We start from the raw sequence: 114,792 nt of genomic DNA, 5'->3' as shown, positions 1-114,792 counted from the left end.
CCGCGGTGGGGCATGACAACGTCGGGCGGCGGTACAGACCGGGTCGGCAGGGAGTCAGAGCCCGACCGAGTCAGCGCCGTGCCTGGCCTGCGCGGCCGTGAAACCCTCGAACTCGAGTTGGTCGATGAGGCTTCCGCGGGAGAACGAGCTGTAGTCCATGTAGCTCTTCGCGGACTTCGCGGCCTGCTCGTTCCAGTCGACGGTCACGTGGTCGACGGCGTACGTGGCGTCGGCGGTGGAGAAGTCCTCGAACTCGAGCTGGTCGATCAGGCCCTGCCGGGAGAACGCGCTGTAGTCGAGGTAGCTCTCGGCCGACTCGACCGCGTTCTGCCGACTCACCGACAGCGCGGGTGTCGACGGCTCCGGCGGGGCGACAGCGAACGTTTCGGGTGTGGACGCCGTGTTGTTCGGTGCAGGCACCGGGGCCGGGAGAACTGCGGTCGTGGGCGGAGCGGCGATCGGTGTGGGCGGAACGACGGCGGGCGCATAGGTCGGCGCTGCTGCGGTCGGGGACTCCGTCCCCTGATCGTTGCCACCCAGTGCGGCGGCGACGACGATCAGCGCGGCGGCGCCGCCGACGATGAAGGGCCACTTCCGCCGTCGTTTCGGAGCCGGGGGCTGCGGTGGGTGCTGTGCCCAGTTCGCGGGCGGCGAGCCCCATTGCTGCGGAATCTGGCCCTGCTGCGGGTACTGGCCGGGCGGAGTGTTCTGGGAAGAACCCTGCGGGGTCTGCGAGGTTGTCACAACGCCTACGTCGTGCGGTGCGATGGGGTGTTGCAGTTAGCGACACCGGATCATCAGATCTGTGGAAGCCCTTCAGCCGCCCCGCCGTGATCATCGGAAGTGATGACGGTGTGGCGGACGTAGTAACCATCGTTGCGTCATTCGCGACACAATCGCCAGAACCCCGGATCATGGGGCCCACTGCCACGAAGGTGAGGGACAACGATGAGGATCGGCCGCTACGCCCTCGCCTGCGTCATCGCCGCTACCTTCGCCACCGCCGCGTGCACCGCTGCGTCGGGCGCGGAGCGAGTCATCCTCGAGCCGGCGTCCTCGTCGGCAGGCGGTCGGCCTGCTCCCGCAGCTGGTCTGCTGCCCCGCATCGAGGCAGGCTCGTCCGGCCTGAGCGTTGCGGTGGACGGGGCGAGCGAGGCGACGCGCAGGCAGCGGGACCGTGTCGCGGAGATGGAGAAGAAGGCGGCCGAAGAGAAGGCGCAGACCCAGGAGGCAGCCAGGCAGGGCCAGGCCCCGTGGTCCGCAGCGGAGGCGCCAGGCCGGCAAGGGACGAAGCAGTCCGACGGTGACTGCGCGCAACGGGCGATGGCCGCCGGCCGGTTCGACCCGTCGTGCGCCGCCTATCAGGGCGTATCTGGATCCGGGCACGCTCGCGGGCCGTGCTCCGACCAGCGGTGAGATCCAGATGCAGTTCGCGTGTGAGCAGGGTCTGGTCCCCAGGAGCGACTGCTGACGCGGTGCCCGGTCCCCGGAGCCGGTCAGCTCCTGGCCCCCGGGGCAAGAGGTCCATGAAGGACGGAGCGCTACTCCGCGCGCAGCGCACGAATCGTCTCCTCGAGGTTCGCGACGGTGGCAGCGATCGCCGCCTCCTCGTCGTGGCGCTCGAGGGCGTCGACGAGGGCGTCGTGCGCGTCGGCGGTGTCGATCAGGGGGCCGTCGTGGGTGATCCTGTCGACCAGGGCGTTCTCGATGACCGGCCGGGCGTGGGTGAACAGCTCGGACAGGATGACGTTGCCGGACAGTCCGACGACCGCGTCGTGGAAGTCGAGGTCGACCGCGACGAAGCGGGCCGGATCGTCGCCGAGCGAGCGTCGCCGGTCGAGCAGGGCACGCAACGCGCCGAGCGACTCGGCCGGGGCCCGGTGTGCGGCGAGCCGGGCCGCCTCGACCTCCAGCGAGCGCCGCACCTCGTACACCTCCAGCAGCCGGGCCCGCCGCATGAGCCCGGCGACGTCCTCCACCGTCCGCTCGGCGCCGGTGACGAACGTCCCGGAGCCGTGGCGGGCCTCCAGCAGGCCGTCCCGGCACAGCAGCAGGACGGCCTCCCGGATCGAGGACCGTCCGACCGCGATCTGGCTCGCGAGCGTCGCCTCGCTGGGGATCTTCGTGCCGGCCGGCCATTCCCCCGAGCGGAGCCGTTCCCGCAGCATCGCCTCGACCTGCGGCACGAGCGGGCCGCGCTCCAGCTTCGGCCACGGGGTCATGGGGTTCCTCTCGACGTGCGGACGCCGGGGAAGGGGCTCACCGCGCGAGGGCGGCGTCGGCGGATCGCGAGCGGGCGAGCCAGCGCCCGTCCACCCGGCTGAGCGAGACGGGGAGGTCGAAGCAGTCGCTGACGCTCTCCGAGTCGAGGACGTCGTCGACCGGTCCTGCGCAGAGCACGCGCCCCTGCTTCAGCAGCAGGGCGTGGCTGGTGTGCGGCGGCAGGTCCTCGAGGTGGTGGGTCACCGTGATGCTCGCCAGGCCCGGCGTCGTGGACGCGACCCGCGCCAGTCCGGAGAGCAGCTGCTCCCGTCCCGCGAGGTCCAGCCCGGTCGCCGGCTCGTCGAGCAGCAGCAGTTGGGGCTGCGGCACGAGCGCCCGGGCGATCAGTGCGCGCGTCCGTTCGCCCTGCGAGGACTGCGTCCACGTCCGGTCGAGCCGATGTCCCAGGTCGACCGAGGCGGCCAGGGTCTCGACCCGGCTCAGCTGGTCGTCCGACAGCACCCGCCGCGGGTCCGGCTCGGGAGTGTTGTCCAACCCGGACAGGATGACGTCGCGCAGCGGCAGGGGGCGCTGGACCTGGTGCCGGGGGTCGACGTGGCCGAGCCGGGTGCGCAGGCTCCGCATGTCGACGCGGCCGAGGCGGTGCCCGAGGACGTGGACCTCACCCCGGCTGGGGTGGACGCGGGCGCCGGCCAGCGACAGGAGGGTGCTCTTGCCTGCGCCGTTGGGCCCGAGGAGGGCCCAGTGCTCGCCCGCGCGGATCCTCAGCGAGACCGCCGAGAGAAGGACGGATCCCGCGCGGGTGATGTCGACCTCGCGGACGTCCAGTACCTCCTCGACGGGGCTGCCCGGCTCTGTCACGCACTTCTCCTCTCCGTCGCGCCCGTGGACGGGTGCACGGCCGGCAAGTCTACAGACGTCTGAAGACTTGCCTGCCCGGGGCGAGGCGGTGGGGCGCCGGGCAGGCGTCCTACGTCCCCACCAGCAGCAGCACGATCGGCGGTGCCAGAGCGAGGACCAGCAGCAGCGCGGCGTTCGCCGCACGGTGCTCGCGCAGGATCGCGACGTACTCCCGGAGCACGGCGCTGGGCCAGTAGTAGCCGGCGGTCGGGGCGCCGACGGCCTGCGCGTCGACCCCGAGCCGGCGCGCCAGTGACGCGGCCCGGAACACGTGGTAGTTGCTGGTGACGATCAGTCCCGGGCCCGGGGTGCCCTCGGCCCGCACCAGCGTGTCGCTGAACCGCAGGTTCTGCTCGGTGTTGCGCGACGCCGTCTCGGTGCGCAGCACGCCGGGGTCGGCGCCGTGCCGCGCCGCCCAGCGGCTCATGGCCTCGGCCTCCGAGAGCTGCTCGTCGGGGCCCTGCCCGCCGGAGAGCACGAGCAGCCGGGCGCCCCGCCGGGCGCACTCCGTCATCCCGGTCCGGATCCGCGACGCCAGCAGCGGCGGCACCTCGCTGCCGTGCAACCCGGCGCCGAGCACCACGACCCAGTCGGCCGGCCGGTCCCGCACGAGCCTGCGGTACAGCTGCGAGTAGCCCAGGAACGCGGCGAACTGGAACGCGAGGACGACTGCGGCGAGCGCGCAGGCGAGCCAGAGCGCCCGCACCGGCAGGGAACCGCCGAGCAGGACGGGGACGCCCGCCACCAGCAGTCCGATGATCAACAGGCCGGTGAGCAGGGACAGCGAGTTGCCCAGGCTCACCCGTTCGCGGCGCAGCATCACCGCCCCGTTGAGTATCAGGAACACCGCGAACACGACCGCCAACAGCGGGGAGAGCACGGCCACCACCACGGCCACACCCAGCACCGGGTTGGCGCCGGTGAAGCCGAGCATGCTGACCGCATTGCCGGCGAGCAGGGCCGCGGCGAGCAGCCAGTAGGCGTTGCTCAGCCGCCTCGGCTCCCGCCGGACACGCCGGTGAGCGATCACGCAGACCAGCGCGGCGAGGGCCAGGGGAACGACGAGGACGGCCAGCAGGAACAGGGCCGTCGCGACTGCGGGCAGCATGGTCACGCCTCGCCCGGCCACCTCGCTCCCTGCCGGGCCCGCACCCGGCCGGCGAGACCGTCGACGGCGGCGAGGAACTCCTTCGGACGTTCGAAGTGGACGAGGTGCCCGGACCGGAGCTGGGTCGTCTCTGTGCCGTCGGGGAGCAGGCGCAGCGCCCGGTCGAGGTCGGCCTGGTCCATGGCGGCCAGCAGGATGCCGTCGTCGCTGTAGGCCGCCCCTCTGGTGGCCTCGACGTAGTTGGTGTGGATCACGGTGGTGGGGACGTCGACGGCGGCGAGTGCGGCCTCGGTGTCGAAGCCGGCGTACCAGCCGGGCTCGCCGTGGACCCAGGCGGCGCCGAAGGCGGTGTCGTAGTGCACCAGGCCCTGGAAGAAGACGCTGACCAGCGGGGGCAGGTAGCCCAGGTGCAGTGGCCGGCCGGGGTGGGCGTCGATCCACCTCAGCGCCGACGCGCGCAGCGCGCCCTGGAGGGGGCCGAAGAACTCGAAGTAGTTGCCGTGCTCGACGAAGTACCGCTGGAACTCGGTCGCCGGTGCGCCGGTGGCCCGGTGCCGCTCGGCCAGCACCAGCGAGATGCCTCCGGTGGTGTGCGGCAGGCGTGGCATCTCCGACGAGAACAGCGGCGGGTCCTCGAGCAGCAGCCCGCACACCCACTCGGGTCGTTCGGCGGCGATCCACAGCGCCAGCAGCCCGCCGGAGGAGTGGCCGGAGAGGATCACCGGCTCGCCGACGACCTCGGCGACGAACCGGGCGAGCAGGGCCCCGACCCGGGCGTTGGTGTACTCCTCGGGGGCGAGCCGGTCGGAACCACCGTGGCCGGGGATGTCGACGGCGACCACGTGGTGTCTGGCCGCCAGTTCGGGCAGGACGAGCATGTGGTCCTGCCACCGGGTGGCCTGGCCGTGGACGAGCAGCAGGGGAGGGCCGTTCCGCGGGCCCTCGGCGTAGTTCAGGACGTGGCCGTCGACCGTGGCCTGCTTCTCGGTGATGCCCGCGGCGGCCACGTCCGCCAGGCCTTTCCCCAGCCCGGTCGCGTTGCGGTGGAGGTAGCCGGCGATGCCGAGGCCCAGCGGGACGGCCAGGCCCGCGGCGCCGAGCAGTGCACCGCGCAGCAGGCGCCGGCGCTTCGGAGCGGACGACATGGGGCACAACCTACGTCGTCGTCCGCCGCGGACCCACCGGTGATCGACATTCGGGTCCGCGCCCGATGCCGGCCGGGGAGCGGCGCTGCGCGAGGTGACATCGACGGGCCCGCAGCCGACTACGTCGTCGTGGGTCGCCGCCGGAGTGCGGACCTGCGACACGACCTGGCGGGGGAGTGCCCGGCCGGAGGCCGGCCACCGCGATCCGGCCGGCCGGCGGGGCCGGCGCCGGGAGGGGCAGGACGGAGGGAACGATGACCGCGAGTCGGGTGCTGGTCGTCGAGGACGACGCCACGATCGGGGACGTGCTGCAGACGATCCTGGTCGACGAGGGTCACGACGCACGCTGGGTGAGGAACGCCTCCGGGGCCCTGTCGGCTGTCACGGACACGGCCTTCGACCTGGTGCTGCTCGATCTCGGGTTGCCCGACCTCGACGGTATCGACGTCTGCCGGCGTGTTCGGGCCGCGCTGCCGGCAACGATCGTCGTGATCCTCACGGCCCGCACCGCGGAGATGGACGTCGTGCTGGGGCTCGATGCCGGGGCCGACGACTATCTGACCAAGCCCGTCCGGCTCGCCGAGCTGCTCGCCCGAGTCCGGGCACACCTGCGCCGGTCTGCAGCCGGTGAGGCCGCTGCCGTGATCGAGATCGGGGATCTGCGCCTGGACACGGTCCGGCGCCGGACGTTCGTCGCAGGCCAGGAGGTCGCACTGCGTACGAAGGAGTTCGACCTGCTCGTCCGGCTGGCCCGCGAACCCGGGACCGCGGTCGGCCGGGAGCGCCTGATGGCCGATGTCTGGGACGAGCACTGGTTCGGCCCCACGAAGACACTCGACGTGCACATCGCGACGCTGCGCAGGCGCCTGGCGGACCTCGCCCCGCACCGCGTACCGGCCATCACGACGCTGCGCGGGCACGGATACCGGCTCGACCCGCCGCCCGCCGATGCCGCGGGGGCCGAGCGGTGAGGTCACGGATCGTCGGTCTCGCGTTGATCGCGGCGGCGTTCTCGGTGGTGCTGTTCGGCATCCCGCTCGCCGCCGGTCTCGCCCAGTTGACGGTCTCCGAGGAGCAGGCATCGCTCGAACGACTCGCCGTGTTCGCCGTCCGTACGGTGCAGGAGGACATGGCCCACGACCGGGTCCCGACGAGCCTGCCCGATGCACCCGACGACGCGGCCGTCGCCCTGTACGACGACGACGGCGAGCGGCTCCTCGGGGTCGGGCCGCCGGAGGGTGACGCCCCCGTCGACTACGTCCTGGACGGCTCCGATGGCCCGTGGCCTGCGGACCAACTGATCGCGGTGGCTCCCGTCAGCGACACCCACGACATCGTCGGCGTGGTGCGGGCCGTCGTGCCGGTGTCGTCGGTGTACGGGCAGTTGCTGCCGATCTGGCTGGGCATGGCCGCGTTGGGTGGGTTGGTGCTCTTCTCGGCGTGGTTGCTCGCCCGGCGCCTGGCCGGTCGTCTCGCGCGTCCACTGGATCAGCTCGTCGCCGACGCCGACCGACTCGGTGACGGGGACTTCGGGATCGTGCCCCGGTCGACGGGCGTCGCCGAGACCGACCGGGCGAGTGCCGCACTGAGCAGGACCGCGCACCGGCTCGACGATCTGCTCGCCCGGGAGCGGGCCTTCTCCGCCGAGGCGTCCCATCAGCTCCGGACCCCGCTCGCCGGACTCCGGCTGCGCCTGGAGGCCGCGGTCGAACGGCCGGAGCGACTCACCCTCGGCACGGTCGAGGACGGACTGGCCTCCATCGACCGCCTCGAGCGCACGATCGACGAGCTGCTGGCCCTGGCGCGTGAGCGTCAGGCGGCCTCGGTCGAGCCGGCGGACATCGGTGTGCTGTTCGGCGAATGCGTCGAGGAATGGGGGGCCCGGCTCGACCGTGACGATCGGTCCCTGCTTGCTCGTCCGCCGCAGGGGCTCCCGAATCCGGATGCCTCCTCGGCGGCGGTCCGACAGATCCTCGCGGTGCTGCTGGACAACGCGTGCATGCACGGCACCGGTGCGGTCTCGGTGTCGGCCCGCGAAGCCGGAGAGGACGCGCTCGCGATCGACGTGGCCGACGAGGGGCCGGGCATCCCGCCGACCGCGATGCGTGGCGCGGAGCACTCCGCGGGGATGGGGCTCCCACTGGCCCAGCGGCTCGCGGAGAGCGAGGGCGGCCGGCTGACCGTCGGCGCACCCGGCTCGGTCGTGACCCTCCTGCTCCCCGTGCGCGCCGCGGCGGAGCCGACCGGCGCAGCGTCCACGCCTCCGGTACCGGGCTGACCGACGCGGCGGTCCGGTGAGCCCGCGCCGGCTGCGCCCGCCCGGACCCCTCGAATGCGTTAGTCCCTGTTCTTTACGTTGCTCTTGCCTTTCTCCAGATCGTTTTACCGACGCCTTGCCCGAAACCGGCTACACACAGGCGAGTGCGTGAGGGGGATCGCGGTGATCGACTGGGGGCTGTTGGTCCGGACGCCGGACGACGATGTTCGAACGGGCCGACGAGGCGACGAGGCCGACGCCGTCGACCGCGACCTGCCCGGTGTCCCGCCGGGACAGGTCCTGGTCGATCCTCGTGAGCCGCAGGGCCGACGCGCGCGCCCGACGGACCGGCTCGAGCACCTGTTCGAGGCGCAGTGCGAGTGGCTGGTCCGGTTCGGCTGTGCCGATCGTCCGGCCGTGGACACCGTCGGTGGGGTCCTGACGTACGTGGAGCTCGACGGCGAGTCGAACCGCCTGGCCCGCTATCTGCGTCTGCACCACATCGGCCGGGGCGACCGGGTCGTGATCCTCCTCGGGGCACCGGACCTGTGTGTCGCGATGCTCGCCGTGGTCAAGGCCGGTGCGGCCTACGTCCCACTGGACGTGGATCTCGGTGCGGAGCACGTGGAGTCGATCGTCGTCGACTCGGGTGCACGCCTGGTGCTGACGACCTCGATGATCGCGGCCGGTATGCCCCGGCTCGATGCGCACACGGTGGCCGCCGTCGTCGCAATCGACTCCGCCGGCCCCGTCATCGCCGATCAGAGTTCCCGGCAGCTGAGTGTGCTCGAGCGCGGTGTGCCGGGCGGACCGGTCGCCTACATCGTCTACAGCGTCGACCCCGACGGGCGTCCCCGCGGCATCGCGTTCGATCACAGCAGCGTGTGCAACGTCGTCCGGGTGGCGGCCGAGGTGTACGGCATCGGCTCCGGGGACCGGATCTACCAGGGGCAGCCGGCCGGGTCGGACCTGCTGGTGGAGGAAACCTGGCTGCCCTGGGTCTGCGGGGCCACCGTGGTGACACCGCCGCCCGGACCACCGCTGCAGAGTGACACCCTGTGGCGCTTCCTCGGCCAGCGGTGCGTGACCGTGATGCGGGCCGACGCGGCGACACTGGACGCCCTCGACGAGCGGTTGCTCGCTCTCCGGCTGGTGCTGTCGAGCACGCCCTGCCCACCGGATGTGATCAGGCGATGGCGCCGTCCCGGACGCCGGCTGATCGGCACCTACGGTCCGCCCGAGGCGACCGTCGCCGCCACCTGGACCGAGCTGGATCCGGACCGGGCGAGCTGTCTCGGGGTCCCGCTACCGACCTACAGCGTGGTCGTGCTGGACGAGGAGGACGTCCGCACGACGCCGGCACACGGTGCCGTCGGCGAGATCGGGATCGCCGGGATCGGGCTGGCACGCGGCTACGTCGACCGTGACGAGCTGGCCCGGGAGGCCTTCGTCGTCGACGGGCCGGACGTGCCCGGCACCCCGTCGCCACGGATCTTCCGCACCGGGGATCTGGGCCGGGTCGATGCAGCGGGACGTGTCGAGTACTGCGGCCGCGTCGAGGCCGGCGCGCCGGCACGTGACCGCTGTCCGGAGCCGTCGGATCCCGCCGTCCCGGAACAGGCACGGCTCGAGCCTGCGGACGAGACGGACACGGCCGTCACGGGATCGGAGGCCGTCCTGGCCGAACTGCTCGGCGGGGTACTGGGCCGGGAACGGGTCTCGATCGATGCGGACTTCTTCGACGATCTGGGCGCCGACTCGTTGCTGATGGCGAAGTTCTGCGCGCGGACCCGCTCCCACCCGGCCCTGCCCTCGGTGTCCATCCAGCACGTCTACCAGCACCCGACGCTACGGCGCCTCGCCACTGCGCTCGCCCTTCCCTCCGATGCTCCGGCGCCGCCCTCGCCGTCGCTGATGCAGGAGCGCTTCGCGGAGATCCTGGCAGCGATACTCGGCCGTGGGGACATCCCCCCGGACGCGAACTTCTTCGAGCTCGGCGCGGACTCGTTGACCATGGCCAAGTTCTGTGCGCGCGTGCGCAAGGAGCCCGGGTTGCCGGCGCTGTCGATGGAGGCCGTCTACGCCGCCCCGACACTCGTCGGTCTGGCCCACTCGCTCGCACCGGCCGGTAACGGCGAGCTTTCCCCGGCACCCCCCGACGAGCCCGCGGTGGACCTCGAGCGGCCCGGCGGGGTTCGCCGCGTCGGCACCCGGGGATACGTCCTCTGTGGTTCGCTCCAGGTGGCGTGCGTCGTGGGCTGGTCCTATCTCATGGCGCTGGTGTTGTTCTGGGGATACGAGTGGTTCGTCGTGTCACCGACCCTGCTCGACCTCTACGTGCGGGCCGTCGTCGTGGGCGGGGCCGGCTTCGGCTTCCTGTGCCTGTTCCCCATCGGGGTCAAATGGCTGTTGATCGGTCGCTGGAGACCCCGCTCGATCCGGGTCTGGAGCCTGGACTACGTCCGGTTCTGGATCGTCAGGACGCTGGTGCGGAGGAACCCGCTGGTCCTGTTCCGCGGCTCACCGCTCTATGCGCTCTACCTGCGTTCGCTCGGCGCCCGGGTCGGTCGCGACGTGGCCCTGTTCGCCGGATCGATGCCGGTGTGCACCGACCTGCTCTCGATCGGTGACCGGTCGGTGATCCGCAAGGATGCGTTGTTCTCCGGCTATCGGGCCCGCGACGGTGTCATCGAGATCGGGTCGGTCACCGTGGGCGCGGATGCGTTCGTCGGTGAAGCCACGGTTCTCGAGCTCGGCACACGCATCGACGACGGCGGTCAGCTCGGCCACACCTCGGCGCTGCTGAGCGGGCAGGTCGTGCCTGCCGGCGAACGCTGGCACGGTTCCCCGGCCCGCCCCGCGGGCGTGAACTACTGCACCGTCCCGCCTCTCGGGTGCGGACCGACTCGGAAGGTCCTCTACTCGCTCGTGCAGGTGGGGCTCGTGCTGGGCGTCGGGCTGCCACTGTCGCTGGGCGGCATCGCGCTGCTGTTGCGGGAGGTCCCACAGTTGACGGCGCTGCTGTTCCCCGGCCCGGAGGCGTTCGTCCACTGGTACTTCTACGCCGAGATCCTCGCGCTGAGCTTCGTGCTGTTCTTCGGCGTCCTGCTGGTGGCGTTCCTGGTGATGGTCACCGCTCCGCGCCTGCTGGCGTGCGCCGTCCGGCCGGACCGGGTCTACCCGCTCTACGGGGTTCACTACTTCCTGCACCAGACCGTCGCCCTGCTGACCAACAGCGTGACGTTCACGATGCTGCTCGGCGACAGCTCCGCCATCCCGCACTACCTCCGCGTGGTCGGTTACGACCTGCTGCCCCTGGTGCAGACGGGAAACAACTTCGGGATGCTGATCAAGCACGAGTCGCCCTACCTCACCACGATCGGCACCGGAACGGTCGTCGCCGACGACCTCTCGATCGTGAACGCGGAGTACTCGAACACCTCGTTCCGGCTGACCCGGACCACGATCGGCACGAACAGCTTCTTCGGGAACCGGATCGCCTACCCGTCCCGGGCGCGGGTCGGGAACAACTGCCTGCTCGGTACCAAGGTCATGGTCCCGGTCGACGGACCGGTCCGGGAGAACGTCGGCCTGCTCGGCTCCCCGAGCTTCGAGATCCCGCGCACGGTGGCCCGCGACGCCCGCCTCGAGCTCGGGGAGCAGGGTCTGCGGCGAGCGCTGCGGGGCAAGAACCGGGACAACGCCGTCACCATCGCGCTCCATCTGACCGTCCGCTGGCTCTACTTCTTCGCGATCGCGCTGCTGGTGCCCGCGATCGCCATCTGGGAGGTCACCCTCGGCGCGGCCGAGATCCTCGTCGCGCAGGTACTGATCATCGTTCTCACCGTCGGATGGTTCACCGCGGTCGACCGGTCGGTTCACCGGCTGATCCTGCGGGCGCCGCACGGATGCTCGATCTACGAGCCGGTCTTCTGGGGCCACGAACGGTTCTGGAAGGTGCCCGCCCCGAGTTATCTGATGCTGTTCAACGGCACCCCGTTCAAGGGCCTGCTGTTGCGCATGCTCGGCGTGCGGGTCGGCGCACGGCTGTTCGACGACGGCGCCTCGCTGGTGGAACGACCCTTCATCACCTTCGGTGACGACTGCACGCTCAACGAGCGCAGCATCGTGCAGAACCACTCCCAGGAGGACGGCGCGTTCAAGTCCGACCACACGGTCATCGGGTCGAGGGTCACGCTCGGGGTCGGCGCCTTCGTGCACTACGGGATCACCATCGGCGACGACGTCGTCATCGAGGCCGACTCGTTCCTCATGAAGGGCGAGGAGGTCCCGGCCGGCGAGACGTGGGGCGGCAACCCGGCCCGTGCGCTCCCCACCAGGTCCCTCCCGGTGCCGGTATGAACGCCGATCGCCCGGCGCGGGGAGCCGACACGTCCTTCCCGGCCCGGGCCGTCCGAACGTCCGCGGAGCCGTTCTGCGTCGAGCGCCGTCCCGGCGCGCCCGTGCTCCTCCGGGCCGAGCCGGACGATCCCGTGCGGTGGGCGTTCGAGTCCCGGCGAGCGCTGCGTGCAGCCGTGGTGGACCACGGCGCGGTGCTGGCCCGCGGTCTGGGCCTGTACGACCCGATCCTGGCCGGCGACGTGGTCCGGATGCTGGCCGACGGCCTGATGAACGAGCGGGAGGCGTTCTCGCCCCGCACGTCCTACACCGACCGCGTCTACTCCTCGACACGGTGGCCGCGCGGGATCCCGATGTGCCCGCACCACGAGCTGTCCTACTGCGACCGGTTCCCGGCGGTGATGATGTTCGTCTGTCTGTCCCCGGCCGTCCTCGGCGGAGCCACGGTGCTGGTCGACTCCGCGGCGGTGCTCGACGCGCTACCGGCGAGCCTGGTCAGGCGCTGCGAGCGCGACGGCTGGACCCTGGTGCGGACCTACAACGGTGACGTCGGCCCGTCCTGGGCGGAGGCCTTCGGCATCGGTGATCGACACGGGGTCGAGGACTACTGCCGGGCGAGCGCCATCGAGGTCGAGTGGGGCCCGGGCGGGCAGCTGCGTACCCGGCAGCGCCGCCCGGCCGTCGTCCGGCACCCGATCACCGGTGTGCGGTGCTGGTTCAACGAGATCGCGCATTTCAGCGAGTGGGTTTTCGGGCCCGGTGCACGTGACGAGCTGTGCGACGTGCTCGGCCCGGACGGGCTACCCGCCACCACCTGCTTCGGCGACGGCACTCCGATCGGCTGGGACCTCGTGGACCAGATCCAGCAGGCCTACGCCGCCAACGCCGTACGCGAGCCGTGGCGGAGCGGGGACCTGTTGATCGTCGACAACATCCGCACCGCTCATGGCCGGGACCCCTACGAGGGCCCGCGCGAGCTGCTCGTCGCCCTGGCCGACCCGACGCGGATCTGAGGCCTGCCCGAGCCGGGGTGCGCGAACCTGTGCGTCCGTTATGAAGATCGTCGTGTGCGTTGACCGGTGTGGATCCGGCCGACGAGATTGGCAGATGTTCGCCTGCTGTTCCGCTGCGCGCCTCCCGCCCGACCCGCGGAGGTCGCCGTGATCCTCCGGAGTCCGCCCCCGCGATGTTCTTCCCACGCCGACGTCGACCCGCGGCCGCAACCGGGTCCGAGCCGCCCGGTGGGCCGGCCCCGGCCGCCGGTGCCGCGGCGCTGCGTGCGCCGAGCCCGCTGCACGCGTTCAACCGCTACGAGCTCAAGTACCTGGTCCCCGAGGCCCGGGTCCCCGAGGTCCGCGAGCTGCTCACGTCCCGGATGGACGGTGACGCGAACGCGCAGCACGGCGGCTACGAGGTCCTGAGCCTCTACTACGACTCGGAGCGGTTGCGGTTCTACTGGGAGAAGATCGAGGGGGAGCGCTTCCGTCGCAAGCTGCGCCTGCGCGTGTACGGCGACCGGTCCGCGGTCACCGACGACACCCCGGTGTTCCTGGAGATCAAGCAGCGGGTCAACCGGGTCACCCAGAAGCGCCGGGTCCGCATCCCCTACGGCGCGGCCCGCCGGCTGTGCGACGAACGGGAGATGATCCCGCACGAGCCGGGGCAGACCGCGTTCCTGGAAGAGGTACTGGCGCTGGTCGTGGAGAACGACCTGCGCCCGATCGTGACGACCTCCTACCGGCGCGAGCCCTTCGTCGGCCGGGACGTCGACCCGGGGCTGCGGGTCACCCTCGACCACCGGATCCGCGGGCGCGACCGCGACTTCCACCTGGGTGCCGACTCCCAGAACCGCTTCACCGTCTCCCCGCACCTGGCCGTGATGGAGATCAAGGTCAACGAGCGTGCCCCGTACTGGATCACCGACATGGCCGCGGCCCTCGAGTTGTCCGTGGTCCGGGTGTCCAAGTACTGCCAGAGCGTCGAGGTCTTCGGCAGGGCCCCGCGATCGGTCTTCCACATTCCCGAGGAGCTTCCCGCCCGATGACCCCGTTCCAGATCGACTTCCAAGACCTGTCCGGCACGTTCAGTGCCTTCGACGTGGCGGCGTCGCTGGGCCTGTCACTGCTGTTGAGCCTGATGGTCGCCACCGTCTACCGGGCCACGCACCGCAACATCTCCTACAGCCAGTCCTACGTGCAGACCCTCGTCATCCTGGGCATGCTGATCGCGCTGATCATGCTGGTGGTCGGCTCGAACATCGCCCGGGCGTTCGCCCTGGTCGGAGCGCTGTCGGTGGTGCGGTTCCGCAACGCCGTCAAGGAGACCCGCGACGTGGGGTTCATCTTCCTGGTGATGGGCGTCGGCATGGCCTGCGGCACCCGCTTCTACCTGCTCGCCGTCGCCGCCACGGTCGCGATCTGCCTGGTCGTGGTGATCATGCACCGGTTCAACTTCTTCGCCCTGAACGTCCAGCGCCAGGTGGTCAAGGTGCAGGTGCCCGGCGACGACGACTACAGCCAGGTCATCGCCGACACCCTGATCCGCCACACCACCGAGTTCGAGCTCGTCAGCACCGAGTCGATCCGTGGGGGCGGGTTGACGGAGCTGTTCTACACGGTCCGTCTCAAGAAGGGCGTCGGTCCGGCCGAGTTGATCGCGGCACTGCGCGAACGCAACGCCGGGCAGCGGGTGTCGGTACTGACCGGGTACGACCAGACCGACCTGTGACCGGGATGCAGGCTGACCGGAAGCACGCCGCCGGCCCGCGGCGCCGGTGGTGGCACCGGATCCCGGTCCGTGCCCGCCACCACTGGCGTCCGGTCGCGCTGTTCGCCGCCTTTCTCGCCCTGACCCTGGGGGTGTTCGGTTCGAGCAGGGTCGTGCCCTACGTCACCGGCGACGACCGGTACGAGGCCCCGGCGGTGACCGAGGACATCGCCGGCAACGCCGACCTGTTCGACACCTCGGTCGCCCACAGCGTGCAGCTCACCTTCCGCGAGGACGACTACCGGCGGATCCTCACCGCCTGGTACGACGAGGGCGAGAAGGAGCACCTCCAGGCCGACGTCGTCATCGACGGTGCCCGGATCGACGACGTCGGGGTGCGGCTCAAGGGCAACTCGACGCTGATGTCACTGCAGGACCCGGACGCCGACCCCGGCGAACGGCGCCGCGGCCCGGGCGGAATGCGACCTCTGGAAGGAAGGGAACTGCCGGAGGGTGTCCCGCCGCCCGGGCAGGGCGGCGGCGACGGTCCGGCGGGCCCGCCCGGCGGGGGGATCGGCAGCGTGACGCTGTCGGCGGACGAGCCGGAGAACCTGCCCTACCTGATCAGCTTCGACGAGTTCGCCGAGGGCCGGCTGTTCCAGGGCCGCAGCGAGATCGCGGTCCGCCCGTCGAGCGGCAGCTCCACCGTCGCGCTCAACGAGTCGGTGGCGCTGGCGATGGTGGACCGGACCGGGCAGACCGGGCAGGCCCACACCTACGCCGCCCTCACCGTGAACGACCGGCCCGCCACCGCCCGCCTGATCGTCGAGCACCCCGACGAGTCCTACGCCGAGGCGCGGTTCGCCGGGGACGGAGTGCTCTACAAGTCCCGGGCGAGCAGCTCGTTCACCGACCAGGGCGACGACCCGACCGCCTACGAGGACGACGTCGAGCAGATCAACCGGATCGGCAGCCAGGACCTGCAGCCGGTCATCGACCTGATCCAGTGGGTCCAGCGGGCCACCGACGAGGAGTTCGCCGCCGAGCTCGGCGACCACCTCGACGTCGGGTCCTTCGCCCGCTACCTCGCCACGCAGAACCTGCTGCTGAACGTCGACGACATGGCCGGGCCGGGGAAGAACTACTACCTCCGGTACGACCTGGGGACCGAGCGGTTCGAGGTGATCGCCTGGGACCTCAACCTGGCCGCGAGCGGGGACCCCACCACCGGCCCGCACGACGAGGTGAGCATGGCGGCCCTGTTCGGCGGCCGCGGCCCCGGCGGTGGGGCACCCCCGGAGGGCGCCGCCGTGCCCGAGGACGGGGCCGCCGCCGCTCCGCCCGGCGGTGGGCCCGGTCCGGGTGGTCCGGGCGGGATGCTGCAGGGCCACCTGCTCAAGGACCGCTTCCTGGCGACGCCGGCGTTCACGGCCGCCTACGACGAGGCCTACCGGGAGCTCCACCAGCAGATCTACGGCAGCGGGGCCGCCGTCGCGGCCCTGGACCGGGCCGTCGCCGCGGCGACCGGTGCCGCCGCCGAGGAGGATCGCGCGACCATCCTCCGGGAGGCCGACGACCTGCGGGCCCTGCTGGACCGGCGTGCGGAGGCGGTGGCCGCCGACCCGCTCCTGCACCCGGCGTCGTAGGCGCCGGGCAGCGTCGTAGGTGCCGGGCAGCGACGACACGTTCGCCACCCGGGCGGTGTCCTGCAACGGCCCCCGACCGGGCGTCGGCCGAGCCGTGGTCAGGACACCGGCAGCTCGACGGTGAACGTCGTCCGCCCCGGCACGCTCTGCACCCCCACGCTGCCCCGGTGGGCCGACACCACGGCCGCGACGATCGCCAGGCCCAGCCCGGTGCTCGGGGTGTCGGCACCGGCGCGGCTGCGGCCCTCCGCGCCGCGGGCGAACCGCTCGAACACCCGGGGCAGCACGTCCGCGGGGATGCCCGGCCCGTCGTCGGTGACCTGCAGCCGGACCCGGCCCGGGGACGGGCGGTCCAGCTCGACCGTCACCGACGTCCCCGGCGGGGTGTGGGTGCGCGCGTTCGCCAGCAGGTTCGTGACGACCTGGGTGAGCCGGTGCGCGTCGCCGGTGACGGTGATCGGCTCGTCGGGCAGCCGGGGCAGCCAGCGGTGCCCCGGTCCGGCGGCGTGGGCGTCGCCGACGCCGTCGAGCACCAGCCGGGTCAGGTCCACCTCGGCGCGCTCCAGCGGGCGCCCGGCGTCCAGGCGCGCCAGCAGCAGCAGGTCCTCGACCAGGGTGCTCATCCGCTCGGCCTGCGAGGTGATCCGCACCAGCGCGTGCGCGGTGCCCGGTGGCACCGGCTCGGGTTCGCGCTGCGACAGCTCGGCGTAGCCGCGGATCGCGGCCAGCGGGGTGCGCAGCTCGTGCCCGGCGTCGGCGACGAAGCGGCGCAGCCGGGTCTCCGACTCCTGGCGGGCGGCCAGGGCGCCCTCGACGTTGTCGAGCATGTGGTTCAGCGCGGTGCCGACCTGCCCGACCTCGGTCCGCGGGTCCGGGTCGGCGACCCGGGCTGCCAGCTGCACCTCGCCGCGGTCCAGCGGTAGCGCCCCCACCCGGGCCGCCACACCCGCGACCTGTTCCAGGGGCCGCAGCTCGCGGCGCACCAGGACCGCGGCCGCGAGCCCGGCCAGCGCCACCGCGCCGCCGAGCACCACGGTCTCGATCAGCACCAGCCGGTCGACCGTCTCGCCGGCGCCGTCCGGCTGGGCCACCACGTAGGTCACCGCCCCGGCGGCGTGCGCGGCCGCCCGGTAGGTGCCGAGCGACAGCGCGACGTCACGCGGCGCGCCGTCGGCCGGGACGGCCTGCAGCACGCGCACGTCGGCGTCGGCCACCGTCGAGCTGCCGCCGCCCGGTTCGGCGCGCTCGGCGTGCACCACCCCGTCCCCGGCGGCGACCACCGCGACCGAGCCGGGACCCTGCCCGGGGCCCAGCAACGAGCCGTCACGGCCCGGCCACGCGGTGCCCGGTCCCGGCCGTCCCGCGTCCGGGGGCAGGGCCACCGGGCCCGGGGCACCGTTGCCGGGCCGCTCCAGGGTCGACCCGGGCGGCTGCCCGGTCCGGCGGGTCACGAGCTCGTCGACGGCGAACGCCAGCTCCCGGTCCTGCCGGGCCGACAGGTAGCGGTCGAGCGAGAGGGTCGTCGCCACCCCGATGGCCACACAGGACACCACGAACACCAGCACGACCGTGATCACCAGCCGGGCACGGAGCGAGCGCGCCCGCCCGGAGACCTGCGAGACGACCACCGGCGGCGTCCTACTCCGCGACCGGGCGCAGCACGTACCCCGACCCGCGCACCGTGTGGATCATCGACGGGCCCCCCGCATCGATCTTCTTGCGCAGGTAGGACACGTACAGCTCGACCACATTGGACTGACCGCCGAAGTCGTAGTTCCACACCCGGTCGAGGATCTGGGCCTTCGACAGCACCCGCCGCGGGTTGCGCATCAGGTAGCGCAGCAGCTCGAACTCGGTCGCGGTCAGCTCGATCGGCCGGTCCCCACGGCGCACCTCGTGCGCATCCTCGTCGAGCACCAGGTCCCCGACCACGAGCTCCGAGGAGCGTTGCGCCGCAGCCATCCCGGCCCGGCGCAGCAGCCCCCGCAACCGCGCGACCAGCTCCTCCAGCGAGAACGGCTTGGTCACGTAGTCGTCCCCACCGGCGGTGAGCCCGGCGACCCGGTCCTCCACGGCGTCCCGCGCGGTCAGGAACAGCACCGGGACCTCCGGGGTCCGGGCGCGGACCCGGCGCAGCACCTCGACGCCGTCGATGTCGGGGAGCATGACGTCGAGGACGATCGCGTCCGGCCGGAACTCCCACGCCTGCCGCACGGCGTTCGCGCCGTCGCCCGCGGTGCGCACCTCCCAGTCCTCGTAGCGCAGCGCCATCGCCAGCAGCTCGGACAGGGTGGACTCGTCGTCCACCACGAGCACCCGGACCGCGCTGCCGTCGGTGCGGCACATCCGGCCGGCGCCGCGGTCGATCGCCTCGGTCATGGCGCCAGTACACACCCGCAACCTGTGCGGCAGCTGTGCACGTCCGGCCGGGCCGGCGAGTCCCACCGGGCGGTGGACGCGGCCGGTCACTCCCCGGGGCGGCCCCGGCGCGTCGTCGTCCTCCCGGCCGAGGCCAGCGACACGGCGAGCACGGCCACGAGGACCAGCATCCCGGCCGGGGCCGCCACCACCCAGGGAGCGCGTTCGACGTAGGGCATGCCGTCGGCGAGCAGGCGGCCCCACTCGGGGCTCGGGGGCTGCGGGCCGAGCCCCAGGAACCCGAGCGAGGCCAGGGCGAGCGCGGTGCCGGGCAGCCGCAGCATCGCGTGCCGGACCAGCGGCCCGGCCGCGGCGGGCAGCACGTGCACGGCGGTGGCCCGGGCCGGGCCGACGCCCAGCACCGGCAGGATCCGCACGTGCGGCTGCGCCCGGATCTCCGACACCAGCGCCGCGGTGTGCGCGGCCAGCGGCGCCCAGCCGACCAGCGCGACGCCGATCGCGGCGCCGGCGGCCGAGGGGCCCAGCACGGCGGCGACGACCAGGCCGGCCAGCACCGGCGGGGCCGCGTTCGCGATCTCCGCCGGCCCGGTGGACAGCCGCGGCGCCAGCCCGATCAGCACGCCCAGCAGCAGCGAGAGCGCGACGACCGCCAGCGCGGTACCGGCGGTGAGCAGCGCGCCGTGCCCGGCCCGGGCCAGCAGGTCCCGGCCGGCGGCGTCCGAGCCCATCGGCAGTGCGAGTGACGGAGCGGCCAGCCGCGGGTGGGCCGACGTGTACGGATCGCGCAGCAGCCCGGCCGCCACGACCACCAGCAGCAGCCCACCGGCGACACCGGGCAGCACCCAGCGGCGCCGGCGCACCGTCGTGACCACGGACGCCACCGGGACGTCACCGGTGCGGGCCGCCCGCCCCAGGATCAGCCGCCGGGCGAGCTGGGCCAGTGCCCCGGCGACCACGGCGACGAGCAGCAGTGCCAGCACCCCGCCCTGCAGCAGCGGCAGGTCCAGGGACTCGGCCGCCCCCAGCGTCGTGCGGCCCGTCCCGGGGATCGCGAAGACCTCCTCGACCGCGACGGCGCCGCCGGTCGTGCCGACGACCACGAGCCCGATCTGCGGCAGCACCGAGGGCAGGGCGCGCCGGACGACCGCGCCGGCCACCCGCCGACGGGACAGGCCGGCCGTCTGCCACGTGCCCACCCACGGTTCGGCGAACGCCGAGGCGACGGCCTCGGCCAGGAGCCGCCCGACCAGGCCGCCCGCCGGCAGGCCCAGCGCCAGCGCGGGCAGGACCGCGTACTGCGGCCCGGCCCAGCCGTAGGGCGGGAGCCAGCCGAGGCCGACCGCCACGGTGACCAGCAGGACCGCCGCGAGCAGGAACTCGGGGAGCGCGGTCAGGGCGGCCGCGAGTCCGCCTCCGTTCCCCACGGTGCCCGCGCCGGCCCCGGTCAGGCCCCGGCGCAGGACCGGGGCGAGCAGCGCCGCCGTGACGAGTGCCGCCACCACCAGGGCGAACCCCATGAGGGTCAGCGAGACGCCGAGCCCGCCCAGTACCGCAGGCAGGACCGGTTGCCCGGAGACCCAGGACGTGCCGAGGTCGCCGGTCAGCGCGCCGCCCAGCCAGTTCCCGAACACGCCCCACGGCCCGGCGTCCAGCCCGAGTTCGGCCCGGATGGACGCGAGCGCCTCGGGGGTCGCCTCCTGCTCGGCCGAACGGGCGCGCAGCACCGCCAGCTCCGGCGAGCGCTGCGACAGCCACGGCAGGCTCCCGATCAGGAACACCACGCCCGCAGCGGCGACCACCCGGGACAGGGCGACGGGCCGTGCGGCCCGTCGCCACGAGGTGCGGGGCAGCGCGGTCCCGGCGGGGCGCGGTGCGGGACCGTCCCGCACCGCCGCCGGACGGCCGGAGGTCACGGCGTGGCCCCCACCGTGGTGCCCGTCGTGATCAGGTCCCGCTCCCGCGGGTCGCGCGCGACCCCGTCGACCCGGGCCGACTCACCCTGGATGACCCGCTCGTGCAGCAGCGGGATCACCGCGTCGGTGGCGAGCACCGTCGCCTCGGCCTGCATCGTCGCGGCCCGCCGCTCGGGTCCGGTGTCGGTCGCCGCGGCCCGCTCGAGGGCCTGCTCGATCTGCGGCGTGCAGACCTGGGAGATGTTGAACCCGCCCGCGCAGCCGAAGTCGCTGGCCATGTAGGCGACCGGATCGCCGGAGTCGAGCACGGTGGCGCGGGAGAGGATGAAGGCGTCGAAGGCGCCGTCGAGGGCGTCGGCCTCGATGAACGCGTACTCGCGCACGTCCTGGGTGACGACGAACCCCGCAGCCTCCAGCTGCTGCTCCAGCAGGACCGCGACCTCGGGCAGCTCGGCGCGGTCGGTGAAGGTGCCCAACGTGATCGGGACCCCGTCGACCCGCCCCGGGGCGGGCCGGTCGGCGAGCGCGCGGGTGTAGTCGGGGGCGCCGCGCAGCTCGGCGGCCCACGGCAGTGCCGGGCCCAGCAGCCCGGCCGCGCTGTCGGCGCGTCCCTCGTAGGCGCCGGCGATGAGCGCCGCGCGGTCGACGGCCTCGCGCGCGGCCGCCCGGACCGCCGGGTCGGCGAAGGGGCCGCGCGCGGTGTTCAGGTACAGCGTGTTCGTCCGCGGCATCGGGACCTCGTGCACCAGCTCCGGGTCCAGCAGCGGGACCTGGCCCGGTGGGATCGCCTCCACGACGTCGGCGGTGCCGGTCCGCAGCGCGGCGGAGCGGGCGGTGCCGTCCGGGACGAAGCTCACGTCGATGCCGGCGGCCCGGGCCGGCTCGCCCCAGTAGTCGTCGTTGCGGTCGAGTGTCGCGCCGGACGTACCCGCGACGGCGGTCAGCCGGAACGGGCCGGTGCCGTGACCGGCCGGGTCCACCTGCCCGTCCGGCCGGTACGCGCCCGGCGCCAGGATCGACAGCTGCGGGCTGGACAGCCGTTGCGGGACCAGCGGGTCCGCCACCGCGGTGGACACCAGCACGGCGTCGTCCCCGTCGGCCCGGGCGGTCAGGTCGACGCCGTCGAGGATGCGCGGGGCCGGGGACGCGGCCACGGCCCGCCCGAGGGCGTCCGCGACGTGCGCGGCGGTCAGCTCGGTGCCGTCGTGGAACCGCACCCCGTCGCGGACGGTGAACCGCCAGGTCAAGGGGTCCACCCGGGACCATTCGGTGGCGAGCATCGGCTGGGCGTCGCCGGCCTCGTCGAGCTGGACCAGGGTCTCGGCGGTGCGCCAGCGCGAGAGCTTGAACGCGTCGTCGCTGAACGGGCTCAGCCCGGAACGCGGTGGCAACAGCATCGCCACGCTCACCCGCTCGGAGCTGCCGTCAGGGCCGTTCGGCGGGGCGGCGAAGCACCCGGCCTGCAGCAGCACGGCTGCCCCCAGCGTCAGGGCCGCCAAGGATCGGTGGAGTCGGGACGCAGGCACGGGTCTCCCTCGTTCGGTGTGTCGAGCCGGGTGGGTTCGGGCGGACCGATCAGCACGGCGTGGGTTCGGGCGGGCCGGCCGGCACGGCGTGGATTCGGGCGGGCCGGTCAGCCGGGCGCGGGTCCGGGCGGGCCGGTCGGTTCGAGCAGGTGGCGTATCCGGCCGGGACCGTCACGGAGCGGTGACGGGAACGGGCGGGCCGAGGCCGGACGCCTCGACGAGCTCGGCGGTGACCGGGTGGCCGGGGCGGGCCGTCACGTCGGCGGTGGGGCCGTCCTCGACGACACGACCGGCGTGCAGGACGACCAGGCGCGAGCAGAGCGCGCCGAGGACGTCGAGGTCGTGGGCGATCAGCAACAGCCCGGCGCCGCTGCGCTCGCACGTCGTGTCCAGCAGGTCGACGACGTGGTCGCGCAGGACCGGGTCGAGGCCGCCGACGGGTTCGTCGGCGAGCAGCAGGCGCGGTCGGACGACCAGTGCGCGGGCGAGCGCGGCCCGCTGCGCCTGGCCGCCGGACAGCTCACCGGGGCGGCGGCCCGCCAGCCCGGCCGCGAGCCCGACCCGGTCGAGCGCGGCCCGGACCGCCGCGGCGGGATCGCCCGGCACGTCGAGCCGGTGCAGTGGTTCGGCCACGAGGTCGTGCACCGTCATCCGGGGGTTCAGCGAGGTCGCCGGGTCCTGCGGCACGTACTGCACGGTGCGGCGGAACCAGCGCTGCGCCCGGACGGGTCCGGCACCGATCGGCCGGCCCGCGACGGTGACGGCGCCCCGGTCCGGCCGGTCGAGTCCGAGCAGGATCCGCAGCAGGCTGGACTTGCCGGCCCCCGACGGGCCGGCGAGACCGACCCGTTCGCCGGCTCCCAGCGCGAGGTCGACGCCGTCGAGTGCCCGGACCGGTGCGCAGTGCCGGCGCCACGGCCGCCACGGCCGGGGGTCCGGGTGGAACCGGTGCAGGTCGTGCGCCTGTAGCAGCGGATCCTCCGGGACGCCCGGTCCGCGGCGTGCGGCGGGGGAGTGGGACCCGATGACGTGGCACGTCCGGCGGCCGGCGCCGACAGCCGTGGCACCGGAGGTTGCGGGATCGGCCGCCGGGGGATCGACCGGCGTCCCCCCGGCGAGGTGCACCGCCCGCGAGCACACCTCCCGGGCGGCGTCGAGATCGTGGCTGATGAACAGCAGGGCCGTCGCCGAACCGGTGAGTCGCTCGGTCAGGACGTCCAGCACACGGCGCCGGTTGACCGGATCGAGGGCGGTGGTCGGTTCGTCGGCGACCAGGAGATCGGGCCGGCCCGCCAGCGCCATCGCCAGCTGGACCCGTTGCCGCTGTCCCCCCGACAGCTCACCGGGCAGACCGGCCAGCACCCGTTCGGGTTCGTCCAACCCGGTCGCCGCCAGCTCGCGGGCGAGGTCGGCGGGGGAGAGGTCGGCACCGCAGGCGCGCACGGCGGCCCGCATCTGGGAACCGACCGGCACCAGCGGGTTCAGGGCCACCCGGGAGTCCTGACCGACGGCCGTGACCCGCACCCGTCGCGACCGGCGGGCAGCCGGGACGGACAGCACCTGCTCGCCCGCCAGCTCCACGCTGCCGCGCCCCGTCGCGACGGCGGGGAGGCGCCCCAGCACGGCGGCGGCGGTCAACGACTTCCCCGACCCGGACGGGCCGACCAACGCCACCCGCTCGCCGTACTGCAGCTCGAGGCCGACCCCGCGGAGCACGGCACGGCTCCCGATCGTGACCTCGAGCTCGCGGACCGTGAGCAGTACTCGGGCCGGTGTACTCGTTCCGCTGACGGACATCGGAGAAACGATAATGGATGCAGTTGTCACTTGAGTCGGCATTGTGACCCAGTGCGCACGGCGGGCGCCCCGCGGCGGGGAGCCCGGCCGTTCGGAACAGCCGGCGGGTGATCGGGACGGCCCGCCGGGTGCAGGGCGGGTAGACGATCCGCGGGTCCGGCCGGAACGTCGTGACCAGCACCGACTTGCGGTGACCGAACTCGTCGAAGCCGGCCTTGCCGTGATGCTCCCCGGCGCGGAACTCGGCCAGGCAGCGCCCGATCCGCTCGACGAGCTCGTCGCGCACCGCGGCCTCGGCGAGCACGTGGTCGGGCGCGATGCAGGTCTGCCCCGAGTTCAGCAGCTCCACCCAGGCCAGGCGCCGCGCCGCGACGTCGAACTCGGCGGTGCGGTCGACGACGGCCGGGCTCCTGCCCCCGCGCGCCCCACGCCCTCGCGCCGCACACGTTCCGGGTCCGCCGCACAAGCCCGGCCCTGTGCGGCGCCCACGCAACCTGTGCGGCGCCTGCCGGCGTCGCTCCTGACGCGCGCCCTGTCCCTCGAGTCGCACACGTTCGCGCCCCGTCGCACGGGTCCGGTCCTGTGCGGTGCGCGGACGACCTGTGCGGCGCGGCGGGCCGGAACAGCCTGCTGCGCGAAGCGGTGAGCGTCGGCGGCAAGGGGCGGCCCCTCAGCGGTCGCGGACCTGCTCGATGTGTTCGAGCAGCCGGTCCAGGGCCCACGTCATGTGCCCGGTGTCGTGCGGATGGCGCTCGAACTGCTCGGGGCCGACCAGGATGCAGAGGCGGTGCGGGCCCACCGCCCGGCCGTGGTGGGGAAGGTGAACATCGCGGCCATGGCACGTTCCACGGTCGCGAGCCGCTCCTGGCCGACCAGTGCCTGGATCTCGGCGACGGCGGGGTCGGTGAGGCTCCACGCGCGGATGGCCGCCTCGGCCCGGTAGGGTAGCTCGCAGGCCATGTCCCGCAGCAGGACCAGCGCCTCGATCGGGCCCGTGCTCGCGTCCGCCGCGGCGGCGATCTGGAGCGTGCGCTCCTCCCGCCAGCGGTGGAGCAGCTCCCGGGTGAACACCTGCCAGTTGCCGAAGTGGCTGTAGAACGACCCCGTGGTCACGGCGAGTCGTTTGCAGACGGTGGCCTGCTTCAGCGCCGGGAACCCCTCGGTGGCGAGCAGGTTCATGGCCTCCTCGAAGTAGTCGTCCCTGGACACCTGGCGGGCCATGCCTGCTCCTCTCGCGACGTGCCGGCGGATCACCCGGAGCCGCTGTGCTCCCGGGGCCGCCGGTGCTCCCGCCGCTCGCGGGCGAGCAGGAGCGTGCCGATGCTCGCAGCCAGCGTCGCGGCGGCGACGATCAGGACCGCCGCGGGGAAGGCGCCCGTCCCGCTCGCCGCGAGCGCGGCGCCGAAGCCGACCGGGGCGAGGGCGCTGCCGACCATCGAGGCGGCGATGACGTAGGCGAACCGGGACCCGTTCGCGTGGCCCGTCGTCGCCAGCCAGGTCAGGCCGTTGGGGAAGATGGGTCCGATGAACAGGCCTGCCAGCAGGAGCGCGCCGACCGCCGCGGGCGGGTGGAACGTCAGGGCCGTGGCCGCGACGAGACCGGCGCAGCTGCCCACGACGAGCAGGCTCGGCCGCACGACCCGGACCAGCATCGCCGCCACGAACCGGCCGAGGACCATGGCGAGCCAGAAGCCCGACGTCGCCAGCGCGGCGACCGAGGCCGGGTGGCCGAGGTCGAGCAGGAAGGTCGGCTCCCAGCTGCCGATCCCCGACTGCACCCCGAAGTGCATCAGGTAGAGGGCGACGAAGCTGCCCAGCACCGCCAGTGCGGGCCCTACGGTGGGGGCGGCGCCGGTCCCGCCACCGCCGGTGGACATGTCCACCTCGGCCGGTGTCGGTCGCGGCACGAGCCCGCCGACCATCGCGAGACCCGCGAACGCCAGCACGGCGATCCCCAGGAACACGAACCCGTACCCGGCGGGACCCGTCCCGGCGGCGCTCAGCGGGGCCGCCACCGTGCCCAGCCCGAAGCAGGCGTGCGCGATGTTCACCATCGTCGGGCCGCGGCTGCCGTGCCCCACGATGAACAGCTGGGTGATCAGTGAGTCGCACCCGCCGAGGCCCAGCCCGGCGACCACGGCGCCGAGCAGCAGCAGCGGCCAGGTCGGTGCTGCGGCGACGGCCAGGGCGCCGACCCCCATCAGCGCCATCGACACGCCGACGGTGAACCGGTTGCCGCGCAGGCGCAGCACGGTCTGCGCGAGCAGGACGCCGGCGACCGCGCCCACCGACTGGACGCCGAGGCCCGCGCCGGCCGCGGCCTCGGCGAGGTCGAAGTGCTCCTGGAAGGCGGGGATGGCCGGCCCGTAGGCCGACAGCAGGGCGCCGGCCGCGACCATCGCCGTGCAGCATCCGATCGAGCCCGCGCGCGTGATCAAGCTCCGCTCCGGCACGGGTCCTCCTCGGGTGCGGCGGAAAAGGGCTGCTCTTTCGGTACGCTAGCGTAAAGGGCAGCTCTTTGATGGTCGGACCGGAGGCGCGGAGCGGGGAGGGGCGGCGATGTCGGACTCGGGCGCCCCGCGCCGGTCGGCGCTGGTCGGCCGGTTGATCACGTTGCTCCAGGAGCGGATCCGGTCGGGCGCGTGGCCGGTCGGCTCACGACTGCCGGTCGAGACCGAGCTCGTCGAGGAGTTCGACGTCAGCCGGGCGACGCTGCGTCAGGCGGTCCAGGCGCTCGTGCACGTCGGTCTGCTGGAGACGATCCAGGGCAACGGGACGTTCGTCCGCGCGACCACCGAGCTGGACGCCGTGCTCGCCCGCTTCGTCGGCGGCGAGGACATGCTGACGGTGCTGGAGGCCCGCCGGGCGGTCGAGAGCGAGGCCGCCGGGCTCGCGGCCCGTCGTGCCGACGACGCCGACCACGCCCGGCTGGCGGCGCTGGCCGCCGAGGGCCGTACCGCGCTCGACGCGGGAGACCACGAGCTGCTCAACCGTGTCGCCACGCACTTCCACCGCGCCGTCGTCCACGCCGCCCGGAACACGCTGCTCAGCCACTTCTACGACGCGTTCGAGGCCGGCGCCACCCGGTCGATCATGCAGGGTCCGGCGCCGCAGACGGCACGGGCGCTGGTCGAGGAGCACGAGGGCATCTGCGCGGCGATCCGCTCCGGCGACGCCGAGCGGGCCCACCGCCTCGCCCGCGCACACGTCACCCCCGCCGTCGAGGCCTGCTGCTCACACACCCGCTGACGCGCTCACACACCCGCTGCGGCGGGTGTGCGGGCGGGCGAACGGGTGTGGCGTGCCGGCCGACCTGCACGCTCGCGCCCTCGACGGGGCGGATGCGTGCACCTCACGCGTGTTCCGGAAGTCGATCTGCACGGTCCTGTCCGCGCCGGGGCGACAGCGTGCGTCTCGGCGGCTGGTCGGCCTCGACCTGCGCGGTAGCGCCCTCCCACGCGCGGCGAGCGACCGCTCGGACGGCGGGCTGGGCGTCGATCAGCGCGTTGGCGCCCTCGGCGGATGGCGAAGCGTCGCGCGCGGGTCTGTCGCAGACCCGTATTCCAGTACTAGGATAGTGTCGTGCCGCAGCAACCGACCGATGCCGACCTCGTGGTGCTGGGCCTGCTGGCCGAGCGGCCCCGGCACGCGTACGACCTCGAGGCCGTGATCGACGAGCGCGGGGTCCGCCGGTGGACCTCGCTCGCCTTCTCCTCGCTGTACTACGTGCTGAACCGGCTCGAGCAGCGCGGTCTCGTCAGCAGCGAGCGGGCGCCGGGCGGGGCGAAGGCGCGCCGGGTCTACCGCCTCACCGACGCCGGCCACGCGGCGTGTGCCGAGGGGACGCGGCAGCGGATCGCCGAGGTGCCGCCCCGGCACGCGCCGGTGCTCGTCGGCATGGCGAACAGTCCGCTCCTGCCGCCCGGCGAGCTGGCGCGGGCACTGGCGGAGCGGAGGTCCGCCGTCGAGCAGGAGCTCGCCGAGCTCCGGCGTGTGCGGGCCCGGCAGGAACCGCTGCCGCGCGCCGCACGCGCGATCTTCGACCACAGCGAGGCGCAGCTCGGCGCCGAGCTGCGCTGGACCGAACAGGTCCTCACCGACACCCCGGAGGAGTCATGACCGCGATGGCGGACGACACGGCGAATTACGACGTCAAGAAGGCGTTCCCGCAGCTCTACGCGCCTCGGGTAGGGCGGTTCGCGACCGTCGAGGTGCCGCCGTTCCACTACTTCCGCATCGACGGTCACGGGGACCCGAACGTCTCCGCCGCCTACGGCGAGGCCGTCACGACGCTGTTCACCGCCTCCTACGCGGCCCGCGCGATCGCGAAGGCGGAGCTGGGCCGGGTGCACACGGTCGGCCCGCTCGAGGGGCTGTGGAGCGCCGACGACCCGACGGCGTTCGTCACCCGGGACAAGGACGCCTGGGACTGGACGATGATGATCAACCAGCCGGAGTGGGTGTCGGCGGAGATCGCGGCCGCGGCGACCGAGGCGGCCCGGCGCAAGGGCGCGCCGGCCGTGGACCTGCTGCGCTTCGAGGAGCTGCGCGAGGGCCTCAGCGTGCAGGTCCTGCACATCGGGTCCTACGACGACGAGGGCCCGGTACTGGCCCGGCTGCACGACGAGTACATGCCCGGGCAGGGGTTCACGTGGAACGGGCGCCACCACGAGATCTACCTGTCCGACCCGCGCCGGACGGCGCCGGAGAAGCTGCGGACCGTCCTGCGCCAGCCCGTCGCACCGGTGGGAGCCGGAGCCTAGGCGGGCGGCAGGTCCGCCGCCGCGGTCACCGCCCCGGAGCGGACGAGCTCGAGCACCGCCTCGATCTCCGGCGCCAGGTGCCGGTCGGGCCCCGGGCCGGGCACGTGGTCGCGGACGAGGTCGCGCACCGCCCCGGTGCGGGGGGCGGGGGACAGCGGCGCGCGCAGGTCCAGCGCCCGGGCCGCGGTGACCAGCTCGACCGCCAGCACCCGGGCGAGACCGTCGAGTGCCCGGCGCAGCTTGCGCCCGGCCGACCAGCCCATCGAGACGTGGTCCTCCTGCATCGCGCTGGAGGGGATCGAGTCCACCGAGGCGGGCACGGCGAGCCGCTTGAGCTCGGCGACGATCCCGGCCTGGGTGTACTGGGCGATCATGTGCCCGGAGTCGACACCGGGGTCGTCGGCCAGGAACGGCGGGAGCCCGGCGCTGCGGGCGGCGTCGAGCATCCGGTCCGTGCGCCGCTCCGACATCGACGCCACGTCGGCGACCGGGACCGCCAGGAAGTCCAGCGCGTACCCGACGGGTGCACCGTGGAAGTTGCCGTTGGACGCGACCCGCCCGTCCGGGGCGACGACCGGGTTGTCGATCGCCGCGGCGAGCTCGCGGCCGGCCACGAGCGCGGTGTGGTCGAGGGTGTCCCGCGCGGCCCCGTGGACCTGGGGTGCGCAGCGCAGCGAGTACGCGTCCTGCACCCGGGTGCAGTCCGGTCCACGGTGGCTGGCGACGATCTCCGAGCCGTCGAGCAGCGCCCGCAGGGCGGCCGCCGAGCGGGTCTGGCCGGGGTGCGGGCGCATCGCCGCCAGGTCCTCGGCGAAGACCCGGTCGGTGCCGAGCAGGGCCTCCAGGCTCATGGCCGCGGCGACGTCGGCGACCTGCAGCAGCCCGTCGAGATCGTGCCCGGCGAGGACGAGCATGCCCAGCATCCCGTCCGTGCCGTTGATGAGCGCGAGCCCCTCCTTCTCGGCGAGCGTCACCGGCGCCAGCCCGGCCTCGGCGAGCGCCGACGCCGTGTCCCGGAGCCGCCCGGCCGCGTCGCGCACCCGCCCCTCGCCGATCAGCGCCAGCGCGCAGTGCGCCAGCGGGGCGAGGTCACCGGAGCACCCGAGGCTGCCGAACTCGTGCACGACCGGGGTGATCCCGTGGTTGAGCAGCGCGGCGTAGGCCTGCGCCGTCCCCGGACGGACGCCGGTGTGGCCGGTGGCCAGTGTCGACAGGCGCAGCAGCATCAGCGCCCGGACGACCTCCCGTTCCACCTCGGCACCGGACCCGGCGGCGTGGCTGCGGACCAGGCCGAGCTGCAGCGCGGTGCGCCGGTCGGCCGGGATGTGCCGGGTGGCCAGCGCGCCGAAGCCGGTGGAGACGCCGTAGTAGGGGTCGTCGGCGACCGCGAGCCGGTCGACGACCGCGCGGCCCCGGGCGATCGCGGCCAGGGCGTCGTCGCCGAGCCGGACCGCGGCACCGCCGCGGGCGACCGCCACCACCTCCTGCGGGGTGACGGGGCCGGTCCCGATCCCGACGGTGCCGGTGTCCAGATCGCAGCCGGCCGTCACGGAGTCGTTCCACCAGTCATGCCCGCCATCCCATCGCGCCCGCGGGGAGGCGTCCACCGGTCGCCCGATCAGCTCCGTCTCGGATCCGAGAGCACCCGCCGGAGGGTCCGCTCCCGCCGGCACTGCAGCACCAGCGAGCCCACCGTCACGACGGCCACGAGGACCGCCGCGGCCAGGACGAACCGGACGGGGCCCGGCCCGGCCTCCGAGCCGGCGACCGACACCACCTGGCTCCACACGAGCGCCGACACGGGGCCGAGCGTCAGGAGCGCGCGGCGCTGCCGGGCGACCCGGGCGACGGCATAGTCCCGGTGCTGCGGGGCGATGCCGGTGCCCCGCAGCAGCGCACGGCCGATCCGGTACCGCTCTCGGCGCCCGAGGGGCTGCCGGAGCGCGGCCCACACCTGCCCGTCCGGGGACGGCGCCGCGGCGAGCCACCAGGCGAGTGCCCCGGCGCCGAGCGCGTAGAGCAGGAGCACCAGGGCCAGGGTGTCGTACGGCGGGGCGAGGGTCCCGCTGCGGAGGTTCAGCACCGTGGTGGCCACCACGATCCCGAGCACGACCACGACCCACACCCGCCACAGCCAGACCGTCACCGGCTCCGGTTCCGGGGAGGGCGGGGGCGTGGTGCCGGTGGCTGCGGGGTCGTCGGGGCTGGCAGGGTTCATGGGCTCCTTCCGGCTCGTGGGCGCCGGGTGGAGTCTCACCCGCGCGCACCGCCGGAGTCACGGGGACGAGCCGGCCCGGCCCGTTCGTGTGCCCGCGCCACGGCGGCACGGGCCGCGTCGATCCCGACCCCGAGCGTGAGCAGGTGCCCGAGTGCCACATCGGACTCGTCGCCGGACCACCGCCCGCCCGCCGCGGCCCGCAGGTAGGTCGTCGACCCCGCCTCCAGCACCTCCGCCAGCACCCGCGCGTCGACGTGCCCGGCGAACACCCCGCACCGGCGGCCGTGCTCGATCAGGTCGCTCATCAGACCGGCGAACGGTGCCATCGCGGCCCGCACCTCGTCGTCCATCGTGCGCCGGGCCAGCGTGATCAGCGGCGCGTTGCGCCGCGCCGTGCTCCAGGTCCGCAGGATGGCGCTCGCGAGCTCCGCGGCGGGGTCCGGCGCGGCCGGGTCGATCTGCCCGACCTCGGCGACGAAGTCCGCCGCGGCCGAGTGGACGAGCGCGACGAGCAACGCCTGCCGGTTGGCGAAGTGGCCGTACACGGTCCGGCGGACGACACCCGCGCGGGCGGCGACGTCGTCGAGGGTCGCCTCCGGATCCCGGCGCAACACCTCGCTCGCCGCGCCCAGGATGGAGCGCCGGTTGCGCTCGCGCGCCGACGGGCGGCGGGCCGGCTCCGTCGTCCGTTTCATCACGAGTGCAGTTTTGCACATCCTGTGCAACCCTGGCAGTGCGGTCACGCAGCGACGCAGCGAGGCCGGGAAGCAGCGAGGCCGGAGGAGACGGAGCGGACGATGACGACCACCCAGGACACCGAGCCGCTCCGGCTCGACGACGCGTTCTTCCAGGACCCGGACGCCCTCTACCGCGAGCTGCGCGTGGACCGGCCGGTCACCCGCGCGACCGGCCCGAACGACCTCTCGTTCTGGATGATCACCCGCTACGCCGACGCCCGGGCCGCGCTCAACGACCGCCGGCTGGCCAAGGACGCCCGCCGCATCCCGGAGCTGCTCGCCCGCCACGAGGACGGGCCACCGGCCCGGGCGCTCGCGGAGTCGCTCGTGCAGCACATGCTCAACGCCGACCCGCCCGACCACACCCGGCTGCGCAAGCTGGTCGGCCGGGCGTTCACGATGCGCGCGATCGCCCGGCTGCGCCCGCGGATCGAGCAGATCGCGACCGGGCTCGCCGACACGATGGCCGCCGCCGGACCCGAGGTCGACCTGCTCGACGAGTTCGCGTTCCCGCTGCCGATGACCGTGATCTGCGAGATCCTCGGTGTCCCGCAGGGCCGGCGCGAGGACTTCCGGCAGTGGTCGAACACGCTGCTCTCGGGCGCCGCCGACCAGGAGCGCGAGGCGGCCGCGGCGGCGATGGCGACCTTCCTCGCCGAGCTGGTCGCGGACAAGTCGGCGCACCCCGGTGACGACATGCTCTCCGAGATCGTGCGCGCGTCGGAGGACGGCGACTCGCTCAGCCACGCCGAGACCACCGCGATGGCGTTCCTGCTGCTCGTCGCCGGGCACGAGACCACGGTCAACCTGATCGGCAACGGCATGCTCGCGCTGCTGCGCGACCCCGGGCAGCGTGCCCGGCTGCAGGCCGACCCGGACGGGATCCCGAACGCCGTCGAGGAGTTCCTCCGCTACGACGGCCCGGTCAACCTCGCGACGTTCCGGTTCACCACCGAGCCGGTGGAGTACTCCGGGATCACGATCCCGGCCGACGAGTTCGTGCTCGTGTCGCTGATCGGTGCCAACCGCGACCCCGAGCGCTACGCCGACGCCGAGCGGCTCGACGTCGAGCGCGACGCGTCGGGGCACCTGGCGTTCGGCTACGGCATCCACCACTGCGTCGGCGCGCCGCTGGCCCGGCTGGAGGGCGAGATCGCGTTCCGCACCCTGCTGGAGCGCTTCCCGGACATGGCGCTCGCCGGGGAGCCCGGTGCCTACCGCGAGAGCACCCTGATCCACGGGCTCACCCGGCTCCCGGTACGGGTCTGAGCCCTGCGCGCAGCGCGCACGGGCCCGTCCGGCACCCGCGCGCCGTAGCCTGGCGCCGTCCGACGACGACGGGAGGCGACATGACGGTGCCGGCACCGGGGCGGGCGCGCCAGGAACGGATCTACCGCGACGGCGTCGTCGGCACCCGCCCGCGTGTCCCCACCGGACCCGAGGAGCTCGAGCGGCGCGGCCGGCGGGCGATGAGCCGGCGCGCCGACGCCTACATCACCGGGGGAGCGGGCGCCGAGACGACGCTGCGGGCGAACCGCGAGGCCTTCGCGCGCCGGGAGATCGTGCCGCGGATCCTGCGCGACGTCGGCGAGCGCGACCTGTCCGTGGAGCTGTTCGGGCGCCGGCTTCCCGCCCCGCTGCTGCTCGCCCCGATCGGTGCGCTCGACCTGGTCCGCCGCGGCGCCGACACCGCGGTGGCCCGGGCCGCCGCGGCCACCGGCGTCCCGATGGTGATCTCCAACCAGGCCGGTGCGCCGATGGAGGAGCTCGCCGCGGCCGGTGCACCGCGCTGGTTCCAGCTCTACTGGTCCACATCGGATGAGCTGGTGGACAGCTTCCTCGCCCGGGCGGAGGCGAGCGGGTGCGAGGCGGTCGTCGTCACGCTCGACACGACGATGCTGGGCTGGCGACCGCGCGATCTCGACCTCGGGCACCTGCCGTTCGCCCGCGGCATCGGCATCGGCCAGTACACATCGGACCCGGTCTTCCGCGGGCTGGTCGACGAGGCGCTCGCCCGGCCGGCGACCGGGCCGTCGCCGAGGGTCACCCCACAGGCCGTGCGGACCCTGCTGGAGATCACCCGCAACGCGCCCGGCGGCTTCCTGGAGAACCTGCGCTCGCCGGTGCCGCGGGCCGCCGTCGAGACGTTCCTGCGGGTCTACTCGCGACCGCAGCTGTCCTGGGAGGACCTCGCCGGCCTGCGGGCGCGGACCCGGCTGCCGATCGTGGTCAAGGGCGTCCTGCACCCCGACGACGCCCGCCGCGCCGCGGACGCCGGTGCCGACGGCGTCGTCGTCTCCAACCACGGCGGCCGCCAGCTCGACCACGCGGTGGCCTCGCTGGACGCGCTGCCCGGCGTGGCCGAGGCGGTGGGGGACCGGCTGGCCGTACTGCTCGACAGCGGCGTGCGGACCGGGGCCGACGTCGCGACCGCGGTCCGGCTGGGCGCCCGGGCGGTACTGCTGGGCCGCCCGTACGCCCACGGGCTCGCGCTCGACGGCGCCCGCGGCGTCGCCCAGGTGCTGCAGAACGTGATCGCCGAGCTCGACCTCGTGTGCGGGCTCGCCGGGGCACGGACGCCGGCAGGGATCGAGCTGCGCGAACGCGGGAGCGGGACCGGGGCGTAGCGAGCCCGGCACTGTCCACTTTCCGAACAGCTCGGAGCCCGTGAGCGGGGTCATGCTGGCGCTCCGGACGATGCGGTCGGGATCACACGCGACCGCTCCACGATTGTTCAGGAGAGCCCCGTGACCCGACTCCGCTTCGGCACCTTCCTCGCCCCGTTCCACCAGCCGGGGCAGAACCCGACCCTGGCGTTGCAGCGCGATCTGGAGCTCGTCGAGCACCTGGACCGGCTGGGGTTCGACGAGGCCTGGATCGGTGAGCACCACTCGGCCGGGTCGGAGATCATCGCCTCGCCGGAGATCTTCATCGCCGCGGCGGCGGAGCGGACCCGGCGGATCAAGCTGGGTACCGGGGTGACCTCGATCTCGTACCACAACCCGCTGTGGGTGGCCGACCGGATGGTGATGCTGGACCACCTGACCCGGGGCCGGTCGATGCTGGGGTGCGGTCCGGGGTCGCTGCCGACGGACTCGGCGATGATCGGGTTGAACCCGACCGACACCCGTGAGCTGCTCGAGGTCAATCTCGACATCATCATGCGGCTGCTGCGCGGGGAGGTGGTCAACGCCGAGACCCGTACGCACACGTTGATCGATGCGCAGTTGCAGCTGGCGCCCTACAGCGACCCGTGTTTCGACGTGGCGGTGGCCGCGGTGGCCTCGCCGACCGGGCCGCGGATGGCCGGGCAGCACGGGGTGGGGCTGCTCTCGATCGGGGCGACGCTGACCCAGGACGGGTTCGACGCGCTGGCCCACCACTGGAGCGTGGTCGAGGAGCGGGCGGCCCACCACGGGCAGCCGGCGCCGGACCGCAGCTCGTGGCGGCTGGTGGGGCTGATGCACATCGCCGAGACCCGCGAGCAGGCCTACCGCGAGGTCGAGTACGGCATCGAGCACTGGTTCAACTACTTCCAGAAGGTCGCGGCGTTCCCCCAGATGGCCGTCGGCGACGGGTCGAACGTCAAGGAGATGATCGACTTCATCAACGAGGCCGGGATCGGGGCCATCGGCACCGTCGACGACGCCAAGGCCCAGGTGCAGAAGCTCGTCGACCAGTCCGGCGGGTTCGGCGCCATGCTGCTGCTCGGCCACGAGTGGGCCAACCCGGAGGCGACCAAGCGCAGCTACGAGCTCATCGCCCAGCACGTCATGCCGGAGTTCCAGGGCCAGGCCGCGGGCACCCTCGCCGCCAAGGACCGGGCGCAGTCGACGCGGGAGAAGCACGCGCAGACCCAGCTCGACGCCGTCGACGCCATGACCAAGCGCTACGAGCAGGAGAAGGCCGGACAGGCCTGATCCACCCCGCCCGGGCCGGGTCCCCACCGCCGAGGGGGACCCGGCCCTGGCGCGTGGCCACCGCGGTGCCGAGGATGGGGTGAAGGAGGTGGCGATGACGACCAGAGGCCCCTGGGAGCTGTTCCAGGCCGGGCAGGAACCGGACGACCTGCGCGGCGACGTCCTGACCTCCTGGCGCCGTTCCCGGTTCAGCGGGGTGGACCCCGAGCACGTCGACGTCCCCTTCGTCGAGACCGAGCTGGACACCGCGTTCGCCCGGGTCGCCGTCCCGATCATGACGGGGATGGCCGAGCTGCTGGTCGGGGACAGCTCCTGCCTCGCCCTGTCCGACGAGCGCGGCAGCGTGATCTGGCGGTGGGTCTCCGAGCCGATGCTGCGCGACACCCTCGACGACCTGTCGGTGGTCGAGGGCTTCTGCTTCGACGAGGAGTTCGTCGGCACCAACGGGCTCGGCACCGCCCTGGAGACGGGCGCGCTCGCCGTCGTCCGGGGGGCCGAGCACTACGTCCAGCGCTTCCACGACGTCACCTGCGTCGCCGCCCCCGTCCGCCACCCGATCACCCGGCGCACCGTCGGCGCCGTCAACGTCACCTGCCGCGCGGGCGACACCAACTCGCTGCTCACCGTCGTCGTGCGCAAGCTCGTCGAGGAGATCCACACGGCGCTGCTGGAGCACGCGAGCCTGCGCGAACGGCGCCTGCTCGACGCGTTCCTGGACGCCCAGCGGCGCGACAGCGGCCCGGTCGCCGTGGTCGGGGACGGGGTGCTGCTCACCAACGCCGCGGCCGGCGGGCTCGGGCTGGACCGGCTCGACCTGTGGGACGAGCTGCGCACGCTGCGCACCGACCGCACGACGATCGGCCTGCCCGCCGACCTGACCGCCCGGGTGGAGCTGGTCCGGGCCGCCGGGACGACGGCCGGTGCCCTGCTCACCGTCAGCGGCCCGGGCGCCCGGACCGTCGCGCCCGTGCCGCGCCGGTCGGCCGAGTCGCGCAGCGACCCGTGGAGCGCCGCGGGTACCCGGGCCGCGGAGCTGGCCGCGACCGGGCCGGTCGCCGTACGCGGGGAGGCCGGCACCGGGAAGGCGACCGTGCTCGCCGGGGCACTGGGCCCGGCGCCGACCGTGCTGGACGCCGCCACGCACGCCGTCGAGGGGACCGGCGCCTGGATCGGGCGCCTGCGCGACGCCGTGGCCGCCGGTGGTTCGCTGATGCTCCGGCACGCCGAGCTGCTCGACGTCCCTGCCGCCCGCGCCGTCGTCGCGGTCCTCGCCGACCCGGCCGGGCGGCCGCCGGTGGGGCTGACCGTCACCGTCCCTGAGGGGGAGGCGCCCGGCGACGCCGCCGGCCTGCTGTGCGACGGGCTGGGTGCCACCACCGTCGCGCTGCCACCGCTGCGCAGCCGGCCCGACGACGTCGCCCGGCTGGCCCAGTCCCTGCTGCGCCGCCGCGGTGGTGGGCTCTCGTTCGCCCCGGACGCGCTCGCCGCGCTGCGCCGCCACCACTGGCCCGGCAACCTCGCCGAGCTCGTCCGGGTGGTGGGTGACGCGGCCGCCGGCGGGACCGGCCCGGTGCTCACGGCCACCGCGCTCCCGGCCGACGTCCGCGCCGCCGCGACCCGGTCGACGCTGTCGCCGCTGCAGCTGGCCGAGGCCCGGGTGATCGCGGCGACCCTGCACGCGCACGGCGGGAACAAGTCCACCGCCGCCCGCGAGCTCGGCATCTCCCGCACCGCGCTCTACGCCAAGATCCGCACCTACCGCATCTGAAGGGACACCCGTGTACCTGGAGATCTCCCGCGCCGACGCCCGCCTCGCCGAGCCGGAGGTGTTCACCGCCTTCCACGTCGTCCGGCCTGCCGGGCTGACCCCCGACGAGTTCACCGAGGCCCTGGCCGCGCACGGCATCGGCGAGCCGGACGGCGACGACGTCCTGGTGCGGGTCGCCGCCGTGCGCGCGCTCGCCGCCGGCCGGGTCGGGCCGGACTGGGAGGACGGGTTCGCCGGGATGCTGGCCTACGCCGGGCGCAAGGGCTGGCTCAGCGCGGACGGCAGCGCGGTGCGCGCTCATGTCGAGGGCTCAGCGGGATCGTGAGTGGTTGTCGCGGCTCCCACCGCGACAACCACGCACGAGCCATTTCGATTTTCATGTGGGGACTGTGTCCCTCTCGGCCCGTCCTACGGCTAGGGTCCACTCCGTAGGTACCGGCAAGACGCGAGGAGACATCCGGATGCCACAGGGAACCGTCAAGTGGTTCAACGCGGAGAAGGGGTACGGGTTCATCACGCCGGACGGAGGCGGGCAGGACCTGTTCGTCCACTTCAGCGCGATCCAGTCCTCCGGGTACCGCACCCTCGACGAGGGCCAGACCGTGACCTTCGAGGTCACCCAGGGCCAGAAGGGCCCGCAGGCGGACCAGGTCGTGCCCTCCTGACCGTGTGAACGACGAACGCCCGGGGTGCCGAGCACCCCGGGCGTTCGTGTGTGTCGTGCCGGTCAGGACGGCAGACGGGCCTCCAGGCCGGTGATCACCAGCTCCACCCGGCGCAGCGTCCAGCTGCGCGGCGGGTCGTCGATCTGGTCGCGGAACACCGCGCGCACCTGCGGGTCGAACGCCTGCGCCGAGTCGAGGACCTGGTCGCGCCGCCGCAGGTCGCCCACGCCCTGGCCGCTGGCGCTCAGCCACGGCTGCATGCCCATCTGCACGGCGGTGCCGCTGGCGAGCACGGCGTCCTCGGCGGAGAACCCGACCGCGATGAGCCGGTCGGTGAGCCTGCGGAACGCCGTCATCATCGCGTCCGGGGCGTCCGGCAGCCGGACCAGCGCGGGAGCCAGGCCCGGGTGGGCGGCCATCACGTCGAAGGTCGCCGCGGCGAACGAGAGCAGCTGTTCCTGCCAGCGGCTCTCGACGTCGGGGAACACGTCGTCGGTCACGACGTCGTCCACCAGCGCGGCCACCAGCGCCTCGAGGCTGGAGAAGTGCCGGTAGAACGTCGAGTACTTGACGCCGACCCGGGTGGTCACCGCGCCGACCGTGAGGTCGGAGAAGCCGATCTCGCGCGCGGCCGCGAGCAAGGTCGCCCGATCGGTCAGCGGGGGGCGCCCGGTACGCCGCGCCGGTCTGCTCTCGGTGTCGGTCACGCCCGCATGCTACTGCCCGTGCCCGACCCGACGGGAGGGTAGTCGCTGTCGATCTGACGACTATCTGTGACCTGCACCATCGCTGGTTCATTGGGCGCTCGGCGATTCCGCCGGACGGCCGGAGGGCGGTATCGGGAAGCAGTCCGACAATCACTCACCGTCACGGCGAATCGGTGGTTCCCGACACGATCCGCCCGAGCATGTCGAGACCGGGCGATCCCGGGTCCCAGTACGCGCCGTGCGCGGCGGCGGGTGCGGACTCGTCGGTCGGGGTCGCCGGATCGTCCGGGCGCGGCAGCGCGGTGCCCGGGGCGGACTCGAACAGGCGGGCGCCGAAGCCGGGGGCGGCGGGGTTCGGGCCGTGGGCCAGACCGGTCGGGCCGAGCCCGCGCGAGGTGCCGAACAGCTCGCTGCCCGGGGCACTCGAGATCGGGTCGTGGCGCGCGGTGGTGGCCCAGACCCGCTCCGGCGCGACGCCGAGCTCCCCGGCGCTGCGCACCCCGGCGCCGGGGCTGCCGACGAACACGACGTCGTCGGCGGCGAACCCCGGCCCGGCCGCCCGGCCGGTGACCGTCGAGCCGTAGGAGTGCCCGACGACGGTCAGGTGCACCGGCCCCGCGTGCCCGCCGCGCAGCCCCTCCTGGAACCCGCGCAGGTCGGCCGCGCCGCGCTCGGCGGGCCCGAGGTGTGCGGCGGCGAGCAGGTCGCCCGGTGCGTCGTAGCCGGTCCACAGCACGGCGGCCACCCGCTCCCGCGGCGCGGCGGCCGCGGCAGAGCCGGCAGCGGCAGAGACGGCAGCGCGGGTGGCTGCGTCACGGGTGGCGTCGACCCGGCGCAGGTCCTCGGGCACCGACGCCCAGCCCGCACCCGTCCCGGGGACGTGGGTGACGACGTGCTCGGCCCGCTCGGGGTCGCCGACCGCCAGCACCACCCGGCCCGCGCCCGCCCCGGTGCCGAGGTCGAGCAGGAACGCCCCGCCCGCGGCGAGCCGGTGGTGCACGGCGTCGAGCCCGGCCAGCGCCGCTGCGGCGCGGGCCCCGGCGGCCCGGTCGCCTGCCCGGTCGGCCTGCCGGGCGCGTGCGACCAGTGCCCGCAGGCGGGCGCGCTCGGCCGCGAGCCGGAGCCGGTTGGCCCGGTCCCGGTCGGCGGCCGGGATGCCGTCGGTGCTCCCGACCAGGTCCGGACGGGTGCGGACCAGCCGTTCCCGCTCGTCCGGCCGTAGCCCCGACCACCAGGCGCGGGCGGCCGCCGGACCCGGCGGCGGGACCGTGCGCGCGGGGGAGACGGCGCCGGGGGTCCCGGGCCCCGCCGCGGGGCGCAGCGCCCGCAGCGCGGCCGCGGCCGCGTCGTCGGAGCGGGTCGCCTCGGCGACCGCGGCCCGGACCGCGGCCCCGTAGCGCGCCGCGTCGAGGGCGAGCCGCCCGGCGAGCAGAGCGGCCCACGGGGCGGGCAGCAGCGCGGCCGCGCCCGGCAGGCCGATCCGGCCGGTGCGCAGGTCGAGGTCGAGCAGCGGGTGCACCGCGAGCGCGGCCCGCACGACCCGGCGCTGGGCGGCGAGCACCTCCCCGGCGTGCCGGCCGAGGACGTCGGCCGCCCGGGCGGCCGTGGCGGCGTCGGCCCGCAGCGCCCGGCACAGTGCGTCCCGCCCGGCGCGGGCCCGGTCGGCGTCGGCGCCCTGCCAGCCCGCCGGTGCGGCCCCGCTCCCCGGCCGGTCGAGCTCGTCGGCGCGGGCGCCCAGCCGCTGCGCCAGCCCGTCCCAGCTCCCCGCCCGGCGCAGCCAGGCCCCCGGGTCGGAGGCCACGAGCTCGGACAGGGAGGGCACGGTGGACTCGGCGGGTTCGGTGGACTCGGTGGGCTCAGCGGATTCGGCCGGGTCAGCCGGCTCGGCGGGATCGGCTGAACGTCGCGGCGACGGCGTCGTCGGTGGTCCGCCACGCGGCGGCCGCGGCGCGCAGGGCGGCGCCGAGGTCCCGCGCCCGGCCGGCGTGCGCGCCCACCGCGGTGACCAGGTCCGCGTCCAGCTCGCCCGCCACGGCGGCCGCGGCGAACCCGGCGGCCGGCGCCTGCGCCGGGACCGCCGCGGCGGCGGCCGCCAGTGCGTCGGCGGCGTCGTCGAACCGGCCCGCGGCCGCGTCGAGCAGGTCCGGTTCGACCCGTGCCATCGGCGAGGCTCCGTACCCGTCGTCCACCGCTGTCCTCCCGTTCCGCCGGGGTTGCGCCGCCGCAGCGGCCGGACCGGAGTCTGCGCCGGGCGGCACCGTTCCCGCGGCGGAACGCCGGATCCCGGTCGCGGGCGCGACCGGGCCGCCGGAACCGGCCCGTCGCTCTCGATCATGCCCGGGGGACGTGAGACCATCCTCGCCGTCCGAACCGGTGAGAGGAGCGTCGTGGTCGGCGTCCAGCGGGTGATGACGGTCTCCGCCCCTGCCGGGACCGTGCTCGGCTACCTCGCCGACTTCGGGCACAGCGAGATCTGGGACCCGAGGACGAAGGCCTGCACGCGCTCCGACGACGGCGGCCCGATCGAGGTCGGCGCCACCTGGGACCAGGTCGCGGTGTTCAACGGCCGGGAGTCCGAGCTGAGGACCACCCTGGTCGAGCGCAGCGACTCGCGGCTGGTGTTCGTCGGGGAGAACGCCACGGTCACGGCCACCGACGACATCGTCGTCGAACCGACCGAGGACGGCAGCATCGTGACCTACCGGGCCGACGTGCGGTTCAAGGGGCTGCTGAAGCTCGCCGCACCGCTGCTGCGGCCGGAGTTCCAGCGCTTCGGCGACGAGGTGGAGCGCATCCTGCCGCCGGTGCTCGAGCGGCTCACGGGCTGAGCGGCCCGGTCGCCCGGGCGCTCACTCGTGCCAGAACCCCATCCGGCGGCTGATCTCCCGGCCCGCCGCGACGACGTCCGGGGTGATCTCCTCGATTCGCTCGTCCGGCAGCCGGTAGGCGGGCCCGGACACCGACAGCGCCGCGATCACGGTGCCCGAGTGGTCACGCACCGGGGCGGCGACGGCGTTGAGCCCGGTCTCGAACTCCTCGATCGACCAGGCGTAGCCCAGCTCGGAGACCCGGACGAGCTCGGCGCCGAGCGCGGCCCGCCGGCGTTCCCCCAGCTCGTCCGGCATCGCGGCCGGGTCGTCGGCGACGGCCGCGGCGAGCAGCACCTTCCCGCTGGAGGTGTTGTGCATCGGGGTGATCCGGCCCAGCCAGTTGTAGGTGGTCACCATCGCCGGCCCGCGGGCCTGGTCGACGTTGACCGCGTAGCCGCGGTCCGGGATCGCGATGTTGACGGTCTCACCGAGCCGCGAGGCCAGCTCCTCGCTGACCGACCGTCCCTGGGTGGTGACCTCGAGCCGTTCCGCCACCCGGCCGGCCAGCGGGATCAGGCCGAACCCGAGGCGGTACTTGCCGCGGTCACCGACCTGCTCGACGAGCCCGTGCTCCTCGAGCGCGCCCAGCAGCCGGAACGCGGTCGACTTGTGCACCTCGAGCTCGCCGGCCAGCTCGCTGACACCGGCCTCACCGCGGCCCGCGATGAGCTCCAGGACGGTGATCGCGCGGTCGACCGACTGCACGCCCGACTCGCGGGTTCGCACCGGGTTGCCCATGGCGCAACCCTAGCGCGCCGGTCGAGGAGACGCGGGGGTTGCGTCACCCGCTCGCTCCGGTGACCATGGTCATCAGCGGTGGATCACGGCTTGCGTAAGCTCCGCCGCAGGTGAAGGCTGCTCCGGTGCCGAGCCTCTACATCGACGGAATCTGGACCACCGGCTCCGCGGGTACCGCGCCGGTGATCAATCCCTACGACGCGTCCACGGTGACCGAGGTCGACCAGGCCGGGTCCGACGACGTCGACCGCGCGGTCGATGCCGCGCGCCGCGCCTTCGACACCGGCCCGTGGCGGGCCACCTCCAGCGACGAGCGCGGCGCGATCCTCGGGCGGATCGCGGACCTGCTCCAGCGCGACCGCGAGACGATCGCCCGCACCGAGACCCTCGACACCGGCAAGACGATCGCCGAGGGCCGCCAGGACGTCGACGACGTCACCGCTGTCTTCCGCTACTACGCAGGGCTCGCGGGCAAGGACGCCGGGCGGATCGTGGACGCGGGCAGCGACACGGTCGTGTCGCGGATCGTGCACGAGCCGGTCGGCGTCTGCGCGCTGATCACCCCGTGGAACTACCCGCTGCTGCAGCTGTCCTGGAAGGTCGCGCCCGCGATCGCCGCGGGCAACACCATGGTGATCAAGCCCAGCGAGGTCACGCCGCTGACCTCGATCACGCTGGTCGAGCTCTGCGCCGAGGCGGGCGTGCCGGCCGGCGTCGTCAACATCGTGCTGGGCGACGGGCCCTCGGTGGGCGCCCCGCTCACCGCGCACCCGGACGTGGACATGGTGTCGTTCACCGGTGGCCTGAGTACCGGGCAGGCGATCATCAAGGCCTCTGCCGACACGGTCAAGCGCACCGCGGTCGAGCTCGGCGGGAAGAACCCGAACATCGTCTTCGCCGACACCGACTTCGAGCTCGCGGTCGACTACGCGATGCTCGCGGTGTTCCTGCACTCCGGGCAGGTCTGCTCGGCGGGCGCCCGGCTGATCATCGAGGACTCGATCGCCGACGCGGTGATCGACGAGATCGTCCGGCGGGCGCAGCGGATCCGGCTGGGCAACGGCCTGGCCGACGGCGTCGAGGTCGGCCCGCTGGTCTCGGCGGCACACCTGGCCAAGATCGAGGACTTCGTGGCGGCGGCGCGGGCCGAGGGCGCGACGATCCGCTGCGGCGGCGCCCGCCCGGACGACCCCGAGCTGGCGAACGGGTACTTCTACCTGCCCACGGTGATCACCGACCTGGAGCCGGGCTCGCGGCTGATCCGCGAGGAGACGTTCGGGCCGCTGCTGACCGTCGAGCGCTTCACGACCGAGGACGAGGCGATCCGGCTCGGCAACGACACCGAGTACGGCCTCGCCGGCGCGGTGTTCACCCAGGACATGGGCCGGGCCAACCGGGTGGCCAACGCCCTGCGGCACGGCACCGTGTGGATCAACGACTTCCACCCGTACTTCCCGGGCGCCGAGTGGGGCGGCATGGGCCGCTCCGGCAACGGCCGCGAGCTCGGCCCGACCGGCCTGGCGGAGTACCAGGAGATCAAGCACATCTGGCAGAACACGGCCCCGGAGCCGCAGCGCTGGTTCGCCGGGAGCACGGAGGGGGAGCAGGCATGAGCGACCGTTTCGATTACATCGTGGTCGGCGGTGGGTCGGCCGGATGCGCGGTCGCCGCACGGCTGTCCGAGGACCCGTCGACGCGGGTGCTGCTGCTGGAGGCCGGCCCGTCCGACGTCGGCGACGACAACATCCTCAAGCTCACCGACTGGATGAACCTGCTGGACTCCGGCTACGACTGGGACTACCCGATCGAGCCGCAGGCCAGCGGCAACTCGCACATGCGCCACGCCCGCGCGAAGGTGCTCGGCGGCTGCTCGTCGCACAACTCGTGCATCGCGTTCTGGACCCCGCGCGAGGACCTCGACGAGTGGGCGTCGATGGGGCTGACCGGCTGGTCGGCCGACGAGTGCTGGCCGCTGATCACGCGCCTGGAGACCAACGACGGGGAATGGGACGGACACGGCCGCTCCGGGCCGGTCAACCTCATGCAGGTCCCGCCGCGCGACCCCTGCGGGTCCGCCGTGCTGGAGGCCGCGGCCGCGGTCGGGATGCCGACGGTGCGCTTCAACGAGGGCCACACCGTCACCGACGGGGCCGGCTGGTTCCAGATCAACTCTTTCCCGGACGGGACCCGGGCCTCGGCGTCGGTGTCCTACCTGCACCCGATCCTGGACTCGCGCCCGAACCTCGAGGTGCGGACCGACTGCTGGGCCTCGCAGGTGCTCTTCGAGGGCACCCGGGCGACCGGCATCGAGTACCAGCGGGGGATCGGGCCGGGCCGGGAGACCGTGCACGCCGACCGCGAGGTGATCCTCTCGGCGGGCGCGATCGACACCCCCAAGCTGCTGATGCTCTCCGGCATCGGGCCGGCCGACCACCTGCGCGAGTTCGGCATCGACGTCCGCTCCGACCTGCCCGGCGTCGGGTCCAACCTGGACGACCACGTGGAGGGCCTGGTCTTCTGGGACGCCGCGAGGCCGATGGTGGCCGAGTCCACCCAGTGGTGGGAGATCGGCCTGTTCCACCGCACCGACCCGCGGCTGGACCGGCCGGACCTGATGATGCACTACGGCTCGGTCCCGTTCGACATGAACACGGTGCGCTGGGGCTACCCGACCACCGACAACGGCTTCTGCCTCACCCCGAACGTCACCCGCGGGCGGTCCCGGGGCACCGTGCGGCTGCGCACCCGCGACTTCCGCGACCGCGCCCGGGTGGACCCGCGCTACTTCACCGACCCCGAGGGCCACGACCTGCGGGTGATGACCGAGGGCATCCGGCTGGCCCGGCGGATCGCCGAGCAGCCCGTGCTCAAGGAGTGGATCGCCGCCGAGCTGGCGCCGGGCCCGGACGCCGTGACCGACGACGAGCTGGCCGACTACATCACCAAGACCCACAACACCGTCTACCACCCGGCGTGCACCGCGAAGATGGGCACCGACGACGACCCGATGGCCGTCCTCGACCCGGCGCTGCGGGTCCGTGGCGTGCAGAACCTGCGCGTCGCCGACGGCTCGGCGATGCCCTTCCTGCCGGCGATCAACCCGAACATCACCACGATGATGATCGGGGAGAAGTGCTCGGACCTGCTCCGCTCGTGAGCCCGTGAGTGGTTATCGCGGTCAGGACCGCGATAACCACTCACCAGCCATGGCCTCCACTCGGTCCCGGTCGCGGTACAGGGTCCAGACGGTGTCGGCGAGCTCGTCCGGGTCCAGGGTCGGCGGCAGCGTCCCGCCCGTCGCTGCCGCGTCGGCCGACAACGCCGTGTGGATGTCCCCGCGCTCGATCAGCCCGCCGATGGTGAGCGTCCCCGCGTGGACACCCTCGTCGGCGAGCGCGGCGTGCAACGTGAGCGCGTAGTTCCGTAGCGCCGCGCCCCCGAGCGCGAGTGCGCCGAGCGCAGGCATCGGTACGACGCTGCTCGCCCCGCCGGCGAACAGCAGCCCGCCGGTGCCGCGCTCGCGCATCTCCGGCAGCACCTGCCCGACCGCGTCGACGGCGGGTTCCAGGACCGCCGCGGACATGGCCCGCACCTCGTCCGGCGTGAGTGCGGTGATGTCCCCGGGGCGCACCGTGTTGAGCGCACCCGGGCCGAACGACAGCACGTCGATCCGGCCGAACCGCTCGCGGGCCGCGGAGATCGCCGCACGCAGCTGGGCGGTGTCGCTCGCGTCCGCGGCGAACGCGGCCGCCTCGATCCCGGCGTCGGCGAGGGTGTGCAGGTAGCCGGGATGACGGTCGGACGAGCGTGAGATGAGCGCGACGGCGTAGCCCTCGCGGCCGAAGCGGCGTGCGACGGACAGGCCGAGGCCCGGTCCGACGCCGACGACGAGCAGGACGGGGTAAGTTGAGGTCATACTCAACTTATTACAGCAACCTGAGGTGGCCCTCAAGTTGTTACGGTGACGCGGTGACTCGACCGCTGCGCGCCGACGCCCTCCGTAACCGGGAGCGGCTGGTCGCCGCGGCGACGGAGCTCTTCACCGGCAGCGGTGTCGACGTCCCGCTGGACCGGGTGGCGAAGCGGGCCGGTGTCAGCATCGGCACGCTCTACAACCACTTCCCGAACCGCGGTGCGCTGATCGACGCCGTGCTGCCCGACCGGGTGGGCGAGCTCGACCGGCTCGCCGCCCATGCGTGCGCGGCCGGGGACCCGTGGAGCGGGTTCACCACCTTCCTGTACGGGATGTTCGAGATGCAGGCCGCCGACCGCGCGATCAACGACGCGATCCTGCAGGGGCGACCGCCCGGGCCCACGGCGGTCCCCGCCGAGTGCGGGCGCGGGGGCGGGGTCGTCGAGCAGGTGCTCGGACGGGCCCGCGACGCGGGCGTGCTGCGCGCGGACTTCGGCCCGTCCGACCTCGGGATGCTCGTGCGGTCGATGGCGCAGGTGATCGCGTGGTCCGAGGGCGACGACGAGGTCTGGCGCCGCCACCTCGGCTTCGTCCTGACGGGGGTGTGGGCCGGCCGCTCGTGAGTGGTTATCGCGGTCAGGACCGCGATAACCACTCACAGGCCGCCAACTGCCCGGCTTCCACGAGGCTGGGGCCGTACCAGGTCAGCAGCCGGCCGCTGACCAGGGCGGACGGGGCCGCGAAGGCCTCCGGGCCGTCGTCGGCGGTGAAGGTGTAGGGCTCGTCGGGCAGCACCACCAGGTCGTGCTCGGGCAGCGCGGTGGGGTCGATCCTCGGGTAGCGCTCGGGGGAGTCGGCCAGGACGTTGTCGATCCCGAGCCGGTCCAGCACGGCACCGGTGAAGGTGTCCGACCCGACCGCCATCCAGGGCTTGCGCCAGATCGGCACGACCGCGCGCAGCCGCGGCGTCGCGGGCTCGATCCGGTCCCAGATCGTGCGTGCCTCCCGCAGCCAGTCCGGTTCGCCGAGTCCGCAGGCGGCGAGCATCCGGCCGAGCGAGGCGAGCCCGCCGTCGACGTCGCGGATGTCGGTGACGTAGACCGCGAGGCCGGCCGCGCGCAGCGCGTCCAGGTCCGGTGGCCGGTTCTCCTCCTGGTTGGCGAGCACCAGGTCCGGCGCGAGCGCGACGATCCTCTCGATGTCCGGGTTCTTGGTGCCGCGGACCCGCTCGGCGGCCAGGTCGGCGGGATGGGTGCACCAGTCGGTCGCCCCGACCACGGTGCCCGGCGCGGTCGCCTCGACGGCCTCGGTCAGCGACGGCACCAGCGACACCACCCGTCGTACCGCTGCCGGAACAGCCACCTCGCGGCCCTCGTCGTCGATCACACGTTCCACGGCGCCGACGGTAACCCGTGGGACAGCAACCGGGGGCCGTGCTCGGCGACGAAGGCACGCAGATCACCGACCGGCGGGGTCGGCCGGTCGCCCGCCGCGTGCACCATCCCGAGCGTCCGCACCGTGCGCGGTGCCCGCACCGGCAGCTGCACCACACCCGGGACGGCCGGCCCGAGCGGCAGCAGCGCGACGCCGAGCCCGGCACCGGCCAGCCCGCGCAGCGTTCCGGTCTCGCCGCCCTCGAACGCGCGGCGCGGCCGGAACCCCGCCTGCTCGCACCACGCCTCGACGGTGCCGTGCAGCCCGTACCCGCGGGCGAAGAGCAGGAACGGTTCGTCGGCGACCTCGGCGAGGTCCACCGCCGGGCGCCCGGCCAGCCGGTGCCCGGCCGGGACGACCAGGCGCAGCTCCTCCTCGGCCAGCGCGGTCGCGGTGAGGCCGGGCTCGTCGGGCATCGGCGAGGTCAGCGCGAGGTCGACGGTGCCGTCGCGGACCCGGTCGAGCAGCTCCGCGTGCGGGTTCTGCACCAGCTCGATCCGCACCCGCGGGTGCGCGTCCCGGAAGCCGCGCAGGATCCGCGGCACGACCTCGGTGCCGAGCGTGCCGAGGAAACCGAACGCGACCCGCCCGGTCGCGGGGTCGGTGTCGCCGGCCAGCTCCGCGGCGGCCGCGGCCAGCTCGGCGAGCGCGGCCTCGGCGCGCGGCAGCAGCGTCCGCCCGGCCGGGGTCAGCCGCAGCCCGCGCCCGACCCGGTGGAACAGCGCGACGCCCAGCTCGTCCTCGAGGCGGGCGATCGCCCGGGAGAGCGTCGGTTGCGGCACGCCGATCCGCTCGGCGGCCCGGGTGAGGTGCCCGTCGTGGGCGACGGCGGCGAAGCGGTGCAGCGCCGGGGCCAGAGATTCATGCACATCTGCATGTTAGCCGGGGGAGGCATGCATTGGACGCATTCGATGTGGCATCCCTATGGTCGTACGCGATGACAACGACCGAACGCGCCGGGACCGCCACCGCCCGCCTCGCGCCCGCCCACGAACGCGGCACCCCGGGGTTCCGCCGGCTCGGCGCCGCGCTGTGGCTGTCCGGCATGGCGACGTTCGTGCTGGTCTACAGCGTCCAGGGGCTGCTGCCCGGGCTCTCGGCGGAGTTCGGCGTCGGCTCGTCGATGGCCAGCCTCGCGCTCTCGGCGACCACCGGCACGCTCGCCCTCGCGGTGCTGCCGCTGTCCGCGGTCACCGAGTCCTGGGGCCGGACGCGGGTGATGACGTGGGCGCTGGGCGCCTCCGCGGTGCTGGCCCTGCTCGCGCCGTTCGCGCCGAGCTTCGGCGCGCTCGTGGCCGTGCGCGCCCTGCAGGGGATCACGCTGGCCGCGCTGCCCGCGCTGTCGATGGCGCACCTGACGCACGAGGTCACCGCGCGCCACCTCGGCGGCGCCGTCGGCCTGCTCATCGCCGGCAACACTCTCGGTGGGCTCTCCGGACGCCTGATCGCGGCCTGGGTCGCCGAGGCCGGCGGCTGGCGGGCCGGGTTGGCCGCCGTCGGCGCGGTGTCGGTGCTGGCGACGGTGGCGTTCCGGTTCCTGCTGCCGGAGCCGACCGCGCCCACCCCGCAGCGGACCCGGCTGCGCGAGCTCGGCGGGCCGCTGCGCCGCCATCTCGCCGACCCCGGCCTGCTGTGCCTGTTCGGGATGGCGTTCCTGCTGATGGGCGCGTTCGTGACGGTCTACAACTACCTCGGGTTCCGGCTGCTCGCCCCGCCGTTCTCGTTGCCCGGCACGCTCGTCGGGCTGGTCTTCCTCGGTTACCTCGCCGGCAGCTGGGCGTCGACCCGGGCCGGGCTGCTGGGGGACCGGTTCGGCCGCCGCCCGGTGCTGTGGGTCGCCACCCTGCTCGCCCTCGCCGGGGCCTGGGTGACGCTGCCGGACGTGCTCGGCTCCGTGCTGGCCGGGCTGCTGCTGGTCACGGTCGGGTTCTTCGGGGCGCACTCGGTCGCCAGCAGCTGGGTCGGGCGCCGGTCGGTACTGCTGCCCGGGGCGGTGCCGGCCCAGGCGTCCTCCCTGTACCTGGTCGGGTACTACGCCGGCTCCAGCGCCGGGGGAGCGGTCGGCGGGATCGCCTACGACCAGGCCGGCTGGTTCGGTGTGGTCTGCTACGTCAGCGCCCTGCTGGCGGGCGCGCTCGTGCTGGCCCTGGCGCTGCGGCGCATCCCGGCGCCGGCCTGAGCGGCCGGTGGTCCCGGGCAGGGTTTCCCTCATCGGACGTGTCGGGCGACGGTGCGCCGATTCACACTGCTCCGGACGGACGTTCTCCACCGGACACGCCGGGCCCGGTTGCGCCGTCCGGGTGGTGTCATCTCCAGATCGGAAGTACTGCGGCCCGCAGCGCCACCGGGACGGAGCAACACCCCCTCGCCAGGCCGTCGTCCCTGGTCTGCGACGGTGACCGGCGCCCCCAGCATCAGCTCGTATCCCCGGGAGGAACACCCGATGAAGAAGGCCGGTCGAAAGCTCTCCAAGGCTGCCGAGTCGTTCGTCGAGGTCCTCGGCATCCTCGGTGGCTGGAACCGCGGCCGCCGGACCAGCAAGGCGCGCCGCTGACCTGACCGGTGGCCGCCCGGGTCGGGGCGGGCGGCGCCGGAGCACCGCGGGCCGGGTACGTGATCACCACGTGCCCGGCCCCCGGTGTGTGCGGGGCCGGGTGGGGGCCCGCCGAATAGTTAGCTTGTGGTAAGCACATGAGGTAGCGCTTTCAGCAGAGGCAGGTGGTACCTCCGTGACCGACACGGTCCCCGACACCGACCGGCCGGGCGGCGCTCCGCCGCCGGACACCCCACTACCCCGGCGCAAGCTGGTGTTCGCCGTGGTCGGGCTGGCGTTGCTGATGTTCTCGCTGGACGGCACCTCGGTCGCCATCGCGATCACGACGATCAGCGGGGACCTGGGGGCGGACCTGGCGTGGACCGGCTGGGTGATCACGGGTGCGGCCGTCGGCCAGATCCTCGCGCTGCCGCTCGGGGGCTGGCTCTCGGACCGGTTCGGCGGGCGCCGGATGTTCCTCGCCGGGGTCGCACTGTTCACGCTGACCTCCGGGCTCAGTGCACTGAGCCCGTCGATCGGCGCGCTGATCGCGTGCCGGCTGGTGCAGGGGCTCGCCGGCGGGATCATGCTCCCGGCCGCGAACGGCGTCGTCGCCCACCAGTTCGGCCACGACCGGGACCGGGCGCTCGCCCTGTTCACCAGCGTCTTCCCGATCGGGGCGATCCTCGGGCCGCTGGTGGGCGGGCTGGTGCTCACCACCTGGTCCTGGCACGGGATCTTCCTGGTCAACGTCCCGCTCGGGGTGGTGCTGCTGGCGTTCGGCCTGGCGCTGGTCGACGACCCGCCGCACCGCGGGGCCGGCCGGGTCGACGTCGTCGGGATCGGCCTGCTCGTGCTCACCCTGCTGGCCACGATGCTCACGATCACCCGGCTCGGCTCCTCCGGGTCGGGAACCGGGTCCGGGGTGCTGCTGACCGCCCTGGCCGCGGTCGTCGCCGTGCTGGCCGGGGTGGCGTTCGTGCTGCACTCCCGGCGACGCCCCGACCCGGTCGTCCCGGTCCGGCTGCTCGCCGGGCGCGGCCTGGGGATCATGAACATCACCAACGTCGTCTTCGGCGCCGTGGTGATCGGCTTCTCGGCGACCCTGCCGCTGTACGCCCAGGTCCGCTACGAGATGGCGGCGTTCGTGGCCGGCGCGCTGCTGACCGGGCGGGCGATCGGCACGATCGCCGCGTCCGGGGCCTCGGTCGCGCTGCTGCGCCGGGCCGGGTTCCGCCCGCTGCTGCTCGTCGGGCTGGGCGCCACCGCGGCGGGCCTGGTGGTGACGGCCGTGCCGCCGCCCTTCGGTGACCCGGCGACCTGGCTGTTCCTCGGTTCCACGGTGCTCGGGCTGGGCGGTGGCCTGGCCGCCCCGGCGGCGAACAACGCGGCCATGCACCTGGTGCCCGACCAGGTCGCCGCGGTGTCCGGGCTGCGGACGATGTTCCGGCAGATGGGCGGGATCGCCGCGGTGTCGGTGATGACCGCGGTGATCACCGCGAGCGGGGACCCGGGCCGGGCCGGTGGGATCACCTTCGCGGTGCTGGCCGGGCTGATGGTCGTGGCCGGCGTGTTCGTGGCCCGGGTGCCGAACCAGCGCGGCCGCTGGTGAGCCGTGGGGCGGGGCGCGCGGGATGCGCGGCCCCGCCCCGGGCCGGCGTCACATGTTGCGGCGGTACTGGCCACCGACCTCGAAGAACGCGGTGGTGAGCTGGCCCAGCGAGCACACCCGGGCAGCCTTCATCAACTCGTCGAACACGTTGCCGTCGCCGGTGGCCACGTCCTGCAGCCGGCGCAGTGCCTGCTCGGCCTCGGTGCGGTGGCGGGACTGGAAGTCCTCCAGGCGCTCGAGCTGGGAACGCTTCTCGGACTCGGTGGCCCGGGCCAGCTCGATCTCCTGCGGCTCCTCGTCGCCCTCGTCGGGCTTGAGGAAGGTGTTCACGCCGATGATCGGCAGGTCACCCGAGTGCTTGCGGTGCTCGTAGAGCATCGACTCGTCCTGGATCTTGCCGCGCTGGTAGCCGGTCTCCATCGCCCCGAGCACGCCGCCGCGCTCGGCGATCGACTCGAACTCGCGGAGCACGGCCTCCTCGACGAGGTCGGTCAGCTCGTCGATGACGAACGAACCCTGCAGCGGGTTCTCGTTCAGCGACAGGCCCCACTCCTTGTTGATGATCATCTGGATGGCCATCGCGCGCCGCACCGACTCCTGGCTCGGCGTCGTGATCGCCTCGTCGTAGGCGTTGGTGTGCAGCGAGTTCGCGTTGTCGTAGAGCGCGCACAGCGCCTGCAGCGTGGTCCGGATGTCGTTGAAGTTCATCTCCTGCGCGTGCAGGGACCGGCCCGAGGTCTGGACGTGGTACTTGAGCTTCTGCGACCGCTCGTTCGCGCCGTAGCGCTCGCGCATCGCGACCGCCCAGATCCGGCGGGCGACCCGGCCGAGCACGGTGTACTCGGCGTCCATGCCGTTGGAGAAGAAGAACGACAGGTTCGGCGCGAACTCGTTGACGTCCATGCCGCGGGCCAGGTAGCTCTCGACGAACGTGAAGCCGTTCGCCAGGGTGAACGCCAGCTGCGAGATGGGGTTCGCCCCGGCCTCGGCGATGTGGTAGCCGGAGATCGAGACGGAGTAGAAGTTGCGCACCTGGTGCGCGATGAACCACTCCTGGATGTCGGCCATCATCCGCAGGCTGAACTCGGTGGAGAAGATGCAGGTGTTCTGGCCCTGGTCCTCCTTGAGGATGTCGGCCTGCACCGTCCCGCGGACGTTCGCCAGCGCGTAGGCCGTGAGCTCCTCGTGCTCGCCCGGGTCGGGCTCGCGGCCCTGCTCGTCGCGGAACTTCGCCACCTGCTGGTCGATGGCGGCGTTGAGGAAGTAGGCCAGGATCGTCGGCGCCGGGCCGTTGATCGTCATCGACACCGAGGTCGTCGGCGAGCAGAGGTCGAAGCCGTCGTAGAGCGCCTCGAGGTCGTCGAGGGTGGCGATCGAGACGCCGGAGGTACCGACCTTGCCGTAGATGTCGGGACGGGTGTCCGGGTCGTGCCCGTAGAGGGTCACCGAGTCGAACGCCGTCGACAGCCGCTTGGCGTCGGAGTCCTGCGAGAGGTACTTGAAACGACGGTTGGTGCGGAACGGGTCGCCCTCGCCGGCGAACATCCGCGCCGGGTCCTCGCCCTCCCGCTTGAACGGGAACACACCCGCGGTGAAGGGGAAGTAGCCGGGCAGGTTCTCCCGGCGCAGGAAGCGCAGCAGCTCCGCGTCGTCGTCGTAGCGGGGCAGTGCCACCCGGCGGACCTTGTTGCCGGACAGCGTCTCGCGCGTCAGCTTGGTGCGGAACTCCTTGTCCCGCACGGTGTAGACGTACTCGTCGCCGGAGTAGTCCGCGACCCGAGCCGGCCACTGCTCCAGCAGCTCCGCGGACTCGGCGGGCACCTGCTTCTCGGCCTGGTCCAACGCCTCCTGCACCGACTCGCCGGCCAGCTCGCGGGCCGTGCGCAGGTGCTGCGCGGTCCGGGCCGCGGCGGCGTGGGTCTCGGTGTCGGCGTGGTAGCCCCGCAGGGTCTCGGCGATCTCGGCGAGGTAGCGCACCCGCTCCGGCGGGATGACGGCCGCATAGTCGCTGGAGGTCTTCGTGTCCACCACCGGGAGCCGGCCCTCGCCGACCGGGAGGCCGCCGGCCGCGAGCAGGTCGCGCAGGTACTGGTACAGCGCGGTGACGCCGTCGTCGTTGAAGGTCGCGGCCGAGGTGCCGTAGACCGGCATGTCCTCCCAGCTCGCGCCGAACTCCTCGCGGTTGCGCACCAGCTGGCGCCCGACGTCGCGGCGGGCGTCCTCGGCGCCGCGGCGCTCGAACTTGTTGATCGCGACGACGTCGGCGAAGTCCAGCATGTCGATCTTCTCGAGCTGGGAGGCGGCGCCGAACTCGGGCGTCATCACGTACAGCGAGTGGTCGACGAACGGCACGATGCCCGCGTCGCCCTGGCCGATGCCCGGGGTCTCGACGAGCACGAGGTCGAACCCGGCCGAGCGCAGCACCGCGATCGTGTCGCCCAGCTTCTCCGGCAGCGACCCGCCGTCGTTGCCGCGCGTGGCGAGGGATCGGAAGTAGATCCGGTCTCCAGAGAGTGCGTTCATCCGGATCCGGTCACCCAGCAGCGCCCCACCGCCCTTGCGCCGGGTCGGGTCGACGGCGAGGACGGCGATGCGCAGCTTGTCCTCCTGGTCGAGCCGGAAGCGGCGGACCAGCTCGTCGGTCAGCGACGACTTGCCGGAGCCGCCGGTGCCGGTGATGCCCAGGACCGGCACCGAGCGCTCGGAGGCCTCGATCCGCGTCCGGACCTCGTCGGGGAGCTTGCCGGCCTCGGCCAGGGACAGCGCGCGGGCGAGGGTGGCGGTCTCGCCGGAGAGCACCGCGTCGGCGAAGGCCGGGTTCGCGTAGCCGTCCGTCGAGGGGGTCTCCGCCGTGAGGTCGGTGTCGCACTCCCGGATCATGATGTTGATCATTCCGGGGAGCCCGAGCCGCTGGCCGTCCTCGGGGGAGAAGATCCGGGAGACCCCGCGCGAGTGCAGCAGCTCGATCTCCTCGGGGACGATCACGCCGCCGCCCCCGCCGTAGACCCGGATGTGGCCCGCGCCGCGCTCGCGCAGCAGCTCGACCAGGTAGGAGAAGTACTCGACGTGCCCGCCCTGGTAGGACGAGATGGCGATGCCCTGCACGTCCTCCTGGATCGCGGCGGTGACGACCTCGTCCACCGAGCGGTTGTGGCCCAGGTGGATCACCTCGGCGCCCTGCTTCTGCAGGATGCGCCGCATGATGTTGATCGCCGCGTCGTGCCCGTCGAACAGGCTGGCCGCGGTCACGAACCGGACCGGATGAGTGGGTACGTGCAGCTCCGGGGCGGTGCTGACGCCCGTTCCGTGTGTGCTGCTCTCGGCCATGACCCGATCCTCCCGCCGGGGTGACGGCGGTGGCCCCGGCCAATTTAGTTTGACATCCTAGTATCGGACGTACAAGAAAATGGGTGCGCGTCACATCGCGATCACCAGGTGGTGGGGCGGGGTGGCGGGTACCGGGGAGCCGGTGTTCCGGGGCCGGGGCCGGGGCCGGGGCCGGGAGAGTCAGGCCGCGCTGCGGCGCGCGGGTAGGCCGGGGGCCACGGTTGGCGCGCCGGCGTCGTCGGTCCCGTTCGTGGTGCTCGTGCCGGGGGCGCTCGTCCCCACGGGAGTTGCTCCGGCCGCGGTTGCCCCGGGCGACGCCGCGGCGCCGGACGATGCCGCTGTCCCGGACGACGCGGCCGCCCCGGATGCCGCCGCCGGGCTGGATGACGCCGCCGCCCCGGACGACGCCGCCGGGCCGGATGACGCCGCTGTACCGGACGACGCAGCCGCCCCGGAGGACGCGGCCGGGCCGGGCCGGGAAGCCGGGTGACGGGCGTGCCGTCCGGTGGGCCAGGGGCGGACCGGCGCACTGCCCGGCGCCGTGTGTACCTCGCCGGACCGTGCGGGCCCGGTACGGTCGTCCGGGTGGGTCTGCCCCGGCTGCTGCGCCCGCCGGAGCCTGCCGACGGCTCCGCCGACCGTGCCGATCACGACCAGGCCGAACCCCGAGCCGACGACGAGCGGCACCGCGAGGGCGGGGAAGGCCGCGACGAGCAGGAATGCCACCAGCGGCCAGTACAACAGCGCGCGCCCCGCTCCCCGTCGCGTCCAGTCGCGGTGCGGAGGCATGATCTATGCCTACCCGACCGACAAGATCATCATGCGTGACGCGCCGGGAAAGTGGCGACGGGAGGACCCGAATTCATGTCCGAGACACCGGATCGCAGCACTGTGGACCGCCATGCGGGGGTGCTGATGTCGGAGAACGACAGGCTCGCCGCGCTGCTGGAGTCGGCCGATCCTGCCGTGGAGGTCCCGACCTGTCCGGGGTGGACGCTGCGGCAGCTCGCGCGCCACGTCGGGCGCGGGCACCGCTGGGCCGCCCAGATGATCACCTCGGGCGCGACCGAGCGGCTGGACCCGCGCGAGGTGGCCGGCGGGAAGCCACCGGCGGACGACCCGCCGGTCGTGGCCCGGTGGCTGCGTGACGGTGCCGCCGAGCTGCTCGACGCGGTGGCCCGGGACCCGCAGGCTCCGGTGTGGACGTTCATCGGCCCGCGCCCGGCGGCCTGGTGGGTGCGGCGCCGGCTGCACGAGGCCACCGTGCACCGGGCCGACGCGGCGATCGCGACGGGTGCCGGGTTCCGGATCGCGCCCGAGCTCGCGGCCGACGGGGTCTCGGAGTGGCTGGGCCTGCTGGCCGGTCGCCCCGCCGCCGACGACGCGCCGCTGGCCGAGGGGGCGACGCTGCACCTGCACGCGACCGACGACGAGCTCGGTGCCGAGGGGGAGTGGATGATCCGCGCCGACGGCGGCCGGGTCGGGTGGGAGCACGGCCACGGCAAGGGCGACGCCGCCGTCCGCGGTACCGCCGCGGACCTGCTGCTGGGGGTGCTGCGCCGCATCCCGGCCGACGACGAGCGGATCCAGGTCCTCGGCGACCCGCAGGTCTGGCGGACCTGGCTGGCGCGCACGGAGTACTGAGCTCGGTCGGTTCCGACGCGGCCGGACTCGGGCGGCCGGTCCTGAGCTCGGCCTGGCTCGGGGCCGGCCGGTGCGGGGCTCGGCCGGGCTCCGGGGCGGCCGGTTGTGAGCTCGGCCGGGCTCGGGGTGCCGGTGCGCAGCCCCGGCCGCACCCGGCGCCGCCCGGCCGGGGCCTGCCGCCCGCCGGTCAGTGCGGGTTCGCCGTCACCGGGGCGCGCGGCGTCGGCGCCTGCGCGGTGAGCACCACCTCGGCGGTCGTGTCCAGGGTGGAGGCGGTGCGCGGCCGCTCGAAGCGGACCGCGGCCCGGCGGTCGTCGAGCTGCAGTGTCGCGATGAGATTGCCGAACAGCGGCCCCGCCGTCCGCTCCCACGACACCCCGGCCCGCCCGGCGGCCCGGGTCCCGCGCAGCCACAGCCGGGAGAACCGCGCGAGCGCCCGCGACCAGCTGAGCCGGAACAGCACCCGCATGAATCCGGGCACGGTGTTGTGCACCGGCGAGCAGGTCAGCTGGTGCACGCGGGCCGTGTCGCCGACGCCGCCCGCCGCGTCGCCGCCCGCCACGTCACCGTCCGGGCCGCTGTGCACGTCGGCGGTCGCGGCGTAGGAGTGGTGGACGTCGCCGGACACGATCGACACCGTCGCCGGGGCCGCTCGCCCGTCCCGCGGCCGCCCCACCGCCCGGACCAGCTCGGCCATCCGCGCGAACGAGTGCCCGAACGCGGGCCAGTGCTCGAGGTCGGCCTCCTGCCGCAAGAACTCGGCGGCCCGGCCGATCCGCCCCGGCCGGTGCCCGGCCCTCTCGACCCCGGCCTGCAGGTCCGAGATGACCTGGGGCAGCAGCCACGGGATCGGGGTCCCCAGTACCAGGTGGTCGATCTCGCCGGGGGCGAGCGCCCGCTCGGTGATCCAGTCGAACTCGGCGTCGGAGACCATCTTGCGCGGTGCCGACTCGACGATCCGGCCGTTCCGGGAGTCGATCACGATGAGTCGGGTGCGGCCGAGCTCCCAGCAGAAGGTGAACCGCTCGTCCTTGTGGCGGTCCGCGCCGGCGCCGGTCTCGGCGTCCCACCGGTCGGCCCGCTCGGCGAGCAGCGGCCAGGCGTCGCCGTCCTGGGATCGGACCGCTTGCCAGTCGGTGTCGGCGGCCAGCTCGGCCGGGGTGAGGTTGCCCAGGTGCTGGTAGACCCAGTAGGCGACCAGTCCGGCGCGGACCCGGTCGCGCCACCAGGGCAGTCGCGCGATCTGTTCCCGCCATACGCCCGAGGTGTTCCAGTCGTCCCGGATGTCGTGGTCGTCGAAGATCATCGCGGTGGGGACGGTGGACATCATCCACCGCACCTCCGGGTCGGACCAGCTGTCGCGGTAGAGCCCGGAGTACTCCTCGAAGCCGACCACCTCGTCGTCGGGCCAGTCCGGGTGCCGGTCGGCGCGCCGGGCGATCCGGCGGCGGGTCTGCGGGGTGAGCTCGTCGGCGTAGACCTGGTCGCCGAGCAGCAGCAGCACGCTCGGCCACTCCTCGGGCGGGCGCGACGTCATCCGGGTCGCGTAGGCGTCGAGGGCGTCCAGGCCGTACCGGCGGGCCTCGCGCGGGTCGGCGAGCTTCACGTACCGGCAGGAGCCGAACAGGATCTTCTGGTGGCGCTCGGTGGACGGCCCCCGGGTCGCGATGACGCTCGGCGGGAACGGCGAGCCCGGGCGCGGCCAGGCCCGCTCGCCGTCGAGGTGCACCTCGTAGGGCGTGCGGGTGTCCGGTTCCAGCCCGGTGACCACGACGACGGCGTAGTGCAGCCCCGCGACCTCGAAGGTGTCGGTGGCACAGCCCAGCACCTCGACCGTGCAGCGCCGGTCGGTCTGCACCCACACCAGGGCGGAGGTCTCGTCCACGTGCCGCAGCACCGGTCCGAGCAAGAGCGTCACCCCGGCGAGCGTAGCCCTCCACCGTCGTGATCAGTGAGTGGTGGCGGATCGGTGCCGGATCCGGCACCGATCCGCCACCACGTCCCGATCACGTCTCCTCGAGCGCCAGCAGGCCCGCGCCGATCTTGCCCGCGTCGCCCTTGTAGGTAGCGGGCAGGACCGGTGGGACGGGGCGGACCTCCGGCGGGCCGTAGTGGAACTCCCGGGCCGCCCGGCGGGCCGGTTCGAGCAGCAGCTCGCCGGCGTCGACCAGACCGCCCCCGATCAGCACCACCTCGAACTCGAAGATCGCGTTGATGCCGGCGATCCCGATGCCGAGTGCCCGGCCGAGCCGCTGGAACAGCGACCGGGCGGTCGCGTCGCCGGCCAGCGCCGCCGTCGTCACGTGCAGGCCGGTCACCTCGCCACCGTCCGCGCGGGCCAGCCCGGCGATCGCACCGTCCGGGTCGTGCGCGGCGGCGCTGCGGCCCATCCGGGTCAGCGCCGTGCCCGAGGCCACCGACTCCAGGCAGCCGTAGTTGCCGCAGCCGCACAGCGGCCCGTCCGGGTTGACGTTCATGTGCCCGACCTCGGCGCCCAGCCCGTGCGGCCCGCGGTAGATCCTGCCGCCGAGCACGATCCCGGCACCGACGCCGGTGCCGACGGTCAGCAGCACCATGTCGTCGTTGCGGGTGTCGCCCAGGCGGGCCTCCGCCAGCCCGGCGACGTTGCCGTCGTTGTCCACCACGGTCGGCAGCCCGGTCGCGGTCTCCAGGACCCCGCGCACGTCCCAGTTCTCGTACTCGTTGTTCGGGGCCCAGCGGATCCGTCCGGCCGGCCACTGGACGATCCCGGCCGCGCCCACCCCGATCGCGGCGACGCCTGCCCCGGCCGGGTCCGCGCGGAGCTCGTCGACCATGTCGCACAGGAGGTCGTTCATCGTGCCCGCGTCGGACGTGTCCGGGGTGTTGCGCCGCAGTTCGGCGTGGACCGTGCCATCCTCGCCCACGATCGCTCCGGCGACCTTCGTTCCTCCGATGTCGAGCCCGATCGCCCGCCGTCCGTTCGTCACCCGGGCATGATTGCGAGACCGCAGTCGTGACGCCACACCCGGCCCCGGGTTTGCGGACGTGGCAGACCGGGGAAAGGTGACCCATGCCAGTCTTGCGACGAGTAGCCCGGCCCATGCTCGCGGCCATCTTCATCTACGGCGGTGTCAACGCGCTCCGCCAGTCGGAGGGGCATGCGCAGGCCGCCAAGCCGGTGTTCGACCGGGCTGCCCCGGCACTCGACCGGGTGGTCGAGAAGGCGCCGCTGAACCAGCGTCCCGACAACGAGACGCTGATCAAGGTGGACGCCGGTGTGAAGATCGCCGCCGGGTCGCTGCTCGCGGTCGGCAAGTGCCCGCGTCTGGCCTCCACGGCGCTCGCCGCCTCGATCATCCCGACGACGCTGGCCGGGCACCGCTTCTGGGAGGAGACCGACCAGCAGAAGCGCAACGAGCAGCAGATCCAGTTCCTCAAGAACGTCGGCCTGCTGGGCGGGCTGCTGATCGCCGCGGCCGACACCCACGGCAAGCCGTCGAACGCCTACCGCGCCCGCCGGGCCGCCGAGCAGGTGCAGGCGCGGTTCTCCGCGGCCGACTCCGACACCGGCTCGCAGGTCGCCGCCGGGATCGCCGGTGCGGGCACCTCGCTGGCGGCCGCGGCCTCCGGTGGCCGCGAGCGGCTGCACGACGCGGTCGAGGAGTACGGCCCGGTCGTGCGCGAGCGCGCCACGGAGTGGGGCGAGCGGGCGTCCGAGCAGGCCGCGCACTTCGGTGAGGCGGCCTCGGTGAAGGCGTCGACCTGGTCCGAGCAGCTCTCCGCCGCCGCCGAGCGCGCCGCGCGCAAGGCCGAGAAGCAGGCGAAGGCGGCCGAGAAGAAGGGCGCCAAGCTCGCCAAGGCCGCGGACAAGCAGGGGGCGAAGCTGGAGAAGGCCGTCGACAAGCGCGGCGCGCAGTACCGCCGGGCCGCCGGCCGGACCGGCGACCGGTGGCTGGCCGAGGCCGAGCGGCGCCGGGCCCGCTGGGAGAAGCAGGCCCAGAAGGCCGTGGCGCGTGCCGAGAAGCGGGCCCCGGAGTACGCCGACCGGCTCTCCATGCTGGCCACCCAGGCGCAGTCGCAGGCGGCGCGGTTCGGCTCCGACCTGGCCGACCGGGCCGCGGTCGCCGGTGCCGACGCGGCGAAGCAGGCCAAGGGCGCCGCGAAGGACGCCCGCAAGCGGGCCAAGGCCGCCGCGCGCTGACGCCCGCCGTCGCCGCGCCCGTCGCACACCGAAAGACACACAGGTGCTGGGCCGGGAACTCCGACGTGACAGTCGACGAGTTCCCGCGCCGGGCGCGGCGCGGCGGCGTGGGCGGGAGTCGGCGCGTCAGGCGGGCCGCAGGACCTGCAGCTCGCCGGTCTCCAGCGAGCGCACCTCCAGCACGACGTGCCCGGGCCACGCCGGCGGGCGCAGCGCGTTCGCCATCCGGGTGAAGAGGGCCTGGGTGCGCGCGTTGGCGGCGGCCTGATCGGCGATCAGGTTCGGCATCATGCCGCCGGAGCGCTTGCGCACGGTCAGCGGCAGCACCGAGAGCCGGGTGAGGAGCCGGTGCAGCCGCCCGACGTCCGCGGCCCGCCCGGCGAGGTCGGACTCCACCAGCGGCCGCAGCGCGGGCAGCGACCGGTTCGGCGAACGCAGCAGGTCGTCGGCGGCGGTGAGCAGGATCCGCCGCGCGTCGAGCACGAGGGCCTGATAGGCGGCGTGCACCGCACCGGGGAACCCGGCCCAGCCCAGCTTGCCGACCTCGCCGAGCTGGTCGCGCAGCCCGATCCCGGGCGTCCCGGCGGCGTCGGCGGTGGTCACGACGCGCTCCCACCCGGCGATCCAGGCGTGGGTCTGGTGGCGCAGCACCGACAGGTTCGCCACCGCGGTGTCCAGCCCGGCCGAGGACGTGACCGCCCCGTGCTCGGCCAGCTCGGTCTGGGCCGTGCGCAGCGACTCCTCGGCCGCGCGCAGCCGTGAGTCCAGCCGCATCCCGCAGGACGGTGCGAGCTCGCCGACCGCGGTGGTCAGCTCGTCGAGCACCCGGTGCTGGGTACCGCTGGTGGCGATCTCCGTGGCCAGGGTGAGCGCGAGCAGGCCGAGGTCCGCGCCGGGGGCCGGGCCGGATCCGGGCAGGCCGACCGGGAGCAGCGCCGACGGGCCGGAGTGCGCGGGGGCGGACTCGGCCCCGGTGAGCCGCAGCAGCGGCTCGGCGCCGAACGCCTCGGGCAGCGTGAGCCGGTAGGTCAGCCCGCGCTCCGGACCGCGGCCGTTGCCCGGGCGGGCCAGCCGGCGCGCCAGCTCGCTCGACGCCGAGAGCGTCGTGCCCCAGTCGCGGTCCGCCTCGGCCGGTCCGGCAGCGTGCCAGCTCAGCAGCAGTGCGGGACCGGGTGGCAGGCCGGGGCGGGCCTGCCGGTCGCCGTGGCCCTGGCCGCCGTTGCGGGCCGGTCCGCCGTTGCGGTCGGGTGCGGCGGCGTCCGGCCCGCCGGGCCGCCCGTCGAGCGGGAGCACGATGCCGCGGGGGTCGTCCGGATGACCGAGCATGACTCTCCAACGACGTCGGGGCCCGCGAGGTCACGAGCCCGGGTGAGCGGGACGCTGGTGACATGGTGCCCTGCGGCGTTCCGGTGCCGCCCCTCGCCCCGGAGTGGTGACTACCGGTAGAACTCCGGTGTGGCGACGGCATACGTGATCGGCACCTACGACACCAAGAGCGACGAGCTGCGGTTCGTGGCGGACCTGATCGCCGCGGCGGGCGTCGGTGTGTGCCGGGTGGACGTGTCCACCCAGGACCCGGACCGGGCGGCGGCGCAGGTCGACGTCGGTGCGGCCGAGGTCGCCGCACACCATCCGGGCGGCGCGGACGCGGTGTTCACCGGCGACCGCGGCAGCGCGGTGGTCGCCATGACGTCCGCGCTGCGCGCGTTCCTGACCGCCCGCGACGACGTCGGCGGGGTGCTCGCCCTCGGCGGCTCGGGTGGGACGGCGCTGGTGACGCCCGCGATGCGCGACCTGCCGGTGGGCGTGCCGAAGGTGATGGTCTCCACCGTCGCCTCCGGGGACACCGCGCCCTACGTCGGCGCGAGCGACATCGCGATGCTGCACGCCGTCACCGACATCGCCGGGCTGAACCGGATCTCGCGACGGGTGCTCGGCAACGCCGCCCACATGCTGGCCGGGGCGGTGGCCGCGCCGGCCCCGTCCGCGCAGGCCGACCGGCCCGCCGTCGGCGTGACGATGTTCGGCGTGACCACCCCGTGCGTCACTGCGGTGCGCGAGCGCCTCGACCGTGGTGGCGGTGACAACAGTGACGGCGGCGGCAGTGACGACAGCGGCGGCAGCGGCGATGGCGGTGATGTTGATGCGCTGGTCTTCCACGCCACCGGCTCCGGCGGGGCGTCGATGGAGAAGCTGGTCGGCTCCGGCCTGATCGACTCGGTGCTCGACCTGACCACCACCGAGGTCGCGGACCTGCTCGTCGGCGGCGTGATGGCGGCATGCGAGGACCGGCTCGACGCGATCGCCCGGACCGGGGTGCCCTACGTCGGCTCCTGCGGCGCGCTCGACATGGTCAACTTCGGTTCGGTCGCGACGCTGCCCGAGCGCTTCGCCGACCGGCTGATCTACGAGCACAACCCCGCCGTCACGCTGATGCGGACCACGGTGGAGGAGAACCGGGCGATCGGCCAGTGGCTGGCGCGCAAGCTGAACGCGTTGACCGGACCCTGGCTGTTCCTGCTCCCGCTCGGCGGCGTGTCCGCACTGGACGCGCCCGGGCAGCCGTTCCACGACCCGGCGGCGGACACCGCGTTGTTCGACGCGATCACCGCCGGGGTGCGCGCCGCGGACCGGGTGCGGCGGGTCCCGCACCACATCAACGACCCCGAGTTCGCCGACGCGGTGCTGGCCGCGTGGCGGGAGGTGCAGGCATGAGGCGGTTCACCCGCGCCGAGCTGATGGAGCGGTTCGCCGCGATGGCGGCGCGCGGCGAACCGATCGTCGGCGGCGGGGCCGGGACGGGGCTCTCGGCCAAGTGTGAGGAGGCCGGCGGCGCCGACCTGCTCGTCGTCTACAACTCCGGGCGCTACCGGATGGCCGGGCGCGGCTCGCTGGCCGGCCTGCTCGCCTACGGCAACGCGAACGACATCGTCGTCGAGATGGCGGCGGAGGTGCTGCCGGTCGTGCGGCACACGCCGGTGCTGGCCGGGGTGAACGGCACCGACCCGTTCCTGCTCACCGACCGGTTCCTCGACGAGCTCGCCTCCCTCGGGTTCGCCGGCATCCAGAACTTCCCGACCGTCGGGCTGATCGACGGTGTGTTCCGGGCCAACCTCGAGGAGACCGGGATGGGTTTCGCGCTCGAGGTCGACCTCGTCGCCGCCGCCCGGGCCAAGGAGCTGCTGACGACGCCGTACGTGTTCTCCGCCGACGACGCCAGGGCGATGGCCCGCGCCGGCGCCGACATCGTGGTGTGCCACATGGGGCTGACCACCGGCGGCTCGATCGGCGCGGAGACCGCGAAGACCCTCGACGACTGCGTCGCGCTGATCGACGAATGGGCCGCGGCCGCGCTCGAGATCCGCGACGATGTGCTCGTGCTGTGCCACGGGGGACCGATCGCCATGCCCGACGACGCCGCGTACGTGCTGCGCACCGCGCGGGTCTGCCACGGGTTCTACGGCGCGTCCTCGATGGAGCGCCTGCCCACCGAGCGGGCGCTCACCGAGCAGACCCGCGCCTTCAAGAACGCGCTGGAGGGATGATGGCGACCAGGCGACCCGCACCGCCGCCGGGCGGCGACTGGCGGCGGCGGATGGCGGTGCGGGGCGGGCGCGTGTCGCACACCCTGGCCTCGCACGGTTGGCTGGTGTTCCTGCTCGTCGGCGTCGGCGTGGGCCTGCTCGTCGGCGGGCTCATCGGTCTGACCGACGTCCCGGAGCCCGGCGACCCGGGCCTCGGGGTCCGTCTGGTCGCGAGCGCGATCGTCGGCGTGATCTTCTGCGCGGTGCCGTCGGTGCTGTTCGTGGGGCTGCCGGTCCAGGCACTGGCGCGGTCCTACCTGCGTTCGGCGAGCCCCGAGGAACAGCAGGCGATGCAGCAGGCGGTCGCGGCCGCCCCGGCCGGCCTCCCGGACGGGTTGGTGCCCGGCTCCCGCTGGGCCCGCGCCTACAGCGGCTGCGTCGAGTCGGTCACCGCGTTCCACGGCGTCGTCCGGACCGTCCCGGACGGCCCGGCGAAGGACTGGCTGCGCGACATCGGGACCCGCCTGGACACCGAGCTCGCCGAGGCGCTGCGGATGGCCCGGCTCGGGGAGAACGTCGAGGCCGGGGCGCCCGGCGCGGCCGTGGCCCGCTCGGTCGGAGCCCGGCTCGAGGTGGCCCGGGCGGGCTTCCACGACACCACCGAGCACGCCGCCGCCATCGCCCTGGACCTGCGGACCGACACCGGGCTCGAGGCCGTCCGGGCCCAGCTCGACCAGCTCGCCGCGCAGGCCCCGCACCTGCGCACCGAACCGACCTGACCGCTCTCGAGGAGGAGAACGATGCCCCGCCCCTACTCCAGTGCCGTGATCCCGGCACCGCTGGCCGAGGTCTGGCCGCAGATCCGTGACTTCGGCGCGATCCACCGCTGGCACCCGGCGATCGAGACGTGCGAGCTGACCCGCGGCGCGACCGGGACCGACATCGGCGCCCAGCGGCGCCTGCGGCTCGGTGACGGCGGCGTCGTCGTCGAGAACCTGCTCGCGCTCGACGACCGCGGGCACTCGCTGACCTACGAGATCGTGGAGTCGCCGTTCCCGGTGCGCCGCTACGTGTCCACCGTCCGGCTGGCCCCGGTCACGGCGGTCGGGCACACCTTCGCCGAGTGGTGGGTGGAGTTCGACGCCGACGCCGCCGACGAGGGCAGCCTGGTCGAGCTGTTCGCCGACGGGGTGTTCGGCACGGGGCTGGCGGCGCTGGCCCGGCGGCACGCCTGACGACTGCGGAGCAGACGCCCGCGCGGCCGCCGGGCCGGGCGGGCGTCAGGCCCGCTGGATGTGGGCGTCCGGTCCCGGGATGAACAGGGACTCGCTGCCGTCGCTCCAGCGGACCCGGTAGCGGAGCTGCTCGGTGTCGCGACCGAGCACCTCCAGCACCTCGCCCTGGCGCCGACCGTGGTCCACGATCGTGGCTTCGACCACGATGCGGTCGCCCACGGATGCGGTGTCGTACATCGGTGCCTCCTCCGGCTCGGGTCGGGTTCGGAACAGCCCAGGATGCCATCCGCGGGTCGGTTCCGCCGGATCCGTCCGGGTCGTCACCAGCCCCGCAGGTCGACCGTCCAGGTGTCGAGCACCTCGCGGTCCTCGATTCCGTCGCCGGCCCCCGAGCCCCGCGAGCCGCCGTCCGCAGAACCGTCGATGACGTACATCCGCTCGTGCAGCGCGACGGTCGGGTCGATGTGGGCGGGCACGACCCGTACCCGGTCACCGGTCCGGGGTGGGGTCGCGGCGGCGAACGTGAGGTGCTCGTCGGAGCAGAACCACACGTCCGCGCCGGGGACGGCCGGGTTGCCGTGGTCCATGCCGAACGCCTTCAGCCCGGCGTCGGCGACCGCCCAGCCGGGCATCCCGCCGGCCGGCGCGGTCGTCGAGATCACGGTGGACAGCACGGTCAGCGCCTGCCGGAACTCCAGCCCGGCGGCGGTGTAGGCGGTGTCCATCAGCGCGTAGGAACCGGCCTGGATCTCGGTGCAGGCGGTGTTGTACGCGTGGGTGCCGGTGCCGCCGCCGGAGATCACGTCCCCGCCGACGTCGGCGTGCGCGGCGAGCAGCCGGTCGGTGCACTCGGTGGTGAGCCGGGCGCGTTCGGCGGCGTCGGTCAGCAGCTGCAGGTGTCCCTCGTAGCCCATCACCCCGCGCACGGACAGCCCCGCGGCGCGGGCGTCGTCGGCCAGGGCGCCGGCCCGGTCCGGGGCGATCCCGCAGCGGGGCAGCCCGATGTTGACGTCGATCAGCACCTCGCGCACGCCGCCGTCGACGGCCGCGCGCAGCGTCTCGGGGGAGTCGATCGCGACCGTCACCCGGGCCCCGGCGGCCACGACGGCGCCGAGCCGGCGGGCGTCGAGGACCTCGTTGGCCAGCAGCAGGTCGTCGCCGAGACCGGCCGCGGCCATGCCCTCGACCTCGCGGACCGTGGCGCAGGTGAAGCCGTGGTGCCCGTGCGCCGCCTGCCGGGCGGCCAGCGCGGTCGTCTTGTGCGCCTTGACGTGCGGGCGCAGCCGCGGGCCCGGCAGCGCCGTGGCCATGGCGGCCAGGTTCGCCTCGAGGGCGCCGGCGTCGACGAGCAGGGCGGGGGTGGTCAGGTCGGCGACGCGCACGGCACTCCCAGGACCCGGTCGAGGTAGGGGTTGCGGAACCGGCCCTCCGGGTCGAGCCGGTCGCGGATCTCGACGAAGTCGTCGAAGCGGGGATAGAGCGGGCGCAGCTGTGCCGCGGTGCGGGTGTGCAGCTTGCCCCAGTGCGGGCGCCCGTCGAGTGCGGTCATGACGGACTCGACGGCACCGAAGTACGCCTCGTGCGGACGTCCGGAACGGACGTGGACGGCGAGGTAGGCGGTGTCGCGGCCGTGCGCGGTCGACAGCCACGCGTCGTCGCCGCCGAGCACCCGGACCTCGACCGGGAACGTGACGTCGCGGGCGTGCCGCTCGGCCGCGGCGCACAGCCCGGCGAACGCCTCGGGCAGCGCCGCGCGGGGCACGGCGTACTCCATCTCCAGGAACCGGACCCGGCGCGGGCTGCAGAACACCTCGTAGGAGCGGCCGACGTACTCCGCGGCGGCCATCCGGTCCGCGAGGACCGCGTTGAGCCGGGGGACCAGCGGCGGGACCAGGGCACCGGCCCGGCACACCAGCCCGAACCCGGCGTTGCCGAGCAGCTCGTCGCCGACCCAGGCGACCGCCCGTCCGCGGCGCGGCCCGTCGCCCTCGGCCGCGCGGTCGTTCACCTTCAGCGCCGCCACCTCGGTGTGCGGGAACCAGTAGAACTCGACGTGGTCGTGGCCTGCGGCGAGGTCGTCGAGCCCCTCGAGCACCTCCGCCAGCGGGCGGGCCGACTCGACCGCGTGCAGGTGGAAGGCGGGCACGGTGGCGAGGGTGAGCTCGGTGAGCACGCCGAGCGCCCCCAGCCCGACCCGCGCCGCGTCGAGCAGCGGGCCGCCGGTGACCCGGTGGACGGTCCCGTCACCGGCCACGAGCTCCAGCCCCCGGATCGCCGCGGCGATCCCCTGGAACCCGGCGCCGGTGCCGTGCGTGCCGGTGGCGACCGCACCCGCGACGGTCTGCTGCTCGATGTCGCCGAGGTTCGGCAGCGCGCGGCCGTGCTGCCAGAGCCGGCGGTTGAGCACCCGCAGCGGCACACCGGCGGGCACGTGCACCAGCTCGCCGTCCACCCGGATGCCGGCCGGGTCCGACGGCGGCCGGAGTGCGACGCCGTCCGGCACGCCGATCCCGGTGAAGGAGTGGCCGCTGCCGAGCGCCGTCACCCGCAGGCCGGTGAGCGCCGCGGTGCGCACGGTGTCGGCGACCTCGCCGGTGTCGCGGGCGTGCACGGTGCGGACCGGACGGGTGCGTTGGTTGCCGGCCCAGTTCCGCCATCGTCCGCGCACCCGATCAGCATCCGGACCACGGGTGATCCGGTCAATCACCCGTGGTCCGCGGCCGTCGACTGTGGTCGCGGCGGGTTCCGGTGCGGGCGGCACCGCCGGGAGTCGGTCCAGGTGCTCGTGCTCCGGGAGGGTGGACGACATTGCCTACCGGTCGTCCGTCAGGCACATTCAGGTGACGGGCGTCACGACGAGGTGGCGTCCCCGAGTGCTGCACGCACCTGCGGAGGTTCGTCATGACCGACCAGTCCACCGACACCCCCGACCTGGACGCGATCGTCATCGGCGCCGGGATGTCCGGGCTCTACATGCTGCACCGGCTGCGCGACACCCTCGGGATGCGCGCGCTGGTGGTGGAGCGGGCCGACGACGTCGGCGGGACCTGGTACTGGAACCGCTACCCGGGCGCGCGGTGCGACTCGGAGAGCTACTTCTACAGCTTCTCCGACCGGCTCTCGGAGGACCTGCTGCAGGAGTGGACGTGGAGCGAGCGCTTCGCCGGGCAGCCGGAGATCCTGCGCTACCTGCAGCACGTCGCGGAGCGGTTCGACCTGCGCCGCGACATCCGGTTCGGCACCACGGTGACGGCCGCGACCTGGGACGAGGACGGCACCCGCTGGCTCGTCGACACCGACGACGGCCGGCGCACCTCGGCCCGCCACCTGATCACCGCCGTCGGCTGCCTGTCCACCACGAACCTGCCCGAGTTCCCCGGCCGGGACAGCTTCGCCGGCGAGAGCTTCCACACCGGGGCGTGGCCGCACGAGGGCGTGGACTTCACCGGCCGCCGGGTCGCGGTGATCGGGACCGGGGCGACGGCCGTGCAGGCCGTACCGGAGATCGCGGCGCAGGCCGAGCACGTGCACGTCCTGCAGCGCACCCCGAACTACGACATCGCCGGCGGCAACCGCCCGATGACCGAGCAGGACGCCCGCGAGATCAAGGAGAACTACACCGACATCTGGGCCCGCACGCGCGAGACCGGGTTCGGCTTCCCCTACGACGCGCCGGAGCGCACGGCGCTCTCGGTCGGCGACGAGGAGCGGCGGCAGATCTTCGAGGAGGCGTGGCAGCGCGGCGGGTTCCGGCTCGGCACCACGTTCAACGACCTGCTGCTCGACGAGGCCGCCAACGACACCGCGTCCGAGTTCCTGCGCGAGAAGATCCGCGAGCGGGTCCACGACCCGGCGGTGGCAGAGCTGCTGTGCCCGTCGGACCACCCGTTCTTCACCAAGCGCCCGCCGCTGGAGAACGGCTGGTACGAGACGTTCAACCGGTCCAACGTGACGCTGGTCGACGTTCGGTCGAACCCGATCGAACAGATCGTCCCGACCGGGGTCCGGACGGCGGAGGCGCAGTACGACGTCGACACGATCGTCTACGCGACCGGGTTCGACGCGATGACCGGGACGCTGTTCAAGCTGGGGATCCGCGGAGCCGACGGTGTCCCGCTCGCCGAGCGCTGGGCGGACGGCCCGCGCACCTACCTGGGGGTCGCGGCCACCGGGTTCCCGAACCTGTTCATGATCACCGGGCCGCAGAGCCCGTCGGTGCTGTCGAACATGCCGGTGTCCATCGAGCAGCACGTCGACTGGATCACCGATCTGCTGCGGCACCTGCAGGAGAACGGGCAGGACCGGATCGAGCCCTCGGAGGAGGCCGAGCAGGGCTGGATCGACCACCACGACGAGGTCAGCGCGGCGACGCTGCTCCCGCGGGCGAACTCGTGGTGGGTCGGGGCCAACATCCCCGGCAAGCCACGCCGGCTCTACCCGTACGTCGGCGGGGTCGGGGTGTACCGGCAGCTCTGTGACGACGTGGCGAGCAAGGACTACGAGGGTTTCGTGACGTCCGCGGCGAGCTGAGGCCGGAGCCGGGCGCGGCGGGTCACCGCTCGGTGCCGCCCGGCCGGGCGCCCTCGGGCTCCTGCGGCACCGCGTCGACCACCTGGTCGAGGGAGTCGTAGGTGCCCTCGGGCAGCGAGCGCAGGGCCTCGAGTGTCTTCTCGTCGGCGTCACGGCCGAGGGCGTAGTCGAGCACCTCCTGGCGGGTGCGGGGGAAGTCGGCGCCCTGCAGCGCCTTGCCGGCGCGGAGATCGTCGCGGAAGGTCATCGGTCCTCCTCGGCGGTGGTGCGGTGGCTCAGCGGATCGGGCGGTTCGGTGTCTGGGCCGCGACGCCGTGCCGCAGCGGCTGGTTGTTCTGTTCCTTGTGCCGGTCCTCGACGGGCGAGCCGCGGTCCGGGGTGGACGGGACCTCGGGCTGGGCGCCGGCCGGGTCGCCGCCGCTCGGTTCCGCGGCGCCGGAACGCAGGTCCTCGAGCCGCCGCTCGAGCAGCTGCACGACCTGGATGCGGTTCGCGTGCCCGCGCTCGTGGTCCAGCAGGCGGTCCACGCCGTCGGCGTCGAGCGTGCGCACCCGGTTCGCCAGGGCGTTCTCCGGGAGGTGGTCGTAGTCGGGAATCGGAAGCTCGTCGGTCATGCCCGACGGGTTCCCGGTGTGCGGCGGGCGAATCCCCGGATCCCCAGGCGTGTCGTGCCGTCACCGTCTGTGACGACTACGTAGGGTGGCACCGGCCCGCCCGGCCGCCGTCCGCATGGCCGGGACCGGTTGCGCGCCGTGTCACCGACGCCGACCCCGGGAGAGCGACACCGCCGTGATGACCAGGTGATGGGCCGTACCCACGCGTTGTCCGGGGCGGTGCTCGGGCTGGCCGTCTGCACGGTCGTCCCGCCGCCGCCGATCCTGGTGCCGGTGGTCGTCGTGGTGTGCGCGCTGGCCGCGTTCGCCCCCGACCTCGACCACCCGTCGAGCACCGCGTCCCGGGCGCTGCCGCCGATCACCTGGGCGCTGTGCCGGATGATCCGGTGGGTGTCGAAACAGGTCACCGGGGTGTCGCACCGGGGGCTGTCGCACTCGCCGGTGTTCGCGGCGCTGGTGGGGCTGCTCGCCTGGTGGGGGACCGGGTTCCTGCTGCCCGGGGACACGGCGGTGTGGACCGGGGTCGCCGCGGCGGCCGGGTGCTGGATCGGCGCGATCGGCGACGAGCTGACCTCGGCGGGCAACCGGTTCGCGTTCTGGCCGCTGGTCGGGATCCGGTGGCCGGACGTCCTGCGGTTCCGGACCGGCGGGACCGGGGAGCACGTCGTCGTGGGGCTGCTCGCCGTCACCGGGGTGGCCCTGGTGACGGGGAGCTGGGCCTGGTGACGCTCGTCACACTGCCGTTGTCAGCGCTGCCGTTCGAAGGTCACCAGGATCCCGTCCACGCCGCCCGGGCCGATCCGGCCCTTCACCTCGGTCGAGGTGATCGCCTTCAGCTGCCAGCCCTTGGCCGCGTGGTCGTTGAGGATCCGCTCCAGCTTGTCGCCGGACATCTTGCCGCCGATGAGCCCTTCGCGGAGCTCGACCACCGTGTACTCGTACATGCCCTGACAACGGTGGCGGTACCGGTCGGGGTTCCCGGTCAGCGCCGGCGGAACGTGCGGGCCGGTTTCCCGACACCGCCCGCGCGGACCTCGCCCGTCTCGACCAGGTGCGGCGCGGTGTGCCGGCGGAAGGTGTCCTTCTGCAGGCGCTCGCCGAGCACGGCCTGGTGCACCTGCTGCAGCTCCAGCAGCGTGAACTCCTCCCCGGCGAGCCGGGCGGGGTCGGGCAGGCGGTGGTAGAGCGCGCGCACGTGGGCCACGGCGGCCGTGACGACGCGGTCGTGGTCGTAGGCGAGGGTGTGGGGGAGCTCGTCGACGGCCACGAGCACCCCGCTCGTGGCGGCGATCGCCTCCGGCGGGACCAGGTCGACGTGCGCCACCGACAGCACCCGGCCGCGCGGGTCGCGGCCGGGGTCGTCGAACACGGCCAGCTGCCGGGGTTCGTGCCCGCGGACGTTCACCTTGGCCCGCAAGGCCCGCAGCGCGGCCTCGCGCAGCGTCTCGTTCCGGTCGACGTGCAGGAAGGTGCCGGGCAGGGCCGGTCGCCCGTGCTCGTGCGCGCCCGGCCGGTCGTGCACGACGACGGCGAGACGTCCCTCGGGATCCAGCGTCAGCAGGGCGACGTCGACCGCCACCGAGGGCTGCGCGTAGTCGTCGAGCCGGTTGCCGTGCTCGTCGCTCCAGACCACGCTGGACAAGTTAGCGCAGTAGTGCTCTTATTTGTTAGCGCGAAGGTGAGCTAATGGAGGCGTCATGGATCGGGACGCGAGGGACCGGGCGGCGGGCACGCTGCTGGGCGCGGCGTGCGGGGACGCGCTGGGGGTGCCCTACGAGTACGGCTCCCGTCCGCTCGCCGGGGAGCCCGCGATGCTCGGCGGCGGCCTGGGCGACTACGCCCCCGGGCAGTGGAGCGACGACACCGAGATGACCTGCGCGATCGCCCGCGTCGCCGCGGCGGGTGCGGACCTGCGCACCCCGGACGCGCTGGACGCGATCGCCGACGGGTTCCTGGAGTGGTTCGTGACCGGCCCGCCCGACGTGGGCGTCCACACCCGCGCGGTGCTCACCGGTCTGCGCCCGGGGCCGGGGTCGTCGGCGCGGATGCGGGACCGGGCCGTCGAGGTGCACCGGCGCACCGGCCGCAGTGCCGGGAACGGGTCGCTGATGCGCACCGCGCCGGTGGCCCTGGCCCACCTCGCCGATCCGGACGCGATCGTCCAGGCGGCGCACGCGGTCAGCGCGCTGACCCACCACGACCCGGTCGCGGGGGAGGCCTGCGCGTTGTGGTGCCTGACGATCGACCACGCCGTACGCACCGGAACCGTCGACCTGCGGGCCGGGCTCGCCCGCGTGGATCCGCAGTGGACGGCCTACCTGGACGAATCGGTCGCGCAGCCGGCGAGCTCCTACGCGCGCAACAACGGCTGGGTCGTCGCCGCCCTGTTCGGGGCCTGGGCGGCGGTACAAAATGCGTCGTCCTACGCCGACGGTGCGGTCGCCGCCGTCCGCGGTGGCGGGGACACCGACACCGTCGCCGCGATCGCGGGCGCCCTGCTCGGGGCCCGATTCGGCGCCTCGGCGGTACCGCAACGTTGGAGGACGGACGTGCACGGGTGGCCGGGGCTGCGCGGGGACGACCTGGTCGCGCTGGCGGAGGCGACGACCGAGGGCCGGTCGAAGCGGGCCCGCAGGTGTGTGTGACAGCCGGCCCGGAGCGGTGCCGGGCGCGGGTGGTGGTGCGGAACGGGCCCGCACCGGGTAGGCGGTGCGGGTGCGGCGCATTTCCGGCGCCGCGGAAGGCGAGGTGCCGAACCGGTGGGTGGAGTCGCGGTCGTGGGCCAGCTCGCGCGGGACCTGGTCCTGCGGATCGACGGGCTGCCGGAGGCGGGCAGCGCGGCGGCGGTGACCGGCCGCCGGGAGCTGCTGGGCGGCAAGGGCGCGAACTGTGCGGTCGCGGTGGCGCAGCTGGGCGCCCCGGTCGCGCTGGTCGCGGCGGTCGGGGACGACGCCGTCGCCGACGACCTGCTCGTGCAGGCCCGCGACAGTGGCGTGGACACCTCGGCGGTCGTGCGACGGCGGGGCGCGTCGACCGGGCTGATCGTGGAGTGCCTGGAACGGGGCGGGGCGTGGCGCTACCTGGAGGACCTTCCGGAGCCGGTGCTGGTGCGGGCCGGCGACGTCGCCCGCGCGGAGCCCGTGCACACCGCCGACACGGTCGTGCTGCAGGCCCAGCAGCCGGGCGCGGCGCTGCTCGAGGCCGCCCGGGCCGCCCGTGGCCGCGGCGCGCGGACGGTGCTCGACGGCGCACCCGACGCCGAACACGCCGACGAGCTGCTCACCCTGGTCGACGTGCTCCGCGCGGACCCGGCGGAGGCCGGCCTGCTGACCGGCGAGCAGCCCGAGGACGCGCGGCCCGCGTTGAGCGCGGCCCGCCGGCTGCGACGCCGCGGGCCGGGGCTGGTGGTGCTCGGGGCGGAGGGCGCCGGCAACGTCGCCGTCTGGGACGGCGGGGAGCGCACCGAACCGCTCGCCGAGGTCGACGTCGTCGACACCACCGGGGGTGGGGACGCGATGACCGCGGCGCTGACCGTCGCGCTGCGGGCCGGGCACGGGCCCGGTCGCGCGTTGCGGGCCGGGACGGCAGCGGCCGCGGACACCGTCGGACGGGTGGGTGGACGGCCGTCGTTGACCCCTGCCGTGCTGGACGGCTACGAGGGCTGATCCGGGCCCGGCGACGACGTGGTCAGGGCTGACGACGTGGTCAGGCCGACGAGGCGGTCAGCCGACTTCGTGGTCAGGATGCGGCCCCGGGAAGCCGGCGCCGGTGGACGGCGGCGGGGTGGTCGTCGCGGACGCGCTTGTTCCCGACCCCGTGGAGACGCTCGCGAACGGTCGTCGACTCGTCGTAGTCGTTCCAGTAGCGGCCGCGGCGCTGGAGTTCGGGGACGATGAACTCGGCGAAGTCCTCGAAGGTGCCGGGGGTGACGGCATAGGCGAGGTTGAAGCCGTCGATGTCGGCGTCGTCGATCCAGCGCTCGAGCTCGTCGGCGACGGTCTGCGGGGAGCCGACCAGGACGGGCCCCATCGCCCCGATGCCGACGAACTTGGCGACCTCGTCGGGCGTCCAGGTGCGGTCCGGGTCGGCCTTGGAGAAGATCTCCAGTGCGAAGCGGGCGGAGTCGGTGTCGACGTACTCCAGCGGCTGGTGCGGGTCGAGTTGCGAGAGGTCGATGCCGGTCACCCCGGCGTAGAAGGCGAGTGCGCCCTCGTAGTCGGTCCAGGACAGCATCTCCTGGTACTCGTCGTGCGCCTCGCGGTCGGTGGCGGCCGTGACGATCGTGATCTCGGTGAAGATCTTGACGCTGCGCGGGTCGCGGCCCTCCTCACCGGCGATCCGGCGGATGTCGTCGACGTAGGTGCGCAGGGTGGTGGTGGTCGGGGCGACGGTGAACACCGCCTCGGCGTGCCGCGCCGCGAACGCGCGCCCGCGCGGCGAGGTGCCCGCCTGCCAGATCACGGGGGTGCGCTGCGGCGACGGCTCGGACAGGTGGATGCCGGGGACGGTGAAGTAGGTGCCCTTGTGACCGATCTCGTGCACCTTCGACGGGTCGGCGTAGACCTGGTTCTCGCGGTCGGCGACGACGGCGTCGTCCTGCCAGGAGCTCTCCCAGAGCTGGTAGCAGACGTCGACGACCTCCTCGGCGATCTCGTAGCGCTCGTCCTGGGAGATCTGACGTTCCAGGCCCAGGTTGCGGGCCGCGCCGTCGAGGTAGCTGGTGACGATGTTCCAGGCGACGCGGCCCTTGGTCAGGTGGTCGAGGGTGCTGAAGCGCCGGGCGAGCGCGTAGGGCTGCTCGTAGGTGGCCGAGACGGTGACGCCGAAGCCGAGCTTCTCGGTGGCGGCGGCCATGGCCGAGATCTGGATGGTCGGATCGTGCACCGGGACCTGCATCGCGCGGCGTACCGACGCGTCGTGGGAGCCCTGGTAGGTGTCGTAGACGCCGAGCACATCGGCGATGAACAGGCCGTCGAACTTCGCGGCCTCGAGCGTCTTCGCCAGGTCGACCCAGTAGTCGAGGTCCTTGTAGCGGACCGACTGGTCACCGGGCCGGGCCCACAGCCCGGGGGACTGGTGCATGATGCACGACATGTCGAACGCGTTGAACTGAATGCGGCTCGTGGCCATGGTGACGGGGGTCCTTCGACGCGGAGGGACCGCAGGCCCACGGCCCGCGGTGGCTAGTCAGAGCGACGAAGGACGACAGGTGTAGGCGGGGGTCCGCATCAGGTCCACGTGTCGACGCCGGGTTCCGAAGAAGCCCGACCCCAGCATCGTTCCTCCACAACCCGGCCAGGCATGACTCCACGCCACGATCCATCGCTACTACACGGGCGGACCGACCCCGCGGTCAAGCCGGCAGTGGCGCAGGTCACGCCCGGGTGAGCCGGGGTGCGGCGGCGGCCCGAGCCGCTACCTCGGGCCCCGCAGCACCGGCCGCGGCCGCAGCAGCGGCGGGAGATCGTCGTCGGGCTCGGCCGGCTGCAGCGCCGGCGCCGGATGGGCCGGACCGGCGACGCCGAGGAACGGCCGTACGTAGTGCGCGGTCCGTTCCAGCACCTCCCGGTGCACGTCGGCGGGGGCGGTCGAGGGTTGCGCCTGCACGACGACCTCGCCGGCCCACGGCAGGGCGGGGTCGGCGAGCAGGTCGTCGATGATCCGGCCGATGGAGTGCCCCGCCGGCAGCGGCCGGGACAGCGCGACCCGGGGCACCCCGCGCGCGTAGGTCCAGTACCGGGCCAGGTCGGGTACGACGCGGGCGTCGGCGGACGGCGGCATGCCGGACAGGAGCCCCAGCCCGCGGGCCGCGGCGGCGTCCACGGCGGACGCGGTCGCCCACCAGGTCCGCTGTTCGGCGAGGGCGGTGGGGAGCAGCTCCAGCAGCACGTCGAGGGTGGCGACGGTGTCGGTGTGCCGGTCGTCGTAGCGGCGCCCGAAACGCTGCGACGCCGTGGCGTCCGCCCCGGCGCCGATGCCCAGCTCGAGGCGCCCGCCGGAGAGCGCGTCGAGCACGGTGGCGTCCTCGGCGAGGCGGCGCGGGTCCTCGAGGGGCAGCGCCACGACCGCGGTGCCCAGCCGGATCAGCCGGGTCCGCTCGGCCACGGCGGCCAGCAGCACCAGCGGGGAGGGCAGCCGTCCACCCAGGTGGCCGTCGTGGTGCTGGGCCACCCAGAACGAGTCGTAGCCGAGCTCCTCGGCCCGTACGGCGAGCTCGACGGTCTCGCGGTATGCCCGCGCGGGGTCGTCTCCCGTGACGTGGGTGAGGTAGCCGAGCCGCATCCGGGACAACCTAGACAACGGCCGGCGTTCCCGGTCGGGTGATCCGGTCGCGAACCGTCGTACTCCCGGCAGGGACGCTGCAGCAGGAGCGGTCCGGTCCGCTAATCTCCGAGGACGAGCGGCGGTAGCTCAATTGGTCAGAGCAGCGGACTCATAACCCGTCAGGTTGCCGGTTCGAGCCCGGCCCGCCGCACAAACCCCCAGTTCATAGCCTTGCTGTCGACACAGACGACGTCGTATGGTGATCAGGCCACACGGAAACCCCACGGAAACTATCCGTGGGCACGCGCGACGGACGGTTTATGGATGGCGCGACCACCGCTGCCGATGGGAACTCACGGCGGGATATGGATCAAGCAGCGCGCGGGCTCCCGGGCCGGAAGCTACGTCGCGCGCTGCAGATTTCGGGACTTCGACGGCGTCACACGCTGGATCGAGCGTGCCGGCTCGACGAAGGCGGCGGCGTCACGCGCCATCCAAGATGAGATCCGCACTCGTACTCGCAGCGTCGCTGTCGCGCCGCTGCGGCCGGAGCACACGTTCGAGCGTGCGGCTGAGCTGTGGCTGGTGAAGCTCGACGCGCAGGTCGCCGACGGCGCCCGTGCTGTGACGACCGCAGATCTGTACCGGCAGCGATTGCGGTCGGTGATCCTCCCGGCGATCGGGCAGTGGCGGCTCTATGAGTGCACAGTGTCGCGCTTCGACGGGTTCTTCGCATCGCTCTCGCCGCGGCACAGCGCCGAATCTCGCAAGACGGTACGCACCATCGTTTCGCTCATTTTGCGTGTGGCCGCGCAGCATGAGGCGATCCCGGACAACCCGGTCCGCCACCTCGATCCGATCGAGAAGGGTTCGCGGAAGCCACGCGCCCTCACCGGTACCGAGCGACGCCGGTTTCTCGACTGGATGGCAGGCGCATCGGAGAATGTCGAGGAAGCGCGCGAGCAGAAGAAGGCTCGTCGGCGGGACCTCCCCGAAATCGTGACTTTCATGATCGGTACCGGCGTCCGGATCGGCGAGGCGCTCGGGGTGCGCTGGTGCGACGTCGACCTCGAGGGCGTGCCCGTGGTCGACGGTGACGCGATGCGCGCCGTCCCGATTGTTGCGATCACGGGCAACATCGTCCGTCATCGCGGGAAGGGGCTGCAGCGACACGATGGCAAGACGGAAACGTCACTTCGCATTGTTCCTCTCCCGCAGTTCGTCGTGACGATGTTGAGGAACCGTGAGAACCATGGTCCGGAGGTTCCGGTGTTTCCTGCTGCGTCCGTGGACGGAGGGCTGGGGTGGAAGGACCCCAACAATATGGCTACCTATATTCGAGATGCCCGCAAATCCGCCGGAATGGACTGGCCGGTCACCAGCCACACGTTCCGTAAGACGGCGGCGACGATCTGGCACGACTCCGGAATTCTCACCGATCGGCAGAAGGCGGATCTCACCGGTCACGCCAAGATCAGCACGCTGACCGACATCTATGTGGCTCGCGGAGAGCTGCACCCGGCCGGAGCCGCTGTCATGGACGCGGCGTGGGCGGATTCCTGATGTCCACCAGGGCAGCTGTGCGACAGCCCGTTCGGGACGCCGGGGCGCGGTAGCCTGAAGTGATGCGCGGAGCGGGTGACGAGATGCAGATCGGGGAGCGGATCGCGTTCTACCGGCAACGTCGCGGCTACACGCAGAGCCAGCTCGCCGGCCTCGTCGGTAGGAGCACCGACTGGCTGAGCAAGATCGAGCGTGGCGAGCGGCAGATGCGCCGTGTCGATCTCCTGACCGAACTGGCCCGCGCACTGCGGGTCACGCTCGGCGACCTCATGGGACAGCCCGTTCTCATGGAGGAGGACGAGGAACGCGACGACATCCCTGCTATCCGCGACGCGCTCATGGCACCCGGCCGGCTCTCTCGGGTCCTGTTCGCCCCACCGAGCGATGGGCGGCAGCCCGATCTCGCTCGCGCCGAGCAACTCGTCGAGTTCTTGTGGGCCGACTACCAGCGCGGACGGATCGGCGAAGTCGTCGAGCGGCTCCCACGGCTCATTCGCGCGGCCCAGCAGCTCGAAGACGCCGCCTCCGATCTCGACGACGGAGGCCGCCGGCGGGCGTGGGCGATGTCCGCCCGCACCCATCACCTGGCCGCGACCACGCTGAGCAAGGTCGGCGAGGCCGACCTGTCGTGGATCGCCGCGGAGCGAGCGATGAAGGCAGCCGACGAGGCCGACGACGCACTCGTGCTCGCGTCCGCGGCGCGGGCCGCCACACACGCGCTACTCGCCGTCGGCCGCTACGACGACGCCCTGAGCCTCGGTGAGACAGCGGCGCACTGGTTGGGCCCGCAGGTCGCCGCCGGAGATCCGAACGCCCTGAGCCTGCTCGGAATGCTGCATCTGCGTACCGCGGTCGCGGCCGCTCGTCGCCAGGACCGGGCCGTCGCGACCGAGCTGCTCGGGCACGCCGAGCAATCGGCGACCCGACTCGGCGAGGATGGCAACTACTGGCAGACCGGGTTCGGGCCGACAAACGTCGAGCTCCACCGGCTCTCGGCCGGCCTCGATCTCGGCGACATGACATGGGTCGTGCGTCGAGGCGAGAACGTCGACGTCGCTCATCTCCCGGCCGAACGCCAGGTGACGCACCTGATCGACCTCGCGCGTGCGCTCTCCTACCTGGCCCGCGACGATGACGCGGTGGATCTCCTGCTCGAGGCCGAGCGCACGGCACCTGCCCTCGTCCGGCACAGCGCCGTTGTGCGCGAAGCGGTCAAGACGATGCACCGCCGCGCCCCGGTTTCCACTGGTGCGCGGTCATCCCGGCTGCTCGCTCTCGCCCAGCGCTGCCGGGCGGTCCGGTGACCGACGACCGGCCGGTCATCGGCCTGGTCGCCACCGCCGTCGGCGGGGTCGACACGATTCGTGACTCGTTCATCGGCCCGGCCCTGGAACGTGGATGGCGCGTGGCCGTCACTCTGACTCCCACAGCAGGCAGCTGGCTATCTGACTCTGGCGAGCTTGCGGAGCTGGAGACGGCGACCGGGCTGCCAGTACGGGTCGCACCGCGAGGTCCTGACGAGCGGAGCCCGCATCCACCCGTCGACTGCTACGTCGTCGCGCCCGCCTCGGCGAACACAGTCGCCAAGCTCGCCCTCGGGATCGCCGACAACCAGGCGCTCACGACAGTCGGTGAGGCCATCGGCAATCCGGCCACCCCGGTCGTGGTCTTTCCCCGCGTGAACGCAGCCCACGCACGGCACCCGGCGTGGGAACGGCACCTCACCACGTTGCGCGCCGGCGGTGTCCACTTGATCTACGGGCCGGAGGTCTGGGCACTGCACGAGCCTCGTCAAGCTCCACCAGATCGCAAAATCCCGTGGGACACAGTTCTCACACGCGTTGACCGGGTCATCGCCGATAGCTAGTTTTGATGATCAATCGCGATCGCTGAGGGACCCGGACAGTTTGTCCGGGTCCCTCGCGCATTCCGGGGTTCTCCTGTGGTCGCACCGCTTCACCGGTGCCTGACACACGAGGGGAACAGATGTCCATTCACGATCGCGAATCTCTACCCGAGCGCTCGTTACCACGACAGCGCTCGCTACTCCTCACCGTCGAGGAAGTCGCCGAGCTGTGGTTCGGTGCTGTAGGTGAGGGTGGGTCCGCCAGCTCCAACTGCCAGAAGATCCGACGGCTGATACCGGACGTCCTGCCGGCCCGTCGAATCGGGAACCGGTGGTACATCAGCCGTACCGTCGCCGAAGAATGGACTCGGGAGACCGATCCGGCCTCGGTCATGGCACACCCGGACAGCCGCGAAGCCCGCGCCGGGCGGACTGCGTGATGGGCAGCGTCGGGGTTCTGTTGCTGATCACGATCATCGGTGCTCTGATCTGCGCGAAAGCGCGATCGGCCGGTGGCGCGGTGGTGTTCTCGCTGCTTGCGCTCGTCTTGTTTCTGGCGACGCCGGTAGGTGCCGGCCTTCCCGGCGCGGTATCGACGTTCGTGTCGGCGTTCGACCGGGCCGCGACACCAGCCCTGAACGACACGCAGCCGGCCCAGACCGGCCCGGCGGTCGCCGAGAACGGGGGCGGTGACCGATGAGCGCGGCAGCCGGAGGGCAACCCGAGGAGTTCGCCCTCAGGGCCGGGTGGGCCGAGAGCACGGATGGCCCCGTCATCGGCGAGACGGCGAGCCGTCCGGCCCGAGTTCAGCACGGCCAGTCTCCCCGTCAAGGGCGCTGCGCGTCGCGGCGCGACCGGCCGGCGGCCGGCCCTGGACGGCGAGCCTCCGAGGCAACGCGCGCCTCACGGCGCGGTGGCGGGGCAGACGCCGCCACCCGGGGCCGGGTCGACCGGCTCACCTCAACTGAGCGGGAGATCAGCGTGGACACGATTACCAAGCACAACACGATTCCCGAGCCGAGCGACGGTCTGCTCGACCTGACCGAGCTCGTGTGCCCGGGCTGCTGGGACCCGGTGGTGGATGGACCGCCGCCGGGTTGGCCGGCTCGCGCCGGTCGAGCCCCCGACTTCTCCCATCCGGACGGATCGGTGCTCTGCCCGGACGAGTACGGCCGGATCGGGGAGCCGATCGAGGCGGATGGGCTGCGCTACGGGTTGACCGATACCGGTGCCACGGCATCGCTCGACGAAGCCCGGTGGTCACAGTGACCCCGAGCACCGGCGGCAGGTACTGGAGCCGGCAGTAAAGGTGGACGAGGTCGACCGGCGGCTTCTGCGGGCGGCCGGGCGGACAGACCTGTTGCAAGTGTTGGTCGACCACGACTGCCCAGTCGTGGGCCGGTGCCCGACGTGTCAGTGGGCGGTGACCTCGGCGCGGAAGGGGTGCCCCTCGCGGGTGGTCGCCCTGTGCCTGCTGGAACGTCGTCCGTTACCGGGGTGGCTGGCCCACCTTGCCGGGCGGGTGCCGGGAGCCCGGACGCGGCGGGACCCAGAGGTGGATCGACACGCCGAGCGCGAGCGCGAGGACGCGTCACCGGGTCTGTTCGAAGCGCCCGCACGGATGCCGGAGCGCGGGAGGAATCAGTGAGCACGCGCAGGACACAGACCGAGGTGGTGGATCGGCTCGGCGACGGGTTCTTGGCGGGACACAGTCGCCGGGCCGCTCTACCCGCAGATCAACAGAAGGCAGGCGAGATGACCACCGTACGATGCGACGACGCCCGGGGCGATTGCGGAGACTGGCGGTCGCGGGCTGCCTGTCGTGGCAGCGAGCCGGAGACGTTCTTCCCGACCGCCGCCGGGGGACCCGAACTGGCCCGGGCGGAGGCTGCCGCCAAGCGGATCTGTACCGGTTGCCCGGTGCGGACCGAGTGCCTGGCCTGGGCGATGGAGGTGCTGCCGTTCGGGATCGCAGGCGGCTTGAGCGAGGCCGAGCGCGCCGAACGTCGCCGTGCCACTCGAACACCGCGGCGACGTGGTCTCGGGCGCGGTGTGGCGATGGCAAAGGCGCATCGGGCTTCGCCGGGTCGGGATGCGGGGCTGGCCGCGCTGGCGGCCGGCGGTGACCGGACACAGGTCGCGATCGACTGCGGGGTGTCGCGGCGAACAGTGGACCGCTGGGCGGCCGCTCTGGTCGCCGAGGCGCCGGCCGGGGGTGCGCGATGAGCCTGTTCGGGGGACCTACCGAGCGTGAGCGCCTTGCCGGGCAGATCCGCCGGCAGATCCACCGGCTGGCCGTGGCCGCCTTCGGCGCGGTCGAGGTGTGGACCCCGATAGCCGGGACGAGCATGACCCGCCCGACTGTCGACGACCCATCGGCCGGAATCCGCGCGGCGCTCCTGACGCGCAATGCGGCAGAGGCGGCAATCGTCGACTATGCCCGCGAAGCCCGCTCCGCGGGCCAGTCATGGGGGGAGATCGCTACCGCGCTCGGCATCGGTGAGGACGAGATTCTCCCGCCGGTAGGGGAGCGCGCGTTCGACGAGGTCACCGGCCGCGTCGATTCCCACACCCAGACCGACCTGCGCTGGATCTGCGGCATCTGCGAGCAGCGGGTGACTGATCTCGGCCCGTCCGGAGCGCACCCGAACGATCAGGAACGCGGACATTCCGAAACGTGTTCCCGTTGTGTCACCGAGATCGTGGCATGGCGCGAGCGGACGGGACGGGCCGACTGATGGGTGTTCTGTTCAGCTCCACAAGCCTCGTGCTGGCGTTGTGTGCCGGCGGTGCCGTGCTGGCGCTTGCTCGTGGCGCCCGGGCGTTGGCTGTCGGCCTGGCCGCGGTCGCAGTGCTTCCTGCGGCGACGATCGTGACGGCCTTGTCCTGGCCCGCGCTGGCCGCGGTCGTCGGCTTGGCCGGAGTTTTCGTGTGGCACCGATGGTCGCGCTCGTCGGCCACGGTGTCGCGGTGGGCGTCGCGGACGCGGCGGAAGGCCGGTGTCGCCTCCGGTGTGGATATCGCCTGTCACGCGGGCACGCTCGCGGTGCGTCGTCGGCGGGCCACGGTGCGTCCATCGCTGGCTGGGCTGGGCCGCTGGGGGCGGCTGCGTGTCGCGACGACCGCGGGGGCGGTGGAGCTGTGCCGGGTCGGGGTGCAGCGGGTGTGGGCGCTGGTCGAGGACGTGGTGATCGTCGTCGGTGGCCCGCGGACCGGGAAGACCGGCTGGCTCGCAGGCCGGGTGCTCGACGCCCCAGGTGCGGCGTTGGTGACCTCGACCCGCACGGATCTGCTCGAGTTGTGTGCGCCGCTGCGCCGGCGCGATCGGGGCCCGGTGTTCGTGTTCAACCCTGCCGGCCTCGGCGACCGCGCTTCGACGATCACCTTCGATCCGTTGACCGGCTGCAGCGATGCGGTGACGGCGACCGAGCGGGCCACCGACATGCTCGCCGCGGTCGCCTCCGGCACGAGCGGAGACCGCGAGTTCTGGGATGGTCAGGCCCGACGCGTCCTGGCCGCGCTGCTGCACGCCGCCGCGCTGGGCGGCAAGCGGATGGCCGACGTGTTGGGGTGGGTGGCCGAGCCGGACACGGCCGGCCGCGAGGTCCCGGCGCTGTTGCGGCGTTCGGGGGTGGCGGCGTTCGAGCAGGACGCGATGCAGTTCTTGACCACGAACGAGCGCACCCGGTCGTCGATCACTTCGAGTGTGATGCCGGCGTTGGGGTGGCTGTCGCATCCGGCCGCGGCCAAGGCCGCCGAGTCCGGTGACGGGTTCGACGTCGCGCGGCTGCTCGACGATCGGGCGACGGTGTTCCTGCTCGGTGCGGAGGAGGCGCAGACTGCGCCGCTGGTGTGTGCGTTGACCGGGCACATCGCCCGCGAGGCCCGCCGCATCGCCACCGGCCAGTCCACGGGCCGGCTGGACCCGCCGCTGGGGCTGTTCCTCGACGAGGCCGCCCTGATCAGTCCCGTCCCGCTGGAGTCCTGGACCGCGGACATGGGCGGACGGGGTGTGACGATCCTATGTGCGTTCCAGTCCCGCGCCCAGCTGCTGGCCCGGTGGGGGGAGCACAAGGCGGCGACGATCCTGAACAACACCGCCGCGGTGATGGTCTTCGGCGGCACCCGGGACAAGGCCGATCTGGAGTTCTGGTCGACCCTGGCCGGGGAGCGCGACGAGCGGGTCGTCACGACGGACCTGCATGGTCGGGTCGCCTCGCGCACGGTGCGGAAGGTGCCGGTGCTGGCCCCGGCGCAGATCGCGAACCTACCCGCGGGACGGGTGGTGGTGATCCGGCGCGGGATCGCGCCGGTGATCGGCCGGGCCCGGATGGCGTGGCGCCGCCGGGACGTGCGGGGGTTCGAGCGGAGCGTGCGGCGGGTCGATGTGCGTGCGGCGCGGGCGTTTCGGTGGGCGCGGCTGCTCGTGTGGCGCGACGACCTCGCCCAGCTCGGGCTGGGCGCGCTCGCCAGGTGGTGGCCGGATCGGTTTCGGGAGCGGTTCGAGCGGCGGCGGGATGCGAATGCGATGTTCCGCGAGCTGGCCGTCATCCACGACCAAGCCCCGGCGCGGGCCCTTCCGGCCGCGGCTGACGATGACGAGGGGGCGGGACGGTGAGCCGCCGCCCGCGCGTGCACGAGTCCGACGTCGCGGACCTGCAACAGCGGCTGCAGGAGCTGCTTTCCGCCCGGGGTGCGGCGTCCGAGGAGGAGATCGCCCGGTACGAGGCCGACCGGGAACGGGTCCTGGATCTGATCGGGGACCAGCTCCGCGAGCAGCGTGACTACGACGCATCACGGCGCCGCCTGCGCGCCCAGATCGAGCGCGACGACTCAGACGGTTGGTTTGCCGACGGTTACGACGCCGCGCACCAGGCCCACCTCGACGCCCTCGCCCACGTCGACGACGACAGCGATCCGCAGGCGGGCGAGGAGACCGAACGTCGAAGGTTCGAGTCGGTCGTCAGTGCTCCGTATCGCAGGAGCGACGACGCGACCACGGACCTGGCATCGGTTGAGCGCCGGATCGGCGACGTTCACGGCGCTCTGCTGATCGAGGACGCAGTCGCGGCCCGGGCGGAACCGCCGACGATCGGTCAGCGGGTGCTCGACGACGAAGCGGGGCAGGCGCGGTGACCGGGCCGAGGATCCCGCCCGCGCCGGACAGCGGCGCGCCGGGTGACCCGATCCCGAGCCTCGCGCGCGAGCTCGATGTGGTGCGCCGCCGGGTCGACACCCTTGCCGAGGCGACCGAGGGGTTGCCGGGGCGGGTGGAGGAAATCGCCGGGTTGGTGGCGAAGCTGACCGATGCGCTGGCCGCGGTCACCGCGCGGCGCAGCCCGGAACCGGCGCCGTCGTGGCTACTCGCCCCCTCCGACCCCGACGAACTCCACGCCCTGGTCGAGGAGCTGGGGTCGTGGCTGGCGACGGTGTTCCTGCGCTACCCGGACGGTGCACAGGTGTTACCGGAATGCTGGTTATGGCACCCGGACGCGGTCGAAGAACTGTTGTGGCTGATGCACGCCTGGTGCGCGGCGTACCAGGGCGCCACCGCGTCGGTGGGGGCGGCGGGGGACTGGCATGACCGCCAACGCCCCGGCGTCGTCGCGCGGCTGCGCAAGTCGGTCGGGTCGTGTTCGATCGAGCGCCACCAGCCCCGGCCCGGCTGGTCCGAGGTCCCGTCGTCTCCGGCCGAGGTTCCTGGCCTCGGGCACACCGGACGGATCGTCGGCTGGTGGGCCACCGGCCGCGATCAGCCTCCGCCCGAGCCAGCCGGATTCCCTGAGGCGTCCGGGGGTGGTCTCGGATGAACCCCCGCCACGACCGCGAGCGCGTGGGCTATCTGCGCGGGATCGCCGACACGGTGCGCGGGTTGGTCGCGGTGGCGCGGGCGCGGAAGGCGGACCTGCGCGCGCTGCGGCAGGTCCCGCATCAGCTGAAATCGGCGAAGGCCGAGGTGCTCCTCGACCGCGCCGCCGAACTGGACTCGTTATCCCGGACGGCGCGTGCCCAGTTCCGTAACGCGGTGGTCGGCCGTAGTGCTGATCACGCCGGGCAGAGGGGCCGGGCCGCGGTGGCGGCCCGGGCTGCGCAGATGGCCGACGACGCACTCGAGGCCTACCGGCACGCCGCCGGCACTCCGGCGTCATGGAATCGCGAACCCCGCTCGCACCCCAGGGCCGACGCAGCATCCGATGACACCGACCGAGTCACCGCCGACGCCGACCGCGCCACCCGCGGCCGGGACAGCGCTTCGAACGACAGGGATTCGGACGAGGCCGGCACCGGACTGGATGACGATCCAGGGCCGCCCTGGGAGACCGATGCTGCGGCGGTCGTGCCGGATCGTGCGACACCGCTGGCGAACTGGCCGCTGTGGCAGGACGCCCAGCGGGTCCGCGACCCCGATCTGGTCGCGTTCTCCGCGGTCGTGGACGAGGTCGTCGCCGACGCTCCGGACAGCGCCGAGTGGGGTCGGTGGTTCGACGAGAACGACTCCCTGGCCATGCTCGTCGAGGACGTGCTCGAAGACCGCCGCCGCGACACCGAGTACCGGGTAGTCGGGGACAACGGGCTCGACACCGACGATCGCGCCGACAGCGTCACCGACCTCGACGCTGGACCGCGACACGAGGACCCGGTCGCCGAGCCCACCATTGACGACACCGCCGGCGGGACCGACGAGGAAGCGCCCGCGAGTCCTGCGGTGGTACCGGACCCGCTGGAGCAGGCCCGCCACGCACTCGATGGAATCGCCGCTGATCTGGCACGTGACCGATGGGACAGCGATCCCCGGGGCTGTGACCGAGGCGACTCCGCCGCCGACCGCGACGGTTCCGGGCACGATCCCGATGACGGCGACCACGGCCGCTACGACGGCGACGATGGTCGGGCGGACCCGTGGTGAGCGCCGGTCGCACCCCGGAGCGGGGCAGGCCGGGGCGGTGGTCGCGGGCGGTGGTGTGGCTACCGGGTCTGGCGGTCGCGCTCGGGGCGGCGGTCGCGACCGCGCACGGGTTGTTCGAGGTCGCCGTCGCCGCCCGCGTCCCGGCCGGGATCGCGTGGATCTACCCGCTGATCACCGATGGGCTCGCATTGGTCGCCTACGCCGCCACCGCCCGCCTGCAAGGTTCCGCGGCCCGCTACGCCTGGACGGTGGTCGTGGTCTCCGCCGGCCTATCGGGGCTGGCGCAGGCGGTCTACCTCGCCTCCGACGCCGTCGCGCTCGGCGACGGGCTGGCGGTGAGTCCGGCGTTGCGCTTCGGTGTGGGTGCGTGGCCCGCGGTGGCTGCCGCGGTCGTGGCGCACCTGCTCTACCTACTCGCGGCGGACCGCCCCGGCGCGGGCGACTGCGACCGGACCGCTGGTCGTGTTCGAGTGGTCGGTGGTGTCCGGTCGGACGCCCGGACGGCATCGGACACCCAGGTCGGGTTGGACGCCGGACACTCGCCGTGGGCGGTGCTCGACGGTCCGGTGATCCCGCCGCCGGAGCCGCCTGTGTCCGACCGGCCGGACGCGGCCGGACCCGTGTCCGGCGCCCCGCGCCCGTCCCGCACCACCGACACGACCGGAGCATCGTCGGCGACCGAGACCCCGGCCCGGGACCGAGCCCGGGACGCCGCGCAGCGCCACCGGTTCCTCCACGGTGCGCTCCCGACCGTGCGCGAACTTCAGGCACTGGCCGAGGTCGGCCGTGGCACGGCCGCCGACGCCCTCAAACAGCTCCGCGAGACCCCGCAGCCGGCCTCGACCGGGCTGCACCTCGTCACCGACGACCCCGAGACCAGGACCCAGCGATGAGCTCGAGCACCCGCAACCGACCCGACAACCTCAGCGCGAGCGACGCGACCGAGCACACCTCGAGATCCGAGCGCGACTACTCCGAATGGATCAACAGCAGATCAAGATCAAGGCGATCACACCGAGGCATCACGATCCGACGGGGCGGGCCGGCCTCCGGCCGGCGACTCCGCAGCACACACGCTATCGATCTCCAGTGTCGCTATTCCATGATCGCTTCGGGAGGGGCGGGGTGCTGAGGATCGCGACCGGTTACAGCCCGGAGTACTTGTTGAAGGAGGTCGCGACCGGGCGGGAGAACTACTACACCGGCGCGGTCACCGAGGGCGAGCCGCCGGGGCGTTGGTGGGGTGCCGGCGCCGAGCAGCTCGGCCTCACCGGGCTGGTAGACGCCCAAGATATGCGGGCGCTCTACGAGCGGTTCCTCGATCCGCGCGAGGACGGGTTCAGTGATCCGAAGCGATGGGACGAGGTGCCCACGCTGGGGCGCACCGGACGCAAGTACGTGTCCGAGGAGGATCTGTACGCTCAGGCGCTGGACGGGGAGCCGGACGCATCCGCCGAACGCCGTGCCGAGCTCCGGACAGAGGCCGGCAAGGCGGCCCGGCACAATGTCGCGTTCCTGGACGCGACGTTCAGTGTGCAGAAGTCGGTGACGCTGCTGCACACCGCGTTCGAGAGCAAGCAGGTCGCCGCGGGTCGCGCCGGCGACGAGCAGAGCGCGGCTGCGTGGGGGCGGTTCCGTCAGGCTGTTGAGGACGCGATCTGGGCCGGGAACAACGCCGCGCTGGCGTATCTGCAGGATAGGGCCGGGTACGTGCGCGTCGGTCACCATGGCGGTACTGCGGGTCGGTGGGCTGATGCGCACGCGTTCACGGTCGCGTCGTTTTTCCAGCACGACTCCCGTGACCGGGATCCGCAGTTGCACATCCATAACGCGGTCCTCAATCGTGTCGAGGGTCCGGACGGGGTGTGGCGGACCCTGGACTCGCGGGCGATCCACCGTTGGCGTCCGGGTGCGGCTGCGATCGCCGAGCGCACGACCGAGGAGCGGATCGCGCACGCGCTCGGTGCACTGTGTGTGACCCGGCCGGACGGTAAGGCCCGTGAGATCGTCGGTGTCAGCGCCGAGGCAATGAGTTTGATCTCCACTCGCCGGCATGCGGTGACGGCGAAGCAGGCCGAGATGATGGAGGCGTTTGAGGCCCGCTTCGGGCGAGTGCCGAACAGGTTGGAGCGCGACCGCCTGGCCCAGGAGGCGACTCTGCTGACCCGGGCGGGTAAGTCGCACGACGGCGAGATCCGTGCCGAGTTGCTCGACCGGGTCCATCGACGGCTGCGTGCCGAGATTGTCGGTGGTCTGGACGGTGTCGCCGACACCGCTCTGGACGCTCGCCGAGAGGGTGTGGAGCCGATGGCGTTCAACCCGCAGGTGGTGATCGAGGTTGCGTTGGCTGATGTTGCCGAGCGTAAGTCTGGCTGGACCCGTGCGGACCTGGTCCGTGCGATCAACACCGCGCTGCCGGACTATCTCGGTGCGCCCGATGGCGGTGAGGTGACGCTGCTGCTCGAGCAGCTCACCGACCGCGCGCTCGAGCACGCGGTCCCGATCGAATCTGAGCGCCCCGCGGCGGAGTTGCTGCCCGACCAGCTGCGGCTCGCCAACGGCGAGTCGGCCTACCTCGCACCGGGTGGGCGCGTGTACTCCACACCGGACCAGGTCCGCTCCGAACGAATCCTGCTCGCGGCCACGGCTGCCCGCGACGGTGCCGCGCTGAGCCCGCAGGCCGCGGATCGGTTCCTCGACCGCCTCCGCGCGCAGGGAGTCGAGTTGGGTGCTGACCAGGTTGCCGCCGTGCGCGGCATCCTCGCCTCCGGCGCCCGCGTCGAAACACTCGTCGGTCCGGCCGGGACCGGGAAGTCCTATGTCGTGGGCACGCTCGCCCGTGCCTGGACCGACCGCGCGCTGCGCTCCGATATTACTCCGGGGCGGGTGTTCGGCCTGGCGACCAGCCAGGCTGCCGCCGACGTGCTCTCGGGCGAGGGCCTGACCGCGCGCAACGTCGCCGCGTGGCTGGGCACCCAGCAGCGGCTCCACACCGGCGCGGCCGAACAGAGGTACCGGGCCGACGACGAGGTCTGGCGGCTGCACGACGGCGACCTGGTCGTCGTCGACGAGTCCGCGATGACCGACACCGCCGCCCTGTCAGCCATCCACCACCACACCGAGCAGGCCGACGCGAAGCTGCTACTGGTCGGCGACCACCGCCAGCTCGCCGCCGTCGGCGCCGGCGGCGGGATGGAGCTGCTCAGCGCGGCCGGACCGAGCTATGAGCTCACCGACGCCCGCCGGTTCACCCAACATTGGGAACGCGACGCCAGCCTGCGCCTACGGGCCGGCGACGAGACCGTGCTGCGCACCTACCACCAGCGAGGCCGGATCATCGACGCCGGCACCCGCGAATCCGCGCAGGACTCCGCCGCCCGGGCGTGGATCGCCGATACCCTCGACGGGCACCGGTCGCTGTTGCTCGTCGACACGAACGACCAAGCCGCCGAACTCTCGGCACAAATCCGTGCTGAGCTGGTCCGGCTCGGCCGAGTCGAGGAGCATGGGGTGCGGCTCGGGCTGCAGGGTAGCTATGCTGGCGTCGGTGACCTGGTGCAGGCACGCCAGGTCGCCTGGCATCTGCAGGGCTACGAAGGCAACCAGCGGGCGCCGCGCAACCGTGACGACTTCCGCGTCACCGCGCTGCGCCTTGACGGCGCGATGGAAGTGACCACCGATCTGACCGGTACCGCCGAGGGCCAGCGGCTCGTGCTCCCCGCCTCCTACGTAGCCGAACACGTCGTGCTCGGCTACGCCGCCACCGTCCACACCGCCCAAGGCGCGACCGTCGACACCACCCACTGCGTCGCTACCGCGCGCACCAGCCCGAACGCGCTGTATGTCGGTATGACGCGCGGGCGCAGCACCAACACCGCCCACGTCGTTACCCGTACCGCCCCCGACGACCCCGCTGACGGAAGCGCCGCGCGCCACGAGCTGCACCGCGACCCGGTCGCCGTCCTCGCCACCGTCCTCGACGGCGGAGACCAGGCCACCGCGAAGTCCTCGCTTGCGATCGCTGCCGAGTCCGCCGACGAGTCCGGCAGCGCCCGCACCGCGGCCGAGCTGTTCGCCGATGCAGCCCAGCTGGCCGCGACCGAGCGCACCGCCCGCTCGCTCGACCGGCTCGTCACCAACGGCACGCTCACCGCCGGCCAGCACGCCCGCATCGCCGCCGAGGACGGCACCATCGCGCTGGCCCGCCTCCTGCGCCGCGCCGAGATCGCCGGCCACGACCCCGACCGGGCACTCACCGACGCGATCGAGCGCGGCCAGCTCACCGGCGCCCGCAACCTGTCCCACGTCGTCTACTCCCGGATCCGTAACACTCACCGGTTCGATCCCGTCGGCGATACCTGGACCGACTGGATCCCGCGCACCGACAACCCGGCCTGGAACGACTACCTCACCGGCCTCGCCCACGCCGCCGACCAGCGCTCTGCCCAGCTCGGCGTCGCCGCGGCGGAAGACCCACCGCGCTGGGCGACCGACGCGTTCGGCGAAGCACCAGCAAACCTGGTCGACCGCACACGATGGGAGGGCGCCGTCGGCCGCATCGCCGCCTACCGTGAGGTCCGCGGCCACGACGACCCCATCGAGGCTCTCGGTGCGGCACCACAACCCAGCCAGGTCGAACAGTTCGCCGCCTACCGGGCCGCCTGGCACGCGCTCGGGCGACCGGAGATCGACCGCGAACACCGGGAACTGTCCAACGGCCAGCTCCGGATGCGGATCCGCGCCTACGAACGCGAACTGGCCGCCGCGCCCCGCTACGTCGCCAACGAGCTCGCCGGCACCCGCCAAGCCGCGGCCGACCACCACCACACCGCGGCCGTGCGCCGCGCCGAGGCCCAGGCGGCGACCAGCGACGAGAAGCAGACACAACTACAGGCTGCCGCAGCCCAGTCAGCCCGCATCGGCCAGCTGCTCAACCAACGTGCCGAGCAGCTCCAGCAGGTCGACGACGCCCGCACGACCTGGCTGGTCCACACCAGCCAGACCCGACTCCAGGCCGAGCTGTCCACAGCCGAACTCTCCGCCCGCGACGCCGACGACGACCCGCACGACCGGATCACCGCCGCCGAGTGGAAAGCAGCCCACCAGGCCGCCGTAGCCGAGGACGAACGGCACCGAGAGATCACCGAAGACGACATCGACCTCCACGAACAGGACCACCCGATCATCGCGCCCGCCGCGGACGCAGCGGACACCAGCCACCGCGACCTGCGTGAGATCGCTGCCGCTGAACCAGCTGCAGTGCTCGAGGACATCGTCCGCGTCCCCGACGCCGACGAGACCGCGCACAGCATCCACCACGCCGGACGGGTCCTCGACGAAATCCTCTACCGCGACAGCGCCAACACCACCGAAGAAGCCGACCACCGCGGCGAGAACCAAGAGCGCTGGCACCGCGACGACCACGACGACGCCACCGAGTACGAGATGGCCAGCCAGAGTGGCAGTGACGTGTGATCAGGCCTGGGGAGCCGACCAGAGCACGACGGCGCCCCGTCCTCGTCGAGCGGTGGCGGCCCTTCATGGCGCCACGCCCAGCGCAAGGTCGCACGGATGCCCTCACACCAGCCCGGCCGCTGTTTGAGCCTCCGGTTCTGGGGGCAGCACCGGGCCGGTTCGCCCCGTCGCAGCCGGGCGGCCAAGACCACCGGCAGCGTGTGCGTGCACGGACGGCCACGCTGGCAACCCGGCTGACATACGAAGCCCTCCACGGTGAGGATGCCATGCGCGGCCTGTGGCCCGCTGACGGAACAGCAGTCTAATACCCAGATCTGTTTTCTGCCATTCGGAGAGAGATCGGGGCGGTGGGCTCACCCGGTCTCGCCGTTCGGATCCGACGCGTTGCCTCAGCCGGGATTCACCGGCGTGATATTCAAACCGGTGGGTTGATCTGGAGGAGTCGGTGATGGGTGGGGTCGGGGCAGGAGTGGTCTGCCGCGTCGTGCCGTCCGTGGGCGGCCACGCGGACTGGGCGATGCCGTGACGCAGCCCAAACGATCGCGAGGAGAGCCGATGCACGGTCCCGCCTGGAGCCTCGTGACCTATCACGAGGGCGACGTCGGCAAGCCACGCACGGGCATGCTGACCGACGGCGTCGTCCGCCAGGTGCCGGAGGCGATCGCCGGACGCCCGCTGCTCGACGTGCTCCGCGACTGGGACGCCGTGGTCCCGACGCTGCACGCGCTTGCCCCGGAAGACGGCGAGGTCGTTGCCGATGCCGTACTGCTCGCCCCGCTGCGCTACCCGGCGAAGGTGCTCTGCGCGGGGGCGAACTACTACGGGCACCTCGAATGGGCATCGGACGTCCCGAGCGGATGCGTCCTTACTTCTTCTTCAAGCCGCCGACGACGACAGTCATCGGGCCGGGGGAGGCGGTCGTGCTTCCGGCACGCGAAGGGCGCCGGATCGACTGGGAGGCCGAGCTCGCCGTGGTGATCGGACGCCGGTGCCGCCGAGTGCCCGCCGAGCGGGCGCGGGAGGTCGTCGCCGGCTGGACCATCGCCGACGACATCTCGGCCCGCGACCGGCTCTACCGCGACGCCCCCCTGGCGCCTCCCTTCGGCTTCGACTGGTTCGAGGCCAAGGCCGAGGACACCTCGTTCCCGATGGGGCCGGGTATCACGCCGGACTGGCTGGTCGGCGATCCCCAAGACCTCGCCATCCGGCTGCGCGTCAATGGCGAGACCAAGCAGGACGCCAGCACCGCCGACATGGTCTGCGGGGTCTGGGATCTGATCGCCGCTGCGAGCGAGGTCGCCACCCTCGAGCCCGGCGACGTCATCGCCACCGGCACACCGGCTGGCGTCGGCGGACCCCGCGGTGAGTTTCTCGCCCCGGGTGACGAGGTCACCGTCGAGATCGAGCACGTCGGCGTCCTGCGCCACACCGTCGTCGACAGCGCCTGACCCTCGAGACTTGGACGGAGCGATCATGTCCACCCCACCGCCCAGCGCTTCCGCGACCCGTGTGTCGAAGCTGGTCTACCTCGGCTTCGACACCCCGGACGTGGCCCGGATGGTCGACTATTACACCAACGTCCTGGACCTGGAACTGATCGAGAAGGATCACAACCGAGCGTTCCTCACCACCAACTTCGACCACCACTGCGTGGTGCTTACCAAGGGTGGTCCGAAAGCCCGCGCGGTCGTGGGCTACGAGGTTCACGAAGAGCTCGGTGACGCGCAGCGTCGATTGCAGGACGCCGGCTACGACGTCGAACGGCGTAGCGACATCGGACCGGGAACGCCCGATGTCCTCGTGCTCACCGAGCCCGACACCAGCGTGCCGCTGCACCTGGTGCCCGACCAGGACCCCAGCGGCGTCGAGGGCTACAGTCCGCTGCGTCCGACCAAGCTCGGGCACGTCGCGGCGTTCGCCCCGTCGCTCGAGCCCCTGGAGAGTTTCTACAAGGACCTGCTCGGGTTCCGGTGGTCGGACACGATCGGCGACTTCTTCGTCTTCCTGCGCTGCAACGCCGACCACCACGCGGCGAACTTCATGGCCAGCACCAAGTACGAGGGCATGCACCACGTGGCCTACGAGATGCGCGATCCTGCGCACCTGATCTCGATGCTCGATCATCTTGCCAAGCACGACTACCGCCTGCACTGGGGCCCGGCCGTCATGGCCCGGGACACAACCTGTTCACCTACCACAGGGACCCGGACGGCAACACGATCGAGCTGTTCACCCAGCTCGACATGATGGTCGACGAGAATCTGGGCTACTGGGAGCCGCGGCCGTGGCACGAGTCGTTCCCCCTGCGCCCCAAGACCTGGGAGGTCGACCTCGCCACGGTCAACCTCTGGGGCCCGATCAACGAGCGCGAGCTCGACCACTGATCTGGATCGTCGTCCACCGACAGCCCGGAAAATGTAGCCTTTGGGTCGGCGGCGGTGTTCGCACCGGCGTTGCCGCGACGAAGTTCCCCGGCGAGGAACTCGCCGGTGTTGTCGGGTGCTCCTTCTCCGAATGCGCGATCACGATCGTCGCGTCGAGATCGATCATCAGCGTCTGGCCGAGATCCCGGCCGGCCACCCGAGACGCAGGGAAGGCCTGACCATGGGTCTCGGCGTGCTGAGCCCACACGACCTCCCGCGCACGGGCCCGCGCCGCGGCAACCGAGGCCAAGACCTGGTCGTCGAGACGGTCGAGCAGCCGCCAGCACGTCGAGTCCGACGCCACCGGCCCGAACACCGCCGCCTGGTCCGCCAGGATCGCGACGTCGGAGAGCGTGGACGCACCATCCGCGACAGCCACGGCCATGTCGACCAGAACCCGACCCGGGTCGTGGCGGGTCCTCGGTCGGCGCAGCCTGTCCAGCGTGTCCGAGAGCCGGCCGGTCAGGGTGGTCCGGTCGGCGGCATCGGCCAGCAGCCGGGACCCGACATGCGACACCACCCCGTCCCCATCGGCGGACACGATGATCTTCGGACGCGTGGTTGTAGCCTGCGCCTGGAAAGTGCCCCCTCGACCTACCGGACATAGCCCTCAGCTAGCTCTGTCCTACCTGGTCACGGGGCACTTTCTGCGTTCGGGGTCCCGATCAGCCTTCAAGATCGTGAAGAGCCGGGGCTAACGGTTCGACTGCGGTGACATCGCCGACTTCGCCGAGCTCTTCGCTCCGGAAGAACGGCTCGTGTTCGGCAACGGCAAGCCTCACCGGTCCGAAGGAGGTCGAGGTGGGATTGGGGCGGTCCTCGGGACGATCAAGGGACTCAGCCACCGGACAGTCGAACAGTGGCACCAGGCGGGGTCCCGCGGTCGTGGCGTTGGATACGAACCACACCCGCCGGCACACAGCGGAGTCCTCCCGGAGCCCGTCGTTCCCTCATCCACCGCGGCGAGGATCGTCTGGTTGACGCTTACCGGAGCTTCTTCGACCTCAGCCCAGTGTGCAGCTGGAGCAGTAGAATGTCGGACGGTCGTCATCATAATGTCACGCGGCGGAGGTTCGAAATGCAGGCTCGTTCGTTGGTCTTCGACCTCTTCGGCGACTTCTTGCGCTACCGCGACGGCGACATACGACTGCGCAACCTGAGCGCGCTGCTGGACTGCTTCGGGGTGCCGGGCTCCACCGCCCGGGTGGTGGTCACGCGGTTGCGTAAGGAGGGCTGGCTGGTCAGCCGCCGAGATGGTCGGGAGACGGTGTACTCGCTCAGTGACGCGGCGTGGGCACTGCTTGACGAGGGTCGTGAGCGCATCTTCCACCGCGTGCAGGGGCCGTGGGACGGACAGTGGCACATGGTCCTGTACTCGGTGCCGGAGAGCGAGCGCGGGCTGCGTGAGCAGCTGCGCAAGAAGCTGTCCTGGTTCGGATTCGGGGCACTGTCGTCCGGTGTGTGGGTCAGCCCCCACGATCGGGCGGGTCGGGTCCAGGCGGCCTTCGCCGACGAGCGCGCGGTGCGGCTGGACGTGTTCCGTTCCCGTTCGACGGGGCATGACGCGGACCGTGACATCGCCGCGCGATCCTGGGACCTCGCCGCGCTCGGCAACGCCTACGCCGAGTTCCTGGGGACCTATGCGCCGCGGCTCGCGGGCTATCGGGCGGGGGACCTGCAGGGCGCTGCCGCTCTCGTCGAGCGGGTGCGGCTCGTGCACGACTATCGCCGCTTCCCGTTCCATGATCCCGACCTTCCGCGGGAACTGCTGCCCGAGTGCTGGCAGGGCCGGCAGGCCCACGAAGTGTTCCTTGAGGCCCACGGCCTGCTACGCGGCCCGGCTGAGGCGTGGGTGGACGCGCTTCTCGAGGCTCCGCTCGCGACGTCTCGGGCCAGCTAACAAAAGTTACACGTCGTAGACGGTCGTCGAATTACTGTTGTACCTTCGAGGCGTCACCGCCGCTCAGCCGCGTCGCCGCGGAGAGGAAGGAATTCGGGCATGACCGCCGCACCGGAAATCACCCCGCAGGAGCAGGAGCAGCTCGACGAGCTGTACGCGGCTTTCGCCGCCGCGCACATGACGCCGCTGTGGACCCAGATCGGCGGTCTGATGCCGACCACCCCGCGGCCGGACTCGGTACCGATGCTGTGGCGCTGGTCCACTCTGCTGCCGCTGGCCGAGCGCGCGGGCGAGCTCGTCCCGGTCGGCCGCGGTGGGGAGCGGCGTGCGATCGCGCTCGCCAACCCGGGCCTGCCCGGCACGCCCTACGCCACGCCGACGCTGTGGGCCGCGATCCAGTATCTGGGCCCGCGCGAGGAGGCACCAGCACACCGCCACACCCAGACCGCCTTCCGGTTCGTGGTCGAGGGCGAGGGCGTGTGGACGAACGTGGAGGGAGACCCCGTGGCCATGCGCCGGGGGGATCTGCTGCTCACCCCCGGCATGCATTTCCACGAGCACCACAACACCACCGACCACCCGATGGCCTGGATCGACGGCCTGGACATCCCGCTGGTCCGCACGATCGACGCCGGGTTCTTCGAGTTCGGCCCGGACGTGCTGGCCACGAAGGAGACGCCGGCGGTCTCGCGCAACGAGCGCTTGTGGGGGCACGCCGGGCTGACCCCGGTCGGCGCGCCCACCCCGAAGGCGTCTCCGCTGATGGCGTACCGCTGGGAGCACACCGACGCCGCGCTGACCGCACAGCTCGAGCTGGAGCGTGAGGGGCAGCCCGGTGTCGTCGAGCCCGGACACGCGGTGGTCCGGTTCACCAACCCGGCCACCGCAGGTGACTGTCTGACCACCATGCGTTGCGAGATGCATCGGCTGCGCGCCGGCACCTCCACCATGCTGACCCGTACGGCCGGATCGTCGGTGTGGCAGATCTTCGAGGGCTCCGGAGCCGTCACCGTGGGCGAGGAGCGGTACGAGGTCGGCAAGGGCGACCTGTTCTGCGTGCCGTCCTGGGCGGGTCTGGCCTTCGACACCGACTCCGGGCTCGACGCCTTCCGTTACTCCGACGCCCCCGTCTTCGAGGCCCTCGGTCTCGCCCACACCGCACGAGAGGGCCGTTCGTGAAGCTTGCGACCATCCGCACCGCCACTGCCACCGCAGCGGTCCGGATCGACGACGATGCGGCTGTTGAGCTGGGTGCCGAGGACCTCGGCGTGTTCCTGGCCCGGCCGGACTGGCGCAGTGCGGCCGAGACCGCGACCGGCGCGCGTCACGAGCTCACCGGGCTGAACTTCGCGCCGCTCGTGCCGAAGCCGGAGAAGGTGTTCTGTGTTGGTCTGAACTACCGCACACACATCCTGGAGATGGGCCGCGAGCTGCCGGAGTATCCGGCGTTGTTCGCGAAGTTCGCCCGGGCGCTGGTCGGTGCCCACGACCCGGTGGAGCTGCCGGCGGGGTCGGAGCAGGTGGACTGGGAGGCCGAGCTGGGTGTGGTCATCGGCACCGAGGTCCGGCACGCGAGCCCGGAGCAGGCCGCCGCGGCCATCGCCGGCTACACCGTGGTCAATGACGTGACCGCCCGAGACTTCCAGTACCGCTCTGTGGAGTGGCTGCAGGGCAAGACCTTCGAGCGGAGCACCCCGGTCGGTCCGTGGCTGGTCACGGATGCGGAGCCCGGTGACATCTCCTGCGAGGTCGACGGGGACGTGGTGCAGAAGGCGGACACCTCGGACCTGGTGTTCGGCCCGGCCGACCTGGTCGCCTACATCTCGCAGATCATCACCCTGGTGCCGGGGGACATTATCGCCACTGGCACGCCGGGTGGTGTCGGGCACGCCCGCAAACCCCCGCGCTACCTCGGGGAGGGCTCCGCGGTCGTGACTCGCGTCGAGGGAGTGGGCGAACTGAAGAACATCGTGGTGAAGGCGGACTGATGCGCATCGCCGTCGCCGGGGGCGGCCCGGGCGGGCTGTTCTTCGCCACACTGATCAAGCGGGCCGATCCGTCGGTCGAGGTGACCGTGTTCGAGCGGAACCGGGCCGATGACACATTCGGCTTCGGTGTGGTGTTCTCCGACCGCACTCTGGCCGGGATTTACGAAGCCGATCCGGTGCTGCGGCAGGCACTGACCGAGCACGGCCGTCACTGGGACGAGATCGAGGTCCGGCTCAAGGGCGAGCGGATCCGCTGCGGCGGCAACGGCATGGCTGCCGTGGTCCGTAAGACGCTGCTGGCGCTGATGCAGGCCCGCGCCCGGGAGGTCGGCGCCGACCTCCGGTTCTCCACGGAGGTCACGCTCGCTGAACTCGCCGACTACGACCTCGTCGTGGCCGCCGACGGCACCGGGTCGAAGATCCGCGAGCAGCTCGACGCCGACCTCGGCGTGGAGATCGAGACCGCGACCGCGAAGTTCGTCTGGTTCGGCACGGACTACCTGTTCGACGGCCTCACCTTCGTGCACGAGCGCAGCCCCGACGGCGTGTTCGCCGTGCACGGCTACCCGATCTCCGACGAGCTCTCCACGTTCATCGTGGAGACCGACGAGGCGTCCTGGCGGCGGGCCGGGCTCGACGAGTTCGACGTGACCCGTCCGTCCGGCGAGAGCGACTTGCTCTCCAAGGAGTACCTGGAAAAGCTGTTCGCCGACCAGATCGACGGGAAGCAGCTGCTGGCCAACAACTCCCGCTGGGGCAATTTCCGCACCCGGCGCACCAGCCGCTGGCACACCCTCGCGCCCCGCCCCGTCGCGTTCCTCGGCGATGCCGTACACACCGCGCACTTTTCAGTCGGTTCGGGCACGAAGATGGCAATGGAGGACGCGGTCGCACTGTCGGCTGCGCTCACCGCGCAGCCCCGTGACCTCGCGGCGGCGTTGGCCGCGTACGAGAAGGCCGCGCAGCCGTCCGTGCGCCAGATTCAGGACTCGGCCCGGCCGAGTCTGGCCTGGTGGGAGCATTTCGGCCGCTACCACGAGGCGTTCGATCCCTGGCAGTTCGCGTACCACTTCCTGTCCCGCAGCATCACCGACTCCCGGCTCGCCCGACGGGCGCCGGACTTCGTCGCCGCCAGCCACCAGGGATGGGTGGACGCGCACGGTGCCGAGCCCCTGGAGACCCCGTTCGAGAACAGGGGGTGGTCGGTGCCCGGTCGCGCCGTCGAGGTCGAGCTGGGCCACGGAATCCCGGTTCGCGCTGGCGGGCTGCCGCTCGGTGAGTCTGGCGAGGGTCCGTGGGGCGGGGTGCTGGCGGCTCCGGAGACCGAGGCCGGATTGCCGCATACCTTCTCCGCGCTGGCGGCGCTGGTCCGGCGCGGGCCCGCGGTCGTGGCGGTCCACGGCGGCACCCCGCTGACGCGGACGCTCGTCACAGAGCAGGCCCGGCTCGCCGAAGGCCTGCCCACCCTGCTCGTCGACCCGGACCTGGACCGGGACAAGGCTCTGACTGCGGTCCTCTCCGGACGGACCGATCTCGTCGGGGTGTCACCGGGGTGGGATCGATGAGCGCGCTCACGCCCCTGTTCGCGCCACGTTCGATCGCCGTCGTCGGGGCCTCACGCACGCCGGGGAAACTCGGTGCCGCGCTGGCCCGATCGCTTGACGGATTCGCGGCGGCCGGTGGCCGGCTCGCCCTGGTCAACGGCCGGGACGCCACGATGTACTCTTCCCTCGCCGCGGCCGCCGCGGACGGCCCGATCGATCTCACAATGATCTGTGTCCCCGCCCCCGCGTGCCCCGGCGTGCTCGCCGAGGCGGCCGCTGCCGGTGTCGGCGCCGCGGTGATCTGCGGTGGCGGGTTCGCCGAGGCCGGCGGATCGGGCGTCGGCTTCCAAGACGAGCTCGCAGCGGTGGTGCGGGACAGCGGGATCCACCTGCTCGGGCCCAACACCAGCGGCTTCCTCACCCCGCCTCGTGCACTGACGGCGAGCTTCGTCCCCGGCGTCGCGTCGGTGGAGGCCGGGCGTGTCGCCGTGGTCGCCGCCAGCGGCGGGGTCAACCACGCGCTGGCCTTCCTCCTGTCCGAGGCCGGACACGGAATCAGCCTGGCCGTCGGCCTAGGCAACGGCGTGGACATCACCGCGCCGGATGTCCTGGCCCACCTCGCCACCGACCCGTCGACCGGTGCGGTGGCCCTGCACGTCGAATCGGTTGCAGACGGCCGGGCACTGGTCGAGGCCGTCGCGGCACTCGTGCCGCACAAACCGGTTGTCGCCCTGGTCGTGGGGCGCAACGACGTCGGAGACTTCGCCGCGTCACACACCGGAGCACTCGCCACCTCCTGGCGCACCACCCGCGCCGCCCTCGCGCAGGCCGGCGCAGTGCTCGTCGACGACGAGCGCGAGTTGGTCGACGCGGTCGGCGCATTGTCGGTGACCCGCGCTGCTCCGGCGGCTGACCCCGGCATCGGCGTGGTAACAGCGCAGGCGGGCCCCGGGCTGCTGCTGCTCGACGAGCTGCGGAGCCGACGCGCCCGCGTCCCTGAGCTCACCGAAACCAGCCAGGGAACGCTCGCGACCCTGCTGCCGCCCCTGACCTTCCAGCGCAACCCGGTCGACACCGGGCGCCCCGGGCCGGAGTTCGGCGCCGTGTTGTCCGCGGTGTCCGGAGACCCGCGGGTGGACGTCGTCGCCGGGTATGCCCTGCATGAACCCGACGCCGTCGACCTCACCGCAGCGGTCAAGGAAGGCTGCCTGACCGAGGTACCGGTGGTGCTCGGCGTCGGTGGCCACGGGACGGACGTACTGCGATGCCGCGCCGAGCTGATCTCCGCCGGCGTCGCCGTGGCCGCCGACCCCCACGGGGTCGCCGCCGCCAGCGCAGCGATCCTCGCCGACGCCCGTGGCCGCGCCCGGATCGCCAGCACGCCCGATCCTGTCGAGGTCACCGTGCCGGCCGCTCCGCTGGACGAGCACCAGGCGAAGGACCTGCTCGACGCCCTCGGCATCGCCACCATGCCCCGGCGTGCCTGCGCGGACCGCGCCGAGGCACGGGCGGCGCTCGCCGAGCTGGGCGGACCGGTCGCGGTCAAGCTGCTCGACGCCACAGTCCTGCACAAGACCGAGATCGGCGGGGTCAAGCTCGGCATCCGGGACTCCGCAGAACTCGAGTCCGCCCTAGACACCCTGGAAGCCGCGGGCGCCTCCCGGTTCCTCGTGGAGCGCATGGCGCCGGGCGGGGTCGACCTGGTCCTCGGCGCCCGGCGGGACGCCGTGTTCGGCCCGATCGTGCTGGTCGGATTGGGTGGGACCACTGCGGAGGCCCTCGCGGACGTCTCCGTGCGACTCGCCCCACTGACCGTCGCCGAGGCAGCCCTCATGCCGGCCGAGCTGGCGGGCCGTGCGCTGCTCGAGGGCTGGCGAGGCGGTCCGAGCCTGGATCCCGCCGCGCTCGGTGAGGCCGTCGCCCGATTGGGCGGGGCCCTCGCCGCTACGCCCGACCTCGCCGAGATCGAGGTCAATCCACTCCGACTCACCGACGACGGCCTGGTCGCCCTCGACGCCGTCGTCCTGCACCGGGAGGCCGACGATGCCCAGCCCCATCAGTGAGCACACCGTCCCCTGGCCCGCCGCAGAGGCCGAGCGGTACGTCGCCGCTGGCTACTGGCAGGGGGTCCCGCTCGGCCACCTGCTGCGCGAGGTCGCGGACCGCACACCCGACGCGCCCGCGCTCGTCGACGCGGCGAACGGGCTGCGGCTGACCCACCGCGAGCTCGCGGACCGGGCGGACGCCGCCGCGGCCCGCCTGCTGGACCTGGGCATCACGCGCGGCGACCGGATTCTCGTGCAACTCGGCAACAGCGCGGAGTTCGTGATCCTCGCCCTCGCCTGCCTCCGCGCCGGCCTCGTGCCGGTGATGGCGCTGCCCGCGCACCGGCGCACGGAGCTGAGCTACCTGGCCGCGCACGCCGAGGCCGTCGCGATCGCGGTCCCCGACCGGATGCGGGACTTCGACCACCAAGCGCTGGCCCACGCCTTGGGCCCGGACGTGCAGAAGACCACCGATGCGGACTGGCACGTCCTTGTCGACGGCGACCAGCTCGATGACGCGAGTGTCGATCTGCGCGCGCTCTGCGGGCCGGGGACAGGGGAGGAGCGCGCCCGGATGGACGCGGCCGCTCCCGACAGCCGGGACGTGGCCGTGTTCCTGCTCTCCGGCGGCACCACCGGCCTGCCCAAGCTGATCGCCCGCACCCACGACGACTACGCCTACAACGCTCGGGCCAGCGCGGACATGGCTGCGGTCGACGCGGACTCGGTCTACCTGGTCAGCCTGCCGGCCGGGCACAACTTCCCACTGGCCTGCCCGGGCATCCTTGGGGTGCTACTCGCCGGTGGCACCGTCGTCATACTGCCGTCGCCGGAGCCAGCACGGGCCTTCGCCACCATCGCCGAGGAGGGGATCACGCACACCGCGGTGGTTCCGGCCGTTGCCGGCCGCTGGCTGGAGCACGCGGTCGAGCACGGTGCCCCGGCGCCGCTGCGGGTGCTGCAGGTCGGTGGGGCACGCCTGGCCGACAAGCTCGCCCGGCGCGTCGAGCCGGTGCTCGGGGCGCGGCTGCAGCAGGTGTTCGGGATGGCCGAGGGCCTTCTCAACTTCACTCGCCTGGACGACCCGATCGACGTCATCTGCACCACGCAGGGCCGTCCGATGTGTCCGGACGACGAGGTACGCCTCGTCGACGAGCTGGACGTCGACGTCGCCGAGGGAACACCCGGCTCGCTGCTCACACGAGGCCCCTACACGCCGCGCGGCTACTACCGCGCCGTCGAGCAGAACGCCCGGGCGTTCACCGAGGACGGCTGGTATCGCTCCGGCGACATTTGCCGCCGTACGCCAGAGGGCAACCTGATCGTGGAGGGCCGCGACAAGGACATGATCAACCGCGGTGGGGAGAAGATCTCCGCCGAGGAGGTGGAGAACCTCGTCTACCAGCTGCCTGCGGTGAGCCAGGTCGCCGCGGTTGCGATGCCGGACCGGGAGCTCGGCGAGCGCGTGTGCCTGTACGTCGTGCCTCGTCCGGGCGCGACGGTCACCCTCGACGAGGTGCGCGAGGCCATGGCCGCGATCGGGGTGGCGAAGTTCAAGTGGCCGGACCGCTTGGAGGTCGTCGACGCGCTGATGTCGACGAAGGTCGGAAAGATCGACAAGAAGGCGTTGCGGGCGGACATCGCCGAGCGCCTCGAGCACGAGTCCGCGGGAGCGAACGCATGACCGACCGCCATGACACGTCGACGACGCTGCCTTGGCTGCGGCAGGGCACCGAGCTGCTGCTGACCACGGTGGACAAGCTCGACGACGATGCCTTCGCCGAGCCGAGCAGCCTGCCCGGTTGGACGAGGGCGCACCTCGTAGGGCACGTCGCGCGCAACGCCGAGGCGCTGGTGCGGCTGGCGACTTGGGCTCGGACCGGTGTCGAGAACCCGATGTATGCCGACCGCGCCCAGCGCGCCGCGGAGATCGAGGAGTCGGTGGGATTCCCGCCGGACCGGCTGCGGCGCGAACTGCACGAGACCGCCGAGGCTCTCGATGCCGCCCTGGCCCAGCTCACTCCGGAAGCCTGGCGTTCGGAGGTGCGCAGCGCCCTGGGGCGGGCGATCCCCGCCGCCGAGGTGCCGTGGATGCGCAACCGCGAGGTGTGGCTGCACGCCGTCGACCTGGACACCGGGGTGACCACGGCCGATCTGCCCGCCGACCTCGTCGATCTACTGCTCGACGACGTGACCGGGATGCTCTCCACCAAGGACGGGTGCCCTGCCTGCACCCTGCGCCCCACCGACCGGAATCGGGAGTGGCAGCTGGGTAGGGCCCCGGCGTTGGGTGAGATCGCGGCTCCCGCGGCGCGGGTTGCGGGCTGGCTGACCGGCCGCGCGACCCTCCCCGACACCCCCGCTCTTCCCACCTGGCTCTGACCTCGGTGTGGATGCCCGATCCGCCGGCACAAGGCGGAATGGGCATCCTCGGCTCGCCTGCTCGAGTCCGACGGCGACCCGCCGGTCCTCGGCGAGTTTCCTCCGCGCCGTCATGTACTTCTCACCGAGTCGACATAGTCGACAGCACGCTGCCTCCGCAGAAGTAGGCGGCAGAGAATCCGGTGTGCCGAGACATCGCCCCGCACCTCCACAGAGTCGTCGCCGGTCGCCAGGTCGGCTGTCTGCAGCTACAGGTTGTACTGGCGGAATCAGAGCCAGGGGACGCTGCAATAACAGGTGTCTTCGCCCGGGATGCTCCGCGCAGCGACATCAGCCCGCTCGGTGGGGTTCTGCACGGCCTCCAGCCGTACCGCGGCATTGTCGCCGAGCGGCCCTGTGGCCGCTCAACTGAGGAAGGTGTCCGGCTCCGCCGAGGGGCCCAACATCTCCTGATCCCGGTCACCCCCCGCGAGGTCCGCTCGGGGTACTGGTCGTTTCGAGGGCTCGTCCGACTCTTGTCCGGCCGCGATTCGGTGCAGCTCACTGGGGTCTGAGATCCGGATGCCGGAGGGATGGCGCTCCACGAGGCCGGCCTCACGGAGCTTCCGGAGCGCTCGGGCCACAACCTCGCGCACCGAGCCGATGGCGTCGGCGAGCTCCTGTTGATCGACCTTGACGATGAGACCCTCGGGTGCGTTGGAGGCGAGGTCGAGTAGGTGCCTGCTGACGCGCTGCTGCACGGTGCCGAACAAGTTGTCCCCGAGGAATTCCACGGTCTCGAACACGATCTGGCACGCCTGTTGGGCGAGGAGCCAGGACAGAGTCGCGTCGCTCGCCGCCAGGCGACGCAGTGTGTTGACATTGAGCATCGAGACCTCGCAGTCGGTGATCGCGTCGGCTCCCACGGGGGAGCCCTGCGCGATCGCCGCCGGCAGGCCGATGACCTGCCCTGGACCCGCATAGCGCACCGTCGCGGCGCGCCCCTCCTTGGACACGACCTTGACGCGTGCCTGGCCGTGGTGGAGAAGTGCGAGCTTGGGCGGGCCGAACGCCTGGTAGATGGCCTGACCGGCCGGCACGGTCACCACGAACGCATCATGGAGCATGGCGTTGCGGATCTCGGAGGAGAGCTGCGCGAAGTAGCTGCTTTCCCATGCCGTCAACGTGCCAGCGTGTAGACCGCCGCGTACCGTAGCCATGACCGGTCACCCCCTTCATCGCAGGCCTCCGCCAGCCTATCCGCCAGGTGTCAACACGAGTGGCTCAGACGAAGCGGTAACCGGGTGTTCTGCCTCGGTGGAAGAGAAGCGGTTCGGATCCGTCGCTGTGTTCGGCGTGCAGGACACGGCCCACGACGATCTCGTGATCGCCCCCGGGATGGACGGTATTGATATCGCAGACGAGTCGAGCGGCGGCGCCGTCGATCGCGGGCAGGCCGTCGTCGGTGGGCCGGAGCGTCACGCCGGCGAACTTGTCGCCACCGGACCGAGCGAACGAGCGAGCCAGCGCGCTGTGCTGCGTGGCGAGAATGTCCACGGCGAACCGGCCGGTGGCCCGGATCCCGGGCCAGGTCGTCGAGGTTAGGGCCGGGCAGAAGAGAATGAGGGGAGGGTCGAGCGAGAGGGACGTGAACGAGTTGACGGCCATGCCAAGAGGCGTGCCGTCGGCGGCGGTGGCTGTCACCACGGCGACGCCGGTCGCCCAGTGACCACAGACCTGGCGCAGCACGGCGGGGTCGACGCCGGTCCCTGCCGTCATGACGACAGCTCCTTCCGGAAGCGGCGGTCGAGGAACGACAGCAGATCGTCGCGGAACCGCTCGGGATGTTCGATGTTTGGGATGTGACCGCAGTCCGGATAGACCAGCAGCTCGGCGTCGGGTATCCGCGCCGCGACCTCGTCGGCATAGCCGGGCAGCCGGAGTGGGTCGTCGGCTCCCGCGACCAGCAACGTCGGCACGGTGATGTTCTCGTACCGGGTGGCGTCGGCCTTTCCGAACTCCCCGCCGCCTTCGTTGCCCGGCGGACGCAGGCGGGCCGACGCGGCGCACTGCCAGGCACCGGGCTCGAGGCTGAGCCGATGCCGCCAGCGCACATACTCCGCATCGTCGGCGAGGTCGGCCGAGTGCATCAGGGTGCGGAGGATGCGCGCCATGCCGGCCTCGGTGAGGTCGTAGTCGAGGATGGTGCGCCGGGCATCGTTGTCGGGCACGAAACCACCGCCGCTGACCAGGACCGCCGTAGTGGCCCGGAACCCGGGCTGGTCCTGCGCGAGGTCCTTGGCCAGGTACGTGCCGCCCATCGAGTTGCCGACGAAGGCAGCGGGTCCGAGGTCGAGAGCCTCGACCGTGGCGGCCATGTGACGCATCCGCCGCCCGGTCGGATCCGCGAAGTCGACCACCTTGTCGGTGCGCCCGAACCCGAGCCAGTCCGGGGCCACGGCGTGGTAGCCCGCCTCAGCGAGTGCCGGCATCAGGGAGGACCACGAGCTCTCGGCGCAGGCGCCGTACTCGCCCGAGTGAAGAAGGACGACCGGCGGGCCCGAACCCGCTTCCAGAATGTGGGTTCGCATACCGTCCACGGTGAGGAAACGGCTGCCGGATGCGGTCATCGTGGTCCTTCCCTGAGATGCGTGTCCCACGCCGGACCTGCTCAAACGGTGACGGACTGGGGGGAGTACAGGCCGTCGAGCGCGGGCTTGACCTGCTCGGCGAACGTGCGGATGCCCTTGACCGTTTCGTCGTGTTCCAGGAAGCCGGCCTGCCCCATCAGCAGCAGGTGCCCGAAGCCACCGACCTTCTCGTAGAACTTCTCGATCTGGCCGCGGACGGTCGACGGGCTTCCCGCGAAGACGATGCCCTCCTCGATCAGATCCTCCAGACTCAGGGACTTGAAGTCGTACGCGGACCGCTCACCGCGGAGACCTGCGGCTCGGGCGAAGTACGGCGTGTAGCCCGGCGGCTGGACGAACTCGAAGGGCACCTTGTTTGCCTTGACGTACCACATCAGCTTCCGCGCGCCCTCGAGGCCTTCCTCGTCCGTCTCGCCCGTGTAGGTGAGGGCGGCGTAGGCGAAGCGGTCGTCGGCCGGAGCCGGTCGGCCGGTTTCGGCCATCCGGTCCCGGTAGGCCTGAAAGACCTTCCGGGTGCCCTCGTAACCGGTCAGGAACGAGGCGATGACGTAGTTGTTGTCCGCGACGCGGGCGGCACTCCCGGGGCTCATGGCGGTGACCCAGACCGGAGGGTTGGGCTGCTGGTAGGGCCGAGGCCAGATGTTGACGTGGCGTTGCTGGAAGAACCTGCCCTCCCAGTTGAACGGGCCGTCGTGCGTGGTCCACGCCTTCTGGATCAGCTCGATGGCCTCCCACATTCGCTCGCTCATCTGGACGGGCTTGCTGTTGACCGCGGATACCTCATAGGGCACGCCCCGCACGAAGCCGACTTCGAGACGGCCGTGGCTGAGCAGGTCGACCAGCGCCATCTCCTCGGCTACGCGGACCGGGTCCTTCCGGTTGGCCACCGGGTTTCCCAGAATCAGGATGCGGGCGTTCGTGGTGAGCCGCCCCAGCGTGCCTGCGATGATCGGCGCGGCCGGGTCCATGCAGGTCGCGGTCGAGTGATGCTCGTTGATCATCACGTTGATGCCGCACTCGTCGGCGATCTGCCACTCGGCCAGGTAGCGGTCCCACAGTCGCATCGCCACGTCAGGGTCGATGACGCCGTTGGGCAGGGTGACCCGGATGGAGTTGATCGTCTCCTCCGGGGGCAGGTACGGGTACGCGGTCTCGCTGAAGTGCCAGTACTGCATCAGGTCTCCTCGGGATGCGCCGAACTCGTCAGGCGGAGTGCTCGGCGATGAGCTTGGCGAGGGTGTCGGGCTGCTCGATCTGTGCGCGGTGGCCGGCTTCGCCAACCAGTTCGAAGCGGGCGCCGGGGATCGCGTCGGCGTAGGCGCGCCCGTAGTCGGGGCTGACGACGCCATCCTGCGCACCCCAGGTCACCAGCGTTGGGACGTGGATGCGGTGCAGCCAGCGCTGCAGGCGGGGATTGTGCAGGTACGGCTCCCACCCGTAGAGGGCGAGCGCCTCCTCGTTGCGTGCGATGTGGAGGACGTCGTCGCGGGAGGCTTGACTCAAGTCTCCGGGGCCTGCAGCTGGATCGGCGTAGTGGCGCGCGTCGAGCTCGCTCCGGGAAATCGCGAAGACGTCGCTGATATCGCGGTCCTCGCGGCCGCCGACCTTGATGCCGACAGGGTCGACCAGGGTGAGTCGGCCCAGGCGAGAGCAGTCGCGGACCGCCATCTCCGCGGCAACCCAGCCCCCGAACTGAAGCCCGACGAGCATGGTGTCGTGCCAGTCTTGACGTTCCAGCCACTCCAGGTAGAGGTAGGCGAGATCCTCGACGGAGTCGCACCAGTCTGGACGTGGCGACAGGCCGAACCCTGGATGGCTCGGGGCGATCACGGTGAACCGCTCGGCGAGGGCAGCGATGAAGGCGTCGTTGGCCTCGCGCCCCTCAGCTCCGTGTAGAAGCACGAGGGCGGGGCCGGATCCGCTGGTGTGGACGTCCAGGACGATGTCCTCGCCCTCGGCCCTCCCCACGACGGTTCCGCTGCCGGAGTCGACAAGGCTCAACATGCGCTGGTTCCTTCCATATGACGCGTGTGGTCGCTTTGGCCGGGGAGGACGTGTGCTCCCTCATCGATAGACAGGGCCAGGTGGTGCCCGAGCCGCCGACGTTTGGTCCGCAGATAGCGCTCGTTCTCCGGGCGGGCGGGGAGCTGCACGGGGATCATGTCGAGCACCGCGATGCCGCAGTCACGCAGAGCGCTGGCCTTGTGCGGGTTGTTGCTCAACAGCCGGAGCTCATGGATTCCGAGCTCTCGGAGCAGCGCCGCGGCCGAGGCGTAGTCGCGCGCGTCGACCGGAAGTCCGAGGCGCGTGTTCGCCTCGACCGTGTCACAGCCTTGTTCCTGCAGCGCGTAGGCGCGGATCTTGTCGACCAGGCCGATACCGCGACCCTCGTGACCTCGCAGGTAGATCACCACCCCGGCACCGGCATCGGCAATGGCGGCCATCGCTGCGTCCAACTGCTCACCACAGTCGCAGCGCCGCGAGCCGAACACGTCACTGGTCAGACACTCCGAATGCACCCGCACCAGCGGAGCCCGAAGCTCAGCCGGATCGCCGAGCACGAGAGCAAGATGTTCGACGTCGTCGAGCCCGCCGTGCGCTACTGCCTTCCAACTGCCGTACCGATTCGGGATCGATGCCGTCGCGACTCTCGCTGAGCCGGGCCCCGGGTGATCGGTGAGTGCGAGCGCGAGGTCGTCGACGTGCAGCATCGGGATCTCCAGCCGCGCGGCAAGCTCGGTCAGGTAGGCGCAGTCGGCCGGGGCGCCGTACTCGTCGAGCACTTCACAGATCGCGGCGGCCGGTGCCAGGCCGGCTCGGACGGCCAGCTCCACAGCGGCCTCGGTATGCCCGCGGCGCTCGACAAGCCCTTCTGCGACCGCACGCAACGGGAAAATATGACCGGGTCGGCGAAGGCCCTCCGGACGAGTGCTGGGGTCGGCCAATGCTCGGATCGTGGCGGCGCGGTCTGCTGCCGAGATTCCGGTGCCGGTGGTGCACGCGTCGACCGAAACGGTGAAGGCCGTACCGTGCGAGTCGGAGTTGCGCTCGACCATCTGAGGCAGATGCAGCCGGTCGACGAGCGCAGGTGCAGCGGCGACGCAGACCAGCCCACGGCCTTCGTTGAGCATCAGATTGACTGTCGACGGCTGTGCCAGCTCGGCCGCGAGGACGAGATCACCTTCGTTTTCGCGGTGGTCGTCGTCGAGGACAAGGACCGGGCGGCCCGACCGCAGCGCGGCGACTGCATCGCCGACAGGGTCCGCAGAAGCTGCGGTGCTCCTCATGAGCGCCTCCTCGTTGATCGCTGTGGCTCAGCGTGCTCGCTGCGGGACCGGGTAGTCGGGGACCTGGATCGGGGCCCTGCGTGACCTGAGGCACGGATGCGTCGTTGACGCATGCGGGCGTGGCCGGGGCCCCGCAGCGGGGCCCCGGCCAGTCGGCACGGCGGGGTTCGGTCAGTCGCTCGGGGTGGTGAGCGTCGTTTCCCGGGTAGCGACGTCGTCGACGGCTGCGACTTCAGTCAGTAGAGCTGTGTGACAGCCGGGACAGAGCTTCTGGCGGAACTCCACCGCGGCACGGATGAAGGCCGGAACACCGGCACGGACCTGGGGACCGGCCTTCGCGACGTCTCCGCGCCGGGTGAGTGCGCGGTGCAGGGCCGGTTCGCCGGCCTCGGCAAGCACGTGATCGCAGTGCGCGCAGTGAATCTTCCCGTTCACACTGGTCAAGTTGTCGTTGACTCGACGGTTCATCGGGCACCCTCCGGCTGCTGTGCCTCGGCTGCTCGGTCGCGCCGGATGGCACGCCGTTGTTCGACGGTCGCGTCATGATCGACAGTTTTGTCGCCGTGCAGGACGACGCCATAGACATCGCGCGCCGCCGCTGACGTCACCTTCTCGGCCAGCACATCTGCGGCCACGGCGTCCGGCGCGCGGTGCAGCGGGTCCCCGTAGCCGCCGCCCCCCTGCCACGCCAGAAAGTAGACGTCGTCGAGGCCAAGCTTCGTCTCGAGATGCGGCGGCATCGGCTCGTGCACGCCTTGCACCTGCTCGATGTCGGTGACGACCGTGCCCTGGGAAAGCAACTCCCGAATGTTGGAGTTCCGAACGGCGACGTCGTACTGGGTGTTCGCCGGATACCCGCCCGACATCCCGGACGACTGGGGCATCGCCTTGCCGCCCCCGGAGACGACCAGCGCCACCTCAGGCGCCGGACTGTCGTAGACGACGAACGCCGACGAACCACCCAACCCGCCTCGGTATCGCCCGGGCCCACCGGAGTCGGCCTCCTCACGGCGCCAGAGGTAGAGCATCGGGTAGCTGAACTCACTCATCTCCACGTCCGGCACTCGTCCCATCGGGATCATCGCGAGGCCACCGGTATCGACCCCGTCGGAGTCCGGCCGGGCGCCGAGTCCACCGGCCATCGGGTCGCCGACGAGGTTGACAAACGGCCCACCGCGCTGATCGAGGCCGGCAAGCAGCGCCAGATCCCACGAGCCCACACACACACTCATCGCGTTGCGGCTGTACTCGGCGTGGGCGTCCAGCATGCCGGACAGGCACTCGGTGACAGCGTTCGTCGTGGCCCAGGCCGATGCGACCGAGCCCTTGCTCACCCCGGCCGGATAGGTGCAGTCGTTGACGGTCCCCGGTTCGCTGATGATGTCGAAGCACCGGTAGAGCCCTCCGGGGGACCACGGAAGGTCGCCGCACAGCGTTGTCAGCAGCACTGGCATGATGCCGCCCCGGATCCCGGCGAACGTACAGTTGATCAGACCGTCAGCCTGAGCATCGGTACCGGTGAAGTCGAAGGTCATCTGGTCGCCCTGCTTCTGCAGGCGGAGCCGGATGCGGTAGAGGCCGTCGTCACCCTGCCGCGCGGAGTCCTGGTAGGAGACCGCCGTCCACTCCCCGTCCGGGATCTCGGAGAGCTTGGCGCGGAGGCGTTGTTCGGCATCGTCGATCATGCGTCGCATTACCGCCTTGACGGTGTCGGCAGAGTACTTCTGCACGAGTTCGTTCAGGCGTTCCTGGGCCATGTGGTTGGCCCCGATCTTCGCCCGCAGGTCGAGCGCGACCAGCGCGGGGATGCGGCACCGGCGCAGCCAGACGTCCTCGATGTCCGACCGCAGGTGCCCGCCCTCGACGATCTTGAGCGGCGGGGTGGGCAGCGACTCCCAGAACACATCCTGGGAGTTGACCGACCAGCTACCGGGCGAGACTCCGCCGACGTCGACCTGATGGGCAACTGCCGCGGTCCAGGCGAAGATCTCGTCGCCGACGAACAGCGGAGCGAACAGCGACACGTCGTTCTGGTGCAGGCCGCCGCCGACCCAAGGGTCGTTACAGAGGAACATGTCCCCAGACCGGATGCCGGGATTTGCGGAACGGTTCTCCAACGTCCACTTGACCGCCATGTCGGAGCAGGCGGCGAGTTCGGTGTTGTAGAGCCCCATCTGTACCGCTTCGCCGACCTCATCGAGGATGGCGAAGTTGAAGTCGTTGCAGTCGGTAACGATGATCGAGCCCGACATGCGGACGATGGCCTCGCCCATCTCGTCGGTGACGGCTTCGAGCCGGTGCCGGACGACCTCGTAGGTGAGTGGGTCCAGGCGTGTGACCGCCTCGGTCGAGACGTCGTGCAGCTTCACGTGCGGGGACGCGAGCTCACGGACCTCGGCGGCCGGGCGTGGGCGGTAAGAGAACTTCTCGGAGCCGGGTACAGGATTGACGGGCATGGCTCAGGCCCCCTTCTCGTCGGTGAGCACGACATTGCCGAGCCGGTCCACCTCGGCATTCATCCCAGCGGGGACGGCGAGGGTGGTGGTGTCCGCTTCGACAATCGCCGGTCCGGCGAAGCGGTGGCCGGCTCGGAGATCGGCGTTCTGGTAGACGGCCGCGTCCTGCCAGCCGGCTTCATGCGAGAGGAACGCGCGCCGCTGACCGGATGGTGCAGGTGTTCCCGAACCGGTCTCATGGCCGGGCAACTCGGAGGAGAACGGGAGCGTGCCGGTGGCGTACGCCCGATAGGTGATCAGCTGCAGACCGGCGTCCCGAAATCCGGCCTCTGAACCATAGAGCTTGGCGTAGAGTTCGTCGAAGGTCTCGGCGACCCCTTCCAGGGCTTCCTGGTCGAGGGAACCGGCCGGTACCGGAGTCGCGACCTCGGACAGCTGCATGCTGTACCGGATGTCGACCTCCCGGGTGATATCCACCGACTTGAACGGTAGCTGTTGTGCGTCCATGCGCTCGTGGAGCTCGCCCTCAATCCCGTCGTAGGCGCGCTGGACCACCTCCGGGGGCACCGGGTGGTTCGCGGGATCGGACACCTCGGCGGAGAGGACCACATCGCTGGTGGCCAGTCCGTATGCCGAGAACGTCGAGGCCGTCGCGCCGAGCGGCACCACAACTGCCTCGGCGCCAAGGTCGCGAGCGTAGTTGGCGCAGTGCACCGGGCCGGCGCCGCCGAACGAATAGACCACGAAGTCGCGCGGATCGTATCCGGAGTTCACCACGACGCTTCGGACCAGATCTGCAGCCTGAGCGTTCTGGATCGCATAGATCGCTGCCGCGGCGTCCTCGACAGACATGCCCAGCGGCTCGGCGATCTTCTCCCGGATCGCCTTCTCAGCTAGTACTGCAACGGCGGTTTCGGCGTGTCGTGAGAGGCTGACGGTCGTTCGGCGGTGATGATCGCCGTGTGGTGGATCTTGCTGGGTGGGTGGCGGCGTTGGACCAGGTCATAGCCTCGATCGGTCCTCGGTTCTTCCGTCGTGAGCCCCGCGCGCGGGCCGGAGCGTACGTGCGCGGGCTGCTGGCTGGGCTGGAGCGCAAGAACGGCTGGACCCTGGCCGAGCACGCCGGTGCGGTCTCGCCGGACGGGACGCAGCGGCTGCTGCGCACCGCGGACTGGGACGTTGACGGGG

At 72.7% G+C, this 114,792-nt stretch carries 104 protein-coding genes, 1 tRNA gene and 4 pseudogenes; 61 read left to right on the top strand and 48 right to left on the bottom strand.

Features of this window, described 5'->3' with window-relative positions; all coding sequences use genetic code 11:
- Nucleotides 1-54: 54 nt before the first annotated feature.
- The gene (locus BM093_RS13905; protein WP_218162765.1) at nt 55-744 is read right to left on the bottom strand and encodes an Ltp family lipoprotein; all 690 of its coding nucleotides are present in this window, start codon (nt 742-744) and stop codon (nt 55-57) included.
- Between the two features lie 204 nt (nt 745-948).
- On the opposite strand from BM093_RS13905, the gene BM093_RS13900 reads away from it, so the two are divergent.
- A complete protein-coding gene (locus tag BM093_RS13900; RefSeq protein WP_093342633.1) occupies nt 949-1,416 on the top strand; it encodes a hypothetical protein in 468 nt (155 codons plus the stop codon).
- 125 nt (nt 1,417-1,541) lie between these two features.
- Here the strand turns inward: BM093_RS13900 and BM093_RS13895 are convergent, their stop codons facing one another.
- The 4 genes from BM093_RS13895 to BM093_RS13880 all read right to left on the bottom strand — a co-directional run bounded on the left by BM093_RS13895 (nt 1,542) and on the right by BM093_RS13880 (nt 5,376).
- Nucleotides 1,542-2,222: a FadR/GntR family transcriptional regulator gene (locus BM093_RS13895; protein WP_093342629.1), complete on the bottom strand. Its 681-nt coding sequence runs from the start codon at nt 2,220-2,222 to the stop codon at nt 1,542-1,544.
- Nucleotides 2,223-2,259: 37 nt separating this feature from the next.
- Complete coding sequence (locus BM093_RS13890; protein WP_093342627.1) at nt 2,260-3,084, bottom strand: ABC transporter ATP-binding protein; 825 nt, start codon at nt 3,082-3,084, stop codon at nt 2,260-2,262.
- Nucleotides 3,085-3,193: 109 nt separating this feature from the next.
- Entirely contained in the window at nt 3,194-4,231 is a 1,038-nt protein-coding gene (locus BM093_RS13885) for a YdcF family protein (RefSeq protein ID WP_245773514.1), read from the bottom strand.
- A 2-nt stretch (nt 4,232-4,233) separates the two neighbouring features.
- Nucleotides 4,234-5,376: an alpha/beta fold hydrolase gene (locus BM093_RS13880; RefSeq protein WP_093342622.1), complete on the bottom strand. Its 1,143-nt coding sequence runs from the start codon at nt 5,374-5,376 to the stop codon at nt 4,234-4,236.
- 254 nt (nt 5,377-5,630) lie between these two features.
- On the opposite strand from BM093_RS13880, the gene BM093_RS13875 reads away from it, so the two are divergent.
- The 7 genes from BM093_RS13875 (at nt 5,631) to BM093_RS13845 (ending at nt 16,344) form a co-directional block, all read left to right on the top strand.
- The gene (locus BM093_RS13875; protein ID WP_093342619.1) at nt 5,631-6,347 is read left to right on the top strand and encodes a response regulator transcription factor; all 717 of its coding nucleotides are present in this window, start codon (nt 5,631-5,633) and stop codon (nt 6,345-6,347) included.
- Entirely contained in the window at nt 6,344-7,654 is a 1,311-nt protein-coding gene (locus tag BM093_RS13870; RefSeq protein ID WP_093342616.1) for a HAMP domain-containing sensor histidine kinase, read from the top strand. The genes BM093_RS13875 and BM093_RS13870 overlap by 4 nt, the downstream gene beginning before the upstream one ends.
- Before the next feature lie 147 nt (nt 7,655-7,801).
- On the top strand, nt 7,802-11,995 hold the full coding sequence (locus BM093_RS13865; protein ID WP_143105375.1) for a Pls/PosA family non-ribosomal peptide synthetase: 4,194 nt from the start codon (nt 7,802-7,804) through the stop codon (nt 11,993-11,995).
- Nucleotides 11,992-13,005 carry a TauD/TfdA family dioxygenase gene (locus BM093_RS13860; RefSeq protein ID WP_093342609.1) on the top strand — a complete coding sequence of 338 codons (1,014 nt, stop codon included), beginning with the start codon at nt 11,992-11,994 and terminating at the stop codon, nt 13,003-13,005. Before BM093_RS13865 ends, BM093_RS13860 begins: the two co-directional genes overlap by 4 nt.
- 173 nt (nt 13,006-13,178) lie before the next feature.
- Entirely contained in the window at nt 13,179-14,036 is an 858-nt protein-coding gene (locus BM093_RS13855) for a polyphosphate polymerase domain-containing protein (protein ID WP_093342606.1), read from the top strand.
- A complete protein-coding gene (locus BM093_RS13850) occupies nt 14,033-14,719 on the top strand; it encodes a DUF4956 domain-containing protein (protein ID WP_093342603.1) in 687 nt (228 codons plus the stop codon). Before BM093_RS13855 ends, BM093_RS13850 begins: the two co-directional genes overlap by 4 nt.
- A gap of 5 nt (nt 14,720-14,724) precedes the next feature.
- Nucleotides 14,725-16,344, top strand: a complete 1,620-nt coding sequence (locus tag BM093_RS13845) for a CotH kinase family protein (RefSeq protein ID WP_093342771.1) — start codon at nt 14,725-14,727, stop codon at nt 16,342-16,344.
- A 98-nt stretch (nt 16,345-16,442) separates the two neighbouring features.
- Here the strand turns inward: BM093_RS13845 and BM093_RS13840 are convergent, their stop codons facing one another.
- From BM093_RS13840 to BM093_RS13810, 8 genes and pseudogenes are all read right to left on the bottom strand, one after another.
- Entirely contained in the window at nt 16,443-17,972 is a 1,530-nt protein-coding gene (locus BM093_RS13840) for a sensor histidine kinase (RefSeq protein ID WP_093342600.1), read from the bottom strand.
- A 10-nt stretch (nt 17,973-17,982) separates the two neighbouring features.
- Nucleotides 17,983-18,723, bottom strand: coding sequence for a response regulator transcription factor (locus tag BM093_RS13835; RefSeq protein ID WP_093342597.1), 741 nt, complete (start codon nt 18,721-18,723; stop codon nt 17,983-17,985).
- 86 nt (nt 18,724-18,809) lie between these two features.
- Nucleotides 18,810-20,636, bottom strand: coding sequence for an ABC transporter permease subunit (locus tag BM093_RS13830; RefSeq protein ID WP_245773507.1), 1,827 nt, complete (start codon nt 20,634-20,636; stop codon nt 18,810-18,812).
- Nucleotides 20,633-22,108, bottom strand: coding sequence for an ABC transporter substrate-binding protein (locus tag BM093_RS13825; protein WP_245773506.1), 1,476 nt, complete (start codon nt 22,106-22,108; stop codon nt 20,633-20,635). The genes BM093_RS13830 and BM093_RS13825 overlap by 4 nt, the downstream gene beginning before the upstream one ends.
- A 225-nt stretch (nt 22,109-22,333) precedes the next feature.
- Complete coding sequence (locus tag BM093_RS13820; RefSeq protein WP_177238465.1) at nt 22,334-23,959, bottom strand: ABC transporter ATP-binding protein; 1,626 nt, start codon at nt 23,957-23,959, stop codon at nt 22,334-22,336.
- A 283-nt stretch (nt 23,960-24,242) separates the two neighbouring features.
- Nucleotides 24,243-24,509 (bottom strand): annotated as a pseudogene (locus BM093_RS36615) (aldehyde dehydrogenase family protein); the annotation flags it as partial.
- A gap of 173 nt (nt 24,510-24,682) precedes the next feature.
- Complete coding sequence (locus BM093_RS13815) at nt 24,683-25,180, bottom strand: TetR/AcrR family transcriptional regulator (protein ID WP_093342587.1); 498 nt, start codon at nt 25,178-25,180, stop codon at nt 24,683-24,685.
- A 29-nt stretch (nt 25,181-25,209) separates the two neighbouring features.
- Complete coding sequence (locus tag BM093_RS13810) at nt 25,210-26,412, bottom strand: MFS transporter (protein WP_093342584.1); 1,203 nt, start codon at nt 26,410-26,412, stop codon at nt 25,210-25,212.
- Nucleotides 26,413-26,518: 106 nt separating this feature from the next.
- On the opposite strand from BM093_RS13810, the gene BM093_RS13805 reads away from it, so the two are divergent.
- The 3 genes from BM093_RS13805 (at nt 26,519) to BM093_RS13795 (ending at nt 28,722) form a co-directional block, all read left to right on the top strand.
- Nucleotides 26,519-27,208 (top strand): FadR/GntR family transcriptional regulator, encoded by a 690-nt coding sequence (locus BM093_RS13805; RefSeq protein WP_093342581.1) that lies wholly within the window; start codon nt 26,519-26,521, stop codon nt 27,206-27,208.
- A gap of 333 nt (nt 27,209-27,541) precedes the next feature.
- Nucleotides 27,542-28,078: a PadR family transcriptional regulator gene (locus BM093_RS13800; protein ID WP_093342578.1), complete on the top strand. Its 537-nt coding sequence runs from the start codon at nt 27,542-27,544 to the stop codon at nt 28,076-28,078.
- Nucleotides 28,075-28,722: a GyrI-like domain-containing protein gene (locus tag BM093_RS13795; protein ID WP_342743001.1), complete on the top strand. Its 648-nt coding sequence runs from the start codon at nt 28,075-28,077 to the stop codon at nt 28,720-28,722. The genes BM093_RS13800 and BM093_RS13795 overlap by 4 nt, the downstream gene beginning before the upstream one ends.
- Here the strand turns inward: BM093_RS13795 and hutH are convergent.
- The 3 genes from hutH to BM093_RS37245 form a co-directional block, all read right to left on the bottom strand.
- A complete protein-coding gene (gene hutH / locus BM093_RS35925) occupies nt 28,719-30,272 on the bottom strand; it encodes a histidine ammonia-lyase (protein WP_245773505.1) in 1,554 nt (517 codons plus the stop codon). The genes BM093_RS13795 and hutH overlap by 4 nt on opposite strands.
- 68 nt (nt 30,273-30,340) lie before the next feature.
- Nucleotides 30,341-30,940 carry a hypothetical protein gene (locus BM093_RS37250; protein WP_093342576.1) on the bottom strand — a complete coding sequence of 200 codons (600 nt, stop codon included), beginning with the start codon at nt 30,938-30,940 and terminating at the stop codon, nt 30,341-30,343.
- Between the two features lie 35 nt (nt 30,941-30,975).
- Nucleotides 30,976-31,635, bottom strand: coding sequence for a TetR/AcrR family transcriptional regulator (locus BM093_RS37245; protein WP_245773504.1), 660 nt, complete (start codon nt 31,633-31,635; stop codon nt 30,976-30,978).
- Between the two features lie 102 nt (nt 31,636-31,737).
- Between BM093_RS37245 and BM093_RS13775 the strand changes: the two genes are divergently transcribed.
- From BM093_RS13775 to BM093_RS13750, 6 genes are all read left to right on the top strand, one after another.
- Nucleotides 31,738-32,946, top strand: a complete 1,209-nt coding sequence (locus BM093_RS13775) for a cytochrome P450 family protein (RefSeq protein WP_093342570.1) — start codon at nt 31,738-31,740, stop codon at nt 32,944-32,946.
- A gap of 80 nt (nt 32,947-33,026) precedes the next feature.
- Entirely contained in the window at nt 33,027-34,304 is a 1,278-nt protein-coding gene (locus tag BM093_RS13770; protein WP_093342567.1) for an alpha-hydroxy-acid oxidizing protein, read from the top strand.
- 120 nt (nt 34,305-34,424) lie between these two features.
- Complete coding sequence (locus BM093_RS13765) at nt 34,425-35,597, top strand: LLM class flavin-dependent oxidoreductase (protein ID WP_093342564.1); 1,173 nt, start codon at nt 34,425-34,427, stop codon at nt 35,595-35,597.
- Nucleotides 35,598-35,691: 94 nt separating this feature from the next.
- Nucleotides 35,692-37,365 carry a sigma-54-dependent Fis family transcriptional regulator gene (locus tag BM093_RS13760; protein ID WP_143105374.1) on the top strand — a complete coding sequence of 558 codons (1,674 nt, stop codon included), beginning with the start codon at nt 35,692-35,694 and terminating at the stop codon, nt 37,363-37,365.
- 10 nt (nt 37,366-37,375) lie between these two features.
- The gene (locus BM093_RS13755) at nt 37,376-37,690 is read left to right on the top strand and encodes a hypothetical protein (protein ID WP_093342558.1); all 315 of its coding nucleotides are present in this window, start codon (nt 37,376-37,378) and stop codon (nt 37,688-37,690) included.
- Nucleotides 37,691-37,826: 136 nt separating this feature from the next.
- Nucleotides 37,827-38,030: a cold-shock protein gene (locus BM093_RS13750; protein WP_093342555.1), complete on the top strand. Its 204-nt coding sequence runs from the start codon at nt 37,827-37,829 to the stop codon at nt 38,028-38,030.
- A gap of 62 nt (nt 38,031-38,092) precedes the next feature.
- Here the strand turns inward: BM093_RS13750 and BM093_RS13745 are convergent, their stop codons facing one another.
- From BM093_RS13745 to BM093_RS13735, 3 genes are all read right to left on the bottom strand, one after another.
- Nucleotides 38,093-38,737 (bottom strand): TetR/AcrR family transcriptional regulator, encoded by a 645-nt coding sequence (locus BM093_RS13745; protein WP_093342552.1) that lies wholly within the window; start codon nt 38,735-38,737, stop codon nt 38,093-38,095.
- Nucleotides 38,738-38,897: 160 nt separating this feature from the next.
- Nucleotides 38,898-40,559, bottom strand: a complete 1,662-nt coding sequence (locus BM093_RS13740; RefSeq protein ID WP_093342550.1) for an alpha/beta hydrolase — start codon at nt 40,557-40,559, stop codon at nt 38,898-38,900.
- Nucleotides 40,560-40,611: 52 nt separating this feature from the next.
- A complete protein-coding gene (locus BM093_RS13735) occupies nt 40,612-40,899 on the bottom strand; it encodes a hypothetical protein (protein ID WP_143105373.1) in 288 nt (95 codons plus the stop codon).
- A 225-nt stretch (nt 40,900-41,124) separates the two neighbouring features.
- On the opposite strand from BM093_RS13735, the gene BM093_RS13730 reads away from it, so the two are divergent.
- Entirely contained in the window at nt 41,125-41,565 is a 441-nt protein-coding gene (locus BM093_RS13730; RefSeq protein WP_093342546.1) for an SRPBCC family protein, read from the top strand.
- Between the two features lie 21 nt (nt 41,566-41,586).
- Here BM093_RS13730 and BM093_RS13725 read toward each other — a convergent pair whose 3' ends face one another.
- Entirely contained in the window at nt 41,587-42,345 is a 759-nt protein-coding gene (locus BM093_RS13725) for an IclR family transcriptional regulator (RefSeq protein WP_177238463.1), read from the bottom strand.
- A gap of 125 nt (nt 42,346-42,470) precedes the next feature.
- Here BM093_RS13725 and BM093_RS13720 point away from each other — a divergent pair, with 125 nt between their 5' ends.
- Complete coding sequence (locus BM093_RS13720; RefSeq protein WP_177238470.1) at nt 42,471-43,958, top strand: aldehyde dehydrogenase family protein; 1,488 nt, start codon at nt 42,471-42,473, stop codon at nt 43,956-43,958.
- Complete coding sequence (locus BM093_RS13715; protein WP_093342539.1) at nt 43,955-45,502, top strand: GMC family oxidoreductase; 1,548 nt, start codon at nt 43,955-43,957, stop codon at nt 45,500-45,502. Before BM093_RS13720 ends, BM093_RS13715 begins: the two co-directional genes overlap by 4 nt.
- A gap of 21 nt (nt 45,503-45,523) precedes the next feature.
- Here the strand turns inward: BM093_RS13715 and BM093_RS13710 are convergent, their stop codons facing one another.
- Complete coding sequence (locus BM093_RS13710; RefSeq protein WP_093342533.1) at nt 45,524-46,261, bottom strand: SDR family NAD(P)-dependent oxidoreductase; 738 nt, start codon at nt 46,259-46,261, stop codon at nt 45,524-45,526.
- Nucleotides 46,262-46,314: 53 nt separating this feature from the next.
- Between BM093_RS13710 and BM093_RS13705 the strand changes: the two genes are divergently transcribed.
- Nucleotides 46,315-46,881, top strand: a complete 567-nt coding sequence (locus tag BM093_RS13705) for a TetR/AcrR family transcriptional regulator (RefSeq protein WP_093342530.1) — start codon at nt 46,315-46,317, stop codon at nt 46,879-46,881.
- Between the two features lie 13 nt (nt 46,882-46,894).
- Here BM093_RS13705 and BM093_RS13700 read toward each other — a convergent pair whose 3' ends face one another.
- Both BM093_RS13700 and BM093_RS13695 read right to left on the bottom strand, forming a co-directional pair.
- Nucleotides 46,895-47,644, bottom strand: coding sequence for a helical backbone metal receptor (locus BM093_RS13700; protein WP_218162766.1), 750 nt, complete (start codon nt 47,642-47,644; stop codon nt 46,895-46,897).
- Nucleotides 47,641-48,561, bottom strand: coding sequence for a LysR family transcriptional regulator (locus BM093_RS13695; RefSeq protein ID WP_218162764.1), 921 nt, complete (start codon nt 48,559-48,561; stop codon nt 47,641-47,643). The genes BM093_RS13700 and BM093_RS13695 overlap by 4 nt, the downstream gene beginning before the upstream one ends.
- Nucleotides 48,562-48,629: 68 nt before the next feature.
- Here BM093_RS13695 and BM093_RS13690 point away from each other — a divergent pair, with 68 nt between their 5' ends.
- The 3 genes from BM093_RS13690 (at nt 48,630) to BM093_RS13685 (ending at nt 51,837) form a co-directional block, all read left to right on the top strand.
- Nucleotides 48,630-49,871: an MFS transporter gene (locus tag BM093_RS13690; RefSeq protein ID WP_093342523.1), complete on the top strand. Its 1,242-nt coding sequence runs from the start codon at nt 48,630-48,632 to the stop codon at nt 49,869-49,871.
- A 216-nt stretch (nt 49,872-50,087) separates the two neighbouring features.
- Entirely contained in the window at nt 50,088-50,246 is a 159-nt protein-coding gene (locus BM093_RS35920) for a hypothetical protein (RefSeq protein ID WP_177238462.1), read from the top strand.
- A 175-nt stretch (nt 50,247-50,421) separates the two neighbouring features.
- Nucleotides 50,422-51,837 (top strand): MFS transporter, encoded by a 1,416-nt coding sequence (locus tag BM093_RS13685; RefSeq protein ID WP_245773503.1) that lies wholly within the window; start codon nt 50,422-50,424, stop codon nt 51,835-51,837.
- Between the two features lie 48 nt (nt 51,838-51,885).
- On the opposite strand, the gene icmF is transcribed toward BM093_RS13685, so the two are convergent.
- Complete coding sequence (gene icmF / locus BM093_RS13680; RefSeq protein ID WP_093342520.1) at nt 51,886-55,164, bottom strand: fused isobutyryl-CoA mutase/GTPase IcmF; 3,279 nt, start codon at nt 55,162-55,164, stop codon at nt 51,886-51,888.
- 79 nt (nt 55,165-55,243) lie between these two features.
- Between icmF and BM093_RS13675 the strand changes: the two genes are divergently transcribed.
- Together BM093_RS13675 and BM093_RS13670 are read left to right on the top strand one after the other, a co-directional pair.
- Nucleotides 55,244-55,654 (top strand): hypothetical protein, encoded by a 411-nt coding sequence (locus BM093_RS13675; RefSeq protein ID WP_093342517.1) that lies wholly within the window; start codon nt 55,244-55,246, stop codon nt 55,652-55,654.
- A 374-nt stretch (nt 55,655-56,028) separates the two neighbouring features.
- Entirely contained in the window at nt 56,029-56,808 is a 780-nt protein-coding gene (locus tag BM093_RS13670) for a maleylpyruvate isomerase family mycothiol-dependent enzyme (protein WP_218162763.1), read from the top strand.
- 187 nt (nt 56,809-56,995) lie between these two features.
- Here the strand turns inward: BM093_RS13670 and BM093_RS13665 are convergent, their stop codons facing one another.
- Nucleotides 56,996-58,726 carry an alkaline phosphatase D family protein gene (locus BM093_RS13665; RefSeq protein ID WP_093342511.1) on the bottom strand — a complete coding sequence of 577 codons (1,731 nt, stop codon included), beginning with the start codon at nt 58,724-58,726 and terminating at the stop codon, nt 56,996-56,998.
- A gap of 88 nt (nt 58,727-58,814) precedes the next feature.
- Nucleotides 58,815-59,777, bottom strand: coding sequence for an ROK family protein (locus BM093_RS13660; protein ID WP_093342508.1), 963 nt, complete (start codon nt 59,775-59,777; stop codon nt 58,815-58,817).
- Between the two features lie 113 nt (nt 59,778-59,890).
- Between BM093_RS13660 and BM093_RS13655 the strand changes: the two genes are divergently transcribed.
- The gene (locus BM093_RS13655) at nt 59,891-60,991 is read left to right on the top strand and encodes a DoxX family protein (RefSeq protein ID WP_177238461.1); all 1,101 of its coding nucleotides are present in this window, start codon (nt 59,891-59,893) and stop codon (nt 60,989-60,991) included.
- Between the two features lie 126 nt (nt 60,992-61,117).
- Here the strand turns inward: BM093_RS13655 and BM093_RS13650 are convergent, their stop codons facing one another.
- Nucleotides 61,118-62,317 carry a hypothetical protein gene (locus BM093_RS13650; RefSeq protein WP_093342505.1) on the bottom strand — a complete coding sequence of 400 codons (1,200 nt, stop codon included), beginning with the start codon at nt 62,315-62,317 and terminating at the stop codon, nt 61,118-61,120.
- Nucleotides 62,318-62,446: 129 nt separating this feature from the next.
- Between BM093_RS13650 and BM093_RS13645 the strand changes: the two genes are divergently transcribed.
- The 4 genes from BM093_RS13645 to BM093_RS13630 are packed head-to-tail and all read left to right on the top strand — an operon-like array spanning nt 62,447 to nt 65,750.
- Nucleotides 62,447-63,706, top strand: coding sequence for a Tm-1-like ATP-binding domain-containing protein (locus BM093_RS13645; protein WP_093342504.1), 1,260 nt, complete (start codon nt 62,447-62,449; stop codon nt 63,704-63,706).
- Nucleotides 63,703-64,536 carry a phosphoenolpyruvate hydrolase family protein gene (locus BM093_RS13640; RefSeq protein WP_093342500.1) on the top strand — a complete coding sequence of 278 codons (834 nt, stop codon included), beginning with the start codon at nt 63,703-63,705 and terminating at the stop codon, nt 64,534-64,536. The genes BM093_RS13645 and BM093_RS13640 overlap by 4 nt, the downstream gene beginning before the upstream one ends.
- A complete protein-coding gene (locus BM093_RS13635) occupies nt 64,536-65,294 on the top strand; it encodes a hypothetical protein (RefSeq protein WP_093342497.1) in 759 nt (252 codons plus the stop codon). The genes BM093_RS13640 and BM093_RS13635 overlap by 1 nt, the downstream gene beginning before the upstream one ends.
- Before the next feature lie 21 nt (nt 65,295-65,315).
- Nucleotides 65,316-65,750, top strand: coding sequence for an SRPBCC family protein (locus BM093_RS13630; protein ID WP_093342495.1), 435 nt, complete (start codon nt 65,316-65,318; stop codon nt 65,748-65,750).
- A 45-nt stretch (nt 65,751-65,795) separates the two neighbouring features.
- Here the strand turns inward: BM093_RS13630 and BM093_RS13625 are convergent, their stop codons facing one another.
- The 3 genes from BM093_RS13625 to BM093_RS13615 all read right to left on the bottom strand — a co-directional run bounded on the left by BM093_RS13625 (nt 65,796) and on the right by BM093_RS13615 (nt 68,418).
- Nucleotides 65,796-65,987, bottom strand: a complete 192-nt coding sequence (locus tag BM093_RS13625; protein ID WP_177238460.1) for a DUF1918 domain-containing protein — start codon at nt 65,985-65,987, stop codon at nt 65,796-65,798.
- An 83-nt stretch (nt 65,988-66,070) separates the two neighbouring features.
- Nucleotides 66,071-67,132 carry an alanine racemase gene (locus tag BM093_RS13620; protein WP_093342493.1) on the bottom strand — a complete coding sequence of 354 codons (1,062 nt, stop codon included), beginning with the start codon at nt 67,130-67,132 and terminating at the stop codon, nt 66,071-66,073.
- Nucleotides 67,114-68,418 carry a D-arabinono-1,4-lactone oxidase gene (locus BM093_RS13615; RefSeq protein WP_218162762.1) on the bottom strand — a complete coding sequence of 435 codons (1,305 nt, stop codon included), beginning with the start codon at nt 68,416-68,418 and terminating at the stop codon, nt 67,114-67,116. Before BM093_RS13615 ends, BM093_RS13620 begins: the two co-directional genes overlap by 19 nt.
- A gap of 233 nt (nt 68,419-68,651) precedes the next feature.
- Between BM093_RS13615 and BM093_RS13610 the strand changes: the two genes are divergently transcribed.
- A complete protein-coding gene (locus BM093_RS13610; protein ID WP_093342489.1) occupies nt 68,652-70,280 on the top strand; it encodes a flavin-containing monooxygenase in 1,629 nt (542 codons plus the stop codon).
- A gap of 22 nt (nt 70,281-70,302) precedes the next feature.
- Here BM093_RS13610 and BM093_RS13605 read toward each other — a convergent pair whose 3' ends face one another.
- Entirely contained in the window at nt 70,303-70,527 is a 225-nt protein-coding gene (locus BM093_RS13605; RefSeq protein WP_093342487.1) for a DUF2795 domain-containing protein, read from the bottom strand.
- Between the two features lie 28 nt (nt 70,528-70,555).
- Nucleotides 70,556-70,894 (bottom strand): DUF8129 domain-containing protein, encoded by a 339-nt coding sequence (locus BM093_RS13600; protein ID WP_093342485.1) that lies wholly within the window; start codon nt 70,892-70,894, stop codon nt 70,556-70,558.
- A gap of 189 nt (nt 70,895-71,083) precedes the next feature.
- On the opposite strand from BM093_RS13600, the gene BM093_RS13595 reads away from it, so the two are divergent.
- On the top strand, nt 71,084-71,620 hold the full coding sequence (locus BM093_RS13595) for a metal-dependent hydrolase (protein WP_093342483.1): 537 nt from the start codon (nt 71,084-71,086) through the stop codon (nt 71,618-71,620).
- A 20-nt stretch (nt 71,621-71,640) separates the two neighbouring features.
- Here the strand turns inward: BM093_RS13595 and BM093_RS13590 are convergent, their stop codons facing one another.
- On the bottom strand, nt 71,641-71,838 hold the full coding sequence (locus BM093_RS13590) for a DUF4177 domain-containing protein (RefSeq protein ID WP_093342481.1): 198 nt from the start codon (nt 71,836-71,838) through the stop codon (nt 71,641-71,643).
- Between the two features lie 38 nt (nt 71,839-71,876).
- Entirely contained in the window at nt 71,877-72,527 is a 651-nt protein-coding gene (locus tag BM093_RS13585) for an NUDIX hydrolase (protein ID WP_093342479.1), read from the bottom strand.
- A gap of 64 nt (nt 72,528-72,591) precedes the next feature.
- Here BM093_RS13585 and BM093_RS13580 point away from each other — a divergent pair, with 64 nt between their 5' ends.
- The gene (locus tag BM093_RS13580; protein WP_093342477.1) at nt 72,592-73,539 is read left to right on the top strand and encodes an ADP-ribosylglycohydrolase family protein; all 948 of its coding nucleotides are present in this window, start codon (nt 72,592-72,594) and stop codon (nt 73,537-73,539) included.
- Between the two features lie 114 nt (nt 73,540-73,653).
- Nucleotides 73,654-74,559: a PfkB family carbohydrate kinase gene (locus tag BM093_RS13575; RefSeq protein WP_093342475.1), complete on the top strand. Its 906-nt coding sequence runs from the start codon at nt 73,654-73,656 to the stop codon at nt 74,557-74,559.
- A gap of 73 nt (nt 74,560-74,632) precedes the next feature.
- Here the strand turns inward: BM093_RS13575 and BM093_RS13570 are convergent, their stop codons facing one another.
- Both BM093_RS13570 and BM093_RS13565 read right to left on the bottom strand, forming a co-directional pair.
- Nucleotides 74,633-76,024 (bottom strand): LLM class flavin-dependent oxidoreductase, encoded by a 1,392-nt coding sequence (locus BM093_RS13570; RefSeq protein ID WP_093342473.1) that lies wholly within the window; start codon nt 76,022-76,024, stop codon nt 74,633-74,635.
- A gap of 285 nt (nt 76,025-76,309) precedes the next feature.
- Entirely contained in the window at nt 76,310-77,176 is an 867-nt protein-coding gene (locus BM093_RS13565; protein WP_093342471.1) for an LLM class flavin-dependent oxidoreductase, read from the bottom strand.
- A gap of 118 nt (nt 77,177-77,294) precedes the next feature.
- On the opposite strand from BM093_RS13565, the gene BM093_RS13560 reads away from it, so the two are divergent.
- The 18 genes from BM093_RS13560 to BM093_RS36610 all read left to right on the top strand — a co-directional run bounded on the left by BM093_RS13560 (nt 77,295) and on the right by BM093_RS36610 (nt 95,333).
- A tRNA-Ile gene (locus BM093_RS13560) sits at nt 77,295-77,369 on the top strand.
- 113 nt (nt 77,370-77,482) lie between these two features.
- Entirely contained in the window at nt 77,483-78,721 is a 1,239-nt protein-coding gene (locus BM093_RS13555) for a tyrosine-type recombinase/integrase (RefSeq protein WP_093342469.1), read from the top strand.
- A gap of 62 nt (nt 78,722-78,783) precedes the next feature.
- Nucleotides 78,784-80,025 (top strand): helix-turn-helix domain-containing protein, encoded by a 1,242-nt coding sequence (locus BM093_RS13550; protein ID WP_093342467.1) that lies wholly within the window; start codon nt 78,784-78,786, stop codon nt 80,023-80,025.
- Nucleotides 80,022-80,588, top strand: a complete 567-nt coding sequence (locus tag BM093_RS13545; protein ID WP_218162761.1) for a flavoprotein — start codon at nt 80,022-80,024, stop codon at nt 80,586-80,588. The genes BM093_RS13550 and BM093_RS13545 overlap by 4 nt, the downstream gene beginning before the upstream one ends.
- 418 nt (nt 80,589-81,006) lie before the next feature.
- Nucleotides 81,007-81,267 (top strand): hypothetical protein, encoded by a 261-nt coding sequence (locus BM093_RS13540; protein WP_093342463.1) that lies wholly within the window; start codon nt 81,007-81,009, stop codon nt 81,265-81,267.
- Nucleotides 81,264-81,836: a hypothetical protein gene (locus BM093_RS35095; protein WP_143105372.1), complete on the top strand. Its 573-nt coding sequence runs from the start codon at nt 81,264-81,266 to the stop codon at nt 81,834-81,836. The genes BM093_RS13540 and BM093_RS35095 overlap by 4 nt, the downstream gene beginning before the upstream one ends.
- A 375-nt stretch (nt 81,837-82,211) precedes the next feature.
- Nucleotides 82,212-82,793 carry a WhiB family transcriptional regulator gene (locus BM093_RS38185; RefSeq protein ID WP_342742997.1) on the top strand — a complete coding sequence of 194 codons (582 nt, stop codon included), beginning with the start codon at nt 82,212-82,214 and terminating at the stop codon, nt 82,791-82,793.
- The gene (locus BM093_RS13525; RefSeq protein WP_093342459.1) at nt 82,790-83,305 is read left to right on the top strand and encodes a hypothetical protein; all 516 of its coding nucleotides are present in this window, start codon (nt 82,790-82,792) and stop codon (nt 83,303-83,305) included. The genes BM093_RS38185 and BM093_RS13525 overlap by 4 nt, the downstream gene beginning before the upstream one ends.
- A complete protein-coding gene (locus BM093_RS13520) occupies nt 83,305-85,185 on the top strand; it encodes a type IV secretory system conjugative DNA transfer family protein (protein ID WP_093342744.1) in 1,881 nt (626 codons plus the stop codon). Before BM093_RS13525 ends, BM093_RS13520 begins: the two co-directional genes overlap by 1 nt.
- On the top strand, nt 85,182-85,703 hold the full coding sequence (locus tag BM093_RS13515; protein WP_093342457.1) for a hypothetical protein: 522 nt from the start codon (nt 85,182-85,184) through the stop codon (nt 85,701-85,703). Before BM093_RS13520 ends, BM093_RS13515 begins: the two co-directional genes overlap by 4 nt.
- Nucleotides 85,700-86,377, top strand: coding sequence for a hypothetical protein (locus tag BM093_RS13510; protein ID WP_093342455.1), 678 nt, complete (start codon nt 85,700-85,702; stop codon nt 86,375-86,377). Before BM093_RS13515 ends, BM093_RS13510 begins: the two co-directional genes overlap by 4 nt.
- The gene (locus tag BM093_RS13505; protein ID WP_093342453.1) at nt 86,374-87,474 is read left to right on the top strand and encodes a hypothetical protein; all 1,101 of its coding nucleotides are present in this window, start codon (nt 86,374-86,376) and stop codon (nt 87,472-87,474) included. Before BM093_RS13510 ends, BM093_RS13505 begins: the two co-directional genes overlap by 4 nt.
- Nucleotides 87,471-88,367 (top strand): hypothetical protein, encoded by an 897-nt coding sequence (locus BM093_RS13500; RefSeq protein ID WP_143105371.1) that lies wholly within the window; start codon nt 87,471-87,473, stop codon nt 88,365-88,367. The genes BM093_RS13505 and BM093_RS13500 overlap by 4 nt, the downstream gene beginning before the upstream one ends.
- Before the next feature lie 232 nt (nt 88,368-88,599).
- Entirely contained in the window at nt 88,600-92,949 is a 4,350-nt protein-coding gene (mobF, locus tag BM093_RS13495; RefSeq protein ID WP_245773502.1) for a MobF family relaxase, read from the top strand.
- Between the two features lie 555 nt (nt 92,950-93,504).
- Complete coding sequence (locus BM093_RS37235; RefSeq protein ID WP_245773501.1) at nt 93,505-93,927, top strand: hypothetical protein; 423 nt, start codon at nt 93,505-93,507, stop codon at nt 93,925-93,927.
- Nucleotides 93,849-94,397, top strand: a complete 549-nt coding sequence (locus BM093_RS13490) for a fumarylacetoacetate hydrolase family protein (protein WP_245773513.1) — start codon at nt 93,849-93,851, stop codon at nt 94,395-94,397. Before BM093_RS37235 ends, BM093_RS13490 begins: the two co-directional genes overlap by 79 nt.
- Nucleotides 94,398-94,422: 25 nt before the next feature.
- Nucleotides 94,423-95,196: a VOC family protein gene (locus BM093_RS13485; protein ID WP_218162759.1), complete on the top strand. Its 774-nt coding sequence runs from the start codon at nt 94,423-94,425 to the stop codon at nt 95,194-95,196.
- The gene (locus BM093_RS36610; RefSeq protein ID WP_218162758.1) at nt 95,193-95,333 is read left to right on the top strand and encodes a hypothetical protein; all 141 of its coding nucleotides are present in this window, start codon (nt 95,193-95,195) and stop codon (nt 95,331-95,333) included. Before BM093_RS13485 ends, BM093_RS36610 begins: the two co-directional genes overlap by 4 nt.
- Before the next feature lie 44 nt (nt 95,334-95,377).
- Here the strand turns inward: BM093_RS36610 and BM093_RS13480 are convergent.
- Together BM093_RS13480 and BM093_RS35090 are read right to left on the bottom strand one after the other, a co-directional pair.
- Nucleotides 95,378-95,919, bottom strand: a pseudogene (locus tag BM093_RS13480) (transposase); the annotation flags it as partial.
- Nucleotides 95,920-96,037: 118 nt separating this feature from the next.
- Nucleotides 96,038-96,238: a hypothetical protein gene (locus tag BM093_RS35090; protein ID WP_143105370.1), complete on the bottom strand. Its 201-nt coding sequence runs from the start codon at nt 96,236-96,238 to the stop codon at nt 96,038-96,040.
- Nucleotides 96,239-96,465: 227 nt separating this feature from the next.
- Between BM093_RS35090 and BM093_RS13475 the strand changes: the two genes are divergently transcribed.
- The 7 genes from BM093_RS13475 (at nt 96,466) to BM093_RS13445 (ending at nt 105,231) form a co-directional block, all read left to right on the top strand.
- Entirely contained in the window at nt 96,466-97,272 is an 807-nt protein-coding gene (locus BM093_RS13475; protein ID WP_245773500.1) for a PaaX family transcriptional regulator, read from the top strand.
- Between the two features lie 99 nt (nt 97,273-97,371).
- Nucleotides 97,372-98,451, top strand: coding sequence for a cupin domain-containing protein (locus BM093_RS13470; RefSeq protein WP_093342438.1), 1,080 nt, complete (start codon nt 97,372-97,374; stop codon nt 98,449-98,451).
- Nucleotides 98,448-99,260 (top strand): fumarylacetoacetate hydrolase family protein, encoded by an 813-nt coding sequence (locus tag BM093_RS13465; RefSeq protein ID WP_093342435.1) that lies wholly within the window; start codon nt 98,448-98,450, stop codon nt 99,258-99,260. Before BM093_RS13470 ends, BM093_RS13465 begins: the two co-directional genes overlap by 4 nt.
- Nucleotides 99,260-100,825 (top strand): FAD-dependent monooxygenase, encoded by a 1,566-nt coding sequence (locus tag BM093_RS13460; protein WP_093342432.1) that lies wholly within the window; start codon nt 99,260-99,262, stop codon nt 100,823-100,825. The genes BM093_RS13465 and BM093_RS13460 overlap by 1 nt, the downstream gene beginning before the upstream one ends.
- The gene (locus BM093_RS13455; RefSeq protein ID WP_093342430.1) at nt 100,822-102,867 is read left to right on the top strand and encodes an acetate--CoA ligase family protein; all 2,046 of its coding nucleotides are present in this window, start codon (nt 100,822-100,824) and stop codon (nt 102,865-102,867) included. The genes BM093_RS13460 and BM093_RS13455 overlap by 4 nt, the downstream gene beginning before the upstream one ends.
- On the top strand, nt 102,848-104,533 hold the full coding sequence (locus BM093_RS13450; RefSeq protein ID WP_093342428.1) for a (2,3-dihydroxybenzoyl)adenylate synthase: 1,686 nt from the start codon (nt 102,848-102,850) through the stop codon (nt 104,531-104,533). Before BM093_RS13455 ends, BM093_RS13450 begins: the two co-directional genes overlap by 20 nt.
- Nucleotides 104,530-105,231 carry a maleylpyruvate isomerase family mycothiol-dependent enzyme gene (locus tag BM093_RS13445; protein WP_093342425.1) on the top strand — a complete coding sequence of 234 codons (702 nt, stop codon included), beginning with the start codon at nt 104,530-104,532 and terminating at the stop codon, nt 105,229-105,231. Before BM093_RS13450 ends, BM093_RS13445 begins: the two co-directional genes overlap by 4 nt.
- Before the next feature lie 404 nt (nt 105,232-105,635).
- On the opposite strand, the gene BM093_RS13440 is transcribed toward BM093_RS13445, so the two are convergent.
- The 10 genes and pseudogenes from BM093_RS13440 to BM093_RS37915 all read right to left on the bottom strand — a co-directional run.
- The gene (locus tag BM093_RS13440; protein WP_177238459.1) at nt 105,636-106,394 is read right to left on the bottom strand and encodes a Crp/Fnr family transcriptional regulator; all 759 of its coding nucleotides are present in this window, start codon (nt 106,392-106,394) and stop codon (nt 105,636-105,638) included.
- Between the two features lie 100 nt (nt 106,395-106,494).
- Nucleotides 106,495-106,989 carry a flavin reductase family protein gene (locus BM093_RS13435; RefSeq protein WP_093342419.1) on the bottom strand — a complete coding sequence of 165 codons (495 nt, stop codon included), beginning with the start codon at nt 106,987-106,989 and terminating at the stop codon, nt 106,495-106,497.
- Entirely contained in the window at nt 106,986-107,840 is an 855-nt protein-coding gene (locus tag BM093_RS13430; RefSeq protein WP_093342417.1) for an alpha/beta fold hydrolase, read from the bottom strand. Before BM093_RS13430 ends, BM093_RS13435 begins: the two co-directional genes overlap by 4 nt.
- A gap of 41 nt (nt 107,841-107,881) precedes the next feature.
- Entirely contained in the window at nt 107,882-109,036 is a 1,155-nt protein-coding gene (locus BM093_RS13425; RefSeq protein WP_093342414.1) for an LLM class flavin-dependent oxidoreductase, read from the bottom strand.
- Nucleotides 109,037-109,064: 28 nt separating this feature from the next.
- On the bottom strand, nt 109,065-109,865 hold the full coding sequence (locus tag BM093_RS13420; protein ID WP_093342411.1) for an alpha/beta fold hydrolase: 801 nt from the start codon (nt 109,863-109,865) through the stop codon (nt 109,065-109,067).
- On the bottom strand, nt 109,859-111,148 hold the full coding sequence (gene ribA / locus BM093_RS13415) for a GTP cyclohydrolase II (RefSeq protein WP_093342408.1): 1,290 nt from the start codon (nt 111,146-111,148) through the stop codon (nt 109,859-109,861). Before ribA ends, BM093_RS13420 begins: the two co-directional genes overlap by 7 nt.
- Nucleotides 111,149-111,319: 171 nt before the next feature.
- A complete protein-coding gene (locus BM093_RS36605) occupies nt 111,320-111,583 on the bottom strand; it encodes a hypothetical protein (protein ID WP_093342405.1) in 264 nt (87 codons plus the stop codon).
- Between the two features lie 29 nt (nt 111,584-111,612).
- Nucleotides 111,613-113,517 carry a hydantoinase B/oxoprolinase family protein gene (locus BM093_RS13405; protein ID WP_218162756.1) on the bottom strand — a complete coding sequence of 635 codons (1,905 nt, stop codon included), beginning with the start codon at nt 113,515-113,517 and terminating at the stop codon, nt 111,613-111,615.
- Nucleotides 113,518-113,607: 90 nt separating this feature from the next.
- Nucleotides 113,608-114,213, bottom strand: a complete 606-nt coding sequence (locus BM093_RS13400; RefSeq protein ID WP_342743005.1) for a hydantoinase/oxoprolinase family protein — start codon at nt 114,211-114,213, stop codon at nt 113,608-113,610.
- A gap of 6 nt (nt 114,214-114,219) precedes the next feature.
- Nucleotides 114,220-114,489 (bottom strand): annotated as a pseudogene (locus BM093_RS37915) (hydantoinase/oxoprolinase family protein); the annotation flags it as partial.
- A 77-nt stretch (nt 114,490-114,566) separates the two neighbouring features.
- Here BM093_RS37915 and BM093_RS13395 point away from each other — a divergent pair.
- Nucleotides 114,567-114,792, top strand: a pseudogene (locus BM093_RS13395) (IS701 family transposase); the annotation flags it as partial.

The sequence above is a fragment of the Pseudonocardia ammonioxydans genome (assembly GCF_900115005.1).
Lineage (GTDB): Bacteria > Actinomycetota > Actinomycetes > Mycobacteriales > Pseudonocardiaceae > Pseudonocardia > Pseudonocardia ammonioxydans.
Note: the sequence above shows the minus strand (reverse complement) of the source record. Positions and strands in the feature narration are given on the sequence as shown.

Bases quoted from the DNA above. Each gene is read 5' to 3' on its own strand.
- ribA (WP_093342408.1), bottom strand. From the start codon at position 111,148: ATGAGGAGCACCGCAGCTTCTGCGGACCCTGTCGGCGATGCAGTCGCC.
- BM093_RS13715 (WP_093342539.1), top strand. From the start codon at position 43,955: ATGAGCGACCGTTTCGATTACATCGTGGTCGGCGGTGGGTCGGCCGGA.
- BM093_RS13520 (WP_093342744.1), top strand. From the start codon at position 83,305: ATGGGTGTTCTGTTCAGCTCCACAAGCCTCGTGCTGGCGTTGTGTGCC.
- BM093_RS13505 (WP_093342453.1), top strand. From the start codon at position 86,374: ATGAACCCCCGCCACGACCGCGAGCGCGTGGGCTATCTGCGCGGGATC.
- BM093_RS13430 (WP_093342417.1), bottom strand. From the start codon at position 107,840: ATGACCGCATCCGGCAGCCGTTTCCTCACCGTGGACGGTATGCGAACC.
- BM093_RS13600 (WP_093342485.1), bottom strand. From the start codon at position 70,894: ATGACCGACGAGCTTCCGATTCCCGACTACGACCACCTCCCGGAGAAC.
- BM093_RS13875 (WP_093342619.1), top strand. From the start codon at position 5,631: ATGACCGCGAGTCGGGTGCTGGTCGTCGAGGACGACGCCACGATCGGG.
- BM093_RS13750 (WP_093342555.1), top strand. From the start codon at position 37,827: ATGCCACAGGGAACCGTCAAGTGGTTCAACGCGGAGAAGGGGTACGGG.
- BM093_RS13760 (WP_143105374.1), top strand. From the start codon at position 35,692: ATGACGACCAGAGGCCCCTGGGAGCTGTTCCAGGCCGGGCAGGAACCG.
- BM093_RS13725 (WP_177238463.1), bottom strand. From the start codon at position 42,345: ATGGGCAACCCGGTGCGAACCCGCGAGTCGGGCGTGCAGTCGGTCGAC.
- BM093_RS13570 (WP_093342473.1), bottom strand. From the start codon at position 76,024: ATGGCCACGAGCCGCATTCAGTTCAACGCGTTCGACATGTCGTGCATC.
- BM093_RS13485 (WP_218162759.1), top strand. From the start codon at position 94,423: ATGTCCACCCCACCGCCCAGCGCTTCCGCGACCCGTGTGTCGAAGCTG.
- BM093_RS13610 (WP_093342489.1), top strand. From the start codon at position 68,652: ATGACCGACCAGTCCACCGACACCCCCGACCTGGACGCGATCGTCATC.
- BM093_RS13630 (WP_093342495.1), top strand. From the start codon at position 65,316: ATGCCCCGCCCCTACTCCAGTGCCGTGATCCCGGCACCGCTGGCCGAG.
- BM093_RS13770 (WP_093342567.1), top strand. From the start codon at position 33,027: ATGACGGTGCCGGCACCGGGGCGGGCGCGCCAGGAACGGATCTACCGC.
- BM093_RS13795 (WP_342743001.1), top strand. From the start codon at position 28,075: ATGACCGCGATGGCGGACGACACGGCGAATTACGACGTCAAGAAGGCG.
- BM093_RS13885 (WP_245773514.1), bottom strand. From the start codon at position 4,231: ATGCTGCCCGCAGTCGCGACGGCCCTGTTCCTGCTGGCCGTCCTCGTC.
- BM093_RS13860 (WP_093342609.1), top strand. From the start codon at position 11,992: ATGAACGCCGATCGCCCGGCGCGGGGAGCCGACACGTCCTTCCCGGCC.
- BM093_RS13675 (WP_093342517.1), top strand. From the start codon at position 55,244: ATGGGTGCGCGTCACATCGCGATCACCAGGTGGTGGGGCGGGGTGGCG.
- BM093_RS13895 (WP_093342629.1), bottom strand. From the start codon at position 2,222: ATGACCCCGTGGCCGAAGCTGGAGCGCGGCCCGCTCGTGCCGCAGGTC.
- BM093_RS13850 (WP_093342603.1), top strand. From the start codon at position 14,033: ATGACCCCGTTCCAGATCGACTTCCAAGACCTGTCCGGCACGTTCAGT.
- BM093_RS37245 (WP_245773504.1), bottom strand. From the start codon at position 31,635: ATGAAACGGACGACGGAGCCGGCCCGCCGCCCGTCGGCGCGCGAGCGC.
- BM093_RS13640 (WP_093342500.1), top strand. From the start codon at position 63,703: ATGAGGCGGTTCACCCGCGCCGAGCTGATGGAGCGGTTCGCCGCGATG.
- BM093_RS13820 (WP_177238465.1), bottom strand. From the start codon at position 23,959: ATGTCCGTCAGCGGAACGAGTACACCGGCCCGAGTACTGCTCACGGTC.
- BM093_RS13880 (WP_093342622.1), bottom strand. From the start codon at position 5,376: ATGTCGTCCGCTCCGAAGCGCCGGCGCCTGCTGCGCGGTGCACTGCTC.
- BM093_RS13735 (WP_143105373.1), bottom strand. From the start codon at position 40,899: ATGGCACGGGTCGAACCGGACCTGCTCGACGCGGCCGCGGGCCGGTTC.
- BM093_RS13525 (WP_093342459.1), top strand. From the start codon at position 82,790: ATGAGCCTGTTCGGGGGACCTACCGAGCGTGAGCGCCTTGCCGGGCAG.
- BM093_RS13420 (WP_093342411.1), bottom strand. From the start codon at position 109,865: ATGTTGAGCCTTGTCGACTCCGGCAGCGGAACCGTCGTGGGGAGGGCC.
- BM093_RS13555 (WP_093342469.1), top strand. From the start codon at position 77,483: ATGGCGCGACCACCGCTGCCGATGGGAACTCACGGCGGGATATGGATC.
- BM093_RS13845 (WP_093342771.1), top strand. From the start codon at position 14,725: ATGCAGGCTGACCGGAAGCACGCCGCCGGCCCGCGGCGCCGGTGGTGG.
- BM093_RS13835 (WP_093342597.1), bottom strand. From the start codon at position 18,723: ATGACCGAGGCGATCGACCGCGGCGCCGGCCGGATGTGCCGCACCGAC.
- BM093_RS37250 (WP_093342576.1), bottom strand. From the start codon at position 30,940: ATGAACCCTGCCAGCCCCGACGACCCCGCAGCCACCGGCACCACGCCC.
- BM093_RS13595 (WP_093342483.1), top strand. From the start codon at position 71,084: ATGGGCCGTACCCACGCGTTGTCCGGGGCGGTGCTCGGGCTGGCCGTC.
- BM093_RS13655 (WP_177238461.1), top strand. From the start codon at position 59,891: ATGCTCGCGGCCATCTTCATCTACGGCGGTGTCAACGCGCTCCGCCAG.
- BM093_RS37235 (WP_245773501.1), top strand. From the start codon at position 93,505: ATGCACGGTCCCGCCTGGAGCCTCGTGACCTATCACGAGGGCGACGTC.
- BM093_RS13635 (WP_093342497.1), top strand. From the start codon at position 64,536: ATGGCGACCAGGCGACCCGCACCGCCGCCGGGCGGCGACTGGCGGCGG.
- BM093_RS13455 (WP_093342430.1), top strand. From the start codon at position 100,822: ATGAGCGCGCTCACGCCCCTGTTCGCGCCACGTTCGATCGCCGTCGTC.
- BM093_RS13710 (WP_093342533.1), bottom strand. From the start codon at position 46,261: ATGACCTCAACTTACCCCGTCCTGCTCGTCGTCGGCGTCGGACCGGGC.
- BM093_RS13425 (WP_093342414.1), bottom strand. From the start codon at position 109,036: ATGCAGTACTGGCACTTCAGCGAGACCGCGTACCCGTACCTGCCCCCG.
- BM093_RS13445 (WP_093342425.1), top strand. From the start codon at position 104,530: ATGACCGACCGCCATGACACGTCGACGACGCTGCCTTGGCTGCGGCAG.
- BM093_RS13670 (WP_218162763.1), top strand. From the start codon at position 56,029: ATGTCCGAGACACCGGATCGCAGCACTGTGGACCGCCATGCGGGGGTG.
- BM093_RS13650 (WP_093342505.1), bottom strand. From the start codon at position 62,317: ATGCTCGGTCATCCGGACGACCCCCGCGGCATCGTGCTCCCGCTCGAC.
- BM093_RS13805 (WP_093342581.1), top strand. From the start codon at position 26,519: ATGTCGGACTCGGGCGCCCCGCGCCGGTCGGCGCTGGTCGGCCGGTTG.
- BM093_RS13460 (WP_093342432.1), top strand. From the start codon at position 99,260: ATGCGCATCGCCGTCGCCGGGGGCGGCCCGGGCGGGCTGTTCTTCGCC.
- BM093_RS13470 (WP_093342438.1), top strand. From the start codon at position 97,372: ATGACCGCCGCACCGGAAATCACCCCGCAGGAGCAGGAGCAGCTCGAC.
- BM093_RS13565 (WP_093342471.1), bottom strand. From the start codon at position 77,176: ATGCGGCTCGGCTACCTCACCCACGTCACGGGAGACGACCCCGCGCGG.
- BM093_RS13550 (WP_093342467.1), top strand. From the start codon at position 78,784: ATGCGCGGAGCGGGTGACGAGATGCAGATCGGGGAGCGGATCGCGTTC.
- BM093_RS13450 (WP_093342428.1), top strand. From the start codon at position 102,848: ATGCCCAGCCCCATCAGTGAGCACACCGTCCCCTGGCCCGCCGCAGAG.
- BM093_RS36610 (WP_218162758.1), top strand. From the start codon at position 95,193: ATGATGGTCGACGAGAATCTGGGCTACTGGGAGCCGCGGCCGTGGCAC.
- BM093_RS13815 (WP_093342587.1), bottom strand. From the start codon at position 25,180: ATGGCCCGCCAGGTGTCCAGGGACGACTACTTCGAGGAGGCCATGAAC.
- BM093_RS13690 (WP_093342523.1), top strand. From the start codon at position 48,630: ATGACAACGACCGAACGCGCCGGGACCGCCACCGCCCGCCTCGCGCCC.
- icmF (WP_093342520.1), bottom strand. From the start codon at position 55,164: ATGGCCGAGAGCAGCACACACGGAACGGGCGTCAGCACCGCCCCGGAG.
- BM093_RS13580 (WP_093342477.1), top strand. From the start codon at position 72,592: ATGGATCGGGACGCGAGGGACCGGGCGGCGGGCACGCTGCTGGGCGCG.
- BM093_RS13625 (WP_177238460.1), bottom strand. From the start codon at position 65,987: ATGTACGACACCGCATCCGTGGGCGACCGCATCGTGGTCGAAGCCACG.
- BM093_RS13540 (WP_093342463.1), top strand. From the start codon at position 81,007: ATGGGCAGCGTCGGGGTTCTGTTGCTGATCACGATCATCGGTGCTCTG.
- BM093_RS13590 (WP_093342481.1), bottom strand. From the start codon at position 71,838: ATGTACGAGTACACGGTGGTCGAGCTCCGCGAAGGGCTCATCGGCGGC.
- BM093_RS13605 (WP_093342487.1), bottom strand. From the start codon at position 70,527: ATGACCTTCCGCGACGATCTCCGCGCCGGCAAGGCGCTGCAGGGCGCC.
- BM093_RS13775 (WP_093342570.1), top strand. From the start codon at position 31,738: ATGACGACCACCCAGGACACCGAGCCGCTCCGGCTCGACGACGCGTTC.
- BM093_RS35095 (WP_143105372.1), top strand. From the start codon at position 81,264: ATGAGCGCGGCAGCCGGAGGGCAACCCGAGGAGTTCGCCCTCAGGGCC.
- BM093_RS13435 (WP_093342419.1), bottom strand. From the start codon at position 106,989: ATGACGGCAGGGACCGGCGTCGACCCCGCCGTGCTGCGCCAGGTCTGT.
- BM093_RS13855 (WP_093342606.1), top strand. From the start codon at position 13,179: ATGTTCTTCCCACGCCGACGTCGACCCGCGGCCGCAACCGGGTCCGAG.
- BM093_RS13900 (WP_093342633.1), top strand. From the start codon at position 949: ATGAGGATCGGCCGCTACGCCCTCGCCTGCGTCATCGCCGCTACCTTC.